This window comes from Aeromonas sp. FDAARGOS 1402 (assembly GCF_019046925.1).
Lineage (GTDB): Bacteria > Pseudomonadota > Gammaproteobacteria > Enterobacterales > Aeromonadaceae > Aeromonas > Aeromonas caviae.
This window is the reverse complement of sequence record NZ_CP077201.1, coordinates 698199-785000: the sequence shown is the minus strand read 5'-3', so window position 1 is coordinate 785000 and position 86802 is coordinate 698199. Positions and strand designations below refer to the sequence as shown.

Below are 86802 nucleotides of genomic sequence, written 5' to 3'. Positions count from 1 at the left end.
GCGTAATCGATGGGAAGCAGGTTAATATTCCTGCACGACTTGTAATTGCGATGGGGGGACGGAGAAGGCTAGGTGGGCCAGGCGACGGTTGTCCTGGTGAAAGTGCGTAGGTGGTGTTTTTAGGCAAATCCGGAGACACAACACTGAGACACGAGACGAACGCACCACGGTGCGGAAGCCATTGATGCCCTGCTTCCAGGAAAAGCCTCTAAGCTTCAGATTACAAGTCATCGTACCCCAAACCGACACAGGTGGTCGGGTAGAGAATACCAAGGCGCTTGAGAGAACTCGGGTGAAGGAACTAGGCAAAATAGAACCGTAACTTCGGGAGAAGGTTCGCTCTTGATGGTGAAGTCCCTTGCGGATGGAGCTGTCGGGAGTCGCAGTGACCAGATGGCTGGGACTGTTTATCAAAAACACAGCACTCTGCAAACACGAAAGTGGACGTATAGGGTGTGACACCTGCCCGGTGCCGGAAGGTTAATTGATGGGGTTAGCGCAAGCGAAGCTCTTGATCGAAGCCCCGGTAAACGGCGGCCGTAACTATAACGGTCCTAAGGTAGCGAAATTCCTTGTCGGGTAAGTTCCGACCTGCACGAATGGTGTAACCATGGCCATGCTGTCTCCACCCGAGACTCAGTGAAATCGAATTCGCCGTGAAGATGCGGTGTACCCGCGGCTAGACGGAAAGACCCCGTGAACCTTTACTACAGCTTGGCACTGAACATTGAACCTACATGTGTAGGATAGGTGGGAGGCTTTGAAGGCGTGACGCCAGTTGCGCTGGAGCCGTCCTTGAAATACCACCCTTGTATGTTTGATGTTCTAACGCAGGGCCCTGAATCGGGCTCGCGGACAGTGCCTGGTGGGTAGTTTGACTGGGGCGGTCTCCTCCCAAAGAGTAACGGAGGAGCACGAAGGTTGGCTAATCCTGGTCGGACATCAGGAGGTTAGTGCAATGGCATAAGCCAGCTTAACTGCGAGACGGACAGGTCGAGCAGGTACGAAAGTAGGTCATAGTGATCCGGTGGTTCTGAATGGAAGGGCCATCGCTCAACGGATAAAAGGTACTCCGGGGATAACAGGCTGATACCGCCCAAGAGTTCATATCGACGGCGGTGTTTGGCACCTCGATGTCGGCTCATCACATCCTGGGGCTGAAGTCGGTCCCAAGGGTATGGCTGTTCGCCATTTAAAGTGGTACGCGAGCTGGGTTCAGAACGTCGTGAGACAGTTCGGTCCCTATCTGCCGTGGGCGTTGGATGATTGAAGGGAGTTGCTCCTAGTACGAGAGGACCGGAGTGAACGAACCTCTGGTGTTCGGGTTGTCACGCCAGTGGCACTGCCCGGTAGCTAAGTTCGGAATCGATAACCGCTGAAAGCATCTAAGCGGGAAGCGAGCCCTGAGATGAGTCATCCCTGACCCCTTGAGGGTCCTAAAGGGCCGTTGGAGACCACAACGTTGATAGGTGGGGTGTGTAAGCGTAGCGATACGTTGAGCTAACCCATACTAATTACCCGTGAGGCTTAACCATACAACACCCAAGAAGTGTTCTAAGGCTTGTAGCAAATAGAACGAACTACTCAAATTCAGTGATAATGACAAGCAGCTAGCAAAGTCGTTATTCACGTCAGCTTTCCGAGATTGAAGAATTTGCCTGGCGGCAATAGCGCAGTGGAACCACCTGACCCCATGCCGAACTCAGAAGTGAAACGCTGTAGCGCCGATGGTAGTGTGGCATTCGCCATGCGAGAGTAGGACACTGCCAGGCACCCAATTAAACGGTGATGTGAAGAATCACATGGCTGGCTGCGAGGATGACACCTCACAAACAAGCAGCAAAAGATTTAGCGAAAGCTAACCGAATGCGGAGCGGTAGTTCAGTCGGTTAGAATACCGGCCTGTCACGCCGGGGGTCGCGGGTTCGAGTCCCGTCCGCTCCGCCACTAAATTGAAAGGCCTTCCCTATCGGGAAGGCCTTTTTGCTTTCTGGCGTCTGGATAAGAGCTCAGGAAACAAGAGGCAACCGACGGGTCTGCCGCCTGTTACTGACAACCCGCCTCTTCCCCCCTGTGGTACTTGCGTGTCTGGCATTGTCCCTTTACCCAGGGCTTACCCTTCGCTCTGGTTTGCCTTCGTTCCCCCATCTTTTCCCAACCCGGCCAATCGACCGGGCTTTGTCGTGTCTGGAGATGAGCATCGCAAGCACGCGAATACGCTCTGGCCGAGAGTGCCAGAGGACCATCGGGAGCTCATATGCGGATAAGAGATAAGCAAAGCGCTTTTTCTTTCTTCATGGAATATGCATAAGCGGGCATGCTGTACTCAACCCAACGATATGGAGTATCACCATGAAACTGCGAATGACCGCTCTCACCGTTCTCTCCCTGCTGGCTCTCAGTCAGGTCCAAGCCGCCGAGGTGCGGCTGCTGAATGTCTCCTATGATCCGACGCGGGAGCTGTTCCAGGAGTACAACAGTGCCTTTGCCAAGGAGTGGAAGGCCAAAACCGGCGACGATGTGGTGGTGAGCCAGTCACACGGTGGCTCAGGCAAACAGGCTCGTGCCGTGGTGGACGGACTGGAGGCTGACGTGGTCTCCCTGGCGCTGGCCTATGACGTCGATGCGGTGGCCAAGGCAGGTCTCACCGCCAGCGACTGGGAAGGGCGTTTGGCCAACAATGCCTCTCCCTATACCTCCACCATCGTCTTCCTGGTGCGCAAGGGGAATCCCAAGCAGATCAAGGATTGGGGCGACCTGGTGCGCAAGGATGTCGCCATCATCACCCCCAACCCCAAGACCTCCGGCGGTGCGCGCTGGAATTATCTAGCTGCCTGGGGCTATGCCCTGAAGAAAAGCGGCACTGAAGAGGGCGCCAAACAGTTTGTCAGCGATCTGTTCAAGAATGTGAAGGTGCTGGACTCCGGGGCACGTGGCGCCACCACCAGCTTCATCGAACGCGGGCTCGGGGATGTGTTGCTGGCCTGGGAAAATGAAGCGTTGCTGGTGCTCAATCAGCCGGGCACCAGCGACAAGTTCGAACTGGTGGTGCCCTCGGTCTCCATCCTGGCCGAGCCGCCGGTAGCCGTGGTGGACAAGGTAGCCAAGAAGCATGGTACCGAGGCCGTCTCCAAGGCTTACCTCGAGTATCTCTACTCCGACGAAGGGCAGCGCATCATCGCCAAATACCACTATCGTCCGAGCAATCCGGCGATCCTGAAGGAGACTGCGGCCCAGTTCCCCAACCTGACGCTCTTCACTGTCAAGGATCTGGAAGGAGATTGGGACAAGGCACAGAAGAAGCACTTCGCCCAGGGCGGATCGTTTGACCAGATTTACCAACCGGGCCGCTAAGAGACACAGGCCCCTGTGACAACAGATAGGAGTACCACGATGAACAAGATCCTTCTGGTTCCCGGTCTGCACAACAGTGGGCCGGATCACTGGCAGAGCCGCTGGCACCAGCAATTTCCCCAGTGGCAGAGAATGATGGGTCTGCCCTGGGACAAGCCGGATCTCACGGTCTGGAGCGCCAAGCTGGCGAGCAAGCTCAGGAGCCGGCGCAGCCGGGTCCACCTGGTCGCCCACTCCTTCGGCGCTCTGACGGCCATCGCTGCCGCCAGACTGCAACCAGACAAGGTCTCTTCCATCTTCATCGTTGCCCCTGCCGATCCTGCCCGTTTCGGTATCCCGGATGAGGTGTTGGCGGGGTCCATCAAGGTCTCTGCCCAGTTGATCGCCAGCCGCAATGACCCCTGGATGAGTTTCGAGCGGGCAGAGTTCTGGAGCCGGCAGTGGCAGGTGCCCTTGTTCGATGCGGGGGAGGTGGGCCATATCAATGCCCAGTCCGGCCATGGGGAGTGGCACCAGGGGCTCGCTTTGCTCGGCACCCTATACCGCCGTGCCGAAATGGTGGTGGAGCCTGCTCCTGCCGAGTGGGGCAAGCAGGCCGCACTCAGTTTTCGATGAGGGACCATCGGATTGTCTCGGCACGATTTCCAGGCGGGCTGGCAACTTGGCCAGCGTGACTGACTTTGCATGTTCCCGGTTTTACCGCTCCGTCTTTTAGGTCTTTTAGGTCTTTTATTTATATAAAAGACCTTTTTTTATGCTTATCGCTCTAAAAGCCTTGTTCCACCATTGTTAGATAAAAAAGTGCTTAGCAAAGGCATTATTGGTGTTTGTTGTCCCTGGCCGCCGTGAGCAAAATCGTCACATCCAAAGTATTTATAACAAACGGATGTGTTATGCGATTAAGTTCTTATTCCGTCCTGCCAGGCCTGGGGCCAACGCTGGGCTTCAGTCTGCTCTATCTGGGCATACTGGTGCTGCTGCCGCTCTCGGCACTGGTGCTGTTTGCTGTGAACAACCTGAGCGCCGCCGAGTTCTGGCAGGTGATCGGCTCCCCCCGGGTGCTCGCCTCCTTTCGCCTGAGCTTTGGCGCCGCCTTCATTGCCGCCCTGCTCAACAGTCTGTTCGGTCTGATACTGGCCTGGGTACTGGTGCGCTATACCTTCCCCGGCCGCAGACTGGTGGATGCGCTGATCGACCTGCCCTTTGCCATGCCGACTGCCGTCTCCGGCATCGCCCTGTGCGCCATCTTTGCCCCCAACGGCTGGATTGGCCAATGGGTCGCTCCGCTGGGCATCGAGCTTGCCTACAACCCCATAGGGGTGGTCATTGCCCTGACCTTTATCGGGCTGCCCTTTGTGGTGCGTACCCTGCAGCCGGTGTTGCGGGAAGCGGAGAGCGAGCAAGAAGAGGCGGCCGCGAGCCTGGGTGCCAACCGCTGGCAGACCTTCATCCGGGTACTGTGGCCGACCCTGGTACCTGCGCTGCTCACCGGTTTTGCCCTGGCGTTTGCTCGCGGCGTGGGGGAGTACGGCTCTGTCATCTTCATTGCCGGCAACCTCCCCATGGTGTCCGAGATTGCCCCCCTGATGATCATGAGTCACCTGGAGGAGTATGACTACGCCGGTGCATCGGCCATTGCGTCCGTCATGCTGCTCATTTCCTTTGTGCTGCTGTTGCTCATCAACAAGTTGCAAGCCTGGAGCTGGGCTCGCATCGGAGGAAGCCGTATATGAACGCCTCTACTGCACATCTCGATCAGGCCCAGGAGTCCGCTCCGGCCACCCCGGCGCGTCATCCCCCGGTGACCCATGAACCGGTCTGGGTCAAATGGCTGCTGGTCACCGTCGGTCTGGGCTGGTTTGCCGCCTTGCTGCTGTTGCCGCTGGCCACCGTCTTCATCCAGGCGCTGAGCCCTGGTCTGGCCTTCTTCTGGCACGCCATCAGCGAGCCGGATGCCCTGAGCGCCCTGGGGCTGACCGCCCTGGTGACGCTCTGCTCGGTGCCCCTGAACCTGCTGTTCGGGCTGGCCGCCGCCTGGGCCATCGCCCGGTTCCGCTTCCCTGGCCGGCAACTGCTTATCACCCTCATCGATCTGCCGTTCTCGGTCTCGCCGGTCATCGCGGGCTTGATGTTCGTGCTGCTGTTCGGCAGTCGCGGCTGGTTCGGCGAGTGGCTCAGCGAGCACGACATCAAGATCATTTTCGCTACCCCGGGGATCATCCTGGCGACCACCTTCATCACTGTGCCCTTCGTGGTACGCGAGCTGCTGCCCCAGATGGAGGCGCGGGGCCCGGAGGAAGAGGAGGCCGCCATCATGCTGGGGGCGAGCGGGTTGCAGATGTTCTGGCGGGTGACCCTGCCCGGCATTCGCTGGAGCCTGATGTATGGCCTGCTGCTCTGTACCGCCCGGGCGGTGGGGGAGTTTGGCGCTGTCTCCGTGGTTTCCGGCCACATTCGCGGCCAGACCAACACGCTGCCGCTGCACATCGAGATCCTTTACAACGAGTACCAGACCGGTGCCGCCTTCGCGGTGGCCAGCCTGCTGGCGCTGTTCGGGATCTTCACCCTGCTGGGTGAGACCCTGCTGGCCAGGCTGCGCGGCCAACCGACCCAGTCCCATTGATCCCGAATTAACGGTTATAGGAGAGGCATTCATGAGCATTCAGGTTCAAGGGCTCAACAAGCATTTCAATCAGTACGCGGCGCTGGCCGACATCAACCTCGATTTTCACGACGGTGAGCTGGTCGCCCTGCTCGGCCCCTCCGGCTGCGGCAAGACCACCTTGCTGCGGATCATCGCCGGGCTGGAGCAGGCGGACAGTGGCAGCGTCATCATCCGCGGCGAGGATGCCTCGGATCTCCATGTGCGCGAGCGCAACGTTGGCTTCGTGTTCCAGCACTACGCCCTGTTTCGCCACATGACGGTATTCGAGAACGTGGCCTTTGGCCTGAGGGTCAAGCCGCGCAGCGAACGCCCGGACGAGGCGGCCATCCGCACCCGGGTCAAGGAGCTGCTGGATCTGGTGCAGCTCAGCCACGTCGCGGCACGCTACCCGACCCAGCTCTCCGGTGGTCAGCGCCAACGGGTCGCCCTGGCCCGGGCCCTGGCGGTGCAGCCCAAGGTGCTGCTGCTGGACGAGCCTTTCGGCGCCCTCGATGCCCAGGTGCGCAAGGAGCTGCGCCGTTGGCTGCGTGAGCTTCACGACGAGCTGCATGTCACCAGTCTGTTCGTGACCCACGATCAGGAAGAGGCCCTGGAGGTGGCGGATCGGGTGGTGCTGATGAACGCCGGCAAGGTAGAGCAGATTGGCACCCCTGCCGAAGTGTATGATCAGCCCGCCAGTGCCTTCGTGCACAGCTTCCTTGGCAGCGTGAACCTGTTTCGTGGCAGGGTGGCCGGGCAGGGGCTCGGCATCGGTGAACAGCAACTGGGTGGCCCCATCCCCTCCTATCTGGCAGAAGGGAGTGCGGCCATTGCCTATGTGCGCCCCCACGAGCTGGAGATCCTGCCCTCGGATGCCCCCGGTGGCATTCGCGCCACCATTACCCGCCTGCTGCCCATGGGGCCGCGCATTCGGGTGGAACTGCGTGGCGATGGGGAGACGGGAGGCGCCCACTACGAGGCTGAACTGAGCAAGGAGGCCGCCCGGGTCTTTGCCCCCGGCCAGGGGGTGCGTCTGGTGGCCAGGCAGGCACAGCTCTATCCCGACTACCAGATCTGAGGGCAAGCCGCGAGGTGCGGCCCTCTGTCAGGCTTGCTGCCGGGCCATGATCCCGGCAATCCATAACAATAGGACGGTGGCACGAGCCACCGCCACTCAGCGCAGGAGGCGATGAGGTGAACTTTCAGCAATTGCGAATCATTCGGGAGGCGGCACGGCGGGATTACAACCTGACCGACGTGGCCAATGCCCTCTTTACTTCCCAGTCCGGGGTCAGCCGCCACATTCGCGAGTTGGAGGAGGAGCTGGGGCTCGCCCTTTTCATTCGCTATGGCAAGCGTCTGCTCGGCATGACCGAGCCGGGCAAGGAGTTGCTGGTGATCGCCGAGCGTATCCTGGGGGATGCCGACAACATCCGCAAACTGGCGAGCACCTTTGCCAATCGCGACTCGGGTCGGCTGCTCATCGCGACCACTCATACCCAGGCCCGTTATGCCCTGCCGAGGGTAGTGAAGGCGTTTCGGGAGCAATTTCCCCTGGTACAGCTGGAGCTGCGTCAGGGGAGCCCGGAGGAGATAGTGCGGCTGGTGCAGACCGGCGAGGTGGACATCGGCATCAGCAGCGAGCAGCTCGACAAGAGCGAAGGGGTGGTGGCCTTTCCCTACTACCGCTGGCACCACAATATCGTCGTGCCGGAGCAGCACCCCCTCACCGCCGAGCGGGAGCTGACCCTGGCCGCTCTGGCCCACTGGCCCATCGTCACCTATCAGGCCGGCCTCACCGGTCGGGCACGGGTGGATGATGCCTTTGCCGAGGCGGGCATAGTGCCGCAGATCCTGCTGACTGCCCAGGACTCAGACGTCATCAAGACCTATGTCGAGCTGGAGATGGGGGTGGGCATACTGGCGGACATGGCGTTCGATTCCCAGCGGGACAAGGGGCTGGTGCAACTGGACGGCAGTCGGTTGTTTGCGCCGCACACCGCCTGGATCGGCCTCAAGCAGGGGCAGTTCCAGCACAACTTTGCCTGGCAGTTCATCCAGCTCTGCAACCCCGAGCTGGCGCTGGCGGAGATCCAGGCCCGCGCCATGAGCAACGAGCCCCTGCTCGATTACCAGATTTGAACCGAGGGGTGGATGAAAAACGGGGAGCCATGCGCTCCCCGTTTGTTTGATGTTGACCTGAGCTGGCACGGGAAACGCCGAGCGGGTTCTCGCCAGGTCGGAGACGTCCCATCACTGCGCTGTCCAGGCCTCCTGCCAGTGGGAGCCTACGCCCGGTTCATACTGGGTGGCCGTGCTCGCCCACTGGCTGCACCAGCCGCTGTAGGGGAAGGGTTTGCACTGATAGACCTTGCTGTTCTTCGGCTGCAGCACCCGGGTTCCGGCGGTGTAGGACTTGAGGCCGTCCGGGAAGGTGAACTGGTAATCGCCCCCGCTTGCCGGATCCTTGAACATGAGGTCCAGGGTCTGCTGCACCGCGTCACCACCGGCCTTGGGTTTGCCCTCGATCACCAGCTGATGGTGGCCTGCACTCAAGCCGGTCAGCGCCATGGAGAAACTCTGGCTGCCGTCCTTGATGTCGGCACTGCTCTGCCCTCTGGCGACACCGCCGTGGTCATAGAGGGTGTTGGTGATGGCGAGATCCCCCTGGGCCGTGACGGTGAAAGTCAGGGTGAGCTTGCCGTTGTCGAGGGGGTAGTCGCTCGCCAGACCGCTCACGCTGATCCCGTTCTCCACCGGGGGCTGCTGTTGCTCAAGCTGGATCTCGACCCGTTGCAGGTTGCTGCCAACCTTGAGGTAGACCGGGTTCTGGCCATAGACGGGGTTAAACTGGCCGTCCGTACCTTGCTGGCCTGCACGGATCTGGCTCTGCTCGGCGTTGATCTTGCTCGCCAGGGCGTGGGCCCAGTTGTTCTTCTGGCCCTGTCCGGCGCTGGCGATGGTCAGCTCGGTCTGGAGATCGGTGCGCTCGCCATTGGCATCGAACACCCGGGTTCTGGCTTTGTCACCCGCCACCAGGTCGATGGAGGGATAGATGGTCCCTCCCTGGCTCCAGGTCAGCGGTGGCTGGGTGCCATCCTTGAACCGGGCGTCGATCAGGTTGTAGAAGCTGTTGGCGGTATCCCCTACCTCCCACACCCCGAGAATGACCTGATAACCGGTACGCGGGGGCAGGGTGCACTGATGGGTCACCTGTTTGGGGGGCTGCACCATGTTGCCGTCGATGACGCAGAAGGGATTGAGATCGAACGCATCCCGGGTGAGGGGCTGGTTCGGGTTCCAGTCCTGCTTGGTGAGGTAGTAGCGCCAGTTGCGGGTTACGTGGTTGGCAGTGAAGGTCCAGCTGATGGCGAAGGGACCGGCCTGCACTTCACGCTTGGTCCAGCGATCGAGGGTCTGGGTGTTGAGCTCGCCGAATTGGGGGTGACCGGCCGAGGCTATCTGGCCGTCGGCGGGGCCGCCATCGGGGAAGCCGGAGGGGGCTTCCAGGCTCTGGGGTTCCCACTGGATGGCGCCACACTGGCTGTTGCCCCCTGTCTTGCACAGGTAGTTGCGCCCTTCGGGCTGGCTGATGTAGCCGTGAGCGAGCACGCCGCCACTGGCCAGCAGCGTCAGTGCAGCCGCGAGATGGGTGAGTCGGATATTTGCTGCCATACATTCCTCTGTTCGGTGATGTGGGCAGTCACGTTGGCAGGGGAGTTCCCCGAAACACTGTGCTGCAACCCCGCTATCCTGGACAGCTTGTCTTTAGACCGGAGGCTTTGCGTCCTGGCCTTTCAACCAGTTTGCCAAATGACTACAGAAAGGATCATGGTGCCGCCTGTGGCGACCACTCATCATGACTATATTTTGTTAAAAAATTAAGTGTAAAAATTGACAGTGCCATCTCATCGGAGCAGCGCATCAGCGGCAGATCGCTCCCTCGGGATCTGCGCGCTGGTTCAGTGCGAGAGGGTGGCCCGGGAGAGGCTCCCGTGGCCATGACAGGAAAGGAGCCCCTGCCAGACTGGCAGGGGTTCACGGGGCCACTCAGTGGCGGGGTTGCATGCCTGCTCGGGAAGAGGACGCCTGGGTCGGTCGCATCATCCTGTCCTGGGCTTGGGCGTTGTCCAGCTTGAACACCGCCAGTCGCTCGTCGAGGCTTCGGGAGAGACCGGCCAGCAGTTCGCTCTCCTGGGCCAACTGGGAGGCCGCCTGGGACATCTCGAGTGCCGAGTCGTTGATGCCGCTGACGTTGCGGTTCATGTCTTCCGCCACCATGCTCTGCTGCTCCGCCGCCGTGGCGATCTGGGTCGCCATGTCGCTCACGTGCTGGATGTGATTGACGATGAGGGAGAGATCCTGCCCCGCCTTCTCGGACTGGTTGACGCTGCTCTCCGCCAGCTTGCGGCTGGCGTCCATGGCGTTGGCGGCGGTGACAGCCCGTTGCTGCAACTGGGTGATGGTACTCTGGATCTCCTCGGTGGAGTGGCGGGTGCGACTGGCCAGCTGGCGCACCTCGTCGGCCACCACGGCGAAGCCACGGCCCTGCTCGCCGGCCCGGGCCGCCTCGATGGCGGCGTTGAGGGCCAGCAGGTTGGTCTGCTCCGAGATGGCGCTGATGACCGCCGTCACCTCGCTTATCTGCATCACCCCCTCCTTGAGCTGGTTGACCTGCGAGGTGGCCTGATCCACCTCGGTGGCCAGCGCCTGGATGCCGTGCACGCTGGCATGGACATCCTGGTTGCCGAGCCCGGCCTCGCTGGTGGCATCCTGGGTGTCGCGGGCCGTATTCTCGGCGTGACCCGCCACGTCGGCGATGGTGGCGCTCATCTCGTTCATGGCGGTGGCGAGCTGGGCGAGCTGATCCCGCTGACTGTTGACCGCCTGGTTGGTCTGTTCGGCGGAGGCGGCGATGCGCAGGGCGGCATCCGCCACGTTGCGGGCCCCCAGGCTCGCTTCCAGCAGGGCGCGGCGGATGGCATCCAGCCCCTGGTTGGTGGAGCTGGCGACGGCGCCGAGCTCATCCCTGCCCAGCACCGGGATGCTGACCACCAGATCGCCAGCTGCGACCCGGGCCATGGCCTTGTTGATCTCGGCCAGGGGATTGACGATGGAGCGGCTGATGGCGAGTCCCAGCAGCCCCATCAACAGGATCACCAGCAAGGTGGCGCCACCCATCCACTCATATTGCGACCACATAGTGGCCTCAATGTCCTGCAACAACACACCGGAGCCCAGGATCCAGCCCCAGGGCTGGTAGCCCGTCACCAGCGACATCTTCTGGGCCGCCTCGCCGGACGGGGAGACCCACTGATACTCCAGCCTGCCCTGGTGGCCGCCCTTGCCGAGATCCACCATGTGCTGCCAGTGGGACTCGGCAGGGTTGTTGCCCATCTGCTGGCCGACCAGCTCGGGTTTGGCGGGATGCACCACCACCCGACGGTCTTCATCCAGTACGAACAGGTAGTTGTCCCCGTCAAAGCGCATGCTGTCGAGCATGGCCTTGGCCTGTGCCTTGGCCTGCTCCGGGGGGAGGGTGGCGGCCAGGGCCTGGATCCGGCTCATGGCCAGATCCAGCACCGCCTGCAGCCTGGCTTCCCGTTCACTCATCAGATTGCGGTGCAGGGCACTGGCCGAGATGAGCAGCAGTGCGATGAAGCCGACCAGGGCCAGTGAGAGCAGCAGCATCAGTTTGCGACTCACGGCAATATCACCGAGCTTGAACATAGTCTTATCCTTACTTTCCCATGCGGGTCTGATTGTGGCCGTTCTAGCGGCCGGACCTGATTATTGTTGTTTTTAACATTCTATTAACTTTCAATGGATTGCGATGAAAAACAGCCAATTGAGCAGTTTGACAACCAGTATAGCCAGCAGACAGAAACCCTCGCTTTTGATAGCGTGATGGCGCGCATCCCGGCGCACAATTTGTCTACTCAATTTGCAAGAAGTGTGAATGGGTTGGCATTTCACCAAAAAGGAGTGGGCGCCCCGTGGTCGCCCCATAACAAGAGGGAAGTTATGAGTTCCATTGCCAGGAATTATCTCAACCAGCTCAATGCCGATTACCTGCAGGTGCACAGACGCAAGGAGGACCTGTTCTGGTCCACCTACATGGGCACCAGCGACGATCAGGCAGGCTTCACCGCGGCCGAACAGGCCTACAAGGCGTTCTGTGCCGATCCTGCCCGCCTGCCGGTGTTGCGGGAGATGCAGGCCCAGGCCGAAGAGGCGGATCTCAGGCGTGGTCTGGGGGGCTGGATCGCCTTCTTCGAGTGCAACGTCATCGAAGATCCCGGTGCCTCCGCCCTGATGGACGAGCTGGTGGCCGCCGAGGCGGATCTCTTCGCCCGTCGCAAGGGGTTGAAGCTTACCTTGCTGGACGAGCAGGGCCGCCAGGTGCCCGGCAGTCTGCCCGCCGCCAGCACGGCGCTGGCCGCCAGCAGCGACGAGGCGGTGCGCCAGAGCGCGCTCGCCATGTTCCACACCCTGGAGCAGTGGGTGGTCGACAACGGCTATCTTGACATCGTCGCGCTGCGCAACCGCTTCGCCCGTGCCATGGGCTATCGCGACTACTTCGATTACAAGGTACACAAGAACGAGCAGATGAGCCCGGAGCAGCTGTTTGCCATTCTTGACGACTTCATCGCCCGCACCGATGCCCGCTTGCACCAGAGTCTGGCGGAGCTGAAAGCGGCCAAGGGGGAAGCAGCCCTGCTGCCCCACAACCTGCGCTACAGCGTGAGTGGTGACGTGACCCGCCAGCTCGACCCTTACGTGCCTTTCTCCCGGGCGCTGAAGGATTGGGTCGAGAGCTTCCGCCGGCTCGGCATCCAGTACCGCGGTGCCACCCTCACCCTGGATCTGCTGACCCGGGAGGGAAAATACGAGAACGGCTTCTGTCACGGCCCGGTGCCGAGCTTCTGGCAGGAAGGGGAGTGGGTGCCCGCGGTGGTCAACTTCACCAGTCTGGCCAATCCGGCCCAGGTGGGCAGCGGCTGGAGCGGGCTCAACACCCTGTTCCACGAGGGAGGCCACGCGGCGCACTTTGCCAACGTCACCGGCAACGCCCCCTGCTTCTCCCAGGAGTTTCCGCCCACCTCCATGGCCTATGCCGAGACCCAGTCCATGTTCTGCGACAGCCTGCTGGACGACGCGGACTGGCTCAAGCGCTACGCCAGAAACGCAGCGGGAGAACCCATCCCCGATGCGCTTATCCAGGCCATGATTGAAGCGCGTCAGCCATTTCGCGCCTTCAACGAGCGCCAGATCGCGCTGGTGGCCTACTTCGAGCGGGATCTCTACGCCATGGCAGAGAGCGAGCGCACCCCGGCCGCCGTGCTGGCACTGGCCCGCAAGTGGGAGCGCAAGATCCTGGGGGTGGAGAGCCCACGCCCGCTGCTGGCCATCCCGCACCTTCTGAACCAGGAGTCGGCCTGCGCCTATCACGGCTATCTGCTGGCACTGATGGCGGTGGAGCAGACCCGCGCCTATTTCCTGAGGCGCGACGGCTACCTCACCGACAACCCGCGCATCGGACCGGATCTGGCCGCCCACTACTGGGGACCGGGCAACGGCATGACCCATGACGAGACGCTGCAGAGCCTCACCGGCGAGGGGTTCAGTGCGGTGCCGCTGGCCGAGGCGTGCAACCGGAGCGCCGCCGAGGCGTGGCAACAGGCACAGACGTGCATGGCGGCGGCGCGGCAGCGCCCACCGGCAGGGGAGGGGACGCCCCTCGACGCCCATATCCGGGTGGTACACGGGGCCGAGCTCATCGCCGACAACAGCGAGTCCGAGGCGCGCATGCTGGCAGACTTCGAGGCCTGGATCCGGCGCCTTGAGACCGCCGAACCAGTGACCCTGGCCTGAGCCCTGTGTCGCACCGTCAAAAGAGCCCCATCAGGGGCTCTTTTTTGTGCGTTGAGATGGCCTGACCCCCATGGCGCCAGCTTTGGGTTGGCTGGTGGACAGGCTCAAGTGTCCTTGACGGCGCTGCCCGCTGGTTTTTCTCCCTGCGCCATCTTCCTGGCCTTGACGACCTGCGCTGAGGCGCTCGGTTGCGGGCAAGAGACGACGCCCAGCCCTTGGCAGAGTGTCTGCATGGCGGGTTGACGGCCATTTCCCCTGCTGGCCACAGATATGTTTCTCCCGATATATTGAGTATTCACGGCGATCCCATATCATGGCGCTCGCTCGCCACCAGAGAGTGGCGACATTCAGATGATTTGCTAACAAGAGAGCCCAGAAGGCTCGCAGAGGGATGGATAGTGAGAGCCGTATTGCTGTGTTTGCTGGGGCTGTGGCCCGCGTTGAGTTTTGCCACTCTGTCCGCCGATATGGTGGTGGTGAAGAAGTCGAGTTACAGCCTGACCCTGATGAAGGATGGCAAGGAAGTGAAGCGCTACTGGATTGCCCTAGGCCCGGCTCCCAAGGGACACAAGCAGCGTGAGGGGGATCAGCGTACCCCGGAAGGTCGCTATACCCTGGACTACAAGAAGAGCAACTCCGGATTCTACAAGGCCATTCACATCAACTACCCGAATCTGGACGACATCAAGCGCGCCAACGAGCTGGGTGTGAACCCGGGTGGCATGATCATGATCCACGGCCAGCGCAACAGCCTGGGGGATCGCAGGGTGCAGCCGTCCAACTGGACCAATGGCTGCATTGCGGTGCTGAACCACGAGATGGACGAAATCTGGAACGCCATCGAGCCAGGCACTCCCATCATCATCGAGCCCTGATCCCGCCTGCCAACGCCCGCTCTCATGCGGGCGTTGCATTTGTTGCAGACCATGGCGTGACACTGCCTCCTGCGCCGTGCTAGTTTTCCCGGTTCGCATTGGCTGTGACAAGGATGATCCCATGATGTCGGAAACCCGCCACCCTGCGCCCGAGCGCACGGGGGCACTCTGGTGGCGCGCCACTCTGGATATGCTCCCGCTCTCCATTTCCGTCATCCCCTGGGGGATACTGTGCGGCGCCCTGGCGCTTCAGGCGGGTATGAGCCCGCTCCAGGCACAGCTGATGTCGCTGCTGGTCTATGCGGGTGCGGCCCAGCTCTCGGCCACCACCCTGTTTGGGGCGGGGACGCCGCTGCTGCCCATCATGGGCTCCACCATGGTGATCACCTCCCAGCATCTGCTCTATGGCTTCACCTTCCGGCGCGACGTGCTGCCGCTCTCCCTGCGCTGGCGGGCCAGCCTCGCCTTCTTCCTGACCGACGAGATGTTTGCGGTGGCGCTGAAAGAGAGGGAGCGCAGCGGCGCCTTCAATCCCGCCTATGCGCTCATCGCAGGCTTTGTCTTCTATCTGTTCTGGAACCTGGCGACCCTGCTCGGCATCGCTGCCGGCCAGTATATTGACGGGTTGGACAAGATGGGGCTCGACTTTGCCATCGCCGCCACCTTTATCGCCATGACGCTCCCCGCCATGAAGAACCTGCCCATGGTGGCGGCCACCCTGGTGAGCGGCGGGACGGCGCTCGTCACCAAGCCGCTGCTGGCGGAGATCCACATCATCGTCTCGGCCCTGGCCGGCATGGTGGTGGGCTATGTATTGCACCGGATGAGGAGGTGATCATGGGCTGGCTGATGATAGGGCTGCTGGCCCTGATCACTTTCTTCAACCGTTTTGCCTTCTTCTCGCGGTTGACCCGCTATCAGCCGGGGGCCGAGATGGGGGCTTTCCTCAGCTTCTCGGCCCAGTCGGTGCTGACCGCCATCTGGCTGCCCATCGTCTTCAGCTATGAGCCCGGCCACGGGCTGGACTGGGATCCGGACTACCTGGCAGCCACCCTGCTGGTGACGGTGCTGACCCTGCTGCGCCTGCCTACCCTGGTGGTGGTGGTCGTCGGCATGGGGGGCTTCTTCCTGCTGCGCTGGCTGGGGGGAGTGGCTCTGTTCTGGCCCTGGTGAAGGGCGTGCCGTGATCCGGCATGGCGGATGTCTTGATGGGATATCCGCCCTGTTGGGAATGTCACTTCAAAAAAGGCCTCTCAAGTGTGAGGATTTTGGTTCCACCCGCCGAGGAGCGAGCCATGTCCTTCACCGAAACCTGCCAGCGCATCGTGCGCGACCCCCTGCTGTCACCGGCCCAGAAGAGTCACGCCCTGGCGCTCGCCGCCGAAAACGCGTTGCCTTACCCCGAGTTGCCTGCCGCCGTGCAGGATGCCATGGCACAAGGGATGCTGTGCGACATGTTCGAGGGGCACGCCCCCTACAAGCCGCGCTATGTGCTGCCGGACTACGAGAAGTTCCTGACCCAGGGCTCAGCCTGGCTGGAGCTGGCACCGCCGCGGGACTTCGACGAGGCCCTCGATGCCCTGCGCATCCTCTATCACCACGTGCCCTCCGTCACCGGGATGCCGGTCTGGCTGGGACGGCTCGATCAGCTGCTGCTCCCCTTTGTCGACGAGCTGGATGACGAGACTCTCTACCGCAAGCTGAAAGGGTTCTGGATCTATCTGGACCGGGTGCTGCCGGACGCCTTCATGCACGTCAACATCGGCCCCGATGACAACCGGATCTGCCGCCTGATCCTGCGCATCGACAACGAGCTCAAGCAGGTGGCCCCCAACCTTACCTTCTTCCACGATCCGGAGCAGACTCCCGACGATCTGCTGCTGCTGGCGGTGAAGAATATCGCCGAGTGCAGCAAGCCGCATATCGCCAACTACCCGATCCATCGCGATACCTTCGACCAGCGTGGGTTTGGCATCGTCAGCTGCTACAACGCCCTGCCCCTGGGGGGCGGTGCCAATACCCTGGTGCGCCTCTCCCTCAAGGGCGTGGCCGGGCAGAGCGCAGGGGTTGAGGATTTCATGGCGCGCACGCTGCCTCACTATTGCGAGCAGGCCTCGCGACTCATCGAGGCGCGCGCCGCCTTCCTGCACCGGGAGTCGGGTTTCTTCGACAGCTTCCTGGTGGAGGAGGGGCTGATCGAGGAGGCGCGCTTCGTCCCCATGTTCGGCATCTACGGCATGGCGGAAGCGGTCAACATATTGATGGATAAAGAGAATCTGCCGGGCCGCTACGGTCACGACGAAGAGGCAAATCAGCTTGGCTATCGCATCTCGGCCCAGCTTTCGGAATATGTCACTACGACGCCGCAGGCCCATGCCTGGGGTGGGCACGCTCTGCTGCACTCACAGGGCGGCCTCAGCATCGATGTGGCGGTGACCCCGGGAGTGCGGATTCCCTACGGGCAGGAGCCGGATCCCGCCAGTCACCTGCTGGCCCTGGCGCCCCACCACGGCTTTTATCACTCCGGGATCAGCGAGATCCTGACCCTGGATCCCACCATACGTCAGAATCCGCAGGCACTGCTGCAGCTCTGCAAGGGGGCCTTCGCCCTCGGCATGCGCGAGTTCACCGCCAACGTGGCGGACAGCGATCTGGTGCGGGTGACCGGCTACATGATCCGCAAGAGCGACGTGGCACGCTTCGCAGAGGAGGGGTCGCGGCTGCAGACCACCTGTCTTGGTGCCGAGGCGAGTGAAGTGACCGCCATTCGCCAGCGGACGCCGCGAGTGGTCGCCAATGAGTCGACAATCAGTCAGTACTGAGCCAAGTCCGATGGATGAAGCTCTGCTGACGCGCAGCGCCCTGGTGAGCAGGGTGCTGCCCTTCTCCTGCGTAGACGGGCCGGGCAACCGGCTGGTGCTGTTTTTGCAGGGCTGCAACTTCCGCTGCCCCGGCTGCCACAATCCCCACACTATCAGGTTGTGCGACGATTGCGGCGACTGCCTTGCGGTCTGCCCGAGTGGCGCCCTCGCCATGAGCGAGGGCAAGGTTCATTGGCAGGAGGCGCTCTGCACCGATTGCGACGCCTGTCTGGAGGCCTGCCCGCGCAGTGCCAGCCCCAAGACGCGCCAGATGTCGGTGGCCGAGGTGCTGGCCCTGCTGCGCCGTTATGGCCCGCTGCTCACCGGCATCACCGTCTCCGGCGGGGAGGCGACCACCCAGTTGCCCTTCGTGATCGCCCTGTTCACGGCCATCAAGGCTGCGCCGGATCTGGCCCGTCTCACCTGCCTGCTCGACAGCAACGGATCCCTGGGGAAAACGGGTTGGCAGCGGCTGCTGCCGGTGCTGGACGGCGCCATGATAGACCTCAAGGGGTGGCGCGAGCCTGTGCATCTGGCCCTGACCGGGCGGGGCCGCGAGCGGGTGCTGGTATCGCTGCAACTGCTGGCGCAGGCGGGCAAGCTGGCGGAGGTGCGGCTGCTGATGGTGCCGGGGCGGAGCGATTTTCTCGATGCCACTGGCGCGCTGGAGGAGGCGTTGACGACCTTTTTGCTGTCGCTGGGGCCCGTGCCCATCCGCCTCAACGGCTTTCGCCACCACGGGGTGCGAGGGGAGGCGCTGTCATGGCCAGAAGCCGGGTCGGCTGATCTGACAGTGCTTGCCAACGCATTGAAGGCCAAGGGGTTTGGGTCGGTGATGCTGCCTGCGATCTGAGCTCTGCGGCACGTCGGGATGCTGAGACCCGATATGACGCAACTGTGAACTCTGTCTATAGGGGCTGTCCGAGGGGACGGCTAGAATGGGCAAACCGTCCATCACCAACAGATACCCATGAGTGAATCCAACGCCCTTTATCGAGTGCAGTTCATTTGTCACAGCGAGCGTTACGAAGTCTATGTAAGAGAGGTGAATCAGGGCCAGCTGTTCGGCTTCATCGAGATCGCCCACTTCGTGTGGGACAACCACACGGCGCTCATCGTCGACCCCAGCCACGAGAAGCTGAAGAGCGAATTTGCCGACGTCACCCGCACCCTTATTCCCATGCACCACGTGCTGCGGGTCGATCAGGTGCGCAAGCAGGGGGCCGCCCGCATCACCGAGCTGGGTAACAACGTCACCTCTTTCCCAGGCCCCATCTATACCAAGAAGCCCTGATTCCTGCGGCCAGGCATCATTTTGGGGCGTCCAGCTCCCGGGCCAGTTGCAGGATGCGCTGACGGAACCAGCGCAGGGCGGGATCTTCCCCCAGGGGGCCATACCACACCAGGCTGTGGGTCACGGCGCCGTAATCGAAGGGGACAGGGCGGCTCACCAGCCCCTGGGTACAAGCCCGGGTAGCCCAGCCCTTCACGGCCGTGAGAATGAGATCGCTCTGGCGCAGCAGGGCGGCGGCGCTGCCAAAATCCGGCAGGGTGGCCCCCAGTCTGCGCCGTACCTGGCGCTGGGCCAGACTCTGCTCGAAGAAGGGATCGGCCAGCTCCTGATCGCGAATGGCGATGTGGCGCCAGCTCAGGTAGGCATCGAGATCCCAGGGGCGCGTCAACGCCGGATGATCCGCGCGCATCAGGCAGACCAGCTCATCCTCCCGCATGTTTTCCCAGACGAGGCCGGGCTGATTGACCCCGGGCTGGCTCTGATCGTGGGGCAGGATCACGAAGTCGAGTTTGCCCGCCGCCAGAGCAGCCAGTCCCTGCTCGTCCTTGTTACGCACGACGGGCATCAGCCCCGGCACCTCCTGCATCAACTGACCCAGTACGGCTCCCATGGGCCAGATCATGCTGCTCTCCCGCATCGCCAGGTTCAGCTCCCCCTGCCAGTTGGCAGGGGCAAATCCTTCCTGGCTGGTGAGGCCGTTGAGCTCCCCCAGCAGGCGGCGCAGAGTCGGTCCGAGGCGCTCGGCAAACGGGGTCAGCAGCAACTGGTTGCCCTGGCGGTAGAGCAGTTGATCCCCCAGCAGTTCGCGCAACTGGTTGAGGGTCTTGCTGACGGTGGAGGGGGTGGTGCAGAGGCGCTCGGCGCTGCGGGTGACACTGCGGGTGTCGAGCAGCAGATGCAGGGTCACCAGGTGGCGACCGCCGAGGCGGGAGAGGGCAATGAGATCCATCACGGTTCCACGGGCAAGGGGACAAACGAAAAGCCCCGCCTGAGCGGGGCTTGCGGGCTTAGCCCTTGAGCACAGCGGCCATGGCGTCGGCCACGTAGTCGACGTTGCGGCTGTTGAGGCCCGCCACGCACATGCGGCCGGAGCGCACCAGATAGACGGCGAACTCTTCGCGCAGTCTGTCCACCTGCTCCGGCGTGAAGCCGGTGTAGCTGAACATGCCGCGCTGGTTGATGAAGTAGCCAAAATCGCGGCCCGGCACTTTGGCACTCAGCACCTCGAACAGCTTCTGGCGCATGGCCTTGATGCGGGTGCGCATCTCGGTCACCTCACCGACCCACATGGCGTGCAGTTCGGGCTGGCTCATCACCGCCGCGGTGATCTGGCCACCGTGAGTGGGGGGGCTTGAGTAGTTGCGGCGCACGGTGGCCTTCATCTGCCCCAGCACCCGGCTCGCCTCTTCGGCATCCTGGCAGATGACCGACAGGCCGCCGCAGCGCTCGCCGTAGAAGGAGAGGTTCTTGGAGAAGGAGTTGCTGACGAAGAAGCTGACACCGGCGGCCACCATGGCACGAATGGCATAGGCATCCTCTTCCAGCCCGTCACCGAAGCCCTGATAGGCGATGTCCATGAAGGGGATCAGGTTCTTCTCGACCACCAGGGCGATCACCTGGTCCCACTGGGCACGGGAGAGATCCACCCCGGTCGGGTTGTGGCAGCAGGGGTGCAGCAGCACGATGCTTTTCGCAGGCAGGCTGCTCAGGCAGTCGATCATGGCGTCGAACTGCACGCCGCCGGTGGCCGCATCGTAATAGGGGTAGTCGTGCACCTTGATGCCGGCCCCCTCGAACATCGCCTTGTGGTTGTCCCAGGTGGGATTGCTGACCCACACCTCGGAGGTCGGGAAGTAGCGCTTGAGCAGATCGGCACCGATCTTCAGGGCGCCGGAGCCACCGATGGTCTGGATGGTGGCGATGCGACCCGCCTTGACCGCTTCGTGCTCGGCGCCAAACAGCAGGTGCTGCACCGCGGTGCGGTAGTTGGCGGCGCCTTCCATCGGCTGGTAGGGGCGCGGGGCCGGGGCGGCGGCGCGCTGCGCTTCGGCCTGCTGCACCGACGGCAGTAGCGGAATGCGGCCCTGCTCGTCGTAATAGAGGCCAATCCCCAGGTTCACCTTCTGCTCGCGGGTATCTTTGTGGAAGGTCTCGACTAGCGTCAGTATGGGGTCGCCAGCATAGGCATCGACGTGTTCAAACATGGGGGGTCCTTGAAGTTGACTGTCCAATTCGGCCGGCCATCAGCCGGGCCGATATGATGGCGCAATCCAGAGGTGGCCTCAAGTTGTTCGAGATGGCGACAGGGCTGACCCTGCTCTGCATGCTGGTACTGGGCTGGGGCCTGCGGGTGCTGCTTGCCAGTGCCAGCCGCCGCCGTCTGAAGGAAGATTAAGAGATGACTCAGATGAAAAATGTCTGTGGTGCCCTGCTCCTCTGGGCCCTTTGTTCCCTCCCGGCGCAGGCCGTCTGCCACTGGCCGGAGTGGGATCACTTTCGCCAGCACTACATCAGCGAAGAGGGCAGGGTCATCGACCCTGCCGACGGGCGCCGCATCACCACCTCGGAAGGCCAGAGCTATGCCCTCTTCTTCGCCCTGGTCAACGATGACAGGGAGACCTTTGCCCGCCTGCTCGACTGGACGGAGCGGCAGCTCGCCCGCGGGGATCTGACCGGCTTCCTGCCATCCTGGCTCTGGGGCAGGCAGCAGGACGGCAACTGGGGTGTGCTGGATGCAAACAGCGCGTCCGATTCGGATCTCTGGATAGCCTACAGCCTGCTGGAGGCGGGTCGCCTGTGGGACAACCACAGCTACTCGGCCCTCGGCACCCTGTTGCTGCGCCGCATCGCCCGGGAAGAGGTCGCCACGCTGCCGGGTCTCGGCCCCGTGTTGCTGCCCGGGGCGAAGGGCTATGAGGGGGAGGGACGCTGGACCCTCAACCCCAGTTATCTGCCCCCACAACTGCTGGCCAGATTCGCCTCCTTCAAGGGACCTTGGGGCGAGATGCGGGCCCTCTTGCCCAAGCTGCTGCAGGAGAGTGCGCCCCGTGGCTTTGCCCCGGACTGGGTGGACTGGCAGGCCGACAAGGGGTGGCAGGTGACGGCGGACAAGGGCGACACCGGTGGCTATGACGCCATCCGCGTCTATCTCTGGCTCGGCATGTTGAGCGAGGAGGATCCCGCCAGGGCTTCCCTGGTGGCCCATTTTGCCCCCATGCTGGCGCAGCTGACCGAATCGGGTCATCTTCCCGAGCGGGTCTCCAGCCTGAGCGGCCAGGTTCAGGGCAAGGGGCCGAGCGGCTTTGCCGCCGCCCTCCTGCCCCTGTCACGGGGCTTGCCGGCGCAGGTCACCTTGCGCAAGCAGGTCTCCGATCACGGGCTGGATGCGGATGCCTACTACGGCAGCGTGCTGACCCTGTTCGGCGCAGGCTGGGATCAGGGGCGTTATCGCTTTGCCGCCGACGGTACCCTGCAGCCGGATTGGAGCGAGTCATGTCAGGCAGAGTGACCCTGGGGTGCCTGCTCGCCTGCCTGATGAGCGGAGCCCTGGCGCAAGGGACGGTACAGCCGGTGGCCTGGCTGCTGGAGCAGGTCAGGATTGGCGAGGCCCGTGGGCGGGAAGATCTCGTCAGCAACAGCCTCTATTCCCTCTCCCTGGTGGAGCCCGATCATCCGGAGCTGCTGGCAGCCCAGGCCCGTCAGGCCCTGCGCCAGGGCAAGGTCAAGGAGGCCGGGGCACTGCTGGCCCGCCTTGGCAAGCAAGACCCCGACTCTGCGCTCTATCGTCAGGGCATGGCCAACCTGGCCCTGAACGAACCGGCCAGGCGCCAGCAACTGCAACAAGCCAGGCTGCTGACCAGCGCCGGCAGGCTGGAGGAGGCCGAGCGTCTCTATCGCTCCCTGTTCTCCGGTGATTTGCCCCCCAATCTCGACGTGGCGGTGGATTATGCCCTGTTGCAGACACGGATCCCGGCCATGAAGGCGAAGGGGCTGGCGGCCCTGGAGGCACTCAACCGGCAATATCCGGGTGAGCCCAGAGTGCGGGGCGGGCTGGCTCGCCTCTATCTGGCGGACGGTCGGCGCCAGGGGGCGCAGAACCTGTTGCGCGAGATGGCGCGAGACCCCTATCAGCGGGACGAGGCCGCCGAGATCTGGCTCGCGGACATCGAATCCCTGCCCATCGGGCCCGGGAGCATCGCTGCCTTGCAGGAGTACATGGTGCTCTTTGGCGAAGGGGATACCACCAAGGCGGAACAGCTGCTCGCGGCCCAGGAGGAGAAGTGGGCCTCGCCTGCCTATCGCGCACGCCAGTCGGCGCTCGCAAGCACGGCGGGAGGTGGTGCCTCCATCTCCCGCTTGCAGCGTGCCCTGGCTGCCAACCCGGGGGATCCTGAACTCATGGGGGCCCTCGGGCAGGCCTACTCCCGCAACGATCAGCGAGCGCTGGCCATCGCCCAGTTTGAACGGGTGCTGGCACACCCCGAGGTGACCGACAAGGACAAATGGCGCAGCCTGCTGGCCACCAACCGCTACTGGCTGCTGGTGAGCCAGGGGCGCAGCGCCCTGGAACGGGAGCAGTGGGATGAGGCGGCGACCCTGTATCGCCGTGCCATCGCCCAGGATGGGCGTGAGCCCGAAGCCTGGCTGGGGCTTGGAGACAGCGAGCGTGGCCGCCATCGCGATGCCGACGCGGAGTCTGCCTACCGCAAGGCGCTCGCCATGGGGAGCGCGCGGGAGCGGGCCCTGGCCCGCCTGTTCGATCTCTACAAGGAGCAGGATCCGGCACGTGCCCTGGCCCTGCTGGAGCAGCAGGGCACCCCAGGGATGCAAGCCGAAGGGCGGCGGCTCAAGGCCGGGCTGTTGCAGGAGGAGGCCGATCAGCTCGATCGGGCCGGCAAGGTGGCGGCGGCGCTGCGCCTTCGCGAGCAGGCACTTGCGCTGACCCCGGAAGAGGTGTGGCTGGCCTATCGAGTGGCCGATACCCGGGCCCGCCTCGGGGAGGCTGGCAGCGGGGAGCGGCTCTTGCGAGAACGGCTGGCGGCGCGGCCCCAGGACGCCACTCTGCGCTACGCTACCGCCCTCTATCTCTCGGGGCAGGACAAGACGGTGGAGGCGAGAGGGGTGCTGGCCGCCATCCCTAGGTCCGTCTGGACACAGGACATGGATGCGCTGGATCAGCGCCTCGCCCGTGACGAGGTGCTCGCCAGGGCGAGGGCGCGTCACGAGGCCGGGGATGATGAGGGGGCCGAACGCCTGCTTCAGCCGTTGCAGCCGGATGAAGAGGCGAGCCTGATGCTGGCGGAGTGGGCCACGGATCGGGGGGCCTATGCACTGGCGGAGCAGCGCTATCAGGAGGTGCTTGCCCGCACGCCGCAACAGCCCGAGGCCAGGCTTGGCATGGCCGAACTGGCCCAGGCCAGGGGCGATCTGGCAAAGGCCCGTCACTGGCTGCCCGCCTGGCCGGTCAGCCCGCTGCCCCCGGAGGGGGCCAACTACTACCGCCGGGTAGCCAATCTCTATCAGGCGCTGGGAGAGGGCGAGACAGCCCGCGCCATCTTCACCGACTACGAACCCCTGGTGGCGCTGCAACCGGCCTCCCAGCAGGCGGCGCTGTTCTGGCGCGATGCCGCCCGCCAGCGCTTTGCCGAGCATGATGTGGAAGAGGCCCTGGTGCGGGATCGCAAGGGGCTGGTGGCCGCAGGTCTGGCCCCCCGCGAGGATCTGGAGGGGGGCGAGCTGACCCGGCTGGCCCGCAGTCAGGATGGGGAGGGGTGGCTGGCATCCGGCCTGCGCAGCGATCTCGACAGGCATTACCGGCAGAGCCAGACCACCTTCTCCCTCGACAGCGATTACTGGGGCTCCAGCGGTACCGGGGGCTACTCGGATTTGCGGGCGCTGACCCAGATGGCGCAACTGGATACGCCGCTGGCCGGTGGTACCGCCTTCGGCCGCCTTGAACTGGTCGACATGGATGCCGGAGAGCTGCCGGACTCCCCTTACCGGGCGCAGTTCGGTACCTGTGCGGCCAGGGACTGCCGCGGAGACGCGCACCAGCAGAGCCGGGGGACCACCCTGGCGGCAGGCTGGCAGCGGGGGGCCTGGGCGTTCGATCTGGGGACCACGCCCCTCGGTTTCGAGGTGGTGGACTGGGTTGGGGGCGCCACCTTGACCGGTGACTGGCACACGCTGGGGTGGGGGATGACCCTCTCGCGTCGGCCCGTCAGCAGCTCGCTGCTCTCCTATGGGGGAACGGTGGATCCGGGCACGGGCATCAGCTGGGGCGGGGTGCGGGCGAACGGGGTCCGCCTCGATCTCAGCCGGGATCTGGGAGGGGCCGTCGGGTTCTGGGGCAGCGCCCAGCAGCACCTGCTGACCGGCAAGAACGTGCCCGACAACTGGCGCACCCGGCTCATGGGAGGGGGCTATTACAAGTTCGTCAACGAGACCCATCGCCGTGCCAGCGTGGGGCTCAGCACCATGCTGTGGCACTACCAGCAGGATCTGGGGGGCTATACCCTGGGGCAGGGGGGTATTACAGCCCGCAAGGGTACTTCTCGCTCTCGGTGCCGGTCAGCTACCGGCAGCGTACCCCGGACTGGTCGTGGGAGCTGGGGGGATCGGGATCCTGGTCCTACGCCCGTACCGACGACAGTCGCCGCTACCCGCTGGAAGGCCTGTTGCCAAGCGGTTTGCCAGACAGAAATGCGCCTGTGAAAGGGGGCAGTAGCAGTGGATTCGGCTACACCCTGAATGGCGTGGTGGAGCACAGGCTGACGGAGCACTGGCGCATCGGTGGCCGGGTGGACATCCAGCAGGCGGATGACTATGCCCCCAGCCATGTCACCCTGTTCCTGCGCTACACCTTCAAGCCCTGGCAAGGGGATCTCGACATGCCGCCAAGGCCTCTCACTCCCTACGCGGACTTCGACTGACAGGGGCGCCCGTCATCACCGGGCGCCCTTATTTCAGATAGGAACGCAGTACCCTCACCACCTGATCCAGATCCTCCAGCCGCTCGGCATGGGTCGCCTCCTCGGCGCCAAGATGCTCGCGCATGTGTCCCTCCAGCACCTCCAGCATCAGGCCGTTGACGGCGCCGCGGATGGCGGCAATCTGCTGCAGGATGGCGGCGCAGTCTGTTTCCTGTTCCAGAGCGCTCTCCAGGGCGCCGGTCTGCCCCTTGATGCGCCTGACCCGTGCCAGCAGCTTCTTCTTGTCGTGAACCGTGTGTGACATCCAGGATCCTCTCGATCAATAAAACTATACTGGGGTATAGTATATGGCATCCTCGTTTTCAGGAGAAATCCATGCCATCCCTCGCTTCATCCCACTGCCACCACCCCGTCGTCCACGAAGGGAATCCCCTGGCCGAACAGAAGACCCGCTGGGCCGTGCTGCTCACCGTCGTCATGATGGTGGCGGAGATCGGTGGGGGCTGGTTCTACAACTCCATGGCGCTGCTAGCCGACGGCTGGCACATGAGCTCCCATGCCCTGGCCCTCGGCCTCTCGGTGCTGGCCTATCGCGCTGCCCGCCACTTCGCGCGGGATCACAGGTTCAGCTTCGGTACCTGGAAGATAGAGGTGCTGGGGGGCTTCAGCAGCGCCCTGCTGCTGGTGGGGGTGGCGGGATTGATGCTGTTCGAGTCGGTGGCCAGGTTGCTGGACCCCAGCCCCATCCATTATCAGCAGGCGATCGGCATTGCCCTGCTGGGCCTGCTGGTGAATCTGGCCTGTGCCTGGCTGCTCAGGGACGATCACGGCCATCACCATGGTCACGACCACCATCACGGTCATCACGACCACTCGCACGATCACCACCACGGCCATCAGGATCTCAACCTGCGCGCCGCCTACCTCCACGTGCTGGCGGACGCGGCCACCTCGGTGCTGGCGATTCTGGCGCTGGTGGGAGGCATGTTGTGGGGGGCGGACTGGCTGGATCCCCTGATGGGCATCGCCGGGGCCGTGCTGGTGGCGGTGTGGGCCAGGGGGCTGCTGCGTGATACCGGGCGCGTCTTGCTGGATGCGGAGATGGATGCGCCCCTGGTGGACGAGATCCGCGAGGTGATCGCCGAGCTGCCTGGCGCCGAGATCCGCGATCTGCACGTCTGGCGGGTGGGGCAGACGCAGTATGCCGCCGCGATGTCGTTGCAGATGGCGACCCCGGTCCCGGCACAGGCGATCCGCGAGCGCCTCGCCATCCATGAGGAGCTGGTGCACCTGACCATCGAAGTGTCTACCGACTGACGCCCCTGGCGGGCGTCAGCGGGGAGGCTCGCTCCCCTGATCCTGCCAGAGGGAGCCCAGCATCAGCCTCAGCAGCAGTCCCGGCGGGTCGTCGAGCAGGCGGCCCGGCTCCAGCAGCAGGTGCCCGTCGGCATGAAAGCCCAGGCTGGCGTGAACCTTGCCTTCCTCGCCACACACCTGGAGGAGGCCGTTCAGGGAACCCCCCTCGCCGGGTTGACAGCGCAGCCGCAGTTCCCGTGGTTCCCCCAGCAGGGTGAAGGCGCGGGCGAGGGGCGGGCTCTCTTCATAATCCGGCCAGTTGAAGAAGTGATAGCGTTCGGCGAGCACGCCGGCCTGCTGGCAGAACTGATCGAACAACTGGGCAATGCCCTGATACTCCTGGTCCAGCCGCCTGGCCTGCTCCTCAATCCGTTTCATCACCCAGCCCCCTCTATCCATTTGATTGGACATTGATTTCGTCACTCGCTCCCCTCTTCACGCTGGTATGGGCCGAAAGCGGTGCCAGGTCTGTGAGCGCGATCGAATTTTCGTTATGAAAACGTTATCTTGTTGATGCGGATTGGTTTTTTTTGCCCATCCGCTCACATTTACGGCAATTCCCGCTGATTAATATGACACCGCCCGGCAATGACCGGGTACTCGGATATCGAGACTAACTACAGCGGGAATTATAAAAAAATGGATATGAAAAAGACCAAAGTGGCGCTGGTAACAGCCTCACTGCTCGCGCTTTTGTCAGGCTGTAACGACAACAGTTCTTCTGCTCCTGCCCCTCAGGATGAGCCCGTCGCTCGTCTTCCCAACGTCCAGCCCCCGGCCGAACTGCTGACGGCCGGCCCCGACGAAGCGGTCATCGCCCTGGTGGATACCCAGACCAGCGCGGCGCGCGGTGTCACCGGCCCCTTCGCCAGCCACAGCCTGCACCTGTGGAACAACGATGCCTGCAACTCGACCTCGGAGGGCGGCCTCAACACCGGTTGGGATGACAAGAGCAAGACGCCGTCCGCGGCGGACAGTTTTGGTCCGGCCTGGGTCGTGCCGCTCTCCAAGATGGAAGGCTGCATCAACTTCATCGCCCGCAACGGCGATCTCGCGAACCTGACCGGCAGCGACATGAAGGTGGTCTTCAGCGATCACCCGGATCGCACCGTGGCCATCGTCGCCGGCAAGAACGAGATCTTCGGCAGCCGGGCGGAAGCCTTCACCGCCGCCTTCGGCGTGGCGGGGGCCAGTGCCCACCTCATCGACGACAACACCCTGATTTGGCAAGGGGGCAAGGACAAGCCCTATGTGCGCCTCTACTACACAGAGTCAGGCACCATCACCGCAAACAGCGAGGGTGTATTCGATTTCCCCTACCTCAAGCTGACTCCGACCAGCCTGACCGAAGAGCAGCAGGCCAAATACCCGCACCTCAAGGATGCCGCCGCCTTCGCCCTGCCTGCGGGGAAAGATCTCAAGCCCCTGCTCAAGGGTGAGCTGGTCGCCATCGGGACCGATTCGGACGGCATCCTGCAGGGGGCGACCCTGGTGCAGAGTGCCGGTGCCCTCGATGCCCTTTACAGCGAGGCGGCCACTAAGCTGGCCTACGGCGCCGTGGTGGAGGGAGGCAATGTCACCTTCCGGCTCTGGGCACCGACCGCCAAGTCGGTCAAGCTGGCGCTGTTCGACGAGCAGCACAAGTCGCTTGGCGAGCGCGCCATGACCCTGGACGAGGCCAGCGGCAGCTGGAGCGTGCAGGGGGGCAGCGATCTGGTCGGCAAATACTACCGCTACGACATCCAGGTCTATCACCCGGTCAGCCGCAAGCTGGAATCCTATCAGGTGACCGACCCCTACTCCCTGAGCCTGGCGATGAACTCCGAGTTCAGCCAGGTGGTGGATCTCGACGATCCGGCCCTCAAGCCGGAAGGCTGGGACAGCCTCAAGGCGCCCCACAGCCAGAAGAACCCCGCCGACATCACCATCTATGAGGCCCACGTCCGGGATCTGACCGGCAACGACGACTCCACCCCGGCCGAGCACCGCGGCAAGTTCCTCGGACTGACCGACAGCGACAGCGTGCCCGTCACCCACCTGAAATCCCTGGCCAAGAGCGGCGTCAGCCACCTGCACCTGCTGCCGGTGTTCGACATCGCCACCGTCAACGAGGACCCAGCCAAGGTGGCCAACATCGGCGATGACTTCAGCAAGCTGTGCGAGGTCAATCCCGAGGTCAAGAACTCCAGGTTTGCCAGCCACTGTGGTGGCGGCGAGACCATCGAAGCCGTGCTCGGTGATCTGCAAGCCAGCGACAGCAAGGAGAACCCGCAGGTGCAGGAGCTCTACGGCTACCTGCGCGGGGTGGACTCCTTCAACTGGGGCTATGACCCCTACCACTACACCACCCCGGAAGGCTCCTACGCCACCAATGCAGAGGGGACGACCCGGATCAAGGAGTTCCGCGAGATGGTGCAGGCCATCAAGCAGAACATCGGCATGAACGTGGTGATGGACGTGGTCTACAACCACACCAACGAAGCGGGTCTCGGTTCCAAATCCGTGCTCGACAAGATTGTGCCCTGGTACTACCAGCGCCTCAATCCGGAGACCGGTTCGGTGGAAAACTCCACCTGCTGCTCCAACACGGCGCCGGAACACGCCATGTTCGCCAAGCTGATGGATGACTCCCTGGTCACCTGGGCACGGGACTACAAGATCGATGCCTTCCGCTTCGACCTCATGGGCCATCACCCGAAAGATCAGATGGTGCAGGCCCTGGCCGAGGTGAAGAAGGTCAATCCGGACATGTACTTCTACGGCGAGGGGTGGAACTTCGGCGAGGTACAGGATGACAAGCGGTTCGTGCAGGCGACCCAGAAGCACCTGGCCGGTACCGGCATCGGCTCCTTCTCCGACCGGCTGCGTGATGCGGTGCGCGGCGGCAGCCCGTTCGACGGCGGCGAAGCCATTCGCAAGACCCAGGGCTTTGGCAACGGCGCCCTGGTGGATGCCAACGAGCTGGACGGCGTCGATCTCGCCACCGCCCTGCATCAGTCCGATCTGGTGCGCCTCGGCATGGCGGGCAACCTCAAGGAGTTCGTGCTGACCGACAAGGACGGCATTCCGAAGAAGGGCTCCGACATCGACTACAACGGTCAACCGGCGGGCTATGCCCAGGATCCGACCGAAATCCAGAACTATGTCGACAAGCACGACAACCAGACCCTGTTCGACAACCTGGTGTACAAGGCACCCGCCGGGGCCGACCTGGTGCGGATGCAGGGGGTCTCTCTGGCGACCGCCATGCTGGGCCAGGGCATTCCCTTCACCCACGCGGGTGTCGAGCTGCTGCGTTCCAAGTCCATGGAGCGGGACAGCTACGACTCCGGTGACTGGTACAACCGGGTCGACTACGGCTTAAGTGACAATAATTTTGACAAAGGGCTGCCACGCAAGGACAAGGACGAGGCCAACTACGAGCTGATCGAGCAGGTGCTCGGCCAGCACGCCAAGCCGGGTTCGGCCGAGATGCATCAGATGGTGAACTTCTACCAGGAGCTTTCCGAACTGCGTCAATCCTCTCGTCTGCTGCGTCTTGGCAGCGGCGCCGAGGTGATCAAGCGGGTCGACTTCCGCAACACCGGCCCTGAGCAGATCCCGGGTCTCATCGTGATGAGTGTGGATGACGGGGTGGGCGCCGGTGCGGATCTGGATCCGGCCATCGACGGCCTGGTGGTGATGATCAACGCCACCAATCAGCCCCAGAGCATCGGCGATTTCCGTGACGGCAAGGATCAGCCCATCGATCTGACCGGCATGGTCCTGAGCGGTGCCCACCGTGACTCCGACAGCATCGCGAGCGGGGCGGCCAATGACAGCGGTCAGCTGACCCTTGGCGCCTGGTCGGCGGCGGTGTTCGTCAAGCCGCAGAGCGGTGCCCAGGGCGCGGGGCTGCCGGTGAGCAAGAAGACGGATCTGAGCACCTTGCCTCCCTTTGGTGACACCGAGGTGTTCGTGCGCGGTTTCCTGAATCAGTGGGATCCGGTCAACAAGATGAACTTCAGTGGCAACTTCACCTATGAGTTCACCACCGAGGTGACGGCGGATCAGCTGGGGTCGACCCAGGTGAAGATCGCTGGCAACGAGTGGAGTGGCCCCGTCAATTACGGCAAGTGCAGCGATACCGACCAGCTTGCGACCGGCCAGGTCAATACGCTCTGTGCCAATGGCGGGGATCTGCCGTTCAACGTGGAGAAGGCTGGCACCTACAAGTTTGTCTTCACCGCCATGAACAAGGACAAGCCCACCCTGAGCGTCAGTTACACCGAACCGGCGCAGAGCTGCAAGGTGCTGGATACCGTCGCGGGCAATCCGCTCGGCTTCCCGCTCTATGTGCGCGGCAGTCTGAGCGACTGGAACGCCCAGCCGGCCTACCAGCTGAGCTACAAGGGGATGGAAGGCAACCTCGCCATCTATCAGGCCGCCTTCAACTACGCGGGCAGCTTTGACTTCAAGTTTGCCAACGACGATGGCAACTGGAGCAAGCAGTTCTTCGTGAAGGATGCCGGTGGCACCCTGATCGCACTGGAGCCCGAGCAGGTTTACCCGCTCCAGCACGGCGACGGTGGCATGGGCAACAACAGCATCACGCTGGAACAGGGTCTGTGGAGCTTCCTGGTGAAGGTTGACCCGACCCAGACTTCCGGCGAGGTGGGCAGCGTCATCATCCAGGAGTGCAGCGCCAAGTAAGTCTTTCCCATCGAGCCCGGGGCTGGCTCGGCAACCCCGGGTTGAATTCCGCCTCGCCAAGGGCGGGATAACACCGAGAGAGTAAGCAAAGCGCGACTGCCGACCGGCAGCCGCGCTTTTTCTTTGCTGTGGGCGAGGCAATAAAAAAGCCGCCCCGTTGGGGCGGCTGTTGGTTGTACCGTTAACGGTCGGCCAAGCGTTTTCGCAGCAGGCGCAGGGCGTTGGCGGTGACCAGGGCGGTGGCGCCGGTGTCGGCCAGCACCGCAATCCACAGGCCGGTGATGCCGAGCAGGCTGGTGACCAGGAAGATGGCCTTGAGCCCCAGCGCCAGCGCGATGTTCTGGTGGATGTTGGCCAGCGCCGCGCGGGAGAGCCGGATCATGGCGGCGACCCCGCCGAGCTGGTTGTGGGTCAGCGCCGCATCGGCGGTCTCCAGCGCCACGTCGGTGCCACCTCCCATGGCGATGCCGATGCTGGCCCGCTTCATGGCCGGGGCGTCGTTGATGCCGTCGCCGATCATCGCGACTTTCTGGCTGAGGCCGAGCTTGGCGATCTCATCGACCTTGCCCTCCGGCAGCAGGCCGGCGCGCCAGTCCATGCCGAGCTCGCCGGCGATCGCCTCGGCGGCGCGGGGGTTGTCACCGGTCAGCATGATGCTCTGCAGGCCGAGCTGGTTGAGCTCTTGCAGCGCCGCAGCCGCCTCCGGCCGGATCTGGTCGCGCAGGGCCAGCAGGGCGGCCGGGGCGACGTCAGGCTGACCGAGCACCACCACTGTCTTGCCTTGCTGCTCCAGGGTGGCGACCCGGGCCTGCATCGCCGCATCCAGGGTGGCGACCCGGCTCGGTGCCAGCAGCTGCCAGAGGGTACCGTCGATGCGACCCTCTACCCCCATGCCGGGCAGGGCGCGCAGATCCTGGGCGGCGGCGAGGTTGAGGCCCCGTTCACTGGCCGCCGTCACCACGGCGCGGGCCAGCGGGTGGTGGGAGCCCTGTTCGATGGCGGCCGCCAGTGCCAGCAGGTCGGCCTCAGGCTGGCCATTGAGGCTCACCAGTTCGGTCAGCTGCGGCTTGCCCAGGGTCAGGGTGCCGGTCTTGTCAAAGGCCAGGGTATCGATGTGTGCCAGCCGCTCCAGCGCGGCGCCCCCCTTGATGAGGGCCCCCTGGCGGGTGGCTGCCGCCAGCGCCGAGGTGACCGCCGCCGGGGTGGAGATGACCAGGGCGCAGGGGCAACCGATGAGCAGCAGCGCCAGCCCGCGATAGACCCACTCGTCCCAGCTCTGGCCGAAGGCGAGCGGCGGTACCAGCACCACCAGCAGGGCGACCAGCATCATGGCCGGGGTATACCAGCGGCTGAAGCGGTCGATGAAGCGCTCGATGGGCGCGCGCTGGGTCTCGGCCTCCTCGATGAGATGCAGGATGCGGTCGATGGCGTTGTTGCCGGGTTCGGACACCACCTCGAGGCGCAGCACCCGATCCGCCGCCAGACTGCCGGCGGGCACCTTGTCACCCTGACGGCGCTCCACCGGGATGGATTCGCCGGTCAGGGCGCTCTCGTCAAAGGCGCCGAGGGTGTCGAGCAGGCGGGCATCGGCGGCCAGGCGGGCGCCCGGGGCGATTTCGATGATGTCGCCGGGACGCAACTGGTCGGCAGCGACTTCTTCCCGCACTTCGCCATCGGCAGTGGTGCGGATGCGCAGCGCCTTGTCGGGCACCAGTGCCATCAGGGCGGTGACCCCGGCGCGGGCGCGGCCGGCGGCGTAGGCCTCCAGATGTTCCCCCAGCATGAACAGCAGCAGCACCATGGCCGCTTCGGCGGTTTCGCCGAGGAACAGGGCCCCCACGGCGGCGACCGTCATCAGGGTCTCGATGGCGAAGGGGGAGCCGCTTCTGGTCAGTGCCCACGCCTTGCGGGCGACGGGCCACAGCCCCCAGAGGGTGGCCAGGGTAAAGAGCGGCTGACCGATCTGGGCCGGCAACAGGGCCGCCACCCCCATCAGGCCGGCCAGCGACAGGGGCTGCCAGTATTTGCCGAGCAGGTTACTGACCCTCTGCATCAGCGGGCTGCGGCCCGGTTCGCTGCGAGCCGTGTTCTGAACGCCCCCTTTGAGCTGGAAGCCGGCGGCCAGCACGGCGGCGGTAACGGGGTCGGGGGAGAGGCCGGGGGCCAGATCCACCACCAGCTTCTCGGTGGCAAACAGCACCCGAGCCTGCTGTACGCCCTCCACCCGGCTGACGGCGGTCTCTATCTTGCGTGCACAGCTGGGACAATCCATGCCCAGCACCTGCCAGCTATGGCGGCGGCTGTTCTGCTCGGGGGTCGTCAGCGGCGGCTCGATCGCGGCGGCCGTGTGGGCGTGCCCCTGCTCATGATGATCGTGGTCGTGGTCGTGGGCTGTGTCGGTGGCGCAAGTGCCTCTGGGGGGCTCTTCATCCCCCGGGCCGTCTGCGCCACTTTGCCCCTGATGATCGTGGCGGGTCGGGTTGGCGACGCCACTGGCCTGTGCCCCGTTGTCGCAGCAGTGGCTGGTGTGGCTGTGCCCGGCCTGTGGGGTGGCGGCCTTGCTGACGGCCTTGATGGGGGCAGCGGCGTGTTGATGGCTGCAGCAGGATTTGCTCATGATGCGTTCCTCTTGAGGGATCCCGCCCCTGCGGGATCCTGGATGACTGCGCCGAGTGTAAACCTTGGTGTAAAGTCCAAGGTCAAGCCCTCTTCTCCTCCTTGTCCGGGGCCATGACAGTGACCGCTGATCTGCCCCTGGAGCAGGGGGGACGCAAAGGGATGCCAAATCCCTTTCATTAGCGGGTGTTTGTCATCCCGTGGCGGGCCTATACTGGGGACCCTGGATCCCACATCAATCATCAAGGACCTAACATGAGCAATACCGTCACCCTGCAAGGCAACCCCGTCTCCGTCTCCGGCCACTTCCCCGTTGCCGGTGAGCAGGCCAAGCCCTTCTCCCTGGTTGCTGGCGATCTGTCCGATGCGACCCTGGCAACCTTCGCCGGCAAGCGCAAGATCCTGAACATCTTCCCGAGCGTCGACACCCCGACCTGCGCCACTTCCGTGCGCAAGTTCAACGAGCAGGCAAGCGCCCTGAACAACACCGTCGTGCTGTGCATCTCTGCCGACCTGCCGTTCGCCCAGGCCCGTTTCTGCGGCGCCGAGGGTCTGGACAAGGTGGTGAACCTCTCCACCCTGCGCGGTGTCTCCTTCCTGCAGGACTACGGCGTGGCCTTCTCCTCCGGCCCGCTGGTGGGTCTGGCTGCCCGTGCCATCGTGGTACTGGATGAGCACGACAAGGTGCTGCACAGCGAGCTGGTGGCCGAAGTCGCCGACGAGCCGAACTACGCCGCCGCCCTGGCCGTTCTGTAAGTCGCGCCACAGGCTGATTGCCTGACGGCCTGCCCCGTTCACACGGGGCAGGCCGTTTTTATTGCGCTCCCGAACCTTTTACTTATGGGGTGGGTCTGGCTAGACTTCGCCTCCACATCCTCGTTCAGCCTGTATCTGCGATCCCCATGACGTTTGACGAACTCGCCCTTGACCCCGTCCTGTTGCCCCTGCTGCCCGCCGCGCTGGAAAAACCGACCCCCATTCAGCAGCTAGCCATTCCTGCAGCCTTGTCAGGACGGGATCTGCTTGCCCTGGCCAGGACCGGCAGTGGCAAGACCCTGGCATTCGGCCTGCCGCTGCTGCAGAGGCTGGACGCAGCCAGCGACCGGGTACAGGGATTGGTACTGGTCCCCACCCGGGAGCTGGCAAGCCAGGTGAGCGCCGCCCTGCAGGAGATTGCCGACGGGTTGGGGGTGCGCCTTCTGACCCTGTGTGGCGGGGTGGCCCAGGAGTGGCAGGAGCGGGAACTGGCTCTCGGCCCCCAACTGCTGGTGGCGACCCCCGGACGGTTGCGGGACTTGCTGGCCCAGCAGACGCTGGGGCTGGGTGCCCTGCGCATGCTGGTGCTGGATGAAGCGGATCGCCTGCTGGAGATGGGGTTCTGGCCCGATATCCAGTGGCTGATGAAGGCAATGCCGGAGGCGCGGCAGCAGATGCTCTTCTCCGCCACCTTGCCGGTCGAGCTGGAGAGCCTGGCCTCGGGTCTGCTGCAGGATCCGGTGCGCATCGAGGCCGAGCCGCTCAACAGCCTGGTGAGCGACATCGAGGAGCGGCTCTATCTGGTCAACAGGAGCAGCAAGGTGCCTGCGCTGATCGCCCTGCTGGAGGCCGGAGAGTGGCCCCAGGTGCTGGTCTTCATCAGTGCCAGGGACGACGCGGACGGGGTGGCCAAGAAACTCGCCAGGGCTGGCATGACGGTGGCGGTCCTGCACGGAAACAAGGATCAGGCTGCGCGGGAGCAGGCGCTGGCGGATTTCAAGGAGGGCAGGGTGCGGGTGCTGGTGGCCACGGACCTGATGGCGCGCGGCATCCACGTGGAGGCATTGCCCGTGGTGATCAATCTGGATCTGCCGGACCATGCCCCCGTCTACGTGCATCGTATCGGTCGTACCGCCCGTGCCGGGCAGAGCGGTCTGGCCATCTCCCTTACCTGTCACGGGGATGGGGAGGCGCTCGAGGGGATCCGGGCCCTGACCGGTCGGCCCCTGCCCCTGGCGGCGCTGGCAGGTTTCCCGGTGACCGACAAACCCGCCAGCGGGGAGAGCAAACGGGCGCCAAGAGACAAGCAGGCGAACCGTCGCACCCAGGGCAAGCGCAGCATCAAGCAGTTCAAGGGCAAATCCTGAGACGGACTTCTAGCCCCCGGCGGGAGCCTGTCGTCGTGAAGGAGAGGAGAGATCGGCAGCGCGCCCGGGGGCGCGCCAAACTACACGGCAAGGGGGTCAGTCGTGGAACTGGTTGATCAGGCAGGAGAGGTTTTGCAGCCGCTCCACCAGCAGGGTGATGCCATCGAGGGCCTGACGGCTGTTGTCCGCGGTGTGGCTCGCCAGTTGGTGGATCTGGTGGATCCCCTGATCCAGGGTGCTGGTGACATCCGCCTGCTGGCTCACCGCCTGGGCTATCTCGTCGCTGGTGTGGGTCACTCGGGCCAGCATCCGGTTGATCTGGTCGAGCACCTCGGCGGTGGCCCCCATGTGCTGCTGGCAGAGCACTGATGTCTGGGCCCCCTGCTCCATGCCATCGGACAGTTGCCGGGTGCTCTGTTGCAGCGCCCCTATCATGTCGCTTATCTCGCCGGTGGAACTGCGGGTCTTCTGGGCCAGGGCCCGTATCTCGTCGGCCACCACCGCAAAGCCGCGCCCCTGTTCACCGGCCCGTGCCGCCTCGATGGCCGCATTGAGGGAGAGCAGGTTGGTCTGATCCGCAATCTGCCCGATCACCTCCAGAATGCCGTTGATTTTCTGGCTGTCCTGGGTCAGGCGCGCCAGCACGCCCTGGCTGGCGTCCAGCTCCTGATGAAGCCTGTCGACCGAATCTCGGGTGGTGGCCAGCGCCTGCTGGCCACTGGCGGACACCTGCTGGACCTCGCCCACCAGCGCATTGGCCTGGTGGGCATTGTCAGCCACATCGCGGATGGACTGGCTCATCTGGGTGATGGCCGCCGCCAGTTGCTCGCTCTGGGCCCGCTGCTGTTGCAGGTGAGTGTCTATGGTCTGGATATGCCCCCTGTCATCCTCCGCCGCCTGCAGGATCTGCTGGTTGGTGTCCGCGCTGCGACCTACCACGGCGCGCAGCTCCGCCTTCTTCATGCGCAGCAGCAGTTCAAGGGCGGCCAGGCTGTCCTGACGCCTGGCATAGAGTACCTGGCAAAGGGCGCTGCCCTGCTCCTCGCCCGCCATGGCCAGCAGCCTGGCCAGCCGTCGTTGCAGATGCCAGCCATGTCCCATCTGGGCCAACAAGCAGAGCAGAGTGATGACTCCCCACCCCGGCTGGCCGGTGACCAGACTGGCCCCCATGCCGAGCAGGGCGGTGCCAGAGAGCAGCAGACACAGCTGCCCCGGCTCCAGGGTCAGCCGGGTCAGCCAGGGCAGTGCCTTGCCGTCACGGACCCGGGCATAGAGCTGCTCTGCCCAGGCGATGTCGTGATCCTGGGGACGGGTGCGGACCGACTGGTATTCGATGATCTGCTGCTGATCGTTGAGAATCGGCGTGACGTAGGCGTTGACCCAGTAGAACTGACCACTCTTGGCGCGGTTCTTTACCAGCCCCATCCAGCTCTTTCCTTGTTGCAGGCGGCGCCACATGTCGGCGAACGCGGCCTTGGGCATGTCGGGGTGGCGGACCAGATTGTGGGGCTCCCCTTCCATTTCGGTCGCGCTGTAGCCCGCCACATCGCAAAAGTGCTGGTTGGCATAAGTGATGTGACTGGCGGGATCCGTGGTCGAGATCAGTGATATGTGATCGGGGAAACGGATCTCCCCTTCGTGCCGGGTTGTGGTCATGTGCGCATCCTGAATGAGCCAAGTAACTGATAAAGTTATTTTTTATTTTTGTGATTGTTACGGCGTCATTGTAGATGCGGACTGTTACACCACTTTGGCTTGGGTCAATAAATCAACACGGGAAAGGCTGAAAAAAGTCGTAGATGGCGGCTCAGCCGCGGGGAGTGAAGTCGTGGATCTCCCCCGTCCTCGGTTTGAAGCGGGGGTCATTGTCTTCTGCGCTGGCGACCCAGGCCATGGCCTGGCAGAAACTCTCCTGCTTGGCGAAGGCATCCCGGGCCTGATCGATGGCTCGTTCGGCATTGCGCCGCTCCATCTTGCTGGCCTTGCGGTCGCTGAACTGCTTCTGCTGGCTCAACATCCATTCGAGGAAGGCCTGGCGGCATTCGGTTTCATCGGCGGCCTTGGCGGGAAGGGCAACAAACAGGGCAATCAGGAGCAGAGCACGCATGGCAGGATCGGATCACGGGGTTGATGAATGAAAAGAGGCGGCATTTTATGCCGGGAACTTGAACAGGAACAGTGCCAGGAGGGGTCAGATGTCCCGACCCCTCCCCGGACTCAGTGTTTGACGAGGTAGAGCTGACGGCTGTAGGCCACGTCTTCCGGGTTGTTGATGGGATACCCCTTGAGCCAGGGCTTGATGAGCCGGGCATTGGTGTACTGGTAGATGGGGGCGATGGGGGCCTCCTTCTGCAAGATGGCCTCGGCCTCATCGAACAGGCGGGCCCGTTCTGCGGGATCCTGACTGTTGGCCGCCTGCGCCAGCAGCTTGTCGTAAGCCGGGTTGGCGAACCGGGCCATGTTGCCGCTGTGGCCCGATCCCCAGAGCCCGAGGAAGGCGGAGGGGTCGTTGTAATCGGCGACCCAGGAGGAGCGGATCACCTCGAACTGGCCGCTTTGACGGCTGTCGAGATAGGTTTTCCACTCCTGGTTGGTGAGCTCGACCCGGGCCCCCAGTTTCTGTTTCCACAGGTTGGCGATGGCCAGTGCCATCTTCTTGTGAATTTCCGCCGTGTTGTAGAGCAGGGTCAGCTTGAGGGGATTGCTTGGGCCGTAGCCCGCTTCTTTCAGCAGGGCTCTGGCACGCTCGTCCAGCGCCTGCTGACTGCTGGTGGAGAGCAGATTGGGCTTGGGGTCGAAGTCGGCGGTCACGTCCGGGGTGAAGTGGTAGGCCGGTTTCTCCCCGGTGCCCAGCACCTTGTCGGCAATCAGGCCCCTGTCGATGGTGTAGGAGAGCGCCTGGCGCACCCGCACATCATTGAGGGGCGGGCGCTGGGTGTTGAAGGCGTAGTAGTAGGTGCCAAGCTGTTCCGGGGTATAGACTTCCCCCGGGATCTGGGCCATCAGGCTCTGGTACTGCTCCTTGGGGAAGGATTCGGTGATGTGCAGATCCCCGGCCAGATAGCGGTGGGTGGCCGCGCTCTCCTGGTTGATGGGCACGAAGGTGACGCGGGTCAGCACCGTGTGGGCGCGATCCCAGTAGTAGGGATTGGGCGTCAGCTCCAGTTTCTCGTTCACCACCCGGTGACTCAACACGAAGGCGCCGTTGCCCACCAGCTTGCCGGGCTGGGTCCACTGGTTGCCATATTGCTCCATGCTGGCCCGGTGCAGGGGCGACAGGCTGGGATGGGTCAGCAGGCTCAGGAAATAGGGCACCGGCTGGGAGAGGGCCACCTTCAGGGTATGGTCATCGACGGCCTCCACCCCGAGCGCATCGGGGGCCAGCTTGCCTGCCACTATGTCGTCCACCTTGTCGAAGCGGGCAAGCTGGGCAAACCAGGCGAAAGTGGCGGCTTCCCTGGGGTCAACCAGCTTGCGCCAGCCATAGACGAAGTCGGCGGCGCGCACGGGGTCGCCGTTGGACCAGCGGGCATCCTGCCTCAGATGGAATGTGAACTGCCGGTTGTCCTTGTTCTCCCAGCTCGCGGCCACCCCGGGCAGCACCTTGCCGTCCGGTCCCTGGGTCAGCAGCCCCTCGTAAAGGTCCCTGAGGACCTGCAGCTCCGGCAGTCCCACCAGCTTGAGAGGGCTCAGGCTCGCCGGTTCATCCTTGAGATGACGGACGACGGCCTGTTCGGCGGCGAGTGGGGTGCCGGGCGGCACATCGGCAGCCTGGACGCAGGCACAGCCCAGCAGGGCCAGCAGGGGGCTCCATCCTTTCATGGTGAATCCTTCAAAATGTGTGAAGCGGGGAGAAAACTCGGCGAGAATGCATCGCCGGCAGATGGGAAATCATGATATCCCCTTTGCTGGTCAGACCGCCAGCATGAGTCCCATGATATCCGATGCGGCTGTCAACGAGGGGGCGCCGTGAGCGCCAGGAAAAGGAGAGAGTGATGAGAGCATGGATCTTGTTGGTCTGCGTGCTGAGCCAGGGCGCCTGGGCGTTGTCCCCGTGCGAGAAGAGCAGCCCGGTGGGAAGCTGGTGCGAGGTGAACATAGAGGCGCTGCACCCCACCCAGGGCGGCGTCGATCAGTTGCAGGTGGATACCACTGCCCGGGAGCTGGCGGACAAGAGCGAGAAGCAGCTCGACAAGCTGATGAAAAAGAAAGAGATCCCTATCGTCATCGCGCCGGATGGGGGTTACTGGCTGGTGGACAGGCACCACCTGACCAAGGCGCTGTGGCAGCAGGGGGTGAAGCAGGTCAGGGTCAAGGTGATTGCACGGTTGCAGGACAGGGCCAATTTCTGGAGCCAGATGCAGAACAACCACTGGGCCTGGCTCAAGGATGAACGGGGTCAACCCCTGACTCCCGAGCAGTTGCCCGGCCATATCGGTGAATTGCCGGATTACCCCTACCGCACCCTGGCGGGGCTGTTGCAGGATGCGGGCTACTTCAGCAAGAAGGATCAGGTCTACTTCGTCGAGTTTGCCTGGGCCAGCTGGCTCGGCCAGCAGATGGCCTGGCAGCCGATCGATGAGGTCAACCTCGCGGATCGCCTCGCCGAAGCCAAACGGCTGGCGTGCAGCAGCAAGGCGACAGATCTGCCTGGTTACCCCGGCAAGCAGTGTCGCGTCAATCAGCCCAGAACGGCGGGTTGAGGGATCCTGCACAAAGGGTCTGGTTGATATTTGTTCTCGATTGGCCATGATACAAACTCCACTCGTGTCGGCAAAGGAGAGGAACATGGAACATCAGAACTGGCAACGCTACATGCTGGAGGCGGAGAACGCCCTTGGCATGGGGGCTCTGGGCACGGCGATCTGCCTCTATCAGCAGGCCCTGGGGGAAGTGTATGAGCTGGCCTCCGGGGATCTGGACGAACTGGCCAGCATGCGGGTCGCCACCTGTCACCGCATGGCCGATTTCTGGCGTGCCATGGAAGAGCCCGCCTATGAACTGCGCTACCTCAAGCTCGCCTCCGAGCTGGTCACCGCCCTGGTGCCCCAGTGCCCCAACCGGGAGTGCGAATCCCTCATCAGTGAGCTGGGCTGCTGCCGCGCCGCCCTGCTCTCCTTCTTGAAGCGCCACCCCAATCCGGAGATTGCCCGGCTTATCCAGGTGCAGGACAGGGTGCAGGGCTGCGAGTTGATAGGCCGGTTCCGTCTCAACTGAGTTCAGCGCCGTTTTTGCAGCTTGCTGGCGATGCGGCTTTGCGCCTCTTCCCCTTGCAGGGCCTGGGCGAAGGCGCGCGCTTCCAGGTCGATGACGAAATGCACCGCCTGTTTGAGCTCCTGCTTGAGCAGCGCCTTGCTCTTCTGGAGCGCCATCGGCGGCTTGGCCGCCAGTTTCAGTCCCTGCTCCCGAGCGAAGGGGAGCAGGTCCGCCGGGGCCAGCACCCGGTTGGCGAGCCCGAGACGCAGCGCCTCTTCTCCATCGATGGCCTCTGCCAGCAGCAACAGTTCCGCCGCCTTGAGGTGACCGACGGCGCGTGGCAGCAGCAGGCTGGCGGCAAACTCCGGCACCAGTCCCAGCTCGACGAAAGGCAGCTGCAGCCGGGCGTTGTCACCCAGATAGACCAGGTCGCAGTGCAGCAGCAGGGTAGTGCCGATGCCGACTGCCGGGCCGCCCACGGCGGCGATCACCGGTTTGGGGAAGTCGGCCAGGGTGTGCAGAAATTGCAGGATGGGATCGTCCGGCTCAAGGGCGTGCTTGCCAACAAAGTCGGCCAGATCGTTGCCGGCGGTGAAGCACTCCGCCTGGCCCTGCAACAGCAGCACATGGACCTCTTCGTCCCGGGCGGCCTGGCGCAGTGCGTCGGTCAGCGCCAGATACGTCTCCGTGTTGAGGGCATTGCGCTTTTCCGGTCGATTGAAGGTCAGGGTGAGCAAGCCGTCCTGCTGTTCGGCCAGAATTATGAGGGCCATGTCTGAATCCTTGTTGTCGGGGGCTGTCAAAAGCTTGCCACAGGGGTAAGCTTTGTCTCGTTTAACAACATCATAAAAGGATTTCAACCATGTTTAAACGTGCGTTTTATTCCACCATGGCACTGCTTCTGGCCGCCCCGGCCCTGGCCAAGGTCGACGCAGTCGATGGTTATGTGCGCCTGCTGCCCCCTGGCTCGCCGAACACGGCGGCGTTCATGGTGCTCAGGAACGATGGGGACAAACCGGTGAAACTGGTGGCGGGAGCGTCCCCTGAGGCGGGCCGTGTCGAGCTGCACACCCATTTGCACGAGAACGGCGTCATGAAGATGCGCCAGGTGGAGAGCATCGAGATCCCGGCCAAGGGGGAGGCCGTGCTCAAGCCCGGCAGCCTGCACATCATGTTGTTCGACATCCATACCCTGGCCCAGGGCACGCCCTTCCCGCTGACCCTGACCCTGGACGATGGGCAGACGCTGTCACTGAGCCTGCCCGTGAAGCCGGTCGAACCCATGAAAGGGATGAAGCACTGACATTTATGGACGCTTGTTCAGCTTTTTACTCTAGGTATTCCTTGCCCAGCGGGTAAAATGATGGCCTTTCCAGTCCAAAATGGAGCGAAGTGATGAAGAAGACCCTGATTGCCGGCACTGTGATGGCTCTGCTCAGCCATGGGGCCATGGCCGCCAATGACTGGCGTTTTGCGGCGGGTGCCGATCTGTGGAATGCCCAGGGAAGTGGCCAGGTCAGCAGCGTGGGTGCCGATGGCAGCTACGACGAGAACTACAACTGGAGCGGCTACCTGCAACTGGAGCACGGCATCCTGCTGCTGCCCAACGCCAAGTTCGAAATGTCCGACTTCAGCAGCAGCGGCGGCAGCTTCAACAACGATCTGCTGGCTTACGACCTGAGCCTCTACTATCGCCTGTTCAACAACGACCTGTTCCAGATCGATCTGGGTCTGACCGGTCGTCGCTACGACGGTGATTTCAACACCCAGCACTACTCCTATGACAAGGATGTGCTGATGGCCTACACCGGGGGTGAAGTACGCATCCCGGGGACCGGCTTTGCTGCGTTTGGCGATGCCCGCGTGCAGGATGCCGACAACTACGACTACCGTCTGGGCGGCTCCTACAAGTTCTCTTCCGTGCCGCTCAAGATCCGCGCCGGCTGGCGTGAGGCCGAGATGGACTTCGATCGCGTCGATCAGACCATCGACGGCTGGTTCATCGGTGGTGAATTCACCTTCTGATCTCCCTGAGGAGCACACATGGGCCACATCATAGTGACTGGCGCGGGGTCCGGACTGGGCCGCGCCCTGACCATAGGGCTGGTTGAACGCGGCCATCAGGTTTCCATGATGGGTCGCCGTTACCAGAAACTGCAGGAGCAGGAAGAGCTGCTCGGCAAGGCGGTGATCGGCATTGCCGCCGATCTCGCACACCACGAAGAGGTGGATGTCGCCTTTGCCGCTGCGGTGGAGTGGGGCGGCCTGCCCGACATGGTGATCCACTGTGCCGGTGTCGGCGAGTTCGGCCCGGTGGGTGTCTACACCGCCGAGCAGATCCGCCGGGTGGTGGAGAGCAATCTCATCTCTACCATACTGGTGGCCCAGCAGACGGTGCGCCTCATCGGCGACAAGGGTGGGGTGCTGGCGAATGTGCTCTCCTCCGCCGCCCAGACCGGCAAGGCCAACGAGAGCCTCTATTGCGCCTCCAAATGGGGAATGCGCGGCTTTCTCGAATCCTTGCGGGCCGAGCTGAAGAGTGCTCCCCTGCGACTGGTGAACCTCTATCCGAGCGGGATCCGCAGCGAGTTCTGGGAGAATTCGGATCACGTGGATTCGAGTGGTTTCATGACGCCGGAAGACGCGGCAGCCTACATGCTGGATGCGCTGGCCGCGAGAAGCAGCTGCCATGTGACCGATCTCTTTATCGGTCGCAATGCCTGAAGCGCCGTGAACCGGCCCCGTCGCCAGATGACAAGGAAAAAAAAGCGCGCCATTTGGCGCTCTTTTTCATTGATGTGCAGTGCTAAATTATCTGCTTGCCTGCCTCTCTTTACGCCGGGCCATCATGGATGTGAAGGCGGGGAAATTCAGTGCCGACATGGAGTGGATGATTGATGATGCATGTCGGCACATATTATTTCCGAGTCGCATATTCCCGCAGGAAGGATGGAATCACCTGTTTTGGCTTCTTGCCAAGGGTCAGCAGCAATGCAAAGTCCGGGTCGATAATGCCATGTCGACACGCCAGCTCTTCCAACAAGGCAAGCCAGAGGTGGGCCGTCACCTCTGCATCCGCCAGGGCACGGTGAAACACCCCGTCATTGGGCAGGCTCCGGTATTGCACCAGGGTACCCAGCTTGTGATCCGGGGCATCGGGAAACAGGCGCCTCGATAGCAGCAGGGAACAGGCGAACTGGCCGCGGTATTGCGCCGGCAATCGCTCTATTTCCGCATCCAGAAAGCGCTTGTCGAAGGAGGCGTTGTGGGCGACCAGATTGTCATCACCGATAAAGTCGACGAAATCCGCCATCACCTCGTTACAGGGGGGAGCCTGTTTCAGCATGGCATTGCTGATCCCGGTATATTGCTCGATGAAGCTGCTCACGTTGAAGCCCGGATTCATCAATGCCGAGAAACGCTCACTGATATAACCATCCTTGATTCTGACGGCACCGATCTCGATGGCTCTATCCCCTTGTCCGGGTGAAAGCCCTGTGGTCTCGAAGTCGAGCACGACAACGGTATTGGCTGAGGCGATGGACATAACTTATCGGGCAAGCTGGGTAAAGAGCGCCAGTCTAGGAAATCAGCCGTGCCGTGTACAGGGCAATGCAGTTATCTCATTGGTTCACGCTGGAGACGCATTTTTGTGCATCATGGCTGAGAGCCATATAAAAAGCCCCGAGTGCCGTGGCACTCGGGGCTTTCCTATGAAAAGCGAAAGGCGGTGTCGGCGTTATCAGCGACCCAGCTTGGCCTTGAGCAGGGCAACGATCTCGCCGATGGCCACTTCCTGCTTCTCGCCGGAGCGGCGGCACTTGTACTCCACCACGCCGTTGTCGAGACCACGGTCACCGATGACGATGGCGTGGGGCACACCGATCAGCTCCATGTCGGCGAACATCACACCCGGGCGCTCCTTGCGGTCGTCAAACAGCACATCCACACCGGCGGCTTTGAGCTCGGCGTAGAACTGTTGTGCCTGCTCGGCCACACGCTCGGACTTGTGCATGTTCATCGGCACGATGGCCACTTCGAACGGGGCGATGGCGTCCGGCCAGATGATGCCGTACTGGTCGTTGTTCTGCTCGATGGCGGCAGCCACCAGGCGGGAAACCCCGATACCGTAGCAACCCATCTCCATGGTGACGGACTTGCCGCCTTCGTTCAGCACGCTCGCCTTCATCGCTTCGGAGTACTTGGTGCCCAGCTGGAAGATGTGGCCCACTTCGATACCGCGCTTGAGCAGCAGCTTGCCCTGGCCGCACGGGCTCGGGTCGCCTTCCACCACGTTGCGCAGGTCGGCAACCTCAAAAGAGGTGATGTCGCGATCCCAGTTGGCACCGGTCAGGTGGAAACCGGTCTCGTTGGCGCCGCAAACAAAATCGCTCAGATGGGCGGCGCTGCGATCGACGATGATGCGACCGGCAAAGCCGACCGGGCCGATGGAGCCTGCGTCGCAACCGGCGGCCGCTTTGATCTGCTCGTCATTGGCGAAGGTCAGCGGGTTAGCCACGCCAGAAAGCTTCTCGGCCTTGATTTCGTTCAGCTCGTGGTCGCCACGCAGTACCAGGGCGATGACGGCCTGTTTTCCGTGCTCGTCTTCCTCGGCCAGTACCAGCAGGGTCTTGGCGATGGCGGTCGGCGCCACGTTCAGGAAAGCGGCCACTTCGTCGATGGTGTGGACGGCCGGGGTGGCCACCTTGGTCAGGGCTTTGGTTGCGGCAGCGCGCTCGCCAGCCGGTGCCAGGGCTTCGGCCATCTCGATGTTGGCGGCGTAATCGGATGTATCGGAGAAGGCGATCAAGTCTTCACCGCTCTCGGCCAGCACCTGGAATTCGTGGGAGCCGGTGCCCCCGATGGAGCCGGTATCGGCCTGCACCGGGCGGAAGTTCAGACCCATGCGAGTGAAGGCGGTGCAGTAGGCCGCATGCATCTTCTCATAGGTATCGACCAGGGAGGCCTTGTCGATGTGGAAGGAGTAGGCATCCTTCATCAGGAATTCGCGGCCACGCATCACGCCGAAACGGGGGCGCACTTCATCGCGGAACTTGGTCTGGATCTGGTACAGATTCAGCGGCAGTTGCTTGTAGCTGTTCACTTCGTAACGGACCAGCGCGGTGATCACCTCTTCGTGGGTCGGACCCAGCACGAAGGGGCGGTTGTGACGGTCGGTCAGGCGGCACAGCTCGGGGCCGTAGTCATCCCAGCGGCCGGACTCCTGCCACAGCTCGGCGGGCTGTACCACCGGCATGGACACTTCGACGGCACCCGCATTGTTCATCTCTTCGCGGACGATGTTTTCAATCTTCTTCAGGACCCGCAGGCCGGTCGGCAGCCAGGCGTACATGCCGGAAGCGAGTTTGCGGATCATCCCGGCGCGCAGCATCAGCTGGTGGCTGACAACTTCAGCGTCGGAGGGGGTTTCCTTGAGAGTGGAAAGCAGATATTGGCTGGTACGCATCGCGGTAGACCTTCGCTAGTTCGGGCGGCTTGGCCCTGGAAAATTTCAAGTGCGGAATTTTAACAGGCGAAGTCCCCCGGCCCAAGGGCTAAATTCAGCGGCGCTGGGGGGAGGGCGGGGGCCTTGCCCCGCCCGCACTAGACCCGAAATTGCGACAGCAACTGCTGTTGCTGCTGGCTGGCCTGATGGAGGGAGGAGGCCAGTTGCAGGCACTCCTGGGCTTCCTGTTCGCCCGTCTGGGCCTGCAGGCTGATATCCGAAACCTTGCCCGTGGTGTGTCCCAGGGTGTGGGAGAGCTGGCTGGTCGCCTCTGCCACCTGTTGCACCATGTCGGCGAGCTGATCGATGGCCTCTTCTACCTTGAACAGGATCTGCTTGGTGTTGTCGGAGTCCGCCATACCCGATTCCACGGTTTTCAGGTTGCGTTGCATCATCAGATAAGCCTGCTCTGTCTGCTGCTGGATGCTGTTGATCACGTCCGTTATCTCGGCACTGGAGGTGGCGGTGCGATTGGCCAGGGTGCGCACCTCGTCGGCCACCACGGCAAAACCGCGCCCCATCTCGCCCGCCCGGGCGGCTTCGATGGCGGCATTGAGTGCCAGCAGGTTGGTCTGCTCCGAGATATTGCTGATGGTGGAGATGATCTGGCCAATCTGCCCTGCCTGCTCCTTGAGGGCGTTGATGGCGGTGGCACATTCACCCACCTCCATGACCACCCGCTGCATGCCGGCGGTGGCGGAGGAGACATACTGGCTGCTTTGCGTGGTGAGCTGGCGCACCTCATTGGCGTTGTGTGCCGCCAGGTTGCAGTTGTCCGAGATGGTGGTGGCCACCTGCACCATCTGCTCGCTGTCGTGGTGCAGCGCCTGGGCATGCGCTGCGGTCTGGCGGCTGCTCTGGCTGATGGCCTGGACCCGGTTGACCGAGGTGTGCACGTGCTGGTTGATGTGCTGGTTGTTGTCCATGGTGGCGCTGATCATCTTCTGCAGCTTCTCGATGAAGCGATCCACGCTGCCGGCCAGGGAGCCAATCTCGTCGTCGCGTGAGAGGCTGATGCGGGCATTGAGATCTCCCTCCCCGGCGGCGATGTCCTGCATGCGCTTGTCGACCTGGAGTAGCGGACGAACAATGGTGCGTACCAGCCAGAAGCCGCAGCAGGTGACGATCAGCAGGCTGAGCAGCAAGCCCCCCAGGATGAGTCCTCTGGTGTAGTCGATGATGGCGTTGAGCTGGTGAACCTGATCCTCGACGGTGGCGTCCCCCTGGGCCTCGACCTCGACCAGAGCCAGCCTGAGCTGGTCGGCACTGTGTTCGTAACGGGCCAGCTGGTTCTGATAAGCGCTCAGGGCTGTGGTCCATTCACGGATCAGGCGGGCATTGTCGGCTTGCAGGGCACGATACTGGGTGGAGAGCATTTGGCCTGCAAACTCCCCGTCACCGGGCACATCGAACTGGCCGGTTGCCAGCATGCCGTCAACCGCGTCCTGATAGAAGCGGGTGGCTTGTGCCAGCTCGGCCTGGATGGCAGGAGTAGGGCCTTCGCTCTGCATCTTCTCCAGCGCATAGAGCTGGCGCAAGAATCCGATGTTGGCCTCCATGCCGCCATCGGCCGCCTGCCAGCGGGTCGCGAGGCCGCCGTTCCAGCTGATGGCCTGATCCGGTGAGCGGGTGAGGCTCTCGACGGCCTCGTCACCGATCACCTCCAGCCTGGTCGAGAGGCGTGACATGCGTTCAGAACTGGCGCGCAGCGCCTCATCGGCGCTCGTGAAGGTGCGATAGAGGGTCAGCAGCTGTGCCTGCTCTTGCTGATAGGTCTGCTCATGCTGCTTCAGCGTGGTGATGGCTACCGCATCGATGAGCCCGCCTTGCTCCACCCGGCGCAAAGCGTCGCTGGCCGCCTCTTTGGCCCGTTGCAGCTCCGGTGCGTCGAGGGGGATCCCCGAGAGCATCTTCTGGATATAGAGCGACTGGTTGCCGAGTTCGATGGAGCCCTCCATGGCACCATCTGCCGTCTGCCAGGCGGCACCCAGGACGTAGGAGAGCAGATCAGCCAGCCGCTGGCTGCCATACCAGCCGATCGCCCCCATGCCCAGGGTGCAGCCGAGCAGAATGGTGAGTCCGAGGTTGGATGTGGTGACGATTTTCATGATTCAAGCCTTCCCTGGTGCCGAACAAGACCATTTCAGTGTTCAATCAATGACGAAGATGTGCCATCCCCGATGGAAAATAAAGTGACAGACAGTGTTCTGAACGAGGGAAATGGCCGGGTATGAAGAGCGGGTCATCCCATGATCTGCATGGACCTATGCTGGATACTTATCCAGTTATTCTTTATGCTATGACCCAATTTGCGAGAGTCTGCGTGGCGAGGAAAAGAACATGATCGGTCGCTTGAGAGGCGTCATCATCGAGAAGCAACCCCCCGAGGTGTTGCTGGAAGTCGGAGGGGTGGGATATGAGGTTCATATGCCCATGAGCTGCTTCTATGATCTGCCCGAACTCGGGAAAGAGGCCGTCATTCACACCCACTTCGTGGTGCGTGAAGATGCCCAGCTGCTCTACGGCTTCAACCACAAGCAGGAGCGGGCGCTGTTTCGCGAGCTGATCAAGACCAACGGGGTCGGCCCCAAGCTGGCACTGGCCATTCTCTCCGGCATGACGGCCACCCAGTTTGTGATGAGCGTTGAGCGCGAGGAGATAAGCTCCCTGGTCAAGTTGCCCGGCGTGGGCAAGAAGACCGCCGAGCGCCTGGTGGTGGAGATGAAAGACCGCCTCAAGGGCTGGGTCAGCCACGATCTCTTCTCCCCGGCCGAAATCACCCTGCCCGCGAAAGAGAGCCCGCTGCGTGCCCCGGATGCGAGCGAGGAAGCGGCCAGTGCACTGGTGGCCCTCGGCTACAAGCCGCAGCAGGCCAGCCAGATCGTCAGCAAGGTGGCCGCCGACGGCATGTCGGTAGAGGAGATCATTCGTGAATCCCTGCGCAGCCTGGTGTGAGGTAGACAATGATTGAAGCGGATCGCCTCATCTCGGCCGGTGCCGCCCGTGAGGACGAGATCATCGATCGGGCCATCCGGCCCAGAAAGCTGGCCGATTACACCGGACAGGATCACGTCTGCGATCAGATGGAGATCTTCATCGAGGCCGCCCGCCAGCGCGGGGAGGCCCTCGATCATCTGCTGATCTTCGGGCCTCCCGGCCTTGGCAAGACCACGCTAGCCAACATCGTCGCCAACGAGATGGGGGTCAACATCAAGACCACCTCGGGCCCCGTGCTGGAGAAGGCCGGCGATCTGGCGGCGCTCCTCACCAACCTGGAACCGAACGATGTGCTCTTCATCGACGAGATCCACCGTCTCAGCCCGGTGGTGGAGGAGGTGCTCTACCCGGCCATGGAGGATTATCAGCTCGACATCATGATAGGGGAGGGGCCGGCGGCCCGCTCCATCAAGCTCGATCTCCCTCCCTTCACCCTGATCGGTGCCACCACCCGGGCCGGCTCCCTCACCAGCCCCCTGCGTGACCGGTTTGGCATCGTGCAGCGCCTCGAGTTTTACAACGTCAAGGACCTGACCGACATCGTCTCTCGCAGCGCCCGCTGCCTCGGGCTCGACATGACGGAAGACGGCGCTCTCGAGGTAGCCCGTCGCTCCCGGGGGACACCGCGCATTGCTAACCGTTTGTTAAGGCGGGTACGAGATTTTGCCCAGGTGAAGTCTGACGGGCGAATTGACGGACCCATTGCGGCCCGTGCTATGGACATGCTGGACGTGGACAATGAAGGTTTCGACTTCATGGATCGCAAGCTATTGTTGGCCGTCATCGACAAGTTTATGGGGGGGCCAGTCGGGCTCGACAACCTGGCCGCCGCCATCGGTGAGGAGAAGGACACCATAGAAGACGTGCTGGAACCTTATCTGATCCAGCAAGGCTATCTGCAACGTACACCCAGAGGGCGGATCGCAACTCAGAGAGCCTACGCACACTTTGGCCTGGAACGACCGGCAGATCAGTAGACGTTGCGATATGAACCAAAAAGCCGCCCTTGAGGCGGCTTTTTGTTTTGCAGGCAAAAAAAAGCCCACGGCACAGGCGGTGGGCAAAGACAATTCAGGATGGATGTTCACAGACAGTGAGCGCGTCTGCAGACCGGTCGGGAAAAAACAGAGGAGCCGTCGCGAGGCTTCAGAGTCGGTTCATTTGATAGAGTTGAACGAAAGAAAGCTTGTAGTAACGGATGGTCTTGGCAACAAACTTTTTCATCATTAATCCCAACAAACAGGTTCGAAATGTTCATCGAATACGTACCGGGAACCCGGAATGACCGGCCTGTATTCAGAGGTATGCCCTCACTGCGAGGCGCATTGTAGGAGCTCTTTACGGGTGGGACAAACAAGAAAATCTATGGGCTTATGATTAGATAAACTAATGATTTTGGTAGGAGTGCCAATCCGCATAAACATGTGTTTTTACTGGGTTTAAATTGATTTTTGGATGAGCCTGGCCATTTATTGAAATAATCGAGACGCGAGGGCTTTATTTCCGTGGTTGCGTATTTGTTTAACAGAATTGAAACTATTCTGGTTGGTCATAAAATTGATTTAAATCAATTATTTACGACTTATCGTTTTTTGTGATGAAGCTCCCATAATTAATGGGGAAAGCCCTATAAGTTACCTTGAAAAAACATGTATTGAGGGTGGTTTTACATTGATTTCAATCAAATAAAGGTGATATAAAACAGCGATCATTATAGGCGGGAATAGAACCCTGGTTATTGTTTATTAGATGTTAAACATTAGCTTTTTTTGTTCCTGTATATTGCCTTGTTGTTAATGTGGTGGCAGTCGAATCCGGTCAGTCCGCGAGGGGTGACCGACCGTTCGGGGACTTCCAATGGAAGCTTTGTCCTTAAAACTTAAAATAGCCGTGCCAATAATCGGTGAGGAAACATCATGATTGCTGAGCATGTGGTAGACCTATCGCGGTTCCAATTTGCTGCGACGGCCCTTTATCACTTCCTGTTTGTACCCTTGACGCTGGGGATGGCCTTCATCCTGGCGATCATGGAGTCTGTCTATGTGATGACCAACAACACAGTGTACCGGGACATGACCAAGTTCTGGGGCAAGTTGTTTGGTATCAACTTTGCCCTCGGGGTTACCACCGGGCTCACCATGGAGTTTCAGTTCGGTACCAACTGGGCTTACTACTCCCACTATGTCGGCGACATCTTCGGGGCCCCGCTGGCCATCGAAGGCTTGATGGCCTTCTTCCTGGAGTCCACCTTCGTCGGTATGTTCTTCTTCGGTTGGGATCGTCTCAGCAAGCGCCAGCACCTGGCGGCTACCTGGCTGATGGCGCTCGGGACCAACCTCTCCGCACTGTGGATCCTGGTCGCCAACGGCTGGATGCAGAACCCGGTGGGTGCCGAGTTCAACTTCGAATCCATGCGCATGGAGATGGTGAGCTTCGCCGACCTGGTGTTCAACCCGGTTGCACAGGTCAAGTTCGTCCACACCGTGGCGGCAGGCTATACCACGGGTGCCATGTTCGTGCTCGGGATCTCCTCCTATTACCTGCTGAAGAATCGTGATGTGGCGTTCGCTCGTCGCTCCTTCGCCATCGCGGCCGCGTTCGGCATGGCCTCCATCCTCTCCGTGCTGGTGCTGGGTGACGAGTCCGGCTACGAGACCGGGGAAGTGCAGAAGGTGAAACTGGCGGCCATCGAGGCCGAGTGGAACACGGAGCCGGCTCCGGCATCCTTCACCCTGTTCGGGATCCCGAACCAGGAGGAGATGCGCACCGACTACGCCATCAAGATCCCCTATGCCCTCGGCATCATCGCCACCCGTTCCCTCGACGGTCAGGTGACTGGTCTCAAGGATCTCAAGAGCGAGCATGAGCTGCGCGTGCGCAACGGCATGACCGCCTACGACCTGCTGACCAAGCTGCAATCCGGTGACAAGTCCGACGATACCCGCGCCCGCTTCGACGAAGTGAAGCAGGATCTGGGCTACGGTCTGCTGCTCAAGCGTTACACCCCCAACGTGACCGACGCCACCGACGAGCAGATCAAGGCTGCCGTGGATGACTCCATCCCGCAGGTACTGCCGCTGTTCTTCGCCTTCCGCATCATGGTTGCCTGCGGCATCCTGATGCTGGTGCTGATCGGTCTGGCCTTCTATGACAGCACCCGCCACAAGATCGGCGAGCGCAAGTGGCTGCTCAAGGCGCTGCTGTACGGCATTCCGCTGCCCTGGATCGCCATCGAGGCTGGCTGGTTTGTCGCTGAGTATGGTCGTCAACCCTGGACCATCGCCGAGATGCTGCCGACTTATGTCTCTGCATCCAACATTCCTGCGTCCGAGATCTGGTTCTCTCTGATCGGGATCTTCCTGTTCTACACAGTACTGCTGATCATCGAGATGTACCTGATGTTCAAGTATGCGCGCCTGGGCCCAAGCAGCCTGAAGACGGGCAAGTACCACTTCGAACAGAGCAAGGCATAAGGAGAGTGACCCATGTTTGATTACGAACTGTTGCGTCTGGTCTGGTGGGTGCTGGTCGGCGTGCTGCTGATCGGGTTTGCCATCACCGACGGTTTCGATATGGGGGTGGGCGCCCTGCTCCCCTTCGTCGGCAAGAAGGATGTGGAGCGTCGCGTGATGCTCAACACCATGGGGCCGCACTGGGAAGGCAACCAGGTCTGGCTGGTGACCGCCGGTGGTGCCCTGTTTGCCGCCTGGCCCATGGTCTATGCGGCGGCCTTCTCCGGCTTCTACATCGCCATGATCCTGACCCTGATGGCGCTGTTCTTCCGTCCGGTTGGCTTCAAGTACCGCTCCCTGCAGGAAGATGCCAAGTGGCGCTCCAAATGGGACTGGGCTCTGTTTGCCGGTAGCGCCATTCCCCCTGTCATCTTCGGGGTGGCGTTCGGCAACTTGCTGCAAGGTGTACCGTTCAGCTTCAACCAGTTCCTGATGATGACCTATCACGGCAACTTCTTCGGTCTGCTCAATCCGTTCGGTCTGCTGGCCGGTCTGGTGAGCCTCTTCATGATCATCACCCAGGGTGCAACCTGGCTGATGATGAAGACCGAAGGTGAAGTGCTGGCGCGCTCTCGCACCGCCGCCATGATCTTCTCCCTGCTGACCCTGGTGCTGTTCGCCCTGGCCGGTGTCTGGGTGAGCGGCATGGATGGTTATGTGATTGTGGGCTCCGTCGCCACCGACGCCGTCACCAACCCCCTTCACAAGGAAGTGGTGGTGCAGGCCGGTGCCTGGATGCAGAACTACAACCTCTATCCCTGGATGATTGCCGCACCCGTGCTGGGCCTGGTGATGTGTCTGCTGACCGCCGTGGCGGCCAAGCTGGACAAGGGGTGGGTGGCGTTCCTGTTCTCCTCCCTGGCCATCGCCGGCATCATCCTGACCGCGGGCTTCTCCATGTTCCCGTTCGTGATGCCCTCGAGCCTCGAGCCGTCCCAGAGCCTGACCATGTGGGATTCCACCGCCTCCTTCAACACCCTCAAGGTGATGACGGTAGTCGCAGTCGTCTTCGTGCCGACCGTGCTGGCTTACACCATCTGGACCTACATCAAGATGTTCGGCCGGGTGAGTAACAAGCACATCGAAGACAACCAACAATCGCTCTACTAAGAAGGTGCCCTGATATGTGGTATTTCACCTGGATCCTGGGGCTGCTGCTGGCCTGTGCGTTTGGGATTATCAATGCGCTCTGGCTGGAGCACACCGAGAACCTGGATCGTCAGATTGATGAAGACAAGTGACAGGCTCGCCCGGCTGGCCGCTCCTCTGGAGCGCCAGCCATGGCAAGGTCTGATGCTGCTGGCGGCGGCCCTGCTGGCTGTCGCCATCTTGCAGGCGCCCAACCTGGTCGCGGCCAACACCAGTGAGCACGGCCTCTGGCTCGCGCCCTGGCTGATGTGGGCGGTCTGTTGCGGTGTCATGCATGGACTGGGGTTTCACCCGCGCAGCCTGGTGGGTCGCGTGCTGTTCTTCCCCTGGCTCGCCCTGCCCAGCCTGCTCTGCGGGCTCTGGCTGACCAGCAGCTACTACCTGCCATAAATGATGAAGGAGGTCGGCATGAGCCCACCTCCTTCTTTTTTTTGAGGGGCGTGCCGCCGCCCGGTCAGAGCGACAGAACCTCGCTTGTCACGCCGCTCGCAGCCACTTCTCTTGTCCGCTTTTCTTGTGATGCTGACAGCCCTGTGGTCTTCGGCCTGTCGGCGCCGCAGCACGCCATAAAAAACAGGGGGAGAGGGGATTTCCCTGTCTCCCCCTGCTTCTTTCCTATTCAGCCCTGCGCTATGATAGCCCCCCATCTGACTGTCGAATGGATCACAGATTTTTATGGGGGAAGTCTCTGAGTTTCCGGTGCGTGTCTACTACGAAGACACGGATGCCGGAGGCATCGTCTACAACGCCAATTATCTCAAGTTTATGGAACGGGCCCGCACCGAATTCCTGCGCGCAGGCGGCATCGAACAGGATGTCCTGCTGCAGGCGGGGATCGCGTTTGTGGTGAGTCGCACCGAAATCGACTTCCGCGCGGCTGCCCGCTTCAATGAACTGCTGACCGTAATGACGCAAGTAACTGAAGTGAAACGCGCTTCCATGCGTTTTTCACAGCAGATCCTGGCGGCTGATGGACGGCTGATCACTCAGGCCATGGTACAGATCGCCTGTGTCAGTCATCCGCAAATGAAACCTGTTGCAATACCTGAAAAAATCAAGGGAGTGCTGTTAAGTGCACGCTGAAATTTCGTTTATTGGCCTGTTCTGGCAAGCCAGTCTGTTGGTGAAACTGGTCATGATGACCCTGATGGGCATGTCGGTCGTCTCCTGGGCGCTGATCATCCAGCGCTCCAAGGCCATCAAGGCGGCCAACCTCGCTTCGGAGCAGTTTGAAGACAGATTCTGGTCCGGGGTCGACCTCAATCGTCTCTACCAGGAGTCCTCCTCCCGTCGTGACGACATCGAAGGCATGGAAGACATCTTCTACTCCGGCTTCAAGGAGTATGCCCGCCTGCTCAAGGCCGGTGCCCGCGGTCAGGATGCGGTGATGGACGGTACCTATCGCGCCATGCGCGTCTCCCTGTCCCGAGCAGTGGACGATCTCGAGTCCAACCTGCCGGTCTTGGCGACCATCGGCTCCATCAGCCCCTATATCGGTCTGTTCGGTACCGTCTGGGGGATCATGAACGCCTTTATCGCTCTGGGTCAGGTTCAGCAGGCGACCCTGCAGATGGTGGCACCGGGTATCGCGGAGGCGCTGATCGCCACCGCCATGGGTCTGTTTGCCGCCATCCCGGCCGTTATCTTCTACAACCGCTTCACCAACAAGGTCGAACGGCTGGAAAACGCCTACGCCAACTTCATGGACGAGTTCACCACCATTCTGAACCGCCAAATCGCACAGCAGGGTGAGAAGTAATGCAAACCTATCAGCGGCTCAAACGCAAGAAGGTCGCCGAGATCAACGTGGTGCCCTACATCGACGTCATGCTGGTGCTGCTCATCATCTTCATGGCGGTCACGCCCGTGATCACGCAGGGGGTCAAGGTCGACCTGCCCCAGGCGGAGTCCGAGCAGTTGCCGGAAGACTCCAAGCCGCCTTTCATCGTCAGCGTCAATACCGAGGGTGAGTACGTCATCAAGGCCGGCGAGGCGGATGACGAACCCGTACCGAGCGGCACACCAGAGGCGATGCAGCAGTACATCACCGAGAAGGCCATGGGCTATCTGGCCATCAACCAGAACGCACCCGTGGTGGTCGCCGGTGACAAGTCCGTGCGCTACGAGGAGGTGATCCTGCTGATGGTGGCCCTCAAGAAAGCCGGTGTGCCTCAGGTTGGTCTGATGACGGATCCGGTGAACTGACGGAGATGGATGTGAAGCGTGGTATTTCCGGTTATCTCGTCGCGTCGCTGCTGCTGCATCTGATCATCGGCATCATCCTGCTGGTCGGTGTCGACTTCAGCAAACCCAAGCGCCCCGAGTCCAAGGGACAGATCGTCAATGCGGTCATGATGGACAGCGAAATGCTGGAGCAGCAGATGCAGCAGGTCCAGCAGCAGAAGCAGGCCCAGCCCAAGGCTGCACAGCAGCAGAAGGACAAGGAAGACGCTGAGCGCGTCAAACGCGAGCTGGCACAGGAGCAGGAGCGTCTGCGTATCGCCGAGACCAAGCGCAAGCAGGCCGAAGAGGCGACCCGCAAGGCCGAAGCCGACAAGCAGAAGAAAGAGGCTGAACAGAAGCAGGCGGAAGAGAAGGCCCAGAAAGCCGAGGAAGCCCGCAAGCTGGAAGAGCAGAAGACCAAGAAGGCCGAAGCCGAACGCAAGGCGGCGGAAGAGGCCAAGGCGCTGGCGCTCAAGAAGAAAAAAGAAGAGCTGGAGAAGAAGCAGGCTGAAGAGAAGGCCAAGGCGGAAGAGGCCAAGGCCAAGAAAGCGGAAGCCGAGAAGAAGGCCAAGGCCGAAGCCGAGAAAAAGGCGAAGGCGGAAGCCGAGAAGAAAGCCAAGGCCGAGGCCGAGAAAAAGGCTGCGGATGAAGCTGCCAAGAAGGCAAAAGCTGACGCAGAGAAGAAGGCGAAGGCCGAGGCTGACAGAAAGGCCAAGATTGAGGCGGAGCGCAAGCGCAAGGCGGCCGAAGAGGCCAAGTTGCAAAAAGAGATGGAAGCCATGATGGAGCAGCAGCTGGCCGCCGAGGCCAATGCGCGCAGTCAGGCAGCATCGGCAGCCGCCAAGGGTGAGGTCGACAAGTATGCCGCCCTCATCAAGGCCACGGTCGAGCGCTACATGATTTTGGATCCCACCATGCGGGGCAAAACATGTACTATCGGTGTCAAGTTGGCCAGTAGCGGCTTCGTCATCTCGGTGGACAACGGTCAGGGTGATCCGGCGGTCTGCCGCTCCGGCAAGGCGGCGGTTCTGAAGGCCAACCAGTTGCCGGTGCCGAAGGATCCGGCGGCATTCGAATTGATGAAGGATCTACGCCTTCAGCTAGCGCCAACGATTTAAGAGAGTGTTTCTGCTTTGATTGGCAAAGGTTGTTGATCAGAGAACTGAGTCTCAAATTGGAACTGAGAGTTTAAGCCATGATAAGAAAAGTGTTTTTTGCTTTGGTTGGCTGTTTGTTGCTGGGCCAGAGTGCTCAGGCGGCCTTGGATATCGTCATCACCGGCGGTATCGACAGTGCACGTCCCATCGCCATCGCTCCCTTCAAGTGGGAGGGCAATGGCCAGTTGCCGCAGGATATCGCGGAAGTGGTCTCCAACGACCTGATGCGCAGCGGCAAGTTCAAGCCGCTGGCCCGTGGCCAGATGCCGCAGGCGCCGAGCTCCAGCGGCGAGATCAACTTCGCACCCTGGGCTTCCCAGGGAGTCGAAGCCGTGGTGGTCGGCTCCATCGCCGCCGTGGGTGATGGCACCTACAAGATCAACTTCGAGCTGGTCGACGTCCTGAAAGGCCAGCTGGCCAAGACCCAGGGCGGTGAGGCGAACGGTTACATCCTGGACAGCCGCATGGCGACCATCCCGGGTGCGCAGATGCGCCAGTTTGCCCACCGCATCTCCGACATCGTCTACGAGCGTCTGACCGGTGAGCGTGGTGCCTTCCTGACTCGTCTGGCCTATGTCTCCGTGCAGCAGGGCACCCAGTTCCCGTATCAGCTGCGGATCTCCGACTACGACGGCTACAACGAGAAGACTCTGCTGCGCTCCCGTGAACCCCTGATGTCCCCGGCCTGGTCGCCGGATGGCAGCAAGCTGGCTTACGTGAGCTTCGAGAACCAGAAGTCCGAGATCTATGTGCAGGACATCTACACCCAGCAGCGCAGTCTGATCACCAGCTTCCGTGGCATCAACGGTGCGCCGGAGTGGTCTCCGGATGGTCGTCGTTTGGCTATTGTTCTGTCCAAAGATGGGCAGCCTGACATCTATGTCGTTGATGTTGCTAGCAAGCAACTCACTCGAGTCACAAATAACCGCACCATCGACACCGAACCCTCCTGGATGCCGGACGGTCAAACTTTGCTGTTCACCTCTGAACGTGGTGGCAAACCCCAGATTTATAGCGTAAATTTGGCGACTGGCATGACTCGCCGGATGACCTGGGAAGGGGATTCCAACCAGGGGGCATCCATCACACCGGACGGCAAGTCCATGGTGATGGTGACCCGGGTTCAGGGACAATATCGCATCGCTCGCCAGGATATGGAAAATGGAGCCATGCTGGTACTGACCCAGAGTGCTCTGGATGAATCGCCAAGTGTGGCTCCCAATGGCAGCATGATCATTTATGCCACCATCTATCAGGGTCGTAAGAGTCTTGCATTGGTGTCGACCGACGGTCGCTTCAAGGCAGTGCTTCCGACCAGTAGCGGTGAAATTCGTGCACCAGCTTGGTCGCCCTTCTTGAATTGATAAAAATCGATTGTTTTTTGTTTTGTTATAAAGGTTTAAGGAAATAGCATGCAACTCAATAAACTGCTCAAGGGTCTGGCCATCGCACTGCCACTGTTCACCCTGGCTGCCTGTAGCTCCTCTTCCGACTCCGACGCCGCTGGCGCCGAGTCCGGCATGACCGACGGCATGGGCGGTGTACAAACCGGCGGCGCCAACGGCATGTTGTCCCCGGAAGAGCAGATGCGTCAGAAGTTCGAAGCGCTGCAACGCGACAACGTGATCTACTTCCCGTACGATGGTTACGACATTCAGGGTCAGTACGCCGACCTGCTGGATGCCCACGCCAGCTACCTGCGTGAACGTCCGAGCGTCAAGGTACTGATCGAAGGCCACGCCGACGAGCGCGGTACGCCGGAATACAACATCGCGCTGGGTGAGCGTCGTGCCAAGGCTGTTGCCAAGTATCTGCAAACCCTGGGTGTGCAGGCCGAGCAGCTCTCCATCGTCAGCTATGGCGAAGAGAAGCCGCTGGATCTGTCCCACACCGAGGAAGCCTTTGCCAAGAACCGCCGTGCGGTCCTGGTTTACTAAGGTTTGAGTCGAACGAAGTTCGTTTATATGCAAGCGGCCATTTCGATGGCCGTTTTATTTGCACTAAACGTCAAGGTTTGATCCGAATGAAATCTGTATCAGCGAGCGACTATGCGCTGGCCGTTTTATTTGCACTAAACGCTAAGGTTTGATCCGAATGAAATCTGTGTACAAGCAAGCTGGTGTTGCGCTGGCCGTGTTGGTTGCTTTGAATGCGCAAGCGGCGGCACCCGTGAGCGATCTGAGCGGGGATTCTGGCAGCAGCGGCGTGGTGCTGAGCGGCAACAATGGTGCCATCGTACCGACCGGCAGCCTGGAAGACCGGGTTGCTCTGCTGGAGCGTACCCTCAACGCCCGTCTGCGTCTGCAGGCCGAACTGCAGCAACAGGTCGACTCCCTGCAAGGGGAGGTCTCCGAGCTGCGTGGTCAGCTGGAACAGCAGACCTACCAGATGGAGCAGTCCCAGGAGCGCCAGCGCCAACTCTACCAAGAGCTCGACAAGGTGGCCAACAGCCAGCCTGCCGCCGCGCCCGCAACACCTGCTGCAGGTGCTGCAACGCCTCCTGCTGCGGCAGCCAACTACTCCACCAACCAGGATGAGAACCAGGCCTACGACGCGGCCGTGAACATGGTGCTCAAGGAGAAGAACTACGACAAGGCCATTCCTGCCTTCGAAGGGTTCATCAAGCAGTTCCCGAACTCCAGCTATGTTCCCAATGCCCACTACTGGCTTGGCCAGCTGATGTTCAACAAGGGCGACAGGGCGGGGGCCGCGAGCCAGTTCTCCACGGTGGCGAACAAATACAGCAAGTCACCCAAGCGGGCCGATGCCCTGCTGAAACTCGGCATGCTCGCCCAGCTTGACGGCAAAAAAACAGAGGCCAAGGCCTTCTATGAGCAGGTGATCAAGGGTTACCCCAACACCTCGCCGGCCCAGCTGGCCAAACAGAGTCTGGCCAAGCTGTGACATTGCTGCATGTCACTGTTTTCGTAACACTCTTGTAAATACCGCCGTGCTTTGTATGCGCAGTGAACAATCAGATTTAATTTAAGATTTTTCTATTGCGCCAGGATGATAAATCCGTAATATAGGCCGCCGTCAGAGCCGGAGCAGTAATGCAGTCGGCGCTGGTCGTGGTGAGGGTCGTTAGCTCAGTCGGTAGAGCAGTTGACTTTTAATCAATTGGTCGCTGGTTCGAATCCAGCACGACCCACCATTTCTTCACAGCAGGTGAAGACAATATTCCCAGGTCGTTTAGCTCAGCTGGGAGAGCACCTCCCTTACAAGGAGGGGGTCACTGGTTCGAGCCCAGTAACGACCACCATGTTGTAATGCTGGCCGCCACATGCGGTTGGTGAAAGGTTCAGGATGTGGGTCGTTAGCTCAGTCGGTAGAGCAGTTGACTCTTAATCAATTGGTCGTAGGTTCGAACCCTACACGACCCACCACTCTGAACATTGAATCCCAGGTCGTTTAGCTCAGCTGGGAGAGCACCTCCCTTACAAGGAGGGGGTCACTGGTTCGAGCCCAGTAACGACCACCATGTTGTAACACTGGCCGCCACATGCGGTTGGTGAAAGGTTCAGGATGTGGGTCGTTAGCTCAGTCGGTAGAGCAGTTGACTCTTAATCAATTGGTCGTAGGTTCGAACCCTACACGACCCACCACTCTGAACATTGAATCCCAGGTCGTTTAGCTCAGCTGGGAGAGCACCTCCCTTACAAGGAGGGGGTCACTGGTTCGAGCCCAGTAACGACCACCATGCTTTAAAAAATGATTTCGATGGGTCGTTAGCTCAGTCGGTAGAGCAGTTGACTTTTAATCAATTGGTCGCTGGTTCGAATCCAGCACGACCCACCATCATTTCAGTCTTGTCCCAGGTCGTTTAGCTCAGCTGGGAGAGCACCTCCCTTACAAGGAGGGGGTCACTGGTTCGAGCCCAGTAACGACCACCATGCTTTAAAAAATGATTTCGATGGGTCGTTAGCTCAGTCGGTAGAGCAGTTGACTTTTAATCAATTGGTCGCTGGTTCGAATCCAGCACGACCCACCATCATTTCAGTCATATCCCAGGTCGTTTAGCTCAGCTGGGAGAGCACCTCCCTTACAAGGAGGGGGTCACTGGTTCGAGCCCAGTAACGACCACCATGCTTTAAAAAATGATTTCGATGGGTCGTTAGCTCAGTCGGTAGAGCAGTTGACTTTTAATCAATTGGTCGCTGGTTCGAATCCAGCACGACCCACCATCATTTCAGTCATATCCCAGGTCGTTTAGCTCAGCTGGGAGAGCACCTCCCTTACAAGGAGGGGGTCACTGGTTCGAGCCCAGTAACGACCACCATGCTTTAAAAAATGATTTCGATGGGTCGTTAGCTCAGTCGGTAGAGCAGTTGACTTTTAATCAATTGGTCGCTGGTTCGAATCCAGCACGACCCACCATCATTTCAGTCATATCCCAGGTCGTTTAGCTCAGCTGGGAGAGCACCTCCCTTACAAGGAGGGGGTCACTGGTTCGAGCCCAGTAACGACCACCATATTGAAAAGCCCGCAGCGATGCGGGCTTTTTCGTTTCCGTCTCCCATCAGGTTCGCAGTCGATCCAGCTCGCTTGCCAGGGTGGTGGCCGCCTGTTCCAGTGCCTCGCTCAGGCGCTGGCTGGCATTGGCCTCTTGTCCCAGGGTGGTGGCGGCGTCACCGATGCGCATCAGGTTCTGGTTGATGGTGTCGCTCACGGCACTCTGCTGCTCGGCGGCGGTCGCCACCTGGCTGATGTGATCATGGATCTGCTGGATCTGGGTGACCACCTGATTGAGTGCCTCGAAGGCCTGCTCCGTGCCTTCAACCGTGCTCACCGAGCGGGCGATCCCCGTGCTCATCAACTGCTGGCTGCTGGTGACCTCGGTTTGCAGGCTGCCGATGAGCTGCCCTATCTCGTCGGTGGATGAGCGGGTCTTGTTGGCCAGCGCCCTCACCTCGTCCGCCACGACGGCAAAACCCCTGCCCATGTCGCCGGCCCGCGCCGCCTCGATGGCTGCGTTGAGGGCCAGCAGATTGGTCTGTTCGGCAATGGCCCGGATCACATCGAGGATGTGGCTGATATTGGTGCTGCGCTGGGCGACCTGGGCGACCGCCTTGTCGGCCTGATGCATGTCCTCGACCAGGGTATGGATCTCGTTGCGGGCCCTGCTCAAGGTCTGCTGGGCCGTGCTGACATGGTGGGTCGCCGCTTCCGACTCCTGCGCCGCCTGTTCCGCATAGCCCGCCACGCTGACTGCCGTGGTGCTCATCTCGTGCATGGCGCTGACCACGCTCTCCAGCTCCAGGCTCTGATCATCCAGGCTGCTGCGCATGGCATCGGCCGTCTGCTTCATGCCCCTGGCCTGCTGATGCACCTGTTGCCCAATCTGCTTGCTGCCCTGCACCATGGCCCTCAGCTTGCCGAGGAAGGCATTGAGATGCCTGCCCAGCTCGATGAGCTCCTGGTGGGTGTCGATACGCATCTGCTGGGTCAGGTCGCCCTCATTGCTGGCGAGGTGGGAGACGTGGCGGCTGATGAGGGAGAGGGGCGCCGTGATGGTCTGGATGAACCAGACAAGCAGGCCCAGGGCCACCAGGGTGATGACAACGATGGCAACCAGCTGCTGCTGCTGGGTAGCCTGCAACAGGCTGCCGAGCTGCTGGCTGATGGTGTTGGCCTGGCTGAGGGCGAGGGCCTTGGGCACCTTGATCATCAGCCACCACTGGTTGTCGGCAGCCTCGATCCGTATGGGCTGCTGCAAGATGAAATCGCTGTCGGTATCGGCGGGGTGTCCATTCGGGGCAACCAGTCCGGCCTCTGTCAGGGGGCGCCCCAGTTTGTCCGAATGGCGGTTGCTGCCGACGATGAAGCCCGCCTTGCTGACCAGGGTGACCTCGGCCTGGTTGTCATAGAGGCTCTTGCCAAGGTGCTCGGCCAGTTGCTGGAAGATGGGCAGGTTCATGTCGACCCCGGTGATCCCGGCAAACTTGCCATCCTTGAGGACGGGCACCGTCAGGCTGGTCATCAGCATCTTCTGGCCAGGGCTTATCTCGTAGAGGTAGGGTTCCATCAGGCAGGGGCGACGAGTCTCGCGACCGCAGAGATACCACTCGCTGTTGCGAATGCCGAATTCATTGCGCGAGGTGTCGAACTTGGCGTCACTGGTGGCGGCATCTATGGTCTGCTGCGCGATGTTTCCGTTCTGTTCCCGGGTGAAGTAGACCTCGAGACTGCCCTTGCCGGCAACCGAATGGCTGGCGCCCGTCTGCCAGTCGGCGTCCTGTTCGTCGTAACCGTTGGGTTCGAACTGGGCGTAGATGGAGCTGATCCCGTTTGCCTGGCGCAGGCGGCTGCCAAGCAGAAGCTCCACTTGCGGGCGACTCAGCCGCTGGTCCGGCTGGGCCATGCTTCCTTCAAGCTGCGCCGCCATGCCGAGCGGTATCTGATAGGCCTGCTGCAACTGGTCTTCGATCTGCACGGCATACCGCTCTGCCTGGAATTGCAGGGAACGGGAAACCTCCTGCTCCAGTGCGCCACGGGTCTGCGCCATGATGTCATCGCGCAGGCCGTTCAGCGAGGAGGACTGTATCCATGTCATGGCGACGCCACTGGCGAGAAAAAGTCCCAGCGTGAGCAACAACAACTTGGTCTTGAGCGAACGTTGTTTCATTCGACAACTCCTTTTGGCAAGAATGACAACGATATGGTCGGAGCGGGTCCTGACAGTTGTACTGTACTGGATTTGTTGATGGGTTTGTGCACGGCTTCTGGTTATAATTTTGGCCTTCCCGAGCGTTGATGGAACAGTCGCAATGAGCAATGCACTGAGCAGTATTCCGCCGGTAGTCGAGATGGACTACCCCTTCCCGGCCAAACCACAGCCCCTGACTCCCGAGCAGAAGGCGACCCTGATCGCCGAGATCAAGGTGCTGCTGCAGGCGCGCCAGGCCGTGCTGGTTGCCCATTACTACACGGATCCCGAGATCCAGGCCCTGGCAGAAGCCACCGGTGGCTTCGTGGGTGACTCCCTGGAGATGGCCCGCTTCGGTCGCGACCATGCAGCCCAGACCCTGATCGTGGCCGGTGTGCGCTTCATGGGAGAGACCTCCAAGATCCTGAGCCCCCACAAGCGGGTGCTGATGCCGACGCTGGAGGCCGAGTGCTCTCTTGATCTGGGTTGTCCCATCGACCAGTTCTCCGCCTTCTGCGATGCCCACCCCGATCACATCGTGGTGGTCTATGCCAATACCTCGGCAGCGGTGAAAGCTCGGGCCGACTGGGTGGTCACCTCCAGCATTGCGCTGGAGATCGTCGAACATCTGGACAGTCAGGGTCACAAGATCATCTGGGGCCCGGACAGACACCTCGGCGCCTACATCGAGAAGAAGACAGGGGCCGAGATGCTGCGCTGGCAGGGTCACTGCATCGTGCACGACGAGTTCAAGGCCAAGGCGCTGCGCGAGCTCAAGGCCCAGAACCCGGATGCCGCCGTGCTGGTGCACCCGGAGTCCCCGGCCTCCGTCATCGAGCTGGCGGATGCAGTGGGTTCCACCAGCCAGCTCATCAAGGCCGCCAAAGAGCTGCCCCAGCAGAAACTGATCGTGGCGACCGATCGCGGCATCTTCTACAAGATGCAGCAGGCCTGCCCGGAGAAAGAGATGGTGGAAGCGCCCACTGGTGGTGATGGTGCCACCTGCCGCAGCTGCGCCCACTGTCCCTGGATGGCGATGAACGGCCTGGTGGCCATCAAGGAGGCCCTGACCGACGGCGCCGAGCGTCACGAGATCCATGTGGATGAGGCACTGCGTCTCAAAGCGCTTGTCCCGCTCGACCGCATGCTGGATTTCGCCGCCGAGCTCAAGCTCAAGACCCAGGGCAACGCCTGACTGACGCTGATGGCAAGATGCAAAGAGGGCTCCCGCGGGAGCCCTCTTTATTTATCCGTCATCTGTATCGTCAGATGATGACGGTGGAGAAGCTGTGCTCCTCGTCGGGCGGGACGGTGATCCCGTCCTCGGCGGTGATGGCCGCCTCGACACAGAGCATGGTGCGATAACCGTCGTCACTCATGTCGGCCATGGCGCTGGCCCCTTCCTGCCAGGGGGTCCAGACCACCACGCTGTCGTGGTTGCCGTTGACCACCCGGGTGGTGCGCTCACCATCCTGCACGCTGACCATGGCATCGGGCTGGCGGTAGATGCGATCCATGGCTGCGGTGACGGTCAGCGCGCCCTGTTGCAGTTCGTTTCGGCCGGTCAGCTTGTCCAGATAGGGTTCGCCGAGGCCGGTCACGGTCACCGCTTCCGGCGCACTGATCTGCAGGTAGGTGTGCAGGGCGGCATTGTAGGTGAGCGCTGACTTGCCGGTGTTGCGGGTGGTCAGCACCAGGGAAAGCTCCTTGCCGACCAGTACGTCCAGCTCCAGCTCGAAGGCATGGGGCCAGAGTGTCCTGCTGGCATCGTTGTCACGCAGGGAGAGGTGGACGAGTGTGCCATCCCCGTGATCGGAGACCCCATCTAGCGTCCACAGGCAGTTGCGTGCGAAGCCATGAGCCGGCTTGCCGCTGCCAACGCGAGTGGGGGAGGGGCCGAACCAGGGCCAGCAGAGGGGAATGCCGCCGCGAATGGGCTTGCTGCCATCCAGTATCGCCTTGTCGCTGAGCCAGAGAGAGGCCGGCTCACCATGGCGTTGGTAACGCAGCACGTGGGCGCCAAACAGGCTTATCTCGGCCCTGGCGTGCTCATTGTCTATGGTCAGCAGGGGCAGGCCATCCTGGCTCAGGGTGCAGTGGGCAGTCAGCGTACGTGTCGGTGTCATAAAGGCTCCAGTGCTCGGGGACATTCAGAAAGGGTCCATGATTCAGAATACAAAAAGGCGGCCATTGGCCGCCTTTTTTCAAGCTACGCGATTGCGCATCCCAAATTACTTGGAGATGTGAGCGATCAGGTCCAGAACCTTGCTGGAGTAGCCCATTTCGTTGTCGTACCAGGAGACGACTTTCACGAAGGTCTTATTCAGCTGGATACCAGCCTTGGCATCGAACACGGAAGTCTGACGCTCACCCAGGAAGTCGGTGGAAACCACTTCGTCTTCGGTGTAGCCCAGCACGCCCTTCATGGCGCCTTCGGAGGCAGCCTTCATGGCCTGGCAGATTTCAGCGTAGGACGCTTCTTTCTTCAGGTTGACGGTCAGGTCAACAACGGACACGTCCGGAGTCGGAACGCGGAAGGCCATGCCGGTCAGCTTGCCGTTCAGTTCCGGGATGACCACGCCAACAGCCTTGGCAGCACCGGTAGAGGACGGGATGATGTTCTGAGCCGCACCGCGGCCACCGCGCCAGTCTTTGGCAGACGGACCATCAACGGTCTTCTGGGTAGCAGTGGTAGCGTGAACGGTGGTCATCAGGCCGGATTCGATTCCGAAGGTATCGTTCAGAACCTTGGCGATGGGGGCCAGGCAGTTGGTGGTGCAGGAAGCGTTGGAAACGATGTCCTGGCCAGCGTAGGAATCCTGGTTGACGCCCATGACGAACATCGGGGTAGCGTCTTTGGACGGACCGGTCAGTACGACTTTCTTGGCACCGGCAGCGATGTGCTTGCGAGCGGTTTCGTCGGTCAGGAACAGACCGGTTGCTTCGGCAACAACGTCAACACCGATTTCGCCCCATTTCAGGTTGGCCGGGTCACGTTCAGCGGTAACACGTACGGTTTTGCCGTTGACGATCAGGTTGCCGTCTTTGACTTCAACAGTGCCCTTGAAGCGACCGTGAGTGGAGTCGTATTTCAGCATGTAAGCCATGTAGTCAACGTCGATCAGGTCGTTGATACCAACCACTTCGATGTCAGCACGCTCAGCGGCCAGACGGAAAACGAAACGACCGATACGGCCAAAACCGTTAATACCTACTTTGATAGTCATAATTGGTTACCTAACTGTTCAGTAGTCAAAGAAAATTCCGTTTGTAAATTTACTAGAACTCCCTCGCGAGTCAACCAACAATCTGCGCGAAATTGCGCTATATCATGAAAAACTGTGAAATTTATTTTCGGTTTATGTAACTGGCTACCAACTTTTGTTGAATGCATCATCAGCAAAGTCGGTGGCAGAGAACAACAATAGTGCCTGCCCGGTCACACATCCAGCCGGGGAGATATGTAAAAATGTGCGCGGTTTAGCATGGCCAAAGAGCCACTGTTCAAGTACCAACCATAAAAATTAATCACAAAATAGCGTAGACAGAATCCACAGCGGGAATTCTCAAACTATGACCACCCTGATTGAACAGCTGGCTGCCGCCAAAGGCATTGCCAGTGAGTATGTTGATGCCTGGGGCCAGCCGGCCCTGGTATCGGAAGAGAGCAAGGCCGCCATGCTGGGCGCCATGGGCTACCGCGTCGACGACGAGGCCGCCCTGTCCGAACAGCTTGAGCAGGAGCACCGCCAGCACTGGCTGCGCGCGCTGGATCCCGTGATGGTGGTACGCAGCGGCGACGCCGTTACTCTTGAGGTTCGCCTCCCCATCGAATTCGTCAACGATGCCCTCACCTGGCAGCTCCAGCAGGAGCAGGGTGCAGTGCTGTCCGGTCAACTCACTCCCATCGAGGGTGAGCTGGTCGGGGTGGCCGAGTTCGAGGAGATGGAGTGTCAGGCCTATCGCGTCACCCTGGATGTGCAGCCTGCGCTGGGTTATCACCAGCTCATCCTGCTGGAAGAGGGCAATGACGAGCCGCTGGCCACCATGCGTCTCATCGTTGCCCCCAAGTCCTGCTACAAGCAGGCGCCCATCGCCAATGGTCGCAAGGTGTGGGGCCCGAGCGTCCAGCTCTACTGCCTGCGCAGCCGCCACAACTGGGGAATCGGCGATTTCAGCGATCTCGGCCAGCTGGTTGAGAATGCCGCCGCCTGGGGAGCCCACTTCGTCGGTCTCAACCCCATTCATGCCCTCTATCCGGCGAACCCGGAGAGTGCCAGCCCCTACAGCCCCTCTTCCCGTCGCTGGCTCAACGTCGCCTATATCGACGTGGAAGCGGTGCCCGAATTCCTGGGCAACGATCGCCTGAAAGCGGAGGTGGCGAGCCCGGCCTTTCAGCAGCACCTCACGGCCCTGCGGGTCAAGGACAATGTGGATTACACCGGTGTAATCCAGACCAAGATCGGGATGTTGCGCCAGGTGTTCGACCAGGCCAGCTTCAGCGTCGAGCGTCAGGCTGCGTTCGATGCCTTCGTTGCTGCCGGCGGTGACAGCCTGCAACAGCAGGCAGCGTTTGACGCCCTGCAGGCCCACTTCTATGCCAAGGGCGAGAATGCCTGGGGCTGGCCGGTCTGGCCCGAGGCGCTGCGCGATTACCACAACCCCGAAGTGGCGGCCTGGATGGCCGAGCACCAGCAGGATGTGGCCTTCTATCTCTATCTGCAGTTCCTGGCTGACGAGCAGCTGGCCCGGGCCGATGCCCGCGCCAAGGCCGCTGGCATGGTGATGGGGATCTACCGGGATCTGGCGGTCGGCGTCTCTGAAGGCTCCACCGAGATCTGGGCAAACCGGGATCTCTACTGCCCGAAAGCCTCGGTCGGTGCACCGCCCGACATTCTCGGCCCCCTCGGCCAGAACTGGGGCCTGCCCCCCATGAACCCGAACCAGCTGTTCGAGGCCGCCTACCAGCCCATGGTGGATCTGTTCCGTGCCAACATGCGCTCCTGCGGCGCCCTGCGCATCGACCACGTGATGGCCTTGCTGCGCCTGTGGTGGGTGCCGCCCGGAGAGTCCGCCGCCAAGGGGGCCTACATCTATTACCCGGTGAACGATCTGCTGGGGATCCTGGCGCTGGAATCCCACCGCAACCAGTGTCTGCTGATCGGCGAGGATCTCGGTACCGTGCCGGAGGGGATCGACGTGACCCTGAAAGAGAACGGCGTCCACTCCTACAAGGTGTTCTTCTTCGAGCGTTCCAAGGACGATGGTGGTTTCATCTCCCCGGCGCACTACGCCGAGCAGGCGATGTCCGCCCTGACCACCCACGACATGCCGACCCTCAAAGGCTTCTGGCACTGCGACGATCTGGCGCTGGGACGCGAACTGGGCCTGTACCCGGATGAAGACGTACTCAAGACCCTGTATGCTGATCGCCACCAGGCCAAGCAGCGGATCCTTGACAGCCTGCATGCTCATGGGGTCATCTCTGGCAATATCAGTCACGACGTGAACTGGGTCGGCATGAATACCGAGCTCAACCACGGTCTGCAACTGCACATGTCCCGCGGCAGCTGTGCCCTGTTCAGCACCCAGCTCGAAGACTGGCTGGAGATGGACAAGCCGGTCAACGTGCCGGGGACCAGCTACGAGTACCCCAACTGGCGTCGCAAGCTCTCCCGGGATCTGGAGGATATCTTCGCCGACGAGGCGCTCAAGAATCTGGCGGGCAAGATGAGCCGGGCCCGTGACGAGGCCAGCCGTTGAGCCTTGAACGCCAACATGTGACTCACTTTCATCCGCTTCGGCTTCGGCCGAAGCGGATGTTCAGCCATCAAAGGAAATGTCGATGCCCGTTGAACGTTTGGTTGCCGCCCGCTGTGCCGATCCCTTCTCCCATCTAGGCCTGCTGGCCAATCCGGATGGGCCAGGCCTGAAACTCACCGCCTGGTTGCCCGATGCACTCGAGGTCCGGGTCAGGGATCTCAAGTCAGGCAAGATAGTTGCCACCCTGACCGCCGCTGACGAAGCGGGCCTCTTTGAAACTGTTTTCACCCGCCGCAAGAATCCCTTCCCCTACCAGCTCATCGCGACCTACGCCGACGCCAGTGCCGACATCATCGACCCCTATCAGTTCCAGGCTGCCGCCTGGGAAGGGCTGGCGGAACTCACCTGGCAACCGGAAAACCTCTACCACACCCTCGGCGCCCAGTTGCGCACCGTGACGCACCTCGGCCAGCAGGTGGAAGGGGTACGCTTTGCCGTCTACGCGCCGAGCGCCACGGCGGTGAGCCTCATCGGCGATTTCAACTTCTGGGATGGCCGCCGTCACCCCATGCAGCGCAGCCAGTGCGGCCACTGGGTGCTGTTCGTGCCGGGGCTCAAGGCCGGGGATCGCTACAAGTTTGAACTGAAAGACCCGGCGGGCAATCGCCTGCCCCACAAGAGCGACCCGGTGGGCTTCTACTGCGAGCAGTACCCCTCGTTCGCCTCCGTGGTCTATGACCACGGCCAGTACCAGTGGCAGGACGCCGACTGGCGCGAGAGTCAGCTCAATGACAAGCGCGAGCAGCCCCTTTCCATCTACGAGCTGCACGTGGGTTCCTGGAAGCGTCACTCCAACGGCGACAGCCTGAGCTGGCGCGAGCTGGCGGTGGAACTGGTGGATTACATCAAGGAGATGGAGTACACCCACATCGAGCTGCTGCCAGTCTCCGAGCATCCCTTCAGCGGCTCCTGGGGCTACCAGCCGGTGGGCATGTTCTCCCCCACCAGCCGCTACGGCACGGCCGACGATTTCAAATACTTCGTGGATCAGTGCCACCAGGCGGGGATCGGCGTGATTCTGGATTGGGTGCCCGCCCACTTCCCGTCCGATGCTCACGGCCTGGCCCGCTTCGACGGCACGCCGCTCTACGAGTACGAAGATCCGCGCCGTGGCTGGCACCCGGACTGGAACTCCTACATCTATGACTTCGGTCGCGACACCGTGCGCCAGTTCCTGGTGGCCAGCGCCCTGTTCTGGCTCGACAAGTTCCACATCGACGGCCTGCGGGTGGATGCGGTCGCCTCCATGCTCTATCTGGATTACTCCCGCAACGCCGGTGAGTGGGTGCCCAACGTCGATGGCGGCAACCACAACTACGAGGCGATCAGCCTCTTGAAGTGGACCAACGAGGAGGTGTACGGCAAGTACCCCCACGCCATGACCATCGCCGAGGAGTCCACCGCCTTTGCCGGGGTCTCCCGTCCCACCTTCCTTGGCGGCCTGGGGTTTGGCTTCAAGTGGAATATGGGCTGGATGCACGACACCCTCAGCTACATGCAAAAAGAGCCCATTCACCGTCGCTACCACCACAACGACATGACCTTCTCCATGGTGTACCACTATGACGAGAACTTCATTCTGTCCCTCTCCCATGACGAGGTGGTCCACGGCAAGCACTCCCTGCTCTACAAGATGCCGGGGGACGAGTGGCAGCAGGCCGCCAACCTGCGCGCCTACATGGGCTTCATGTATGCCCACCCCGGCAAGAAGCTCAACTTCATGGGCACCGAGATCGCCCAGAGCAACGAGTGGAATCATGATGCCCAGCTGCCCTGGCACCTGTTGCAGTACCCCAGGCACGGCGGCCAGCAGCGGCTGATCCGGGATCTCAACCACCTCTATCGTCATGAACCTGCCTTGTATCAGGCGGATTATGAACAGGCCGGTTTCCGCTGGCTGGATCATCAGGACGCGGACAACAGCATCTTCGCCTGGCTGCGGGCCGACAAGCTGGGGGCCCATCCGCTGGTGGTGGCCTGCAACTTCACCCCGGTGCCGCGCATCGGTTACCGTCTCGGGGTGCCGGCTGCCGGTCGCTATCGGGTGGTGCTCAACACCGACAGCGAGCATTACTGGGGCAGCAACTATGATGTGGGTCTGGTCTTCGTCGCCGAGGCGACCCCCTGGCAGGGGATGGCACACAGCCTGGTGCTGGACTTGCCGCCGCTCGCGACCTTGTTCATCAAACAGGAGTCCTGATGTTTGAAATGGAAAACGGGGTAGATCACCCGCTTGGCGCTCGTCTGGACGAGACGGGCTGCCACTTCTGTGTCTGGGCTCCCCAATCGGACAAGGTGGAGCTCTGCCTGTTCGACGAAGAGGAGCAGGAGCTGGCGCGTCTCCCCTTGCCCGGTCGGCGCGGCCAGTACTGGTTCGGCCACGTGCGCGGCGTCAAGGCCGGTCAGCGCTATGGCTACCGGGTGCATGGCTCTCCCCAGGATGGGTTGCTGTTCGACCCGGACAAGCTGCTGATCGACCCCTATGCCCGGGCGCTCAGCCGTGCCACCCACTGGGACGACGCCCTCTATCAGGGGGACAGCGCGGCCATGGTGGGCAAGTCGGTGGTGGTGGACGATGCCTTCGACTGGCAGGGGGTCGGCAAGCCCGGCATCCCGCCGGAGCGGGTCGTGCTCTACGAGACCCACGTCAAGGGGTTCACCCGCCAGCACCCCGGCATCCCCAAGGCGTTGCAGGGCACCTATCTGGGCATCAGCCACCCGCTGATGATCGAGCATCTGCAGGGCCTGGGGGTGACCTCGGTCCAGCTGATGCCGGTGGCGGCCTTCATGTCCGAGCCCCGGCTCGAGCAGCTGGGGCTGACCAACTACTGGGGCTACAACCCCATCGCCTTCTTCGCGCCCGAACCGCGCTACGGGGCGAAGGATGCGGTGACCGAGTTCAAGACAATGGTGCGCGAGCTGCACCGGGCCGGGCTCGAGGTGATCCTGGATGTGGTCTACAACCACACCGCGGAGTCGGGCTTCGACGGCCCCATGCTCTCCCTCAAGGGGTTTGACAACGCGGGCTACTACGCCTTCGAGTCGGGTGCCCACGGTCTGGATTACCATCGCCACGCCAACGTCACCGGCTGCGGCAACAGCGTCAATCTGGATCACCCCAACACCCTGCGGCTGGTGCTCGATGCCCTGCGCTACTGGGTCACCGAGATGCAGGTGGACGGTTTCCGCTTCGATCTGGCGGTCACCCTGGCGCGGGAAGCGGGGGAGTTCGATCCCATGAGCGCCTTCTTCAAGGCCATGATGGCGGATCCCGTGCTGGCGCGGGTCAGGCTCATCGCCGAACCCTGGGACATCGGCCCCTTCGGCTATCGTCTCGGCCAGTTTCCGAGCCAGTGGCTGGAGATCAACGATCGTTACCGCGACACGGTGCGCGCCTTCTGGCGCGGGGATGCGGGCAAGATGGGGGATTTTGCCACCCGTCTGGTGGGCTCGCGGGATCTCTTCCCGAAGAACTGGCGCTCCCCCCACACCAGCGTCAACTACCTCTGCTATCACGACGGCTTCACCCTCGAGGACCTGGTCTCCTACAACCAGCGCCACAACCAGGCCAACGGCGAGGACAACCGGGACGGCCACGGCAACAACCTCTCCAGCAACCACGGGGTGGAGGGGCCGACCCTGGACCCGCGCATCAACAACCTGCGCCAGCAGCAGAAGCGCAACCTCATCGCCACCCTGCTGCTGTCACAGGGGACGCCCCACTTTCTGGCCGGGGACGAGATGGGCCGCAGCCAGCTCGGCAACAACAACGCCTACTGTCAGGACAACCAGATAAGCTGGGTGAACTGGCAACTGCGCCCGGAGGACGAGCGGCTGCTCGCCTTCACCCGCCAGATGATGGCGCTGCGGGCGGAGTCCGGGGTCTTCTCCAACCTGCAACTGAGCGACGACGGCTGGAACGGCAAGGCGACCAGCTGTCACCAGGTGAACTGGTATCACCCGGACGGCCATCAGCTCACCGATCAGGACTGGCACGCCCCCATGGGGCAGGCGTTTGCCATGGACATCGGCATGATTGGCTGCTCCGGGGAGCGCTGGTACGTGCTGTTCAACGCCAGCGACTATGACATCCAGTTCCGCCTGCCGCCGCCGGGGGAGGGCATGGAGTGGATCCAGACCATCGACACCGCCACCAACGACGGCCTGCCCTTCCTGCCGGACGACATCAAGCGGCAGGTGGCGGTGGGGCGTGCCCACTCCCTCAAGCTGCTGGAGCGGGTCGCCCTGCCGGCGGCGGTGCTGGCGAGCGAAGGGGTGGTGGCAGCGGATGTTGTCGCCGTGTTGCCAACGGGATCACAGTTCCCGCTGGCGGGGTAGAGCCAGGCGCCCTGACTGGGTATGCTGGGCACCGTTATCAGTGGTGAGGAGCCGGAATGAGCAGTAACAACCCTGAACAGTGGCGCGACAAGCTGAGTGCAGAGCAGTTCCACATCTGCTGGGAGAAAGGGACCGAGCGTCCCTACAGCGGTGCCCTGCTGCACAACCGCAAGAGCGGCGATTACCACTGCGTCTGCTGCAAGCAGGTGCTGTTCCACTCAGCAGCCAAGTTCGACGCGGGCTGCGGCTGGCCCTCGTTCGACCGGGCCATCGAGGGGACGGTGACCTACACCGAGGACAACAGCCACGGCATGAAGCGGGTGGAGATCACCTGCAGCCAGTGCGGCTCCCACCTCGGCCACGTCTTTCCCGACGGGCCGACCGAGACCGGCCAGCGCTACTGCGTCAACAGCCTGAGCCTGGATTTCGAGCCCGACGCCTGATCCCCGACACGACCAGCGGCGCCTCCCTTCGGAGGCGCCGCTTTTTTATCTCCCCCTGTCAGGTGCCGGGCTATGCCAGCGGCAGGTAGATGTCGGTGACCAGCTCATGGGTGGGCACCTCGTGTACAAAGTTGTGGTAGTGGAAGAAGAGTGGAAAATCCCGCAGCTCTTCGCCGCTGGCGGGCAGCCAGTCGCGGTAGAGCGCCCGGGCACAGTCGGCCAGGAGGTCGTGGGAGCCGTGGTGGCGTACCACGGCGCAGCGCCCGGCCGGGATGAGGGCATTCTTCACGCCCCACTCATTGTCCTCGGCGACGGGGGCCTCGACGCTGCCACAGAGGGTAAAGCGAAACGCCGCACCCTCCGTCGTGGCGGGGTCGTCCGGCGCCAGGCCATAGGTCCGGCTGGTGGCGACCGGGGAGTCGCCCGTGGCCTTGCGCCACTGGATGAAGCGCGCCGCGGTGTCGTTGATGCGCTCGGGCAGGCCCTGATGGGTCAGGGCGGCGACGGCGGTCTGCGGGAACTGGATGATGTCGACTCGCATGGGGTCAATCCTCTTTGTGGGGGGCCGTGGCAGGCAGCGATGCCAGCTGGCCCAGTCCGGGTGCTGCCTGAACTGGCTGGGCGTCAGGCCGAACGTCTGCTTGAAGGCGCGACTGAAAGATTCGCCATGCTGGAAGCCGGCATCGAGGGCGATATCAGTCACCTTGTCCAGAGGCGCGAATGCCAACCGGTAAGAGGCCCGCTTCAGCCGCAGCAGCTGGATGTAACGCCCCAGCGGCACGCCGCAGTAAGCGGCAAATTGCCGATGAAAGTGAAAGGGCGAAAAGTGCGCCACGGCGCTGAGCCGCTCCAGCGACAGGTCGTCGTCGAGATGGCGCTCGATGTGCTCTGTCACCGTTTGAAAGCGTCGGCGGTAGGCCTCTGTCTGGTTGTGATCCATGGTCTCTCCTCTGTGCTGCCCACTATCGGCCAACGGGCCCGAGCTGTCCTGACGGATCTTGCTCTCTTTGCCTCCCCTCGGGGATAAGAGCCATGACCGCCAGCCCGGCGGGCGCTGCCTGACTTGTCGCGGGTTCGTCAGGCCAGCAGCAGGGCGGCCCCCGTCAGCAGGGCGGCGAGGGGCAGAACGGGGAGCCGTGGCACCCGCAGCAGGTAGAAGCCGACGGCGGCCAGCGCCAGATCGGTGGGGGAGAGCACGGCGCTCTGCCACACCGGCTGATAGAGGGCCGCCAGCAGCAGCCCCACCACGGCGGCGTTGATGCCGGCCACGGCCCCCGCCAGACGGGGGCGGGCCAGCCAGTGCTGCCAGCAGGGGCCCAGCGCCCAGAGCAGCAAGAAACCCGGCAGGAAGAGCGCCAGGGTCGCCAGCAGCGCCCCGATGAGGGGAGTGGCGGGCAACAGCACGGCGCCCAGGTAGGTGGCCAGGGTGAACATGGGGCCGGGTACCAGCTGGGCCAGGCCGTAGCCGGTCAGGAACTGCTGCTCGCTCAGGTGGTGACCCAGGCTCTCCTGCAACAGGGGCAGCACCACGTGACCACCGCCAAACACCAGGCTGCCTGCCCGGTAAAAGTCGGCCAGCAACTGGCTGACGGGGCCGCTCGCCACCAGGGGCAGGCCGACGAACAGCAGGGCGAACAGCAGCAGGGTCGGCCAGTGAGGCTGGCGATCCGGAGTGGACGCGGGGCCCTGACTCCCCGGGTGCGGCTCGCGCAGGGCACAGAGCAGGGCCGCGCCGAGCAGCATGGCGACCTGGGTCAGAAGACCGGGGGCGCACCAGAGGGCGGCGGCGGTGGCCACCATGACCCCCTGTTGCAGCGCCGTCTTGCAGAACTGGCGGCTCATGGTGAGCACGGCATCCGCCACCACGACGAGCGCCAGCAGCTTGAGGCCGTGCAGGGCGGCGTCCAGCCAGAGGTTGCCCGCAAGCTGACCCAGACCGACGGCGGCCGCCAGCAACAGCAGAAAGGAGGGGAGGGTAAAGCCGACGAAGGCGGCCAGGGCGCCGCCGATGCCGGCACGGTGGCGACCGATGGCAAAGCCGAGCTGGCTGGAGGCCGGACCCGGCAGCAGTTGGCACAGGGCCAGCAACTGGGCGAACTCCGCCTGGTTCAGCCAGCCCAGCCGCTGGACAAAGGTGCGCTGAAAATAGCCGATATGGGCGGCCGGCCCGCCAACACTGATGCACCCCAGCCACAAGAACTGCATGAATACCTGTCCCATCTTCCCCTCCTCGTCATCATCCTGGCCCGGATAATATGACAAAAAAGTGACAGTTTGGTGACGGTACGCCCTCCCGCGCTGCCTGCCATCAACAGGGGCTGGCGGGGTGGCTGGTCGCCTCCGCCAGCTGACGAGAGGAACCGGGGTGACGCGCGGCAGCCTGCCGGTGAGGGTCAGGGGGCAGGTTGTGCCTGGGGCAGGTAGCATTGTCCCGCCAGCCAGCAGGCGATGGACTGGCGACTGGCATCGAAGTGAGGCTCGGGCAGAGTGTGCGGGTCGCACCAGATCCAGCCCTCGCATTTTTCCGGCTCCAGCAGTTGCGGCTCCCCGTCCACCTCTGCCAGCAGGGTGACCGAGATGTAGTGCAGGCCGCTCTCGCGCCAGGTCTCCAGGTTGTTGGTGACGGCGATGACGCGAGGCTGGCGGATGACGAAGCCGATCTCCTCCGCCACCTCCCGGATGGCTGCCGACTCGAAGGTCTCCCCCAATTCCAGATGACCGCCAGCGATGGACCAGTAGGGGGCATGGCTGCCCTTGCGCTTGCCAAGCAGTACCTGGCCCTGGCCATTGGTGAGAATGACGCCGACACCGACGCGGGGATAGGGGGTAGACATAGGGGAGGCTCCTTGCTGAGACGGCGGGGTGCGCCAGGGAAAACGGGCCCACCTTAGGGGGGATGGGCCCGTTGTGCAAGCCGCCTGTTCAAGGGCGATCGGATGCCGATTTTCCATCGCTTAAATGGATGGGTCTGGCGATATTCTATCTGTTAAATAGATGGGAAATGCCTCCGGATCAGGGCAGTCTGACCAGCATCTTGCCGGTATTGCGGCCCTGGAACAGTCCGATAAAGGCTTGCGGCATGCTGGCCAGCCCCTCGCTGACGGTCTCCTCGGCCTGGAGGGTGCCCGCCTCGAAGGCCGGCATGGCCTCGGCCAGGAACGCCCCGTAGTGTTGCCAGTGATCGGAGACCAGCAGCCCCTGCATCAGGATGCGCTTGCGGATCACCTGGGAGAGGTTGCGCGGGCCGCTGGCCTGGCCGTTGCTGTTGTACTGCTCGATGAGGCCGCACAGCACGATGCGCCCGTGCACCACCAGGTGGTTGAGGGCGGCATCCAGCATGGCGCCCCCCACGTTCTCGAAGTAGACGTGGATGCCTTCGGGGGCGAGGCGGGCCAGCTCGGCGTCGAGATCCGGGGTCTCCCGGTAGTTGATCACCGCATCGGCTCCCAGGGTCTTGAGGTAGGCGACCTTGTCGGCCGAGCCGGTGGAGCCGATGACCCTGGCTCCCGCCTGCTTGGCGAGCTGGACCGCCATGGTGCCGACCGCCCCGGAGGCTGCCGAGACCAGCAGGGTTTCACCGGCCTTCAGGTGTGCCACCTTGTGCAGGCCCGCCCAGGCGGTCATGCCCGGCATGCCGAGGGCGCCGAGGAAGCGCTGGGGCGGCAGGGTGGTGTCGGGCAGGCGGGTGAGCTGGGCGGCGTTTGCCACGAAGGCATCCCGCCAGCCCAGCATGCTGCTCACCTTGTCCCCCACCTTGAAATCGGGATGGCGCGATGCCTGTACCGTGCCGATGGCGCCGCCGTCGAGGGGACCGTTGAGGGGGAAGGGAGGAACGTAGCTTTTTGCCTCGCTCATGCGGCCGCGCATGTAGGGGTCCACCGACAGCCACTGGTTGGCGACCTGCACCTCTCCCTCCTGCAGGGCGGGCAGGGGCACGTCCCGGAGGGCGAAGTCCTCCAGGGTGGGGAGACCGGTGGGGCGACGCAGCAGTTGGATTTGATGGCTGATGGCATTCATGGGCATTCTCCGGCAGTGGGGCCGCGCGTCGGGCGGCGGCCTGGTATTTTTGTTTGTGTGCAAACTAAAATCAGGGTAGTCCTGAACGCGGGGGCTGGCAACTGTTTTGTGTGCAAACTATTCAGCCCCGAAGTTGATGGGGTATACTGCCCCCTTGTCGTCAGCGAGGTCCTCCATGAGCGAATTGAAAAAGCAGGTCTGTTTTGCCCTCTACAGCGCCTCCAATGCGGTGATGCGTGCCTATCGGCCGCTGCTGGACAAGCTGGATCTCACCTATACCCAGTACCTGGTGATGCTCTCGCTCTGGGCCCGGGACGAGGTCAGCCTCAAGGAGATAGGGCAGGAGACCGGACTGGATGCGGGCACCCTGACCCCCATCGTCAAGCGGCTGGAGAGCAAGGGGTGGCTGACCCGAACCGTCTCCCACGAGGATGAGCGGCAAAAGTGCATCAGTCTGACCGAGGCGGGACGCCAGTTGCAGCAGGAGGTCAGGGAGTGCTGTCTGGCGGACAGCTTGCGCAATCAGGTGGATCTGGCCGATGCTGAGTTGGCCCAGCTCAAGCAGCTTTGCGATCGCGTGGCGGCGCAGCTGGGGCGCTGATCCCTTTCCCCGTCAGGAGTGACCCGATGAAACCCATGCAATCCCTGCTCCCTCTGTTTGCCATCCTGCTGTGCGCCTGCGCCGATACCTCCTATCCCCGTTCCGAGCTGCAGATCGACGATGCCGATGCCTGGCAGGCCATCTGCAAGGACGGGGTCCGGGTGCGGGCGGTCACCGACGAGGGGATCTGTGCGGATCACCGCGGGGTGGCCATGTGGACAAATAAACCAAGGGCTGCACGGATGGCAGAAGAAGCGGCCAAGTAGTGTGACCTGTACGACATAAAATGACATGACCGGCCATGGGGCCGGTTTTTTTCGCGATCTTGCCAGCACTTTGGCACCTTGTTCATGGTGCACTCATTTTTCTCTTCCCATACTGGCCCTCAAGGTAGCAAACCAACAGGAGAGAGAGATGCAATCATCCATCGTCGGGCTCTCCATTCTGTGGGGGCTGGCCAGCTTTGGTGTTCAGGGGGATTTCATCGAGAGCCGTGATACCGCCTCCCCCTCCTGGCAGGCCGAGTCCAGAGTGGAGATGGAAGGGTACTTGATGGAGTCGTTGGGCGCCGATCGCTGGGTGTTCGACAACGGCAGCGAGAGCCTGGAAATATCTCTGCCCAAAGGGCAGTGGGTGTCGACCGGTGAGCGGCTGCGGCTGCGCGGCGAACCCCTGCAGGAGCAGAGCGGCTGGTTGCTGCAGGTGCAGGACGTCAGCCAGGTCGAGGCATGACGAGGCGTCCACCACCTGGCGGCGCGAGGGCGCCCGGGGGCTGTGTTGACCGCGAATGCCCTTGATAGCAGAGACAAGAAGAGGAGGCCCTGGCCTCCTCTTGCTTTTGGTGCATCCCCGGATGCGGGGTGGGTTGTCAGCCCAGGTGGTTGAGGGGCAGGGCGGTCTTGTGCTTGATGCGGCGCAGCACGAAGCTCGAACGCACCCCGGTCACGCCGGAGATGTGGGTCAGCTTGTCCAGCAGGAAGTGCTGGTAGTGCTCCATATCCCGCACCACCACCTTGAGCTGGTAATCCGCATCGTTGCCGGTGATGAGGTCGCACTCCAGCACCTCGGGCAGATCCTTGACGGCGCGATCGAAGTTCTCGAACCGCTCCGGAGTGTGCCTGTCCATGGAGATGTGAATGTAGGCGGTGAGGGTCAGCCCCAGCTGGCGGGCATTGAGCAGGGTGACATGGGTATCGATGAGACCGGCATCCTCCAGCGCCTTGACCCGGCGCGAGCAGGGGGAAGGAGAGAGCCCGACTAGCTCGGCCAGCTCCAGGTTGCTGATGCGGCCATTTTCCTGCATCAGCTCCAGAATATGCCTGTCTATACGATCAAGTTTCAGCATTCTCCGTACCTCTTCGCAATTACTAATCCACTTTTCCTAGATTAAGGGTGAACTATTGCAAAAACAACTGAAAATACCTGCTACTTCACAACCACTCACCGCATCGCGGGGAGTAACATGGTTACATCTTCCGGTGGCAAGACAGGCGCCCGACCAGGCACCTGTGGTGAAGGACCTTACCGGGTCAAGAGCCCCATCAGCCGTTCGACCTTATCGGGAAACAACGGGCTGGAACGAGAGCACCCCCTCCCCGAAGGCAACAAAGCAGGCATCCCGGCGCCTGCTTTGTTGTTTTTGCGTTCCGCCCGCTCAGGGGCGGGGCGGCCGGATGCGATAGAGGCAGCGGCTGTCCCCCTCCAGCAGATACTGCTCCCGCTCCACCTCGGCCGGCGCCAGCAACCGGCGAAACAGCGCCAGCTCGCTGCGGCAAAAGCCCCGACAGGCCCTGGCTGCACTGCAGATGGGGCAGTGACTCTCCCACCACAGCCAGCTGCCGTCCTCCTCCTGCGACATGTCCGCCATATACCCCTCCTGGGTGCGCAGCGCCTTGAGCGTCATCAGCCTGTCTGCCAGCGCCGGCTGGGTCAGCCTGGATTCATAGCGTGCCTGCATCTGCTGCTCCCGCCGCGCGATGAGCTGCTCCATGCCCGCGTCGCCAAACACCTGCCGGATGTCGTCGATCAGCTGCAGGGTCAGATCGCCATGGGTGTCGGGGAAGCGTTGCCAGGCCTGGTCGGTGAGGTGCCACAGGCGCACCGGGCGACCGCGGCCGCGGGCCTCGTCGCTAAACCCCACCCAGCCCTCGGACTCCAGGGCCATCAGGTGCTGGCGCGCCCCCATGGACGTCATCTGCAACTGGTCGCCGAGTTCGGCGGCGCTCTGGGGGCCGCGGGTTTTCAGCAGATAGAGGATCTTGTCGGTACTGGCGTTCATGGGGGCTCCGGTGGTGGGTATCGGTGCGGTGACCGCCTGGATGAGGTCATTATGGGTAGCAGGGAGATTTAAATCAACAATCTGCTTTACTTAATGGACGACCCCTCACAATATAAATAAACCGATGACTTTATTTAATGAGGCGGAGATGGAAGGGATCAAGGGACAGGCGACCCTCTGGGTATTGGTGATGACGGTGACGCTGGCGGTGGCGGGGTTCAGCCTGCCTTCCCCCGTCCTGGCGCCGCTGCTGCTGGATCCGGCCCAGGGCATGTTGACGCCACAGGCGTCGGACTGGAGCCGCAAGGTGTGGCTTGGCGTCATCATGGGGCTCTATCCACTGTTTCAACTGCTGGGGGCCCCCTTGCTTGGCCGCCTCTCCGATCGCCATGGGCGCAAGCCGGTGCTGACCCTCTGTCTGGTGGGGGTGCTGGCGGGGTATGTGCTGATGGCTCTCGGCATCGCCTGGCGTTCCCTGCCGCTCTTGCTGCTGAGCCGGGTGGTGGAGGGCTTCTTCAACGGCGACATCGCCATCGTGCAGGCGATGGCGGCGGACATGAGCACGGCCAGGACCAAGGCCCGCAACTTCGCCCGCATCAACATCGGCATGAACCTGGGCTGGGTGGTGGGTCCCATGATCGGAGGCTATGCGGCCGTGGTCTCGGGAGATTACAGCCTGGCGGCCTGGCTGGCGGTGGGGATGACGGTGATCAACCTGCTGCTGGTGCTCTGGCTGCTGCCCAATCGTCCCCCGGTGCCGGCGACCCGGGATGAGGTTCCTCTCTCGACTCGCCAACTGCTGCTGCAACCTCGTCTCCTGCCCTACTTTGCCCTGACCCTGGCAAGCTATGGGGCGGTACAGCTCTACTTCACCTACTTCAATGTCTGGCTGGTGGAGCGGCTGGCATGGGATCCGGTGCAACTGGCCCAGGCCGCCGTGCTGGTGAGCGTGCCCATGATGCTGGGCTCCTGGATCGGTGAGCAGTTGGCACGGCACTGGCGCGGCAGCTCCCTTGGCATCGTCGGCCACCTGGTGATGGCGGCGGGCATGCTGATGTTCATCCTGCCGACCCAGTGGTGGGGGCTCGCGCTCACCTTCATCCCGGCCGGCATCGGCATGAGTCTGGGGGAGCTGGCCACCTCGGTGGCGGTCTCCAACCGCAGCCATGCCAGCCAGCAGGGGCAGGCGATGGGGCTCTACCGCGGTCTGGCGGTGGGCAGCGAGATCCTGGCGGTGGTGCTGGGCAGCCTGGTGCTGCTGGCGGGGACCGAGTGGCCCTTCTACCTGGCCGGCCTCTGCGGCGTGATCTGTGCCCTCGGTTTCTACGGATTGCGCAGACGGGCGGACAGGCGAAACGCCGTGGCCGGGTGCGCCGAGGCGGGCTGACGAAGGGCGCGGGGATCACAGTTCGGCGACGGGATGGCGGGCCGGACTTGCATCGCGGCGCCGAGTCTGGGACGGTATGGCTCTCTGCTCCGCTGTTCCCGACCCCCCGGCGAGCGCGTCTCCCATCATGGGCCTTGCGATGCCCAGTCCGCATTCCCGGCAGTGAGATGTGTCGTCATGGCACTGGAAACGGGAGGGGATGGCGCCGCACCCGTCTCGACATTCTTGGAGGTGATATGAGTCGTTATCAGGCCATTGCATTGGACATGGACGGTACCCTGCTGAACCGGGATCACAAGATCTCGTCCGCTACCCGGGCGGCCCTGGCCCAGGCCCGGGCCCACGGCATCAAGGTGCTGCTGGTGACGGGTCGCCACTTCATGACGGCCCGTCCCTTCCACCACGAGCTGGCCCTCGACACCCCCATCATCTGCAGCAACGGTGCCTACCTCTATGATCCGGTACAGGAGAGGATCCTCGCCGGGGATCCCCTGGCCGTGGCGCCCCTCACTGCCCTGCTGGAGGAGGTGCAAGCCCAGCAGATGGGGGCGCTGTTCCACCTGGGGGACGGCATCGGCTACCTGGGCTGCGAGGAGCACGTGGGCCGGATGCGGCGCTGGTCGGCAACCCAGCCGGATCACCTCAAGGTCTCCCTGCTGCCCGCCGAGGATATTGAGTCCTGGTTGCAGTCCCCCATCTGGAAGCTGGAGTTGTTCAACCAGGATCCCGGCCGGTTGCACCGTTTTGTCGGGGAGGTGGTGGAGAGACTGCCCTTCACCCGTGACTGGGCGGCCCCCTATGCGGTGGAGCTGGTGCAGCCAGGTTGCAGCAAGGGCAACCGGCTGGCCCAATGGGCGGCGAGCGAGGGGATCGCCATGGAGAACCTGGTGGCCTTTGGCGACAACAACAACGACATCAGCATGTTCGAGCAGGTGGGGCTGGCGGTGGCCATGGGCAATGCGGCGCCCCAGATCCAGGCCCATGCAGACCGGGTCACCGCGGATCACAACGAGGATGGCATCGCCCTGGCGTTGCAGCGCTGGGTCCTGCCCGCCTGAAGGGAACAACAGACGGCGGCATAAACAGAAAGGGGCCATGTCGGCCCCTTTTTGTCAGCTCCCGAAGGAGAACTGGATCACCCGATCCGGGAAGCGCAGCCGGTTGTAGTCCCGGTACACCCCTTCGTAGTGACGGATGGCGCGCTCGCGCTGGGCACGGTAGTAGTCGCGCTGGCGGCTGTCGCTCTCGCCCCGGATCTGCTGATCCAGCTGGTGGATGCTCCGCTCGGTGCGTTCCAGCTCCTGCTGCAATTCGCCGAGGCGCTGCTCCAGCAGATACTCCTTGCGGCCGCGCTCGAACTGGGTGAGGAAGCTGGTGTCGTTGGGGCAGACCCCCAGGTATTCGCTCCCCTCCCGTCCCTTGCTGTAGGCCAGCTCGGGGATGCAATAGAGCTCCAGTCCCTTGGCGTAGCCGCGCTGCCACTCCGCCTCATCCACCTTGAGGCCGTACTCCCCGCAGGTCTTCTGATAGTCGCGGGTGGCGCTCCGGGCCTTGCCCTGCTCCCCGTCCTGATAGCCCTGGTTGTACCAGCTCATGGCACGGCACTCCTCCTCCGAGAGGGAACTGCACCCGGCGAGCAGGAAGGGAAGGGTCAACAACAGGATCTTGGGGGACATGAGGGGGCTCCGACAGCAAAGGGGGTGGGGCATTCTAGAAGAGGAGGCCCGTCCGGGACAAGCACCGGGCGAGGGGGCCGTATCATGATGTTTTTATCAGTATTTTCAAGCCGTTGTAGACGGGCTTCCGGCAGCCTTTTCTTGCCGGGGGAGGCAGGGTAAACTGCGCCTACTTTTAACTGGCATGTAACATAAAAACAATGAAAGTCCTGACCGTCGATTATCGCTCCCCCGATGCGGCCGAGCGCTTCACCGAATCCCTGCGCACCACCGGCTTCGGAGTGCTGACTCACCACCCCATCCCGAAGGAGCTGGTGCAGTCCATCTATGACAACTGGTATCGCTTCTTCATGAGCGAACAGAAGCAGGATTTCCTGTTCAATCGCGAGACCCAGGACGGCTACTTCCCGCCCTCGGTGTCCGAGGTGGCCAAGGGCCACAGCCAGAAGGACATCAAGGAGTACTTCCACATCTATCCCTGGGGCCAGATGCCGGCAGAGCTGAAAGAGCAGGCGATGGAGTACTACCGCCTCGCCAACGATCTGGCCGCCGAGCTGCTGGGCTGGGTGGAGCAGCACACCCCGGGGGACATCGCCGCCCACTACCGCTGCCCGCTCTCCTCCATGATCGAAGAGAGCCACAAGACCCTGCTGCGGGTGCTGCACTACCCGCCCTTCGACGGCACCGAGGAGCCGGGTGCCATCCGCGCCGCCGCCCATGAAGACATCAACCTGCTGACCATTCTGCCCGCTTCCAACGAGCCGGGCCTGCAGGTGAAAGGTTCAGACGGGGAGTGGATGGATGTGCCCTGCGATTTCGGCACCCTCATCATCAACATAGGCGACATGCTGCAGGAGGCCTCCCGCGGCTACTACCCCTCCACCACCCACAGGGTCATCAACCCGACCGGGGGCAGTGCCGCCAAGTCCCGCATCTCCTTGCCGCTCTTCCTGCACCCCCGTCCGGACGTGGTGCTCTCGGAGCGTCACACCGCCCACAGCTATCTGATGGAGCGGTTGCGGGAGCTGGGGGTGATCTAATCCCGCCAGACCCGAGCAGACAACAAACCGGAGCATCCCCGCTCCGGTTTTTATTTTGTGGCACGATTGGTTGTTTATCCGAATTTTATTGGTCAATGATGCTAAAAACTGAGTTTTATATCGGATATACGCCGAGTGATTGCGCGCCCGCAGGCGTACTCTGAGCGCCATTTCGGGCCTCGCTGGCAGGC

General features: G+C 62.4%; 73 protein-coding genes, 15 tRNA genes, 2 rRNA genes, 1 pseudogene and 1 riboswitch (1 of these 92 cut by a window edge). Of the genes and pseudogenes, 67 read left to right on the top strand and 24 right to left on the bottom strand.

All coding sequences use genetic code 11. The features are described 5' to 3' along the window. The 9 genes from I6L32_RS03715 to cbl form a co-directional block, all read left to right on the top strand. Nucleotides 1-1535: ribosomal RNA gene (locus I6L32_RS03715) — 23S ribosomal RNA — on the top strand; it begins 1354 nt to the left of the window's first position. A gap of 122 nt (nt 1536-1657) precedes the next feature. After that, nucleotides 1658-1772, top strand: a 5S ribosomal RNA gene (rrf, locus tag I6L32_RS03710). A 98-nt stretch (nt 1773-1870) separates the two neighbouring features. Continuing rightward, nucleotides 1871-1947 (top strand) — tRNA-Asp (locus I6L32_RS03705). Between the two features lie 405 nt (nt 1948-2352). Then, the gene (locus I6L32_RS03700; RefSeq protein WP_216944719.1) at nt 2353-3354 is read left to right on the top strand and encodes a sulfate ABC transporter substrate-binding protein; all 1002 of its coding nucleotides are present in this window, start codon (nt 2353-2355) and stop codon (nt 3352-3354) included. A gap of 39 nt (nt 3355-3393) precedes the next feature. Next, nucleotides 3394-3969 (top strand): alpha/beta hydrolase, encoded by a 576-nt coding sequence (locus I6L32_RS03695; RefSeq protein WP_039039453.1) that lies wholly within the window; start codon nt 3394-3396, stop codon nt 3967-3969. Between the two features lie 278 nt (nt 3970-4247). Next, nucleotides 4248-5087, top strand: a complete 840-nt coding sequence (gene cysT, locus I6L32_RS03690; RefSeq protein ID WP_039039454.1) for a sulfate ABC transporter permease subunit CysT — start codon at nt 4248-4250, stop codon at nt 5085-5087. Then, a complete protein-coding gene (gene cysW, locus I6L32_RS03685) occupies nt 5084-5977 on the top strand; it encodes a sulfate ABC transporter permease subunit CysW (protein WP_010672826.1) in 894 nt (297 codons plus the stop codon). The genes cysT and cysW overlap by 4 nt, the downstream gene beginning before the upstream one ends. Before the next feature lie 31 nt (nt 5978-6008). Next, the gene (locus I6L32_RS03680; protein ID WP_216944718.1) at nt 6009-7076 is read left to right on the top strand and encodes a sulfate/molybdate ABC transporter ATP-binding protein; all 1068 of its coding nucleotides are present in this window, start codon (nt 6009-6011) and stop codon (nt 7074-7076) included. Between the two features lie 116 nt (nt 7077-7192). Next, a complete protein-coding gene (gene cbl, locus I6L32_RS03675) occupies nt 7193-8140 on the top strand; it encodes an HTH-type transcriptional regulator Cbl (protein WP_010672828.1) in 948 nt (315 codons plus the stop codon). Between the two features lie 111 nt (nt 8141-8251). Here cbl and gbpA read toward each other — a convergent pair whose 3' ends face one another. Further along, a complete protein-coding gene (gene gbpA, locus I6L32_RS03670) occupies nt 8252-9673 on the bottom strand; it encodes an N-acetylglucosamine-binding protein GbpA (RefSeq protein ID WP_216944717.1) in 1422 nt (473 codons plus the stop codon). 60 nt (nt 9674-9733) lie between these two features. Beyond that, nucleotides 9734-9819, bottom strand: a riboswitch (cyclic di-GMP riboswitch). Between the two features lie 229 nt (nt 9820-10048). Continuing rightward, the gene (locus I6L32_RS03665) at nt 10049-11728 is read right to left on the bottom strand and encodes a methyl-accepting chemotaxis protein (RefSeq protein WP_103260826.1); all 1680 of its coding nucleotides are present in this window, start codon (nt 11726-11728) and stop codon (nt 10049-10051) included. A 294-nt stretch (nt 11729-12022) separates the two neighbouring features. On the opposite strand from I6L32_RS03665, the gene I6L32_RS03660 reads away from it, so the two are divergent. The 7 genes from I6L32_RS03660 (at nt 12023) to I6L32_RS03630 (ending at nt 18903) form a co-directional block, all read left to right on the top strand. Then, entirely contained in the window at nt 12023-13873 is a 1851-nt protein-coding gene (locus tag I6L32_RS03660; RefSeq protein ID WP_216944716.1) for a M3 family metallopeptidase, read from the top strand. A gap of 398 nt (nt 13874-14271) precedes the next feature. After that, the gene (locus I6L32_RS03655) at nt 14272-14748 is read left to right on the top strand and encodes a murein L,D-transpeptidase family protein (RefSeq protein ID WP_029313677.1); all 477 of its coding nucleotides are present in this window, start codon (nt 14272-14274) and stop codon (nt 14746-14748) included. 121 nt (nt 14749-14869) lie between these two features. Continuing rightward, the gene (locus I6L32_RS03650; RefSeq protein WP_216944715.1) at nt 14870-15583 is read left to right on the top strand and encodes an AzlC family ABC transporter permease; all 714 of its coding nucleotides are present in this window, start codon (nt 14870-14872) and stop codon (nt 15581-15583) included. Nucleotides 15584-15585: 2 nt separating this feature from the next. Beyond that, complete coding sequence (locus tag I6L32_RS03645; RefSeq protein WP_010672834.1) at nt 15586-15921, top strand: AzlD domain-containing protein; 336 nt, start codon at nt 15586-15588, stop codon at nt 15919-15921. Nucleotides 15922-16043: 122 nt separating this feature from the next. Beyond that, complete coding sequence (locus I6L32_RS03640; RefSeq protein ID WP_216944714.1) at nt 16044-17570, top strand: YjjI family glycine radical enzyme; 1527 nt, start codon at nt 16044-16046, stop codon at nt 17568-17570. 10 nt (nt 17571-17580) lie between these two features. Then, nucleotides 17581-18462, top strand: coding sequence for a YjjW family glycine radical enzyme activase (locus I6L32_RS03635; RefSeq protein WP_216944713.1), 882 nt, complete (start codon nt 17581-17583; stop codon nt 18460-18462). A gap of 117 nt (nt 18463-18579) precedes the next feature. Next, on the top strand, nt 18580-18903 hold the full coding sequence (locus I6L32_RS03630; protein ID WP_010672837.1) for a DUF1820 family protein: 324 nt from the start codon (nt 18580-18582) through the stop codon (nt 18901-18903). Nucleotides 18904-18919: 16 nt separating this feature from the next. On the opposite strand, the gene I6L32_RS03625 is transcribed toward I6L32_RS03630, so the two are convergent. After that, the gene (locus I6L32_RS03625; protein WP_042864424.1) at nt 18920-19852 is read right to left on the bottom strand and encodes a LysR family transcriptional regulator; all 933 of its coding nucleotides are present in this window, start codon (nt 19850-19852) and stop codon (nt 18920-18922) included. 58 nt (nt 19853-19910) lie between these two features. Then, nucleotides 19911-21107, bottom strand: coding sequence for an amino acid aminotransferase (locus tag I6L32_RS03620; protein WP_109112889.1), 1197 nt, complete (start codon nt 21105-21107; stop codon nt 19911-19913). Nucleotides 21108-21163: 56 nt separating this feature from the next. Between I6L32_RS03620 and I6L32_RS23490 the strand changes: the two genes are divergently transcribed. The 3 genes and pseudogenes from I6L32_RS23490 to bcsC all read left to right on the top strand — a co-directional run bounded on the left by I6L32_RS23490 (nt 21164) and on the right by bcsC (nt 25835). Continuing rightward, nucleotides 21164-21298, top strand: a complete 135-nt coding sequence (locus I6L32_RS23490; RefSeq protein ID WP_257692820.1) for a hypothetical protein — start codon at nt 21164-21166, stop codon at nt 21296-21298. A 3-nt stretch (nt 21299-21301) separates the two neighbouring features. Next, on the top strand, nt 21302-22411 hold the full coding sequence (gene bcsZ / locus I6L32_RS03615) for a cellulose synthase complex periplasmic endoglucanase BcsZ (RefSeq protein WP_233466821.1): 1110 nt from the start codon (nt 21302-21304) through the stop codon (nt 22409-22411). Next, nucleotides 22396-25835: pseudogene (gene bcsC / locus I6L32_RS03610) on the top strand (cellulose synthase complex outer membrane protein BcsC). The gene bcsZ and the pseudogene bcsC overlap by 16 nt, the downstream one beginning before the upstream one ends. A 28-nt stretch (nt 25836-25863) precedes the next feature. Here bcsC and I6L32_RS03600 read toward each other — a convergent pair. Continuing rightward, nucleotides 25864-26139, bottom strand: coding sequence for a metal/formaldehyde-sensitive transcriptional repressor (locus I6L32_RS03600; RefSeq protein ID WP_041214512.1), 276 nt, complete (start codon nt 26137-26139; stop codon nt 25864-25866). A gap of 71 nt (nt 26140-26210) precedes the next feature. On the opposite strand from I6L32_RS03600, the gene dmeF reads away from it, so the two are divergent. Then, the gene (gene dmeF, locus I6L32_RS03595; protein WP_069784893.1) at nt 26211-27152 is read left to right on the top strand and encodes a CDF family Co(II)/Ni(II) efflux transporter DmeF; all 942 of its coding nucleotides are present in this window, start codon (nt 26211-26213) and stop codon (nt 27150-27152) included. A gap of 15 nt (nt 27153-27167) precedes the next feature. Here dmeF and I6L32_RS03590 read toward each other — a convergent pair whose 3' ends face one another. Continuing rightward, nucleotides 27168-27569, bottom strand: coding sequence for a hypothetical protein (locus tag I6L32_RS03590; RefSeq protein WP_041211001.1), 402 nt, complete (start codon nt 27567-27569; stop codon nt 27168-27170). Nucleotides 27570-27830: 261 nt separating this feature from the next. On the opposite strand from I6L32_RS03590, the gene pulA reads away from it, so the two are divergent. Further along, nucleotides 27831-31883 (top strand): pullulanase-type alpha-1,6-glucosidase, encoded by a 4053-nt coding sequence (pulA, locus tag I6L32_RS03585; protein ID WP_216944710.1) that lies wholly within the window; start codon nt 27831-27833, stop codon nt 31881-31883. A gap of 181 nt (nt 31884-32064) precedes the next feature. Here pulA and I6L32_RS03580 read toward each other — a convergent pair whose 3' ends face one another. Beyond that, entirely contained in the window at nt 32065-34500 is a 2436-nt protein-coding gene (locus I6L32_RS03580; RefSeq protein ID WP_216944709.1) for a zinc/cadmium/mercury/lead-transporting ATPase, read from the bottom strand. A gap of 254 nt (nt 34501-34754) precedes the next feature. Between I6L32_RS03580 and tpx the strand changes: the two genes are divergently transcribed. Both tpx and I6L32_RS03570 read left to right on the top strand, forming a co-directional pair. Further along, a complete protein-coding gene (tpx, locus tag I6L32_RS03575; RefSeq protein WP_010672853.1) occupies nt 34755-35255 on the top strand; it encodes a thiol peroxidase in 501 nt (166 codons plus the stop codon). Between the two features lie 146 nt (nt 35256-35401). After that, complete coding sequence (locus tag I6L32_RS03570; protein WP_216944708.1) at nt 35402-36622, top strand: DEAD/DEAH box helicase; 1221 nt, start codon at nt 35402-35404, stop codon at nt 36620-36622. A 96-nt stretch (nt 36623-36718) separates the two neighbouring features. On the opposite strand, the gene I6L32_RS03565 is transcribed toward I6L32_RS03570, so the two are convergent. The 3 genes from I6L32_RS03565 to I6L32_RS03555 form a co-directional block, all read right to left on the bottom strand. Further along, on the bottom strand, nt 36719-38278 hold the full coding sequence (locus tag I6L32_RS03565) for a PAS domain-containing methyl-accepting chemotaxis protein (RefSeq protein ID WP_216944707.1): 1560 nt from the start codon (nt 38276-38278) through the stop codon (nt 36719-36721). 151 nt (nt 38279-38429) lie between these two features. Further along, nucleotides 38430-38729 (bottom strand): hypothetical protein, encoded by a 300-nt coding sequence (locus I6L32_RS03560; protein WP_010672856.1) that lies wholly within the window; start codon nt 38727-38729, stop codon nt 38430-38432. 110 nt (nt 38730-38839) lie between these two features. Beyond that, nucleotides 38840-40444, bottom strand: coding sequence for an ABC transporter substrate-binding protein (locus tag I6L32_RS03555; protein ID WP_216944706.1), 1605 nt, complete (start codon nt 40442-40444; stop codon nt 38840-38842). A 173-nt stretch (nt 40445-40617) separates the two neighbouring features. Here I6L32_RS03555 and I6L32_RS03550 point away from each other — a divergent pair, with 173 nt between their 5' ends. Beyond that, nucleotides 40618-41325 carry a ParB-like protein gene (locus tag I6L32_RS03550; RefSeq protein WP_216944705.1) on the top strand — a complete coding sequence of 236 codons (708 nt, stop codon included), beginning with the start codon at nt 40618-40620 and terminating at the stop codon, nt 41323-41325. An 85-nt stretch (nt 41326-41410) separates the two neighbouring features. Beyond that, complete coding sequence (locus I6L32_RS03545; RefSeq protein WP_010672859.1) at nt 41411-41839, top strand: DUF2753 family protein; 429 nt, start codon at nt 41411-41413, stop codon at nt 41837-41839. A 2-nt stretch (nt 41840-41841) separates the two neighbouring features. Here I6L32_RS03545 and I6L32_RS03540 read toward each other — a convergent pair whose 3' ends face one another. Further along, nucleotides 41842-42591 carry an enoyl-CoA hydratase-related protein gene (locus tag I6L32_RS03540; protein WP_216944704.1) on the bottom strand — a complete coding sequence of 250 codons (750 nt, stop codon included), beginning with the start codon at nt 42589-42591 and terminating at the stop codon, nt 41842-41844. An 89-nt stretch (nt 42592-42680) separates the two neighbouring features. On the opposite strand from I6L32_RS03540, the gene I6L32_RS03535 reads away from it, so the two are divergent. From I6L32_RS03535 to I6L32_RS03525, 3 genes are all read left to right on the top strand, one after another. Then, entirely contained in the window at nt 42681-43121 is a 441-nt protein-coding gene (locus tag I6L32_RS03535; RefSeq protein WP_039039478.1) for a copper chaperone PCu(A)C, read from the top strand. A gap of 92 nt (nt 43122-43213) precedes the next feature. Then, the gene (locus tag I6L32_RS03530; protein WP_049635945.1) at nt 43214-43843 is read left to right on the top strand and encodes a TIGR04219 family outer membrane beta-barrel protein; all 630 of its coding nucleotides are present in this window, start codon (nt 43214-43216) and stop codon (nt 43841-43843) included. Between the two features lie 18 nt (nt 43844-43861). After that, nucleotides 43862-44542 (top strand): SDR family oxidoreductase, encoded by a 681-nt coding sequence (locus I6L32_RS03525; protein WP_045523363.1) that lies wholly within the window; start codon nt 43862-43864, stop codon nt 44540-44542. Between the two features lie 193 nt (nt 44543-44735). Here the strand turns inward: I6L32_RS03525 and I6L32_RS03520 are convergent, their stop codons facing one another. The 3 genes from I6L32_RS03520 to I6L32_RS03510 form a co-directional block, all read right to left on the bottom strand. After that, complete coding sequence (locus I6L32_RS03520) at nt 44736-45365, bottom strand: PolC-type DNA polymerase III (RefSeq protein WP_200164818.1); 630 nt, start codon at nt 45363-45365, stop codon at nt 44736-44738. Nucleotides 45366-45560: 195 nt separating this feature from the next. Then, a complete protein-coding gene (locus I6L32_RS03515; RefSeq protein ID WP_124244076.1) occupies nt 45561-47285 on the bottom strand; it encodes a proline--tRNA ligase in 1725 nt (574 codons plus the stop codon). Between the two features lie 137 nt (nt 47286-47422). Continuing rightward, complete coding sequence (locus tag I6L32_RS03510; protein ID WP_216944703.1) at nt 47423-49432, bottom strand: methyl-accepting chemotaxis protein; 2010 nt, start codon at nt 49430-49432, stop codon at nt 47423-47425. Nucleotides 49433-49664: 232 nt separating this feature from the next. Here I6L32_RS03510 and ruvA point away from each other — a divergent pair, with 232 nt between their 5' ends. The 28 genes from ruvA to I6L32_RS03370 all read left to right on the top strand — a co-directional run bounded on the left by ruvA (nt 49665) and on the right by I6L32_RS03370 (nt 62834). Beyond that, on the top strand, nt 49665-50279 hold the full coding sequence (gene ruvA / locus I6L32_RS03505; protein WP_010672867.1) for a Holliday junction branch migration protein RuvA: 615 nt from the start codon (nt 49665-49667) through the stop codon (nt 50277-50279). A gap of 8 nt (nt 50280-50287) precedes the next feature. Continuing rightward, nucleotides 50288-51298 carry a Holliday junction branch migration DNA helicase RuvB gene (gene ruvB / locus I6L32_RS03500; RefSeq protein WP_041211014.1) on the top strand — a complete coding sequence of 337 codons (1011 nt, stop codon included), beginning with the start codon at nt 50288-50290 and terminating at the stop codon, nt 51296-51298. Nucleotides 51299-51308: 10 nt separating this feature from the next. Continuing rightward, nucleotides 51309-51551: a hypothetical protein gene (locus I6L32_RS03495; protein ID WP_029313687.1), complete on the top strand. Its 243-nt coding sequence runs from the start codon at nt 51309-51311 to the stop codon at nt 51549-51551. Between the two features lie 686 nt (nt 51552-52237). Continuing rightward, entirely contained in the window at nt 52238-53794 is a 1557-nt protein-coding gene (locus I6L32_RS03490) for a cytochrome ubiquinol oxidase subunit I (RefSeq protein WP_010672869.1), read from the top strand. A gap of 12 nt (nt 53795-53806) precedes the next feature. Next, nucleotides 53807-54943, top strand: a complete 1137-nt coding sequence (gene cydB / locus I6L32_RS03485; RefSeq protein WP_216944702.1) for a cytochrome d ubiquinol oxidase subunit II — start codon at nt 53807-53809, stop codon at nt 54941-54943. A gap of 14 nt (nt 54944-54957) precedes the next feature. Then, nucleotides 54958-55074 (top strand): cytochrome bd-I oxidase subunit CydX, encoded by a 117-nt coding sequence (gene cydX / locus I6L32_RS03480; protein ID WP_005331536.1) that lies wholly within the window; start codon nt 54958-54960, stop codon nt 55072-55074. Then, complete coding sequence (locus tag I6L32_RS03475; protein WP_039039483.1) at nt 55061-55372, top strand: cyd operon YbgE family protein; 312 nt, start codon at nt 55061-55063, stop codon at nt 55370-55372. The genes cydX and I6L32_RS03475 overlap by 14 nt, the downstream gene beginning before the upstream one ends. Nucleotides 55373-55657: 285 nt before the next feature. Beyond that, nucleotides 55658-56065 (top strand): tol-pal system-associated acyl-CoA thioesterase, encoded by a 408-nt coding sequence (gene ybgC, locus I6L32_RS03470; RefSeq protein ID WP_010672872.1) that lies wholly within the window; start codon nt 55658-55660, stop codon nt 56063-56065. After that, on the top strand, nt 56055-56741 hold the full coding sequence (gene tolQ / locus I6L32_RS03465) for a protein TolQ (protein ID WP_010672873.1): 687 nt from the start codon (nt 56055-56057) through the stop codon (nt 56739-56741). The genes ybgC and tolQ overlap by 11 nt, the downstream gene beginning before the upstream one ends. Then, nucleotides 56741-57187: a protein TolR gene (tolR, locus tag I6L32_RS03460; protein ID WP_010672874.1), complete on the top strand. Its 447-nt coding sequence runs from the start codon at nt 56741-56743 to the stop codon at nt 57185-57187. The genes tolQ and tolR overlap by 1 nt, the downstream gene beginning before the upstream one ends. Before the next feature lie 5 nt (nt 57188-57192). Next, the gene (gene tolA / locus I6L32_RS03455; protein ID WP_216944701.1) at nt 57193-58323 is read left to right on the top strand and encodes a cell envelope integrity protein TolA; all 1131 of its coding nucleotides are present in this window, start codon (nt 57193-57195) and stop codon (nt 58321-58323) included. 77 nt (nt 58324-58400) lie between these two features. Further along, the gene (gene tolB / locus I6L32_RS03450; RefSeq protein WP_049635941.1) at nt 58401-59726 is read left to right on the top strand and encodes a Tol-Pal system beta propeller repeat protein TolB; all 1326 of its coding nucleotides are present in this window, start codon (nt 58401-58403) and stop codon (nt 59724-59726) included. A gap of 48 nt (nt 59727-59774) precedes the next feature. Continuing rightward, on the top strand, nt 59775-60299 hold the full coding sequence (gene pal / locus I6L32_RS03445) for a peptidoglycan-associated lipoprotein Pal (protein ID WP_010672877.1): 525 nt from the start codon (nt 59775-59777) through the stop codon (nt 60297-60299). 157 nt (nt 60300-60456) lie between these two features. Further along, nucleotides 60457-61266, top strand: coding sequence for a tol-pal system protein YbgF (gene ybgF / locus I6L32_RS03440; RefSeq protein ID WP_042014605.1), 810 nt, complete (start codon nt 60457-60459; stop codon nt 61264-61266). 174 nt (nt 61267-61440) lie between these two features. After that, nucleotides 61441-61516, top strand: a tRNA-Lys gene (locus I6L32_RS03435). Between the two features lie 32 nt (nt 61517-61548). Further along, nucleotides 61549-61624, top strand: a tRNA-Val gene (locus tag I6L32_RS03430). A gap of 48 nt (nt 61625-61672) precedes the next feature. After that, nucleotides 61673-61748 (top strand) — tRNA-Lys (locus tag I6L32_RS03425). A gap of 19 nt (nt 61749-61767) precedes the next feature. Continuing rightward, nucleotides 61768-61843 (top strand) — tRNA-Val (locus I6L32_RS03420). Nucleotides 61844-61891: 48 nt separating this feature from the next. Continuing rightward, nucleotides 61892-61967: transfer RNA gene (locus I6L32_RS03415), tRNA-Lys, on the top strand. A gap of 19 nt (nt 61968-61986) precedes the next feature. Next, nucleotides 61987-62062 (top strand) — tRNA-Val (locus I6L32_RS03410). Between the two features lie 22 nt (nt 62063-62084). Continuing rightward, nucleotides 62085-62160: transfer RNA gene (locus tag I6L32_RS03405), tRNA-Lys, on the top strand. Nucleotides 62161-62179: 19 nt separating this feature from the next. Next, a tRNA-Val gene (locus I6L32_RS03400) sits at nt 62180-62255 on the top strand. A gap of 22 nt (nt 62256-62277) precedes the next feature. Further along, nucleotides 62278-62353, top strand: a tRNA-Lys gene (locus I6L32_RS03395). A gap of 19 nt (nt 62354-62372) precedes the next feature. Beyond that, nucleotides 62373-62448, top strand: a tRNA-Val gene (locus I6L32_RS03390). 22 nt (nt 62449-62470) lie between these two features. Continuing rightward, nucleotides 62471-62546 (top strand) — tRNA-Lys (locus I6L32_RS03385). 19 nt (nt 62547-62565) lie between these two features. Beyond that, nucleotides 62566-62641 (top strand) — tRNA-Val (locus I6L32_RS03380). 22 nt (nt 62642-62663) lie between these two features. Beyond that, a tRNA-Lys gene (locus tag I6L32_RS03375) sits at nt 62664-62739 on the top strand. Between the two features lie 19 nt (nt 62740-62758). Then, nucleotides 62759-62834, top strand: a tRNA-Val gene (locus I6L32_RS03370). Between the two features lie 47 nt (nt 62835-62881). Here I6L32_RS03370 and I6L32_RS03365 read toward each other — a convergent pair. Further along, nucleotides 62882-64987: a methyl-accepting chemotaxis protein gene (locus I6L32_RS03365; protein ID WP_049635940.1), complete on the bottom strand. Its 2106-nt coding sequence runs from the start codon at nt 64985-64987 to the stop codon at nt 62882-62884. A 142-nt stretch (nt 64988-65129) separates the two neighbouring features. Between I6L32_RS03365 and nadA the strand changes: the two genes are divergently transcribed. Then, on the top strand, nt 65130-66203 hold the full coding sequence (gene nadA / locus I6L32_RS03360; protein WP_010672880.1) for a quinolinate synthase NadA: 1074 nt from the start codon (nt 65130-65132) through the stop codon (nt 66201-66203). Nucleotides 66204-66273: 70 nt separating this feature from the next. Here the strand turns inward: nadA and I6L32_RS03355 are convergent, their stop codons facing one another. Then, entirely contained in the window at nt 66274-67134 is an 861-nt protein-coding gene (locus I6L32_RS03355; RefSeq protein WP_216944700.1) for a D-hexose-6-phosphate mutarotase, read from the bottom strand. Nucleotides 67135-67239: 105 nt separating this feature from the next. Next, entirely contained in the window at nt 67240-68235 is a 996-nt protein-coding gene (gene gap / locus I6L32_RS03350; RefSeq protein WP_010672882.1) for a type I glyceraldehyde-3-phosphate dehydrogenase, read from the bottom strand. A 346-nt stretch (nt 68236-68581) separates the two neighbouring features. On the opposite strand from gap, the gene malQ reads away from it, so the two are divergent. The 4 genes from malQ (at nt 68582) to msrB (ending at nt 75612) form a co-directional block, all read left to right on the top strand. Beyond that, on the top strand, nt 68582-70771 hold the full coding sequence (gene malQ, locus I6L32_RS03345) for a 4-alpha-glucanotransferase (RefSeq protein WP_216944699.1): 2190 nt from the start codon (nt 68582-68584) through the stop codon (nt 70769-70771). A gap of 82 nt (nt 70772-70853) precedes the next feature. Further along, nucleotides 70854-73031: a 1,4-alpha-glucan branching protein GlgB gene (gene glgB / locus I6L32_RS03340; protein WP_069652455.1), complete on the top strand. Its 2178-nt coding sequence runs from the start codon at nt 70854-70856 to the stop codon at nt 73029-73031. Beyond that, nucleotides 73031-75169 carry a glycogen debranching protein GlgX gene (gene glgX / locus I6L32_RS03335; RefSeq protein WP_216944698.1) on the top strand — a complete coding sequence of 713 codons (2139 nt, stop codon included), beginning with the start codon at nt 73031-73033 and terminating at the stop codon, nt 75167-75169. Before glgB ends, glgX begins: the two co-directional genes overlap by 1 nt. Nucleotides 75170-75225: 56 nt before the next feature. Beyond that, complete coding sequence (msrB, locus tag I6L32_RS03330; RefSeq protein ID WP_049635936.1) at nt 75226-75612, top strand: peptide-methionine (R)-S-oxide reductase MsrB; 387 nt, start codon at nt 75226-75228, stop codon at nt 75610-75612. Nucleotides 75613-75682: 70 nt separating this feature from the next. Here msrB and I6L32_RS03325 read toward each other — a convergent pair whose 3' ends face one another. The 4 genes from I6L32_RS03325 to I6L32_RS03310 all read right to left on the bottom strand — a co-directional run bounded on the left by I6L32_RS03325 (nt 75683) and on the right by I6L32_RS03310 (nt 79629). Beyond that, the gene (locus tag I6L32_RS03325; RefSeq protein WP_053288131.1) at nt 75683-76552 is read right to left on the bottom strand and encodes a GyrI-like domain-containing protein; all 870 of its coding nucleotides are present in this window, start codon (nt 76550-76552) and stop codon (nt 75683-75685) included. A 137-nt stretch (nt 76553-76689) separates the two neighbouring features. Continuing rightward, complete coding sequence (chrA, locus tag I6L32_RS03320) at nt 76690-77832, bottom strand: chromate efflux transporter (protein WP_049635934.1); 1143 nt, start codon at nt 77830-77832, stop codon at nt 76690-76692. A 173-nt stretch (nt 77833-78005) separates the two neighbouring features. After that, nucleotides 78006-78446, bottom strand: coding sequence for an NUDIX hydrolase (locus I6L32_RS03315; RefSeq protein ID WP_216944697.1), 441 nt, complete (start codon nt 78444-78446; stop codon nt 78006-78008). 178 nt (nt 78447-78624) lie between these two features. Further along, complete coding sequence (locus I6L32_RS03310) at nt 78625-79629, bottom strand: NADP-dependent oxidoreductase (RefSeq protein ID WP_049635933.1); 1005 nt, start codon at nt 79627-79629, stop codon at nt 78625-78627. Between the two features lie 175 nt (nt 79630-79804). On the opposite strand from I6L32_RS03310, the gene I6L32_RS03305 reads away from it, so the two are divergent. The 3 genes from I6L32_RS03305 to I6L32_RS03295 all read left to right on the top strand — a co-directional run bounded on the left by I6L32_RS03305 (nt 79805) and on the right by I6L32_RS03295 (nt 80962). Beyond that, the gene (locus I6L32_RS03305; RefSeq protein WP_029313694.1) at nt 79805-80230 is read left to right on the top strand and encodes a MarR family winged helix-turn-helix transcriptional regulator; all 426 of its coding nucleotides are present in this window, start codon (nt 79805-79807) and stop codon (nt 80228-80230) included. 35 nt (nt 80231-80265) lie between these two features. Continuing rightward, complete coding sequence (locus I6L32_RS03300) at nt 80266-80496, top strand: hypothetical protein (RefSeq protein WP_029313696.1); 231 nt, start codon at nt 80266-80268, stop codon at nt 80494-80496. A 148-nt stretch (nt 80497-80644) separates the two neighbouring features. After that, complete coding sequence (locus I6L32_RS03295) at nt 80645-80962, top strand: hypothetical protein (protein WP_041211026.1); 318 nt, start codon at nt 80645-80647, stop codon at nt 80960-80962. Between the two features lie 136 nt (nt 80963-81098). On the opposite strand, the gene I6L32_RS03290 is transcribed toward I6L32_RS03295, so the two are convergent. Further along, nucleotides 81099-81575, bottom strand: coding sequence for an Lrp/AsnC family transcriptional regulator (locus I6L32_RS03290; RefSeq protein ID WP_010672894.1), 477 nt, complete (start codon nt 81573-81575; stop codon nt 81099-81101). A 309-nt stretch (nt 81576-81884) separates the two neighbouring features. Further along, on the bottom strand, nt 81885-82508 hold the full coding sequence (locus I6L32_RS03285) for a metalloregulator ArsR/SmtB family transcription factor (protein ID WP_010672895.1): 624 nt from the start codon (nt 82506-82508) through the stop codon (nt 81885-81887). A gap of 148 nt (nt 82509-82656) precedes the next feature. Between I6L32_RS03285 and I6L32_RS03280 the strand changes: the two genes are divergently transcribed. Continuing rightward, nucleotides 82657-83895: an MFS transporter gene (locus I6L32_RS03280; protein ID WP_069652460.1), complete on the top strand. Its 1239-nt coding sequence runs from the start codon at nt 82657-82659 to the stop codon at nt 83893-83895. A 236-nt stretch (nt 83896-84131) separates the two neighbouring features. Next, on the top strand, nt 84132-84953 hold the full coding sequence (locus I6L32_RS03275) for a Cof-type HAD-IIB family hydrolase (RefSeq protein WP_043155694.1): 822 nt from the start codon (nt 84132-84134) through the stop codon (nt 84951-84953). A 54-nt stretch (nt 84954-85007) separates the two neighbouring features. On the opposite strand, the gene I6L32_RS03270 is transcribed toward I6L32_RS03275, so the two are convergent. Beyond that, nucleotides 85008-85571 (bottom strand): DUF2799 domain-containing protein, encoded by a 564-nt coding sequence (locus tag I6L32_RS03270; RefSeq protein WP_202016862.1) that lies wholly within the window; start codon nt 85569-85571, stop codon nt 85008-85010. Nucleotides 85572-85771: 200 nt separating this feature from the next. Here I6L32_RS03270 and I6L32_RS03265 point away from each other — a divergent pair, with 200 nt between their 5' ends. Next, nucleotides 85772-86611, top strand: a complete 840-nt coding sequence (locus tag I6L32_RS03265; RefSeq protein ID WP_216944696.1) for an isopenicillin N synthase family oxygenase — start codon at nt 85772-85774, stop codon at nt 86609-86611. The last annotated feature ends 191 nt before the right edge of the window (nt 86612-86802 follow it).

What these genes read in the sequence shown, in the direction of transcription:
- tpx (WP_010672853.1), top strand. Translation starts at nt 34,755, where the DNA reads ATGAGCAATACCGTCACCCTGCAAGGCAACCCCGTCTCCGTCTCCGGC.
- pal (WP_010672877.1), top strand. Translation starts at nt 59,775, where the DNA reads ATGCAACTCAATAAACTGCTCAAGGGTCTGGCCATCGCACTGCCACTG.
- I6L32_RS03515 (WP_124244076.1), bottom strand. Translation starts at nt 47,285, where the DNA reads ATGCGTACCAGCCAATATCTGCTTTCCACTCTCAAGGAAACCCCCTCC.
- I6L32_RS03695 (WP_039039453.1), top strand. Translation starts at nt 3,394, where the DNA reads ATGAACAAGATCCTTCTGGTTCCCGGTCTGCACAACAGTGGGCCGGAT.
- I6L32_RS03270 (WP_202016862.1), bottom strand. Translation starts at nt 85,571, where the DNA reads ATGTCCCCCAAGATCCTGTTGTTGACCCTTCCCTTCCTGCTCGCCGGG.
- I6L32_RS03565 (WP_216944707.1), bottom strand. Translation starts at nt 38,278, where the DNA reads ATGACCACAACCCGGCACGAAGGGGAGATCCGTTTCCCCGATCACATA.
- tolB (WP_049635941.1), top strand. Translation starts at nt 58,401, where the DNA reads ATGATAAGAAAAGTGTTTTTTGCTTTGGTTGGCTGTTTGTTGCTGGGC.
- I6L32_RS03280 (WP_069652460.1), top strand. Translation starts at nt 82,657, where the DNA reads ATGGAAGGGATCAAGGGACAGGCGACCCTCTGGGTATTGGTGATGACG.
- I6L32_RS03490 (WP_010672869.1), top strand. Translation starts at nt 52,238, where the DNA reads ATGATTGCTGAGCATGTGGTAGACCTATCGCGGTTCCAATTTGCTGCG.
- I6L32_RS03310 (WP_049635933.1), bottom strand. Translation starts at nt 79,629, where the DNA reads ATGAATGCCATCAGCCATCAAATCCAACTGCTGCGTCGCCCCACCGGT.
- I6L32_RS03285 (WP_010672895.1), bottom strand. Translation starts at nt 82,508, where the DNA reads ATGAACGCCAGTACCGACAAGATCCTCTATCTGCTGAAAACCCGCGGC.
- I6L32_RS03325 (WP_053288131.1), bottom strand. Translation starts at nt 76,552, where the DNA reads ATGGATCACAACCAGACAGAGGCCTACCGCCGACGCTTTCAAACGGTG.
- I6L32_RS03305 (WP_029313694.1), top strand. Translation starts at nt 79,805, where the DNA reads ATGAGCGAATTGAAAAAGCAGGTCTGTTTTGCCCTCTACAGCGCCTCC.
- I6L32_RS03530 (WP_049635945.1), top strand. Translation starts at nt 43,214, where the DNA reads ATGAAGAAGACCCTGATTGCCGGCACTGTGATGGCTCTGCTCAGCCAT.
- ybgF (WP_042014605.1), top strand. Translation starts at nt 60,457, where the DNA reads ATGAAATCTGTGTACAAGCAAGCTGGTGTTGCGCTGGCCGTGTTGGTT.
- tolA (WP_216944701.1), top strand. Translation starts at nt 57,193, where the DNA reads ATGGATGTGAAGCGTGGTATTTCCGGTTATCTCGTCGCGTCGCTGCTG.
- I6L32_RS03645 (WP_010672834.1), top strand. Translation starts at nt 15,586, where the DNA reads ATGGGCTGGCTGATGATAGGGCTGCTGGCCCTGATCACTTTCTTCAAC.
- I6L32_RS03665 (WP_103260826.1), bottom strand. Translation starts at nt 11,728, where the DNA reads ATGTTCAAGCTCGGTGATATTGCCGTGAGTCGCAAACTGATGCTGCTG.
- I6L32_RS03475 (WP_039039483.1), top strand. Translation starts at nt 55,061, where the DNA reads ATGAAGACAAGTGACAGGCTCGCCCGGCTGGCCGCTCCTCTGGAGCGC.
- pulA (WP_216944710.1), top strand. Translation starts at nt 27,831, where the DNA reads ATGGATATGAAAAAGACCAAAGTGGCGCTGGTAACAGCCTCACTGCTC.
- I6L32_RS03525 (WP_045523363.1), top strand. Translation starts at nt 43,862, where the DNA reads ATGGGCCACATCATAGTGACTGGCGCGGGGTCCGGACTGGGCCGCGCC.
- I6L32_RS03365 (WP_049635940.1), bottom strand. Translation starts at nt 64,987, where the DNA reads ATGAAACAACGTTCGCTCAAGACCAAGTTGTTGTTGCTCACGCTGGGA.
- I6L32_RS03510 (WP_216944703.1), bottom strand. Translation starts at nt 49,432, where the DNA reads ATGAAAATCGTCACCACATCCAACCTCGGACTCACCATTCTGCTCGGC.
- I6L32_RS03625 (WP_042864424.1), bottom strand. Translation starts at nt 19,852, where the DNA reads ATGGATCTCATTGCCCTCTCCCGCCTCGGCGGTCGCCACCTGGTGACC.
- cysT (WP_039039454.1), top strand. Translation starts at nt 4,248, where the DNA reads ATGCGATTAAGTTCTTATTCCGTCCTGCCAGGCCTGGGGCCAACGCTG.
- I6L32_RS03290 (WP_010672894.1), bottom strand. Translation starts at nt 81,575, where the DNA reads ATGCTGAAACTTGATCGTATAGACAGGCATATTCTGGAGCTGATGCAG.
- I6L32_RS03580 (WP_216944709.1), bottom strand. Translation starts at nt 34,500, where the DNA reads ATGAGCAAATCCTGCTGCAGCCATCAACACGCCGCTGCCCCCATCAAG.
- ruvA (WP_010672867.1), top strand. Translation starts at nt 49,665, where the DNA reads ATGATCGGTCGCTTGAGAGGCGTCATCATCGAGAAGCAACCCCCCGAG.
- I6L32_RS03300 (WP_029313696.1), top strand. Translation starts at nt 80,266, where the DNA reads ATGCAATCCCTGCTCCCTCTGTTTGCCATCCTGCTGTGCGCCTGCGCC.
- I6L32_RS03555 (WP_216944706.1), bottom strand. Translation starts at nt 40,444, where the DNA reads ATGAAAGGATGGAGCCCCCTGCTGGCCCTGCTGGGCTGTGCCTGCGTC.
- cysW (WP_010672826.1), top strand. Translation starts at nt 5,084, where the DNA reads ATGAACGCCTCTACTGCACATCTCGATCAGGCCCAGGAGTCCGCTCCG.
- nadA (WP_010672880.1), top strand. Translation starts at nt 65,130, where the DNA reads ATGAGCAATGCACTGAGCAGTATTCCGCCGGTAGTCGAGATGGACTAC.
- I6L32_RS03540 (WP_216944704.1), bottom strand. Translation starts at nt 42,591, where the DNA reads ATGGCCCTCATAATTCTGGCCGAACAGCAGGACGGCTTGCTCACCCTG.
- gbpA (WP_216944717.1), bottom strand. Translation starts at nt 9,673, where the DNA reads ATGGCAGCAAATATCCGACTCACCCATCTCGCGGCTGCACTGACGCTG.
- glgX (WP_216944698.1), top strand. Translation starts at nt 73,031, where the DNA reads ATGTTTGAAATGGAAAACGGGGTAGATCACCCGCTTGGCGCTCGTCTG.
- I6L32_RS03560 (WP_010672856.1), bottom strand. Translation starts at nt 38,729, where the DNA reads ATGCGTGCTCTGCTCCTGATTGCCCTGTTTGTTGCCCTTCCCGCCAAG.
- I6L32_RS03630 (WP_010672837.1), top strand. Translation starts at nt 18,580, where the DNA reads ATGAGTGAATCCAACGCCCTTTATCGAGTGCAGTTCATTTGTCACAGC.
- tolR (WP_010672874.1), top strand. Translation starts at nt 56,741, where the DNA reads ATGCAAACCTATCAGCGGCTCAAACGCAAGAAGGTCGCCGAGATCAAC.
- dmeF (WP_069784893.1), top strand. Translation starts at nt 26,211, where the DNA reads ATGCCATCCCTCGCTTCATCCCACTGCCACCACCCCGTCGTCCACGAA.
- I6L32_RS03640 (WP_216944714.1), top strand. Translation starts at nt 16,044, where the DNA reads ATGTCCTTCACCGAAACCTGCCAGCGCATCGTGCGCGACCCCCTGCTG.
- I6L32_RS03535 (WP_039039478.1), top strand. Translation starts at nt 42,681, where the DNA reads ATGTTTAAACGTGCGTTTTATTCCACCATGGCACTGCTTCTGGCCGCC.
- I6L32_RS03520 (WP_200164818.1), bottom strand. Translation starts at nt 45,365, where the DNA reads ATGTCCATCGCCTCAGCCAATACCGTTGTCGTGCTCGACTTCGAGACC.
- I6L32_RS03680 (WP_216944718.1), top strand. Translation starts at nt 6,009, where the DNA reads ATGAGCATTCAGGTTCAAGGGCTCAACAAGCATTTCAATCAGTACGCG.
- chrA (WP_049635934.1), bottom strand. Translation starts at nt 77,832, where the DNA reads ATGGGACAGGTATTCATGCAGTTCTTGTGGCTGGGGTGCATCAGTGTT.
- I6L32_RS03700 (WP_216944719.1), top strand. Translation starts at nt 2,353, where the DNA reads ATGAAACTGCGAATGACCGCTCTCACCGTTCTCTCCCTGCTGGCTCTC.
- I6L32_RS03600 (WP_041214512.1), bottom strand. Translation starts at nt 26,139, where the DNA reads ATGTCACACACGGTTCACGACAAGAAGAAGCTGCTGGCACGGGTCAGG.
- I6L32_RS03590 (WP_041211001.1), bottom strand. Translation starts at nt 27,569, where the DNA reads ATGAAACGGATTGAGGAGCAGGCCAGGCGGCTGGACCAGGAGTATCAG.
- I6L32_RS03295 (WP_041211026.1), top strand. Translation starts at nt 80,645, where the DNA reads ATGCAATCATCCATCGTCGGGCTCTCCATTCTGTGGGGGCTGGCCAGC.
- msrB (WP_049635936.1), top strand. Translation starts at nt 75,226, where the DNA reads ATGAGCAGTAACAACCCTGAACAGTGGCGCGACAAGCTGAGTGCAGAG.
- ybgC (WP_010672872.1), top strand. Translation starts at nt 55,658, where the DNA reads ATGGGGGAAGTCTCTGAGTTTCCGGTGCGTGTCTACTACGAAGACACG.
- malQ (WP_216944699.1), top strand. Translation starts at nt 68,582, where the DNA reads ATGACCACCCTGATTGAACAGCTGGCTGCCGCCAAAGGCATTGCCAGT.
- gap (WP_010672882.1), bottom strand. Translation starts at nt 68,235, where the DNA reads ATGACTATCAAAGTAGGTATTAACGGTTTTGGCCGTATCGGTCGTTTC.
- glgB (WP_069652455.1), top strand. Translation starts at nt 70,854, where the DNA reads ATGCCCGTTGAACGTTTGGTTGCCGCCCGCTGTGCCGATCCCTTCTCC.
- I6L32_RS03315 (WP_216944697.1), bottom strand. Translation starts at nt 78,446, where the DNA reads ATGTCTACCCCCTATCCCCGCGTCGGTGTCGGCGTCATTCTCACCAAT.
- cydX (WP_005331536.1), top strand. Translation starts at nt 54,958, where the DNA reads ATGTGGTATTTCACCTGGATCCTGGGGCTGCTGCTGGCCTGTGCGTTT.
- I6L32_RS03550 (WP_216944705.1), top strand. Translation starts at nt 40,618, where the DNA reads ATGAGAGCATGGATCTTGTTGGTCTGCGTGCTGAGCCAGGGCGCCTGG.
- I6L32_RS03495 (WP_029313687.1), top strand. Translation starts at nt 51,309, where the DNA reads ATGAACCAAAAAGCCGCCCTTGAGGCGGCTTTTTGTTTTGCAGGCAAA.
- I6L32_RS03545 (WP_010672859.1), top strand. Translation starts at nt 41,411, where the DNA reads ATGGAACATCAGAACTGGCAACGCTACATGCTGGAGGCGGAGAACGCC.
- I6L32_RS03570 (WP_216944708.1), top strand. Translation starts at nt 35,402, where the DNA reads ATGACGTTTGACGAACTCGCCCTTGACCCCGTCCTGTTGCCCCTGCTG.
- I6L32_RS03275 (WP_043155694.1), top strand. Translation starts at nt 84,132, where the DNA reads ATGAGTCGTTATCAGGCCATTGCATTGGACATGGACGGTACCCTGCTG.
- I6L32_RS03635 (WP_216944713.1), top strand. Translation starts at nt 17,581, where the DNA reads ATGGATGAAGCTCTGCTGACGCGCAGCGCCCTGGTGAGCAGGGTGCTG.
- ruvB (WP_041211014.1), top strand. Translation starts at nt 50,288, where the DNA reads ATGATTGAAGCGGATCGCCTCATCTCGGCCGGTGCCGCCCGTGAGGAC.
- I6L32_RS03355 (WP_216944700.1), bottom strand. Translation starts at nt 67,134, where the DNA reads ATGACACCGACACGTACGCTGACTGCCCACTGCACCCTGAGCCAGGAT.
- I6L32_RS03660 (WP_216944716.1), top strand. Translation starts at nt 12,023, where the DNA reads ATGAGTTCCATTGCCAGGAATTATCTCAACCAGCTCAATGCCGATTAC.
- I6L32_RS03620 (WP_109112889.1), bottom strand. Translation starts at nt 21,107, where the DNA reads ATGTTTGAACACGTCGATGCCTATGCTGGCGACCCCATACTGACGCTA.
- cydB (WP_216944702.1), top strand. Translation starts at nt 53,807, where the DNA reads ATGTTTGATTACGAACTGTTGCGTCTGGTCTGGTGGGTGCTGGTCGGC.
- I6L32_RS03265 (WP_216944696.1), top strand. Translation starts at nt 85,772, where the DNA reads ATGAAAGTCCTGACCGTCGATTATCGCTCCCCCGATGCGGCCGAGCGC.
- bcsZ (WP_233466821.1), top strand. Translation starts at nt 21,302, where the DNA reads ATGACTCAGATGAAAAATGTCTGTGGTGCCCTGCTCCTCTGGGCCCTT.
- I6L32_RS23490 (WP_257692820.1), top strand. Translation starts at nt 21,164, where the DNA reads ATGGCGCAATCCAGAGGTGGCCTCAAGTTGTTCGAGATGGCGACAGGG.
- I6L32_RS03650 (WP_216944715.1), top strand. Translation starts at nt 14,870, where the DNA reads ATGATGTCGGAAACCCGCCACCCTGCGCCCGAGCGCACGGGGGCACTC.